Source organism: Fodinicola feengrottensis, assembly GCF_010993775.1.
Lineage (GTDB): Bacteria > Actinomycetota > Actinomycetes > Mycobacteriales > HKI-0501 > Fodinicola > Fodinicola feengrottensis.
The window spans coordinates 162656-248021 of the sequence record NZ_WOTO01000005.1 but is presented as its reverse complement, the minus strand read 5'-3'; the positions used below and the strand labels follow the sequence as shown (position 1 = coordinate 248021).

The window sequence follows — 85366 nt, the reverse complement described above, 5'->3', positions numbered from 1 at the left end:
GCCAGCTCGGACAGACGTCGACGGAGTCGCCCAGCATCAGCTCGGCGTCCGCGGCGGTCAGCGCGGCCGGGTTGCCGGTAGTGTTCGCGCTGGACACCGCCATCGGGCCGACCTTGGCCAGCAGCTCCAACGCGACTGGGTGCAGCGGCATCCGTACGGCCACCGTGCCGTACGTGTCACCGAGGTCCCAGTCCAGCGACGCGATGTGCTCGACGATGATCGTCAGGCCGCCCGGCCAGAAGGCCTCGACCAGGTCACGGGCGACCGCCGGCATGGTCATGACCAGGCCGTCCAGCGTCCGCCACGACGGCACCAGCACCGGCGGCGGCATCGAGCGGCCGCGGCCCTTGGCGGCCAGCAGCTTGCCGACCGCCGCCCGGTTGAACGCGTCGGCGCCGACGCCGTAAACGGTGTCGGTCGGGATCACCACCAGGTCGCCCCGGCCAGCCGCCTCGGCGGCCGCGTCCAGGCCCAGCTGGCGGGTGGATTCGTCGCGGGTGTCGTACGTCAGGCTCATGCGGTTTTCCTCACACCGGCAGTTTCCCACTTCCTGATCAGGCCCTCTCAGGGAGAGCGGCCCTGATCGATCGCTCCTTAAAGGAAACCCGGTGTTTTGGCCTCAACCAAAGGAGATTGAGTCGATCAGTGCGAGCGCACTACGAACTGACTCGAACCGTAGCCAGCCAAGGTCGAGGGAGAGTCAGTCATGAAGAGGATCGCTGCTTTCGGAGTGTCCCTGTTACTGGCCGGCGGCGGTGCCGTCATCGCCGCGACACCGGCGTACGCCGACACCACCTGTCCAGCGCACAACTTCTGCCTGTGGACCGACGGGCATTTCACCGGAACCAAGCAAATCATCAGCGGGTACGCGAGCTATCAGGACGTGAACTCGACGCTGCACGACCACGCCAGCTCGTGGAAGAACGCCAACGCCAGCCAGCGTGAATGCGTCTATGACCACGTCAACGGCGCCCTCGTCACCCTGCAGGTCGTCAACGCCGGCCAGCAGGTCGGCGTCGTACCAGCCGGCACCAACGACCGCGCGGACGCCATCGGCTTCTGCTGAGTCGCGGTCAGCCGCGGCGGGCGGACAGACCGGATGTTTCCGAGCTGTCCGCCCAGATGACGGGTTGGACCGTTCAGCGCGTCGGGACGAGATCAACAACGTCACTGTGAAGTTTGGCCAGCCCTTGATCAAAGGTTGCCAGTCGACCGCCTCGCACCCTGACCAGCTCCGCGAGGTAGGCGTCGGTCACCTGGCGATGGCCAATGACTCCATCCATGGACACGTCAAGATATGAGATGTCGGCTGGCCAGAATTCGTGCCGAGGACTGTCGGTCACGGCCTTGAGAACCGCTTTGGCCGTCGCGGCGGTTTGTCCTTCACGTAGGAGCAGCCGCACCAGACTGCCCTCGGATATCGGACACGTGGCGAACCGATCTTCTCCCTCCACCAGCCAGTTCTCGGCGGCGTCATGATGCACATGACTGGCGACGAGAAGGGCGATGAGCACGTTCGCATCCAGGAGAACCGTCACTGGTCGTCTTCCAGTGAACGGACGTCCTCGGTCGTGATGGTGGTAGCAAGATGGACCACCGGCAAACCGGTGCGCGCACTCCGGGTAACCTCCGGCGTCCCGCCCTGCCCCAAGGCTCGCCGCATCAGATCGACGACCGTCTCGCTCAAGGTCCGCGCCGTATCCCGCGCGATCGACACCGCTTGCCGATGAAGGTCCTCGGGGAGGTCAATGGTCGTCCGCATAGAACACATCATAGCATCTCCGCATCAAGATGCGACGATCTCCATCGGAGAATGTGCTAACATTTTGTCATGACAATGACGGTGGGAATCAGGGAGCTCACCCGGCACACGTCCAGGGTGATTCACCAAGCCGCAGACGGCGAAACAATCCTCGTAACGGAGCACGACGAGCCCATCGCCATGCTTGTTCCGCTGCCGCGCACCGGCAATCCAGCCGTCGATCAACTCATCCGCGAGGGAAAGCTGACTCCCGCAAGCAATCCAGGCGGGATTGCCGCACTGCTCGCCATCACACCAACACCGGCGAGCAACGACATCGACACCACCGAGGTCATTTCAGAGCAGCGCGAAGACCGCGAGTGATCTACTTGGACAGCTCGGCCGTGGTCAAGCTCGCGCGGCAGGAGAACGAAACGGCGGCACTGCGTTCCTGGCTCGCCGCGAACCCACATCCGCTGGTGTGTTCGGCCTTGGCGCGCACTGAGACAGCTCGGGCGCTGCGCCGAAACGACCAGGCCGCACTCAAGATATTGCCCAACGTTCTCGCATTGCTACTTCAGCGCCCGATAACCGGTGCCATCCTTGACGCCGCGGGTCAGCTACCGGGAACGACCCTGAGAAGTCTGGACGCCATTCACCTCGCGACCGCTGAAGACCTCAAGCCAGCACTGACCCATTTCATCGCGTACGACAAACGGCTCGCTGACGCGGCGCGTTCGCTCGGCCTACACGTAGTCGTTCCCGAGTAGGGAACGCCGCTAGCGGCGGCGGGCGGTGGTGTAGCGGGGACGGGCGGACAGGTCGGGGTGATCCGAGATGTCCGTCCAGCCCCCCGCGGCGGCCAGGATGGCCGGCACCGATTCGCCTTGTACGTCCGCGTGTTCGATGCCGACCCAGCCGCCGGGTTTGAGCAGGGCGTGCATGCGCGGCACGAGTTTACGTACGGTGTCGAGGCCGTCGGCGCCGCCGCCCCACAGGGCCATCGCCGGGTCGTGGTCGGCGACCTCCGGGGGCGGCGCGGAGTCGTCCGGCACGTACGGCGGATTGCAGACCAGGAGGTCGGCCTGTCCGTCCACATCGGACAGGACGGCCGGGTCGGTGGCGTCGCCGCTGACCAGGTGAACCCGGTTTTGTCCGTACTTGTCGATGTTTCGCTGTGCCCAGGCGACCGCGAGCGGCGAGAACTCCACGGCGTGTACGACCGCGGCCGCACATTCGTCCACAATGGACAGTGAGATCGCGGCGGAACCGGCACAGAGTTCCACCACCACCGGGCTGTCCAGCGAACCAGCCCGGTCGATTGCCCACTGGGCCAGCATTTCGGTCTCTGGGCGGGGAATGAAGACGCCCGGGCCGACCGCGAGCTCCAGATAGCGAAAGCCCGCGAGGCCGGTCAGGTGCTGCAGCGGGATCCGGTTCGCTCGGTCCTCGACCAGGTCGTCGAAGTGCCTTTGTTGGTCGGAATCGAAACCCTCAACCAAAAGCAGCCCGGACCGCGTCGTACCCAACACGTGCGCGGCCAGCCATTCCGCGTCCACCTGCGGCGAGTCGACGCCGGCTTCAGCGAGCCGCTGGACCGCCACCGAAAGCATGCCAGCGAGCACGGCTCAGCTGCTGCCGGCGGTGGCGGCGGCCAGCCGGTCCTGGCCGTCCTGGTTCACCAGCGCGTCGATGACGCCGTCCAGCTCACCGTCGAGCACGGCGTCCAGGTTGTACGCCTTGTAGCCGACGCGGTGGTCGGAGATGCGGTTCTCCGGGAAGTTGTACGTCCGTACCCGCTCCGAGCGGTCGACCGTACGCACCTGCGACCGGCGCTCGGCGCTGGCCGCCGCGTCGGCTTCCTCCTGGGCGGCCGCGAGCATCCGCGACCGCAGGATCCGCATCGCCTGTTCTTTGTTCTGCAGCTGGGATTTCTCGTTCTGGCAGGACACCACGATGCCGGTCGGTACGTGCGTGATGCGGACCGCGGAGTCCGTGGTGTTGACGCTCTGCCCACCGGGTCCGGACGACCGGAACACGTCGATCCGCAGGTCGTTGGGGTCGATCTGCACGTCGATGTCCTCCGCCTCGGGCAGCACCAGGACGCCGGCGGCGGAAGTGTGTACGCGGCCCTGCGACTCGGTGACCGGCACGCGCTGCACGCGATGCACGCCACCCTCGTACTTGAGGCGCGCCCAGACACCCTCACCGGGCGCCGGGATGCCCTTGGCTTTTACCGCCAACGCAACATCTTTGTAGCCACCGAGCGCGGATTCGGTCGCTTCCATCAGCTCGGTCTTCCAGCCGCGACGCTCCGCATACCGCATGTACATCCGGAGCAGATCGCCGGCGAACAGCGCCGACTCCTCGCCGCCCTCCCCCGCCTTGACCTCCAGGATCACGTCCTTGCCGTCGGACGGGTCGCGCGGCATCAGCAGCTCGGTGAGCCGGCCGGTCAACTGCGGGATGCGGGCCGAGATCTCGTCCGCCTCGGCGGCGAAAGACGCGTCTTCGGTGGCCAGCTCCTTCGCGGTGGCGAGGTCGTCACGAGCCGACTCCAACGCGGTCGCGGCGGCCACGATCGGGCCCAGTTCGGCGTACCGGCGACCGACCTGACGCGCCTTGGCCGCGTCGCTGTGCAGCCCTGGATCGGACATCTGCTTCTCCAGGTCCGCGTACTCAGTGCGGATCGCCGGCAGCGAGGTCAGCGGATCGGACATGTCAGGCCCTTCGGGTGGTACGGATGTGAAGGCATAGACAAAGGCGCGCCCGGAGACCCAAGTCTCCGGACGCGCCTTGATGTAGCTAGCGTGCGCGCTTGCCGAAACGACGCTCGAACCGGGCAACCCGGCCACCGGAGTCCAGAATCTTCTGCTTACCGGTGTAGAACGGGTGGCACTGGGAGCACACCTCGGCGTGAATCTCGCCGCCCTTGGCGGGTGTGCGTGTGGTGAAAGTGGCACCGCACGAACAGCTCACCGTGGTCTCGGCATACTTCGGGTGGATGTCGGCCTTCATGATCTCCTCATTCTGACGTGGTCGCCGGGTCGGCCGTGACGCTCAGGACTCTTGCCAGCCGTGAACCGGAACCTGCGAACCGCCCACCAGTGTGACAGACGGCCTCACGTAGTGCTAAACCGCATGCTCCCCCGCGGTATTCCGGGGTCCAGAACCGCGTCATCAGTCGACGCCGCGCGCGGGGGCGGGCGCCGAAGGCGGCGAAAACAGTGGTGCCGGCGCCGAAAAAACAGCAGGCCGACGACGATCACGGCGCTGGCGACTGTCCAGGCGAAGCCGGTGGTGGCGTCGGCGCGTACGACCAGGGCCACCAGAGCGACCAGGGCGGCGGCGGCGCGGCTGGTACGGCCATGCGCCAGCTTCGGGAAAGATCGAAGGGGTTCGCGGCGCACAGGACCAACATGGGCAGCACCCACCACGGCATCGGCGGTTGGGCCGAGTCGCCGACTGGCACGGCGGCGAGCACCACGACGATGCCCAGGCCGGCACCGGCGGCGACCACGCCGCCGCGCGCGCAGGACCGTCATCGGGCCCATCTCGGCCTGCCGGCGCTGGACGACCAATGCGCCCAGGGCCGCCGCCAGCAGGGCGAGAACCAGCACCAACTGGTCCTGGGCGCGGGCCGGGGCGCCGTTCATGCCGGGCAGCTCGGGCAGCACGCCGTGCGTCACGGTCGGCTGCAGAGCTGCCGCCGGTACGGTCACGGCCAGCAACGCGAGGGCCACCAAGGCGGCGAAGGAAGTGCGGCGAAAACCCGCGATCAGGGCCGGCACGGTGGCCAGCAAGGCGATGGTCGGGCTGACCAACAGGCTCATCATCAGCAGGGCGACCGTCGCGGCGGCGAGCGTGACCCATCGCAGCATTCGTTCGCAGCGACCAGAAAGCGGATCCAGCACGGACAGCGAGCGGACTCGGGCGTTGTGTGCGCGTCGAGCGCCATCCGCCGAGCGCTGCGCATCGAACGCCGTCACCGCATTGTCCTCCCGACCGCCCGCCTCGCCCCTTGCTCTCACCCTATGAAGGACAGGCCCCGACAATCGAGTCATTTATGAGCGCCGTCACGCGGTCGTTATTCAGCTGCCCGGGCAAACCGGCCGAAACCAGCGAGCTACCGATGGGTAATAAAACAAGAATCCGACCCCATCCCGCGGGGCCGGATTTTTGCTTGCGCGTACGAACAAACTAGTCGGAACCAAAAGTTCCCGGCGTGGTCTTCTGAATCTGCATCAGGAATTCAGCGTTCGTTTGGGTCTTCCGCAGCTGAGCCAGCAAAAGCTCCAGCGCCTGCTGCGAGTCGAGCGCGGACAGCACCCGGCGAAGCTTGATCACGATGCCCAGCTCGTCCGGCGCCAGCAGGATTTCTTCCTTACGGGTACTCGAAGCATCCACGTCGACAGCCGGGAAGATCCGCTTGTCGGACAGCTTGCGGTCCAGCTTCAGCTCGGCGTTGCCGGTGCCCTTGAACTCCTCGAAAATCACCGTGTCCATCGTGGACCCGGTCTCCACCAGCGCGGTGGCGAGAATGGTCAGCGAGCCGCCGTTCTCGATGTTCCGAGCCGCACCAAGGAAACGCTTCGGCGGGTAAAGCGCGGTCGAGTCCACACCACCGGACAGGATCCGGCCCGAGGCCGGCGCCGCCAGGTTGTACGCGCGACCCAGCCGGGTGATCGAGTCGAGCAGCACGACCACGTCGTGGCCCAGCTCCACCAGCCGTTTCGCCCGTTCGATGGAGAGCTCGGCGACCGTGGTGTGGTCTGCCGGCGGCCGGTCGAAGGTAGAGGCGATGACCTCGCCCTTCACCGAGCGCTGCATGTCGGTGACCTCTTCCGGACGCTCGTCGACCAGCACGACCATCAGGTGGCATTCGGGGTTGTTGGTGGTGATCGCGTTGGCGATGGCCTGCAGGACCATCGTCTTACCGGCCTTGGGCGGCGACACGATCAACGCGCGCTGGCCCTTGCCGATCGGCATCACCAGGTCGATCACCCGCGTGGTGAGCACGTTGGCCTCGGTCTCCAGCCGCAGCCGCGTCTGTCTGGGGGTAGAGCGGCGTGAGCTTGGTGAACTCCGGCCGGTTGCGGGCCTCCTCCGGGGGCACGCCGTTGACCGTGTCCAGCCGTACGAGCGCGTTGTACTTGTCGCGCCGCTCGCCCTCACGGGGCTGCCGAACCGCACCGATCACGTGGTCGCCGCGACGCAGGCCGTTGCGGCGAACCTGCGACATCGACACGTAAACGTCGGTCGGGCCGGTCAGATATCCGGACGTACGAACAAAGGCGTAGTTGTCGAGAACGTCAACAATGCCGGCGACCGGAATAAGTACGTCGTCGTCACGAACTTCGGGCTCGGTGTTGTCGAAACGCTCGTTGCCACCACGCTCCCGAGCACCGCCGCCACCGCCACCACCGGTGTTGCCGCCGCGGCGGTTGCGGTCGCGGAACCGGCGCGGCCGGCGCCGGCCGTCCGCGTCTTCCTCGTCGTCCTGCTGGTTGTTCTGCGGGTTCTGCCGGCCCTGGTTGCGGTTCTGCTGGTTGCCGCGGTCGGCCCGGTCGTTCCGGTTGTCGGTGCGGTTCTCGCTCCGATTGTCGGTCCGGTTCTCGGCCCGACTATCGGTACGGTTGTCCGCTCGACTGTCGTTGCGGTTGCGGCCGCCCTGACCGTCGCGCTGGTTCTCGGTACGACCCGGCTGCTGGTCGGTGTGCGCCGCGGCCCGAGCCGGTTCGCGCTGCTGGGGAGCCTCTCTCGGCGGGCGCCTCGACGGCCTCCTCGCGCACTCGCTCCTGGCGGCCCCGACGCCGGTCCGTACGAGCCGGCGCGGCGGTCTCGACGACTGGCGCCTCGACGGTCTCGCGGGCCTCGTTGCTGGCGGCCTTGGCGGCCTGCTTGGCGGCCGAGCGCGGTGCCGGCGCGGACCGGGGCGCGGGGCGTACGGCCCGTCGGCGCCTCGCTGGCCGGTGCGGTGTCCGCGCTGGTCAGGGTGTCGGCCGGGGCAGCCGTACCAGCCGCCCGGGTGGCTACCCGACGGCCACGCCGACGGGGTGCCTCGCTCGCCACCGGCGCAGCCGGTTCCTCGACCGGGAGCAGGGTGTCCTGCCCGGAAGAGCCGCCCTGCTTGGCCTTGATCGCGGTGATGAGGTCGCTCTTGCGCATCCTGGCCGTGCCGGTGATACCGAGCTCGCTGGCCAGCGTCTGCAATTCCGGCAGCTTCATGCCGGTGATCCCCCCGGTCGAGCGGCGCCGCGGCTTCGCGGCGGAGGCCGACTCGGTCAGGAGGTCAGTGGTGTCGCTCAATGGGGATTCCTTCCCTACGACGACGCCCGGGACACGAACCCGGCGTCGGTTGCACTGCGACCGACGCCAGGGCCCACGCCCCAGCATCGGAGACCCGCGTACTCACGGAATGCGGACAGCCCCGAAACGCACCGGCGATATGGACCGCTGCGATCGAAAGAAGTGTCCGTGCCTCAGCCCGCCCAGGGAACCCGGTCACAAAACGTCATCGAAGCGACGTATTGCGGCGGAGGAACCCCCGGAACGAGAAAATGGCCTCAAGACACTGGCCCGGTAGCGCTCACGCGCCAAAAGGGCGGCTGTACTGCTTCCAGAGCGTAGACTGCCCGGTCAACGACGGCAACAACACCCCACCGGCGTGTCCGTAATCACCTTGCCGCGTTTGCGCCGCCCAGCGCCCGTGAGAACGCTTTCAGGACGGCCGCGCCACCGCTCCACAGTAGTCAACAGTCAGTGGCAGGACAGCTGTTCCGGCCGGCGCGTACCCGGCCAGCACCTCGACCGAAGGACCGTCGCCGCTGGTCAGCGCCAGTACGGTCGCGCCCGCGCCGCTGATGACAGCGGGAATGTCGGCGGCTCGCAGCTTCTCGACCAACATCGCTGACACCGGCATCGCGGCAGCTCGATAGGCCTGGGTGGAGGCGGTCCTCGGTGGCCGCGAGCAACACCGACAGGTCGGTGGTCAGAGCGTGTACGAGCAAAGCCGCGCGACCCGCGTTCGCGGCCGCGTCGGCGTGCGGGACCCGCGCGGGCAGCAATCCGCGCGCGACCTCGGTGGACAGCGGCTGGGTGGGGACGAAGGCGACCGGCACGAGATCCGCCGCCGGGTGAAACCGTACGGCCTGCGCTTTCGGCCCTTCCATCCACGCGATCGTGCCGGCGCCGAGCAGGCACGCGGCCACGTTGTCGGGGTGGCCCTCCAGCTCGGTGGCCAGGCTCAGCAGTTCGTCGTCGGACAGCGCGCCGCGCGGGCCCGCATCCGGGTCGGCGAGGACGCTGGCCGCCACCACGCCGGCCACGATCGCGGCCGCCGAGGACCCCAGCCCACGCCCGTGCGGGATCCTGTTGGTGCAGCTCAGCCGCAGGCCAGCTGGCTGGCCACCGAGCCGGTCGAAAGCGGCCCGGGCGGCGCGTACGAGCAGATGCGACTCGTCGGTCGGCACGTCCCGGGCGCCCTCGCCAGTCACCTCGACCAGCAAGCCGTCCGACACGATGCTCAGCTCGACGTCGTCGTACAAACCCAGCGCGAGACCCAGGGCGTCAAAGCCCGGGCCCAGATTCGCACTCGAGGCCGGCACTCGTACGCGTACGCCCGACGGCCGGTAGGCACGCCCCATTCGCACTCCCCCAGGAAGATCTTCGGCCAGAACGATCCAGCAGGCGGCCCATCGGCGAGGTCTTCCCCAATGCCGGCAAACCGCTCCTGAGCAGGCTACCGATCAATCATGATTGGCCTGCTCCTGCGGGTTTGTTTACCCAATTTCCGCAGGCACCCGGTGCAAAAAACTATATCTGCACAGGAAAGGGACACGATGTCAGAAGCACCGTTTCGGGGTCTGCCCCACAGACCCCGCCACGGACTCAAACGCGGCCTGATAGCGGTCAGCGCGGCGACGCTGGTCGCCGCCGGCATGACCCCGGCCGCGGTCGCGGCGGCGCCCGCGCCGGCCGCGAAAGCCGGCTCCGGCCAGCAGTCAGGGCTCGTCCGACCAGGAGAAGTACGACTTCTACGACTCCCGCCAGGTTTCCGCGGCCCAGCCCGCGCTGCAGAAGCGAGCAGCCGTCAAGGCCGCGACGCCGTCCAGCGGCGTACCAGCGCTTCGCTCGCAGCTCGGGCCGCAGGGCGTCGTGCAGATAGACCCGTTGACGAACACCCCGCGCTCAATCGCCAAGCTCGACGGTTTCCTCACGCAGCCCAGCAAACAGCCGGCGAAGACGGTCGCGCTGAACTACGTGACCGCGCACCAGAACGTCTTCGGTCTGACCGCCGCGGACCTGTCCGCGCTGACGCTGCGGCGCGACTACGTCGACATCAGCGGTACGCACCACCTCAGCTTCGTGCAGTCGGTGGGCGGCGTGCCGGTCTTCGACAACGGCCTGCAGGCCAACGTGGCGAAGAACGGCCAGCTGATCAACCTCGTCGGTGCGCCCGTCTCCGGGATCACCACCGCGTCGCTACCGGCCGCCTCGGTGACCGCCGACAAGGCCCGTTCGCTGTCCGCGAGCAGCGTGAAATCCGCTCCGCTCAAGGCCACCGCGGCCGCCCCGACCGGGGCCGCGCAAGTCACCAAATACAGCAATGGTGACCAGGTCAGCCAGGTGGTCTTCCAGACCGCGTCCGGTCCCAGGCGGGGCTGGCAGACGGTCGTCACCACCGCGTCCGGCCGGATGTTCGTACACGTCGTCGACGCGCAGACCGGTGCCGTTCTTTATCGGCAGAGCCTGACCGACAACGACAGCGCCGACACGTTCGACAACTACCCGGGCGCGCCGGCCGGCGGCAAGGCCACCACGCACACGTACAAGCAGAGCTGGCTGCCCAACGGCTCGCCGAAGCTGGCCGGCAACGTCGGTCACGTGTACGCGGACATCAACGACGACAACATCGCGAACCCGAACGAGGAAATCGCGCCGAGCGCGCCAGGGAAGTTCCAGTTCCCGCTGAAAACCTTCAATGTGGCTGGTCAGCCGTGCTCTGCGGCCTTCCCGTGCACGTGGGACCCGTCGGTGCCGAACTCGTGGCGTACGAACGTGTCACAGGGCGCCGCGCAGGTCATGTACTTCCTCGGGAAATACCACGACCACCTGGAAGCCGCCCCGATCGGCTTCACCCGGGCGGCTGGCAACTTCGAGGCAGTTGACGACGACGCCGTACAGGCGCAGGTCTTCGACGGCGCGGCCACCGCCGCGAGCGGCAGCCTGCCGGACGGCGCGCACATCAACAACGCGAACTTCGGTACGCCGCCGGACGGCCAGAAGCCGACCATGCAGATGTACCTGTTCCGCCAGCCGGGCAACCCGAACGACCCGTGGCTGGCGTCCTTCGGTGGCAACGAGTCGGACATCGTCTACCACGAATACACCCACGGCCTGTCGCACCGGCTGGTCGTGGACGCCAACGGCCTGTCCCACATCGGCGCCCAGGAGGGCGGCTCGATGGGTGAGGCCTGGAGCGACTGGTACGCGATGGATTACCTGGTCAACGACAAGTTGGTCAAGGACACCGCCGCTCCCGGCGAGGTCCGGGTCGGCCAGTACGTCGGCGCCGGCAAGGACGGCATCCGTACGCAGCCGCTGGACTGCCCGGTGGGATCCACCTCGCCGGCCTGCCCCGGCAGCGCCTTCGGCGCCGGTCCCGGCGGCTACACCTTCGGCGACTTCGGCCTGATCAGCAAGCGCGGCACCGCCGAGGTGCACGCGGACGGCGAGATCTGGGGCGAGACGCTCTGGGACCTGCGGGCCGCGATCGGCTCGAAGATGGCCGAGACGCTGGTCACCCGGGGGATGGAGCTGTCCCCGATGGAGCCGTCGTACCTCGACATGCGTAACTCCATCCTGCAAGCCGACACCGTCGTCAACGGCGGCAAGCTGAACAGCAAGATCTGGCAGGTCTTCGCGCACCGCGGCATGGGTTGGTTCGCCAGCGTCACCGACGCCGGCGACACCCACCCGGTCGAGGACTTCTCGTTGCCGCCGGCGCCGGGCACCCCGACCGGCTCCGTCAGCGGCACCGCGAACGACGTGGACAGTGGCCACGGCGCTCCCGGCGTCCTGGTCGGCTTCGGCGGCCACAACTCCGGTTTCCCCCCCCGTGACTACCAGGCCGTGACCGACGCCAACGGCAAATACACGATCAGTGGCATCTACGCCGGTACGTACCCGGCGCTCATCGCTGGTGGCGCTGGCTACGACCGACAGGTCAAGACCGGAGTTTCGGTGCCATCACACGCGATCACCGTCAACTGGCAGATTCGCCGGGACTGGGCGGCTGCCTCCGGTGGGGCCGCGATCAACAGCTTCACCGGTGTCGACTACAGCAGCTTCGGCTGTGGCCCGCCCGGCGACATCGACCAGTCGTTGAGCACCGGCTGGGGCAGCGAGACGAACCCGGTCGCCGGCGTGCCGACGGCGGCCAAGAACATCGTTATCAAGCTGCCCAAACCGGTGTCGATCACCGAGTTGTCGATCGACCCGAGCAACACCTGCGGCGACGACCCGACCGCGGCGACCAAGGACTACACGATCGAGACCTCGACCGACGGGCAGGTGTGGGTGCCGGCCGCGGCCGGTTCCTTCGCCACCGGCGATCGCGGCCGCCTCAACAAGGTGACGTTGACCGCCGGCACACAGAACGTGTCGTACGTCCGCTTCACGATGGTGAACCCGCAGGTCCCAGGCGTCTACGCGACCGCATGCGCGGCGAACCCCGGGCTGAGCGGCTGCTCCTTCCTGGATTCCAGTGAGGTAGCGGTTTACGGCGCCGCCGGCTGATCTTTGGCCGCACTGGATCTTTGGCAACACTGGGCGGTGTCCTCTTCGGAGGGCACCGCCTTTTGCTTGTACGGTCGTGAGAGTGACTGACTTCCGGATGGTTTTCACCAAGTACGACGGCTCTCGGCACTGGCACGAGACTCTCGAACTGCTGGGCGAGGACCAGCACGGTCTGTGGATCGGCGCCTCCAGCGGCAGCGTCATCCAGCGCGGCGACGAGCCGCCCATCACGCTCCCGCAGCGCACGTCATCCTGATTCCGGCCGAGCCGCACTGGTGGACGGTCGTGTTCAACGGACCGCAGGAGACATACCTCGAGGTCTACTGCGACATCTGCACTGTCCCGGTGCGTACGGACAACCAGGTCACGATGGTCGACCTGGATTTGGACGTGGTCCGGCGCTGGGACGGGGTCGTCGAGATTCTGGACGAGGACGAGTTCGAAATTCACCAGGTGACATACGGATATTCACCCGAAGTGATCGCTTCGGCACGTAAAGCTGCCGACGAGTTGGCCGAAATCGTTCGGTCTGGCGCCGAACCGTTCGCCACCGCGTACAAACCGTGGTTGGCAAAGGTCTCCTGACCGACATGACGTAGGAAAACTGGAAATTTAAGGCATCGGGGCAACGACTTAATTTCGCCTTCAGGTCCCCTTGACCCGCGCCCGCCTACTGTCGATCTTGCACCTCCGGCTCACCAGCATCTTTGTCGCGCGTTCACGCGCCGCTGCCCTGTGTCGTTTTTCGGCCTGGTTGAGCTGTTCCTTCGATCGACAGGAGACGCATGTGAATAAGCGCGCCATTTTCCGGGTTAGCGTGATAGGGGCGATGGCCCTCGCGGTGGTGCCAGCGGCCGGCACCGCGGCCTCGGCCGCGCCCGCACGGGTCGGCATCGCCGGTGCCAGCAACTGGACCACGCAGGCGAAAACCGCTGGTGCGGTGCCGGACAGCACACCGGTGACCTTCGGCGTCAACGTGAGCCTCCGGGATTCCGCTGGTCTCCAGCAGTATGTCCAGCAAGTCTCCACTCCGGGCAGCTCGAACTTCCGGAAGTTCCTTACCCCGCAACAGTTTGCCGACGCGTACGCTCCGACAGCAGACACTCAACGTAAAGTAAGCAACTGGTTGTCGTCGCAGGGCCTGCAGGTCCGCTATTCCTCCACTGACCGTACATATATCGCGGTGTCCGGGTCCGCGGCGCAGATCCACCAGGCTTTTGGTGCCCCACTGGACAAGTACAGCAAGAGCGGTCGGACCGTGACCGCGCCGAGCGGCGGCCTGAGCGTACCGGCCGACCTCGGCGGTGCCATTCAGGGCGTGGTCGGGCTGGACACCTCGCACCAGATCCAGACCACCAACCGGAAACCGACACCGACAGCCACCGCCGCTCGTTCCGCCGGAACCGATGACGGCTGCTCGAATTTCTATGGTCAGCACACCGTCTCGGCCGAATGGGACGCCGCCCCGGCGCCCTTTGGCGCTCGCCTTCCGGGCGCGAACTGTGGCTACACGCCTCAACAACTCGCCACCGCACGGGGCATCACCAGCACCGGGCTGACCGGAAAGGGCATCACCGTGGGCATCGGCCTGTGGTGCAACGACCTGATGACCGAGGCGGACACCAACCGCTGGGCGAGCATTCACTGGCCCGGCCTCAAAGCCGGCCAATACACTTCCCTGCAGCCAAAAGACGGCCCGCAGTGCACCGGCCCGGACGGCGAGCAGGATCTGGACGTACAAGCGATCCACGGCGCCGCACCAAACGCGAACATCGTCTACGGCAACGCTTCCGCCCCACAGGACGACGCGTTGATCTCGATGTTCCACCAGTTCCTGGACGCCAACAAGGTCGACATCATCACCAACTCGTGGGGTGAGGTGTGGTGTCCGATGTGGACCCCGCCAGCTCCACCGCGTACGAAAACGTCTTCATGCAGGCCGCCGCCCCAAGGCGTCTCCATCCTGTTCTCCTCCGGCGACGCCGGCGACAACAGCAACGGCAACGCCCCGAAAAAAAACGGCACCCTGAACGACTACCCTGCGTCCGACCCGCTGGCCACCGCGGTCGGCGGCACGTCACTCGGGCTGACCAACGCCAGCGGCTCCGCGGTCGGCTTCGAACAGGGCTGGACCACCGCCGAAAGCGACGAGACCAACGACAAGTGGAGCCCCTGGTCCTCTGGCCGCTCCGCCGGCGGTGGCGGCACCAGCAAGACCTTTGCCCAGCCGTTCTACCAAAAGGGCCGCGTCCCGGCCGCCCTCGCCGGTGCCACCCCGCACCGCGTCTACCCCGACCTCGCCAACATCGCCGACTGGTACGCCGGCTACCGCATCGGCACTCACGACGACTTCGACCAGTCCGGCAACTTCGAAATGCAGGAAAACGGCGGCACCAGCCTCGCCTCCCCGTACACCGCCGGCATGGTCGCGCTTGCGCTGGAATCCAACAAGGGCACCCGCCTCGGCTTCCTGAACCCCTTGATCTACGCCAAATCCCACGCCGGCTTGACCGATATCAAGGCCGGACCAGTGAAATACGGCACCGAGCAGGTCTCCTTCGAAGGCCCCCGCGCAGCTGAGGCATTCAACGCCGAATCACTGCTGAACCAGACGCTGCATGCGACGGACGGCTTCGACAACACAAGACCGGCTGGGGCGTCCCCGGCTCCGCCCGGTCCTTCGTCACCGGTTTGATCGGGTAGCTTCCCCGTCTGTTGCGGTTCTGCTTTGTCCCGCATCAGTAGTCCCACCAGTCTCGCCGGCAACAGGTCCCTCATCGAGTGCGGGACAAAACCCCACACTCGACGTCGAGTGCGGGACAAAGTCCCGCACTCGACGAAAACCCAGCCCTCACCACAGCGAGGGTGACGTTGTGGGGGCGGATCGCCCTAAAATCAGTCGACGAGTTGCAGGGCCTTCGCGGCGGCCTGCGGATCGGTGGCGATGGTGATCGGCTTGGGGGCGCCATCGATGGCCCAGTCAGGATCCTTCAGGCCATTCCCCGTCACCGTGCACACAACCCGCAGACCAGCCTCGAGAGTGCCGGCTTCGCGCGCGGCCAACAGCCCAGCGACGCTGGACGCACTGGCGGGCTCCACGAAAACGGCCTCTCGTCGGGCCAACAGTTTGTACGCGGCCAAAATCTGCCGGTCAGTCACCGATTCGATGGCCCCGCCGGACTCGTCCCGAGCGGCCAACGCCTTGGTCCAGGAGGCGGGATTTCCGATCCGGATGGCGGTGGCGATCGTCGTCGGGGTGTTCCACGACGTGACCGAGGACGATCGGGGCGGCACCGGCGGCTTGGAAGCCGCGCATGACTGGCCGGTGGGTGGAGATCTTGTCGTCCGCGTATTCGACATATCCACGCCAGTACGCGGTGATGTTGCCGGCATTGCCGACCGGCAGGCAGTGCACGTCGGGGGCGTCACCGAGCACGTCGATGATCTCGAAGGAGGCGGTTTTCTGGCCCTGGATACGGAACTCGTTCACCGAGTTGACCAGGCTGACCGGATATTCGATGGCCAGTTTGGAAGCCAGCGCCAGGCAGTCGTCGAAGTTGCCGTCGACCTGCAGCAGCCGTGCCCCGTGCACCAATGCCTGCGCCAGCTTGCCCATCGCGATTTTCCCGCGAGGCACCAGAACGGCGCAGACAATGCCGGCACGTGCCGCGTAGGCGGCTGCTGAGGCGGAAGTGTTTCCGGTGGAGGCACAGATAACGGCCTTGGCGCCTTGTTCGACGGCCTTGGAGATCGCCATCGTCATGCCGCGGTCCTTGAAGGAACCGGTGGGATTCGCGCCCTCAACCTTGAGAAAGACATCGCAGCCAGTCATTTCTGACAATACTGGCGCGGGAAGCAGCGGGGTGCCGCCCTCCAGCAACGTGATGCGGGGGGTCGCGTCGGTGACGGGCAGTCGGTCCGCGTATTCGTCGATGAGCCCGCGCCAGCGGACCCTGGAAAGATCAGCGCCGTCCCTCACGTTTCCCCCCCTCAACCCTCATCACCGAGAGCACTTTTCGCACCGAGTCGAGCCGGCGCAACCTGTCCACTGTGGACGACAGCGCGGCATCTGGGGCCGCGTGGGTGACCACCACGAGAGTGGCGTCGTCCCCGTGCCCTTCTTGTTTGACCGTACGGATAGACACCCCGCTGGTGGCGAATTCCGAGGCGACCGCGGCCAGCACGCCGGCTCGGTCGGCGACTTCCAGGCTCAGGTGATAGCGGGTGATCGCCTCGCCGATCGGGCGCACCGGCAGCAGCGCGTACGATGTGTCGCTGGCGGACCGCACGCCGGTGAGCTTGTGCCGAGCGACCGCCACCACGTCACCCAGCACCGCGCTCGCGGTCGGCGAACCGCCGGCACCGCGGCCGTAGAACATCAACTCGCCGGCCGCATCCGCCTCAACGAAAACAGCGTTGAACGCGCCGGTGACGCCGGCGAGTGGATGGCTGCGCGGAATCATCGCGGGGTGTACGCGTACGCCGACACTTTCGGTGCCATCGGCGTCCACCTGGCGCTGAGCGATGCACAGCAGCTTCACGGTGCAGCCGATCGTACGGGCGCTCGCCACATCGGCGGCGGTGATTTCCGTTATGCCTTCACGATAAACGTCCGCCGCGGTGACCGGTGTGTGGAAGGCAAGAGAAGCCAGAATGGCGGCTTTGGCGGCCGCGTCATAGCCCTCGACATCAGCGGTCGGATCGGCCTCCGCATAGCCGAGCGCGGTCGCTTCCTCAAGCGCCTCACCAAAACCGGCGCCGGTCGAGTCCATCGCGGACAGGATGAAGTTGGTCGTCCCGTTGACGATTCCCATCACCCTGGTGATCCGGTCGCCGTGCAGCGATTCGCGCAGCGGACCGAGCAACGGGATGCCGCCGGCCACGCTGGCCTCGTAATAAAGATCGGCGCCACCCTCGGCCGCGGCGGCCTGCAGGGCAGCGCCGTCCTCGGCCAGCAGGGCCTTGTTGGCGGTCACCACGGACTTTCCGGATTTCAGCGCGGCGAGCAGCCAGTCACGAGCCGGCTCGAGGCCGCCGACGACCTCGATCACCACGTCGACATCGTCGCGCTCGATCAACGACATCGGGTCGTCGGTGAAAAAGCTCGGCCGGCACCGGCAGATCCGAGCGGTCGACGGTGAGTCGCCGGACCGCGATGCCAGCGATTTCCAGCCGCGCCCCCACTCGCGCGGCCAGCTCGTCACCATTGCGGTGCAACAGCCGGATAACTTCTGAGCCGACCGTGCCACAGCCCAGAAGCGCGAGCCTCAACACCCGCTTTTGGCCGGTCATCCGGCATCCAACCGGAGCAGGTCGTCCTCGGTTTCCCGGCGCAGCAACACTTTCGACTGCCCGCCGCCGACCGAGACCACCGGCGGTCGGGGCACCTGATTGTAATTGCTCGCCATGCTGCGGCAATACGCCCCGGTGCCGGCGATCGCGAGCAGGTCCCCCGGCTCCAGGTCGGACGGCAGCCAGGCGTCTTTCACCACGATGTCACCGGATTCGCAGTGTTTGCCAACGACACGGGCCAGCATCGGCTCGGCGTCCGAACCGCGGGAAGCCAAGACGCACGTGTACGCGGCGTCGTAAAGAGCGGTCCGGATGTTGTCGCTCATGCCACCGTCGACGGAAACGAAATGGCGCACGGCACCCGCGTCCAACTGGACCGGTTTGACCGTGCCCACCTCATAAATCGTGATGCCCGCCGGACCGACCAGCGCGCGTCCCGGCTCGACGACCAGCCGCGGCAACCGCAGCCCGTGCCGGCCGCATTCGTACGCCACGATGGTCCGCAGATCAGCGGCAAACCGATGCAGTTGCGCCGGGTCATCGTCCACTGTGTACGCGACGCCGAGCCCACCGCCGAGGTCCAGCTCGGTCAGCTCCACGTCATGCTCGGCCCTGATGTCGGCGAGCAGCTGGACGACACGTTTCGCGGCCACCTCAAAACCGGCGGTGTCGAAGATCTGCGAGCCAATGTGGCTGTGCAGCCCGACCAGTTCCAGCGAAGGCAGTGCCAAAACGCGACGCACTGCTTCGGCCGCGCCGCCAGAACTCAGCGAGAATCCGAATTTCTGGTCCTCGTGCGCGGTAGCGATGAATTCGTGCGTGTGCGCCTCGACACCCACAGTCGTACGAATCATCACCTTCTGCCGAATCCCAGCCGCGGCGGCGATATCGGCGAGCCGGACAATCTCCACGTACGAGTCCAGGACCACGCAGCCGACCCGCTCGGCAACCGCCCGGCGCAGCTCGGCGTCGCTTTTGTTGTTGCCATGCATGGCAATGCGGTCGGTCGGGAAGTCGGCTCGCAGCGCAATGCCCAGCTCTCCTCCGCTGCACACGTCCAGTCCGAGGCCCTCGCTGGCGACCCAGCGCGCGAAACCAACGGACAGAAATGCCTTGCCGGCGTAGTAGACATCGGCGCCGGCGAAGGCCTCCCGGAACGTACGAGCACGGGCCGCGAGATCAGCCTGGTCGAGCAGGTAGAGCGGACTTCCATGCTCAGCAACGAGATCTCGTACGTCCATGCCGCCCAGATGCACGACGCCGTCGATCCGCTCGGCGGTGGCCGGCCAAACGGCCGGATGCAGCTCGCTCAGGTCGTCGGGCGGTGCGGCAGCGGCGGCCGGGTGAATCATCATCGCCGTGCGCCGGCCCGGCGGGATGCGCCCTCACATCCGCTCCGGAGCGGTCACGCCGAGCAGCCCGAGGCCGTTGGCCAGCACCGTACGAGTGGCCTCACAGAGCCAAAGCCTCGCCCTGTTCGTGTCCGTGGCTTCCTCGTCTCCTTGCGGTAACACCCGATGTGAGTCGTAAAAACGGTGATAGAGCCCGGCGAGGCTTTCCAGATAGCGGGCGATCCGGTGCGGTTCACGCAGCTCGGCCGCGGTCGCGATCACCGCTGGATATTCGGCGAGCGCACCCAGCAGCGCGTTCGTCTTTTCCTCCGACAGCAGCGAAGGATCGAGCTCGCCGCGATCGACCCCAAGGTCGGCCGCGTTGCGCAGCACCGACGAGATCCGCGCGTACGCGTACTGAACGTAAAAGACCGGGTTGTCGTTGGTTTTCTTGGTCAACAGGTCGACATCGAGCACCATCGACGAGTCGGTCGAGAACCGGGTCAGCTGATAACGCGCGGCATCCACGCCGACCAGGTCGATCACGTCCCGGAGGGTGATGATGGTGCCGGCGCGCTTGGACAGCTTCATCTCGGCGCCGTTCTGAATGACCTTGACCAACTGTCCAATCAGGACATCCACCGACTCGTCCGGATTGTCGCCCGCACACGACGCGATCGCCTTGATCCGGTTGATATAGCCGTGGTGGTCGGCGCCGAGCAGATAGAGACAGCGGTCGAAACCACGGCTCCGCTTGTTCACGTAATAGGCAGCATCAGAGCCAAAATACGTGTACTCGCCGTCCGACTTGATCAGCGGACGGTCCTTGTCGTCGCCGAAGTCGCTGGTCCGCATCCAGACGGCGCCCTCTTTTTCGTACACATGCCCCTGACCGCGCAGCTTGGCCATCGCCTCGTCGATCGCGCCGGACGAGTGCAGCGAGCGCTCGGAGAACCACACGTCGAAGTTCGTACGGAACTCGGCCAGCACGGCCTTCTGCTCGTCGAGCTGGCGCTGGTACCTCTTCGCGGAAGGCGGTCAGCCGCTCGTCTTCGGGCAGCGCCATGATGTCCGGACGGTCCTTGACGATCGCGTTCGCCAGGTCGGTGACATATTCGCCTTTGTAGCCATTTTCCGGCACCGGCTCACCGAGCGCGCCGGCGACCAGCGACAGAGCGAAGTTCTGCAGCTGGTTGCCACGGTCGTTGATGTAGAACTCGCGCGCGACCTCGGCGCCAGCGGCCTCGAAGACCCGGGCCAGCACGTCGCCGACGGCGGCCCACCGGGTGTGCCCGAGGTGCACCGGGCCGGTCGGGTTCGCGGACACGAACTCCAGGTTGATCCTGCTGCCTTTGAGCAGCTCACCGCGCCCGTACGCGGCGCCGGCCGCGACGATCGTACGAGCCAGCTCGCCAGCGGCGGCGGCCTCCAGCCGGATGTTCAGGAACCCCGGCCCGGCGACCTCGGCGGACGCGATGCCGGCGGCCTGCGCCAACTGCTCGCCGATCCAGGTCGCGAGGTCCCGCGGCTTGGCGCCGAGTTTCTTGGCCAGTTGCAGCGCGATCGTCGTCGCATAGTCGCCGTGGTCCCGATTCCGGGGTCGCTCGACCGTCGTAGTCTCCGGCAGGGCGGAGGTGTCCAGGCCGTGGGCGGCGAAAGTGGCCCTCACGGCATCGAGTACGGCGGCGGAGACGGCTTCGGGAGTCACAACGCAATGCTACCGACGTGGGATTGACCACCGGAAACGCATTAGCTCACGCGCCACTTAGTGGGATCTGACATGGTGATCGGCAGCATCATCACGCCGAGCACGGAGGACCGGATGACTGGTGACGGGCTGGCTGGGCGGTTGGCCGCCCTCGTCGGCGAGGCGAATCTGCTGATCGGCGAGGCGATCTCCGACGACTACAGGCACGACGAGGCACTCGGTGTGGCGCCCGTCACGCCTGCGTACGTCGTGAAGCCCGGCACCGCGCAGGAGGTCGCCAGCGTGCTGAAGCTGGCGAACGACTCGCGCGTACCGGTCACCGCCCGCGGTTCCGGCAGCGGACTGTCCGGCGGCGCCGTCCCGCGCGCGCGACGGCGTCGTCGTCTCGTTCGAGCGGATGGCGTCGATCGCCGAGATCGACACGGTCAACCACACCGCGACTGTCCAGCCAGGCGTCACGCTCGCGCAACTGGACGAGGCCACCGCGAAGGTGGGCCTCGCGTACCAGGTGCATCCGGGCGAGCTGTCCGGCAGCCTCGGCGGCAACGTGAACACCAACGCCGGCGGCATGAGCGCGATCCGGTACGGCGTGACCAGGCAACACGTGCTCGGGCTGGAAGTGGTGCTGGCGACCGGCGAGATCCTGCGTACCGGCGGGAAGGTCTCCAAGGTCAGCAGCGGGTACGACCTGACCCAGCTGATCGTCGGATCAGAAGGCACGTTGGCGCTGGTCACCGAGGCGGTGCTGCGGCTCGCGCCGCGGCTGGAACACCAGACCACGCTGCTGGCGCCCTTCAGCACGCTGGACGAGAGTGACCCGGGCGGTCCCGAAGATCGTGGCGAGCGGGATCGGACCGACGATCCTGGAATACATCGACATGCTGACGATGGCCGCGATCAGCCACAACGCCAACCTGTCACTGGGCATCCCGGATTCCGTACGCGACACCGCACAGGCGTACCTGGTGGTATCGCTGGAAAACCGGGACGCCGATCGGCTGGAGACGGACATCGAGACGGCCGGCGAGCAGCTCGGCGAACTCGGCGCGATCGACGTGTACGTGTTGCCCGGACCGGCCGCACGCAAGCTCATCGAAGCCCGCGAAAAGGCATTTTGGACCGCTAAAGCGGCCGGCGCGGACTGCATCATCGACACCGTCGTACCGCGTGGCGCCATCCCGGATTTCGTCGCCCAGGCGAGCAAGATCGCCACCGAACACGGCTCGTACGTGATCGGCTGCGGGCACGCCGGCGACGGCAACGTGCATTTCGCGCTCTTCCAGAAAGACCCGGAAGCCCGCGATCAGACGCTGGAAGGCAATGTTCGCGGCCGGGATGGCGCTGGGCGGGATGATCTCCGGCGAGCACGGCATTGGCCAGGAGAAGAAGAAATACTTCCTGGAGCTGGAGGACCCCACCAAGATCGCCCTGATGCGGCGGATAAAATCGGCCTTCGATCCCAACGGCATTCTCAATCCGGATATTCTGCTGGTTTCCCCGGAAGGCAACGCATGAACGGCGCACAGGCTCTGATCCGTACGCTCGTCGACTCCGGCGTCGACGTGTGCTTCTCCAATCCGGGCACCTCGGAGATGCATTTCGTGGCCGCTCTGGACTCCGTCCCCGAAATGCACGGCGTGCTGGCGCTTTTCGAAGGCGTCGCGACCGGTGCCGCCGACGGGTACGCGCGAATGGCCGACAAGCCGGCCGGCGTTCTGCTGCATTTTGGGCCCAGGTCTGGGAAACGGGCTCGCCAACCTGCACAACGCGCGGCGCGCGGCGACCCCCGTCGTGAACATCGTTGGCGATCAGCGCTTGACCACAAACGTTATGACGCGCCGCTGGAGTCGGACATCGACGCGATCGCGAGCGCGGTGTCCAACTGGCAGCGGCGCAGCGAGAAAACCACCGATGTCGGTCGCGACGCGGCCGACGCGGTGGCCGCCGCCTGCTCGCCGCCCGGCGGGGTGGCAACACTCATCCTGCCGGCCGATGTTTCCTGGTCAGAAGGCGGACAGGCGGCTGATCCGGTACGCCCGCAGGAGCGGACGCCAGTCGCCGAGGAAGCTGTCATCGACGCCGTCAACGCGTTGACTTCCGGCGAGCGTACGGTCATCCTGCTCGGCGGCGCCGCCACCCGCGAACCCGCGCTGGTCGCGGCCAGCCGGATCAGCGCGGCCAGCGGCGCGATCGTGCTCGCCGAGACCTTCCCGGCCCGGATCACCCGGGGTGCCGGAGTGCCCACTTTCGACCGCCTCGGTTACCTTGCCGAGCAAGTCGCGTACCAACTCGAAGGCGTCCAGCACCTGATCCTGGCTGGCGCCCGCTCACCGGTTTCTTTCTTCGCCTATCCCGGAAAAGCCAGCGACCTGGTGCCGGACGGCTGTGCCGTGCACACTCTCGCCGGTGCCAGCGAGGACGCCGCCGGCGCGCTGGAGCGGCTCGCCGAGGTGATCGGCAAGGACGCCGAGCCGGTGCTCGCCGCCGCGCACCGGCCGGAGCTGCCGACCGGCCCGCTGACCGCGCAGAACTGGCCGGACGTGATTGGCGCGCTGCTGCCGGAAAACGCGATTGTCGCGGATGAGGCCAACACCTCGGGCGTACTCATTCCCAGCGCCACCGCCGGTTCCCCGAAACACGACGTGCTGACCCTCACCGGTGGGGCCATTGGCTACGGCCTGCCGGTCGCCACCGGCGCCGCGCTCGCCTGCCCGGACCGGCCGGTGTTGTGCCTGCAGGCGGACGGCAGCGCGATGTACACGATCTCCGCGCTGTGGACCCACGCCAGGGAAAACCTGAACATCACCACCGTGCTGCTGAACAACTCCGCGTACGCGATCCTGCGGTTGGAGCTGCAGCGGGTCGGCGCGCAAGCTGGTGGGCCGCGGGCCAAGGACCTGCTGGACCTGTCTCGGCCGGACCTGGATTTCGTGTCCATCGCTCAGGGAATGGGCGTGCCAGCGTCGAAAGCGACCACCGCCGAAGAACTGGCCGAAGCACTGAAAGCCGCGTTCGCCGAGCCCGGCCCGCACCTGATCGAAGCCATCGTTCCCGCAATGATTCCCTAGGGGCCTAGGAAAACAGCACGTTCGCGGCCCGGCGGGCCAGGGTTTCCAGTTCTGCCGGGCTGTTCGCGGCGAGGACCTCGCTGCGGTAGAGGGTGACCAGGCCGTGGCAGAAGAACCAGCCGGCCAGGCCAGCCGCCTCTGAGTCCTTTGTGGACTGTCCAGTTGCCGCGGCCAGGTCGACCGTGCCGGCGCCGGCCCGCAGAATCGCCATCGTACGATCGCGTTGCTCGGCCAGGTCCGGATCGTCGCGATACAGGGCCGGGCGGAACATCACGTCGAAATGCGCGGGATGCGCCACCGCGAACCGCACATATCCCACGCCGACTTCCAGGAAACTGTTGGTTTCCCGAAGAATCTCGTCCAGCTCGTCTCCGAGCAACCGGTAGCCCTGGGCCGCGACGGCGGTGAGCAGCCCGGTCCGATCGGTGAAGTGATAAGCCGGCGCGGCATGCGAGACGTTGGCCCGACGGGCGAGATCGCGCAGACTGAGCCGCTCGAACCCGTTCTCTGCGATGGCGGCGACCGCGTGGTCTATGAGCACGCGACGTAAGTCGCCGTGGTGGTACGGCTGCACTCCGGTCACGATCACACCCTAGCCGAGATCTTGGCATTGACAAGATCGGCCTTTTCGGCGAATCTTGTCAGTGACAAGATTGAGTCAGAAGACGGGAACACATGGTGACCAAACCCGTAAGTCCGTGGGACTCGCCTGGATTCCTTCGGTTCTGGACAGCGTCAACGGTTTCTGGGTTCGGCACGTACGTGACGACTCTCGCCATCCAGGTGCTGATTGTGCTGTCCCTGCACCAAGGATCGGTGGCCGTCGGGCTGGTCAGCGCGGCCCGCTGGTTGCCCTATCTGCTGTTCGGCTTGGTCGCCGGCGTTCTGATTGACCGTACGCGGCGCCGGCCGTTGTTGGTGGCGACCGATCTCGGCCGGGGCGTCCTACTGGTCGGCATTCCCTTGCTGGCAGTGACTCACCAGCTTACTTTGAGTGTACTGATGGCATTCATGGCCGTCTTCGGGCTGATGTCGTTGCTGAACGACGCGGCTTTCCAGTCGTACGTGCCCCGGCTGGTACCCACGAATCTGCTCACCGCGGCCCATGCCCGACTCGACCAGAGCGACGCCGTTTCGCAGACCTCCGGGCCGGCGCTCGCCGGTGGGCTGGTGTCGCTGCTGACCGCGCCGTGGGCAATTCTCGTGGACGCCGCGAGCTATCTCGTCTCGGGCATTTTGTTGATGCGCATTTCGGTCGCGGAGCCGCCAGGTCAACCGCTGTCGATCCGCGGCGTACGGCAGGACGCGGTGGAAGGCCTGCGGTGGGTCTACAAACACCCCACTCTGCGGCTCATCGCCCTGAACACCCACGGCTGGTTTCTCTGCTCGGCCGTGGTCGGCGCGGTCATGCCGGCGTTTGCGTTGCGTACGCTCGATCTCAGCCCGTTCGGCCTCGGACTCGCTCTCGCCGGCGGCGGCGGCGTTGGCGGACTCGCCGGCAGCCTCGCGGCCACCCGGTTGGGAGCGCGGTGGGGCAGCGGGCGGGTGATCGTCGCATGTCGTGCGCTGAGCGCGGTGTCCTGGTCTTTTGTCGCTCTCAGCACGCCACACTGGTATGGCTGGCTTGTTTTCGGTGCCGGGCAACTCCTCTTTGGTTTCTCACTCGGCGCCGAAAACGCGAACGAGATGGGCTACCGACAGGCCGTCACTCCCGACCGGCTGCAAGGCCGGATGAACGCCACCATGCGCTCGATCAACCGCGCGATGATCGTCATCGGCGCCCCGGTGGGCGGATTCCTCGGTGACACGATCGGCTACCGGCCGATGCTCTGGGCGGGCGCCGGCGGATTTCTGGTGGTGGCCCTGGCCTTGGGCCTTTCCCGGTTCCGCGACGCCCGCACCTGAACCTCCGCGAGAGTGGCGTTCTAGGGTGACAAGACCCCCGAAACGGCACCCTCGCGGCGGGGTGTTTACGGCATTCCGGCGATGGCGGCGCTGGTGGCTTGGGCGGCGTCGGTCGTACCGATCCCGGGCAGGCCGTTGAAGCCGCTCCAGTTTCCGTTGCTGAAGCGGACTTCGTGATACACCCGGTTGTCCAGGCCGACGATCACCACCTGGGACGACCCGTCCGGTTCGCCGGCGATGCCGACGGATTTCGCGCCAGCTGCCTCGGTCGTGCCGATGCCGGGCACCGGCCGCAGACCGCTCCAGTTTCCGTTCGCGTAACGGATCTCGTGATAGACCCGGTCGTTCATGTCGATGATCGCGACCTGGGCGGAGTTTCCTGGCAGACCAGCGATGCTGACCGCCTTCGCGGTGGCACCCAGCGGCGCGAACCCACTCCAGTTTCCATCCGGGAAACGGATCTCGTGATAGACCTGATTGTCGAGGCCGACGATCAGCACCTGCGCCGAACCGTCCGACATTCCGGTGATGGCGACCGCTTTCGCGCCGGCCGGCTCGGTCGTACCGATGCCCGGCAGACCGTTGAAGCCGCTCCAGTTTCCGTCTGGGAAACGAACTTCGTGGTAGACGCGGTTGTCCGTACCGATGATGACCACCTGCGACGAGCCGTTTGGCAGGCCGGCGACGCCGGCCGCTTTCGCACCGGCCGTCTCGGTGGTACCGATGCCTGGCAGACCCTGGAAACCGCGCCAGTTTCCATCCGGGTAACGGATCTCGTGATAGACCCGGTCGTTGCCGACGATCACCACCTGGGCGGATCCGTCATCATGCAGGCCGGCCACCGCGACATCTTGGGCGTGCGTGGGCAAGCTGCCAAAGCCGGTCCAGTTTCCGTCCGGGAACCGGATTTCGTGGTAGACCAAGCCATCCATGCCGGCAATGACGACCTGCGCCGAGCCAGGCCCAGCGGTCGGAGTGCCACCCCCGGTCAGGCCAACCGGCGTGACGATGACAATGGTTCCGGACATATAGGCGCCCGGCGCGTGCCAGTCATCGAATCGTACGAGCCCGGGGCTGCCTTGGTTTCCGCCAATAGTCTGAACGAAACCATCTCCACGTACGGCCACCACGATGTTCACGTGCGCGGCGAAACTGCCCTGGTAATAGACAATCGCGTCACCGACATGCGGGGTGGTGGTGATGATGTTGTTGTTCGCCCTGCCGTAGCTGGTGAAACTCCCCGAATCCGCGGTCAGGCCGGCAGTCCTGACACCGGGAGTCTGGCCCCACACCCAGCGGGCGAAGTCCGAGCACCATTCCCCGGCGTCACCACACCCCCACCCATTGCCCGAGCAGCCCTTTCCCAGCTGGGCATGGGCGAGGTTGGCAATGTCCTGGCCGGTGGCGGCCTGCGCCGGGCTGGCGGTGAAGGCCACCGTGCCGGCCAACAGGAGAACCAGGACAAGGAGCAGCTTCCGTACGGCAACACGCATGACCCGGCCTCCAGGGCGAAACGAGCGACTGCAGACACAAACGCCCGGCAAGGCCAGTTGTCACACCGTTATTCGATCGAGCCGCCGCGCCGCCAGTAGCCGAGGAAGGTGACCGACTCGCGGTCCACCTTGCGTTCCTTGACCAAATGCCGGCGCAGCGCGGTCACCGTGCTCGACTCACCAGCCAGCCACGCGTACGGCCGACCGGCGAGAAACTGGGCTTCGGTGACCGCGCGGCGCAGCGACAGGCCGATCCCGTCGCCGGCGCCAGAGCGCGGCAGCCAGGTGACGTCGACATTGCCTTGGGTGGCCATCGGCTGCACGTCCGCCTCGTCGTCCGGCACCTCGACGAAGACCATCGCTTTTTCGTCCGGGCCAAAGGATTCCAGGATGCCGGAAATGGCCGGCAGGGCGGTTTCGTCGCCGACGATCAGCCGCCAGTCGCTGTCCGCGACCGGCCGGTATTCGTACCCGACAGTGGGCACCACGGCCGCGTTCGGGCCGCAGATCACCACTCGGTCACCGGTCTTGGCGCGGGTCGCCCAACTGGAGGCCGGCCCGCTGTCGCCATGCAGCACGAAATCGACATCCACCTCGCCGGCGGCCGGTCGGTGATTGCGGATCGTGTACGTACGCATCGGCGGGCGCACGGCGTCGGGCATCTCGCGATAGCGCTGATACCAGTCCACCCCGTCCGGCACCTGCGGCTCGGTTTGGCCGGGCAACGGGAAGAAGAGCTTGATGCGATGGTCAATCCCGACGGTGGTGAATCCGTCGAGCTCGCCACCGAACGTGATCCGGGCCATATGCGGGGTGAGGACCTCGCGGCTCACCACTTCGGCACCGAACATCCGGTAGGCACTGTCGTTTTGCCGGACCGGTGCGGCCGGCGGGCTCGGCGCAGCAACACTGCTGTCGGCCATGAGCAACTCCCCCACGGTTCTGTTTCCACCCAGTCGCGTACAGCACGCCACTACGCGACTAAGGACACCATACAGCAAGGTAAGCCTTACCTACCGGTCGCGCATCTTGAAGTGGGAGCGCCCACATATCGTTTTAGACCAGTGGCACGATTCGGGTAGCCGTACAGCCAGCCAGGTTGCCTGCCGATCGGCGGACCGCTAGACAAGTGGTCTAACGAGAATGGACAGACCCCTGGTGAACCCGATGGCGGGTCACGGAAAGTGTGTGAACGTCATCGGTACGGTTCCGTGGTCGGCGAGGAGGTCCAGCGATGCCCAACGCGGCACCCGGCAAGATCGCCGAGATCCGGGCTCGGCTGTTGGACCTGATCGACCAACAGCCGGAGGGCACCATCCTGCCGTCCGAGCGGGAGCTGGCGGCCCGCTGGCAAGTGGCCCGGATGACCCTGCGCCGGGCGATGGACGAGCTCGTCCTGCAGGACCTGCTGGTACGCCGGCAGGGCAGCGGCACCTTCACGTCTCGCCCGAAGATCAGTCGCCGACTGGCGATGACCTCCTTCTCCGAGGAGATGTCCCGGCGCGGGATGCGGCCGGCCAGCCGTACGCTCGAACTGCGCCGACACCGCGCCGACCGGGCCCGCAGCCGGCAGTTGCGGATCCCCATCGGCGACCCGGTGGTGGAGTTCGTCCGGCTGCGGCTCGCGGACGACCTGCCGATGGCCGTGGAGCGTACGACCGTGCCGGAGCGGTATGTGCCGGGGCTGACCGCCGACGACCTGGACGGGTCCTGGTACGAGCTGCTGGCCAGCCGCTATGGCGTGGAAATCGCCAGTGGCACCTGCCACCTGGAGCCGGCGATGCCCGATCCGAAGACCGCCGACCGGCTACAGATCCCGGTCACCCAGCCCTGCCTCGCGATCCGCGGGATGAGCCTGGACATCCGTGGCCGGGTGATGGAGAGCTGCGTCTCGATGTATCGGGGCGATCGCGCTACTCGATCACCGCGGAGCTGCGCCCGCCGCGCCCGTCGGTGCCTCGCGGAGCCCTCGGCTGAGCTCTTTTCCTTACACTGCACCAACGTTCCGTGGAGGCGTAACGATGTCCGCAGGTGCTCGATGATGGCAGCGCCGCGCTGGGTGGCCATCGACGGCGGCCAGTCGGGCCTGCGGCTGGTCGCCGGGCCGGAGCCGGCCAGCGGCGCTGGTCCGGGGTTCAGCTACCGCGGCGGCGATCCGGTGGGTGCCGTCGCCCGGGCCGTACGGGCAGCCGCCGCCGATGCCGGGCTGACCGGCCCGGTGGACGTTGCTTGCCTTGGCCTGACCGGAAATCCCACCGATCCTGACGACTCCCAGCGGCTGGCCGCGGCGGTGGGCGGGGCGTTGGACGCCACCGAGGTGCGGCTCTGCGAGGACATGGTGACCGCCCACGCGGGCGCGCTGCCCTCGCGGCAGGGAGTCGTGGTGGCAGCTGGCAGCGGGGTGGTGTGCCTGGGCGTCGGCGCGGATGCGGCGATCCACAAAGTCGACGGCGGTGGGTATCTTTTCGGTGACGTGGGCAGCGGCTTCGCGATCGGCCGGGCCGGTGTGCGAGCGGTGCTGGCCGCTCGGGACGGTCGCGGCAGGCCGACCACGCTGACCGCTCGGGCCGAGAATTTCTATGGCGGGGTAAGGAATCTCGCGGTCAGGCTGGCCAGCTCCGACGCCCTGGTGGCCGAGGTGGCCGGCTTCGCGATCGACGTTTTCGCCGCCGCCGCCCATGACCCGGTCGCCGCGGCCATCGTCGCGGACGCTGCCGCCGGCCTCGCGCACAGCATCGTGGTGACCGTTCGGCGATTGTCGCGTACCGAACCGGTCACTGTCGCCTACACCGGATCCCTCTTCCAGGCCGGTGAGATCTTCCTCGGGCCGATCCGTAGCCGGCTGGCCGAGGTGGTGCCCACGGCCACCTTCGTACCAGCCGCCGGAACCCCTTTGGACGGCGCGAAACTCCTCGCGCAAGGCTCCCTCGGGCCGTACGCGCGACTGGTCCGGGTTTATCGGCCCGAACCGCTGCCCATCGTGTCCACTATGGACAGCCTGCCGTTTCCGGCCGGTTCGCTGGTGGTCTCTTGTCAGGCCTGGTACGGAAATCCTCTGCACGGGCCGGAGTCGATGGCGCTGATGGCCGCCGCGGCCGCCGCTGGTGGTGCCTTGGGCGTACGAGCGAACGGGCCGTCCGACGTGGCCGCCATCCGGTCCACTGTGGACTTGCCGATCATCGGGATAAACAAGCTCGGCGACCCCGGCGGGGTTTACATCACCCCGACCGTGGCGGCGGCGGCCGAAGTGGTGCGGGCCGGCGCCAGCATGGTCGCGATTGACGGCACCGACCGTCCGCGACCCGACGGCAGCACCCTCGCCGATCAGATTTCCGGGATCCATAACGAACTTGGCGTCCAGGTGATGGCCGATGTGGACTCGCTGGCGGCCGGCATCGCGGCCCGGCAGGCCGGCGCCGACCTGATCGCCACCACCCTGTCCGGCTACACCGGCGGCCCGGTGCCGGACGACCCGGACGTGGAACTGGTGGCCGCACTCGTGGACCGGCTGGACTGCCCGGTGTTGGCCGAAGGACGATACTGGACACCGGATCAGGTGCGAGCCGCGATCACGGCCGGCGCGTACGCGGTGATCGTCGGCACCGCGGTGACCAACCCGATGGCCATCACCACTCGACTTTTGAAGGCGATGCAATGATTTCCGTTGGGCATGGGGTGGTGTCGCTGGACGTGCCGCTGGGCACCCCGATGGGCGGATATATGCCGCCCGGGTAGGCCCCAGCACCGGCACCTTGGACGGGCTGGAAATGCACGCGGTCAGCATGAGCGCCGCAGGGCGCCGATTTCTCTGGCTGGTTGGCGACTTGCCCGCCATCAACACCGATCTCGCCGACGCGATCACTGCCCGGCTTTCGTCCGCCTCCCCCGAATTGGTGTGGGTCGGTGCCACCCACACCCACTCCGGGCCGGACACCGGCTGCCACGCTGGCGGCGGCACCACCCCGCCCCCGCTTTGTTGACTCAGCTGACAAACGCGGCACAGGAAGCCGCCGCTGCTGCGGTACGTGCCGAGGTGCCGGGTTTCCTGACTGTCCATAGTGGAGAGTTGGAGGCGGTGGCCGGACAGCGCAGCGGTCCCGCGCCGCTGGGCACCGTCCCGATCACCGCGCTCGCTTTCCGTTCCCCTGCCGGAGATTTGCTCGGCATGATCGCGATCCTGCCGATCCATCCGACGATCCTTGGAGCCGACAACCAACTGGTCAGCGCGGACCTCGCGGGCGCGGTCCGGCAGGGCCTCATCGACGTGCCCTGGACCATGGTCGCCACCGGCGCCGCCGGCGACATCAGTACGCGCCCGCATCGCCGCGAGCAGACGCCGACCGAGCTGGCCCGGCTCGGCACCCTAGCGGCCGCGCAACTGATGGCGCTGCTGGAAAATCCCGGGTCCGCGGTGGACGGTGCTGGGTTGGCCGGCGCTCGTACGCTCGGATTCGGGCTGCCGGCTCGTACGAACGAAGGCGCTCCCGCACTCGCCGGCATTCGGTCACGACTGGCCGCGGCTCAGGCCACTGGTGACCCAGTGGCCGTACGGGAAGCTGAAACCGCCTTGCAGGGCGCCGAACTGTCCGCCGTTTCGCGCCCTGCCGATCCACGGCTCACCGTCAGCGCCATCCAGGTCGGCTCGCTGCGCCTGGTGGCCTTCGGCGCCGAGCCGTACTTGGACCTGCAGGCCCAGGTCATCGCCGGCGCACCGGACGTCAGCGCCCTTGTCGGCTACACGCACGGATATCTTGGCTACCTGCCAACGAAAGCCGCCTACGACACCGACGTCTACGAAGTAAACATTTCTCCGGTGGCAGCCGGCGCTGGTGAACTCGCGGTCGCTGAGGGCATCCGCCTTTCCTCGACTTTGGCGTCACAGTTCCGTAGTTGACGCCACCATCACCCGGCCGGGTAGGCCTGGAGTTCGTAGAACGAGTAGCCCCATTGCAGGGCGCGTTTTGCCCCCTGCATACGGAGGTAGCTGGCGTTGACCGGATCGAAGCGGACTGTCTCCACCCCGCCACTGCCGTGCGATTGGTCGGCGACCGTTGTCCAGGTCGTACCGTCGGACGAGACCTGGAGTTTGTACGCCGAAGCGTAAGACGCCTCCCACTGAATGACCACTTTGGACAGTGGGTACGAGCCGGCCAGCTTGACTGTCCACCAGGCGTTGTCGTCATAGCAGGACGACCACCGGGTCTGCGGGTCGCCATCGTTTCCGAAAGGTGCGCCGAACCGGCTCGGATCATCGATCTCCACGCACGACGCGGTGGCCGATGCGCCCGCTGAGGCCAAAGCCACGTTGGTGCCGAGCGTGTGCGGATAAATGTGCAGCGGCACCTGGAAAATACGACCGGCGAGCGTCACCGTAAGCTGCTTCGCACCGGTTGGCGCGGACGCGGAAACGGTGACAGCCAACGGAATCTGGGTCTGGTCTCCCCTGCGTACGGACACGTCGACCGACGCGGGGGACGGTCACACTCGCTGGGGCAGTGACCTGCAGCCGGCCGCGGACCGCGGCCAACGCCGTACTCGCCACCGTGAGGGTCGCGGACACCTGAGCGCCCGCGTCGGCCACCAGTGCGGCCGGGTCGACCGTCAGCGCTGCTGGTACGCCGGACGGCACCGGAACGACCTCGGCCACTGCCGGTGCTGTGGAGTTTTCCAGCCACCGCAGCCGTACGGCGTCGACGCTGAGTCCCTTGACCGGGAGTTCGGCGTAGCCGCTGGAAATCCGGCCGATCGGCTGCCACTGGCCGGACGTACGCACGTCAACCTCGGCCGCCGTTCGCCGGCCGGCCGGCACCGCCACCAGGGACCGCGGACAGCGGCGCGGCACTCGCCGCGCTGATGACCAACGCGTCGCCCGAAACCGGCGCGGCGGCTGCCACATAAGAAGTGTCGAGGTTCCGGTCGGTCACGTTTGTCAACGACGATCCCGATGCTGCGGCCGGGCCACCAGTCACCGACCAAGAAGCGGTGCTGCTGAGCCCAAACCAGCGATCGTTCGTCGCCAACGCGTCCCGTACGAACGCGTCTGCGACCGTGTTGGCGACCTTCACATGCGTGGTTCCGTCAATAGGATCGACCTGATGTGCGGCCGCTGCCACCAAAGCCGGGATCTGCTGCCGGTCAGCCCAGGCCCGCGCCCCGTCTCCGGACCGCTGCGCTCGCAGCATGTCCAGCGACAGTTTCATCGCCTGGCCCCACGATGTCATCGCGTCCAGCCATGGGCCGGTCTCGGTCGCGAAAGCCGGTTCAAGACCGGCCCGCAGGATCGTCGGCGCTTGCGCGAAGTCCCGTACCTGCTGCTGGAAAACCGCGATTCCGTGCTGGTCATCGTGTTGCCACGCCGACCAGAAAGCGCTGACCGCGGCCGCCAACCGCGGTGCCTCCACCGGATCGATGGTTTGCATCCAGTTCTCGGCATCGGCGTACCAGCGCAACGCGTCGACGACCCGCTGGTTTCCGTGCGCGTACTCGTATGCGCCGGCCAGCCAGGACACCCGCGGGTCGAAACCGGTGTCGTTCCAGGCGAAGTCGGCGACCCCGAACAGGTCGACCTTACTCGCGGCGGCCTGGTTCATCGGGTTCGCCACGATGCCGACCTGGGCACTCGCGACGCCGTCCTGCCGGCCAAGATAGGGCGACATCGGCGTACGGCCACGCATGTAGTCGTTGACCGGATAGTTGTCCCACAGCAGCATGTCGTGCCCGAACACCTGCTCGGCGGTTTTGGTCTGCGCCACCGTGATCGTGGTCGGGATCACCGCGGTGCCGGTCCACATGACGATCACGTTCTTGTCCAGCTGCTCACGCAAAGCCGTCTTGTATGGCGAATCCGTGATCGAGTAGTACTCGGTGGCGACCGTCTCCAGCCGGCGGACATCGCTGTGTTTGGCGATGAAATCCTGGTTGATCCGGTTCAGCAGGTACGACTGCGCCGCGCCGGCCGCGGCACCTCCGGTGCCGAATTTCGTGGCGTCCGCGGGACAGTTCCAGTTGGTGTAGCTGATGTCGTCCAGCGGAATGTCGAAGGCCCGGACACCAATCGCGTACACCTGCTCGAACTTCGCGATCAGGGTGGCGATGTCCGTCTCGGACGAATAGCAGACCGACAGGCCCGGCGAGAGCGCATACGTCAGCCGGACATGGTTGGCATTGGCCCGATCCACCAGCTCTTTCAGATCGGCGAGCTTGTCCGCCGGGTAGAGGTCACGCCACCTCTCGCGCAGGTACGGGTCGTCTTTCGGGGAGTATTCGTAGGTGTTCATCTTGTGCTGGCCGTAAAAATCGAGCTGGTCCAGCCGGGAGGCGTGCGACAGGGAGTGCCGTAAAAACCCTCGATGGTGCCGCGCACCTGCGCGGCGGGCCAGTCGCGTACGTGCACCACCGGCAGCAGCCGGGACCGCGCGGCCGCGCTGAGCAGCTGGCGGAAAGACTGCACCACCGCATAGAAAGTGCCGGTCGGGTCGACCCCGGCGAGCGCGACCAACTGGCGGCCGTGGCTGCTCCCGGTGGCCAGCACATAGCCCTCCGCGGGCAAACCTTCGGTGTTGCCGGCCGACAAAGTCGCCAACACGTCGGCGGTCGCCGGATTTTCCGTTGCACCACCGAGATAGACGGTCAGCGGCCCGGACTCCGGCCGGTCGGTGACCTGCACCCGTACGCCGGCGCCTTGCAGTGCCACTGTCAACGCGGTCAACGCAGCGGGATCGGTGGCCGCACCGCGTACGACGGTGACCGTCGGTGGCAACACAACGGCGCCCCGTGACACCGAAATCTGGTGTGGCCTGGGATAAATCGAGGGCGCCGGTGCGGCCGCTTCAGCCGGTGCGTACGACACGGCCACCGCCGTGGCGGCGCCCAACATAACGGTGACGGCAGCTCTTCCCCATCGCACGTACGCCTCCGAACCGGTGCGGCAGCCGTCGGCTCACGGCTCCACCGGTCGGATCCGCGCGCCGAACCGCGCCCACAGTTCCTCGTTGTGGGCGTCGCCTTCGGGCACGTTGTTGGAAACCATGACCGGTGGACGGATGCCGCGCTCCAGCAGCCGGCCGCACACCTGCGTGACGACCAACTGCACGATCAGAGCGCCGGCAACCGTGGACATCGGCCCGGTCGCAGCACCGTCCGGCAGCGGCACCGAAGCATCTCCGTAGCGCCCGCAATTGTCAATAACCACATCGGCGACCTCGAAGAGCCGCAACCCGCTTGGATGCCGCGAAGTGATCCGCCGACTGTGCTCCAACGACGTGATCGCGACGATCTTGTGACCGCGGGCGCGGGCCAACTGGGCCATTTCCACGATGACGCCGTTTGCCGCCGGACTGCGAGGCGATCACGAAGACATCGCGCGGATCCACTTCAGCGAGCCGCAAAATCCGCTCCGCGAGGCCGGGATCGCGTTCACAGAGCGGATCCAGGATCTCCTTCGGGTCAGTGTCACCGAACAGCACCAGATCCTTGACCGCGAGCATGTTGACGGGCAGCAGGCCGCCGGCCCGGCCGGTGAATTCCTGCGCGAGTGACCGGGAGTGGCCAGTGCCAAAAGCCTGCACCACAGCCCCGTCGGCGATGGCCGCCGCGATCAGCTCGGCGGCCTCGGTGACCGGCCCACCCTGGGTCTCGATGATCCGGTCGACCACCGCCCTGGCCTGCTCGGCCGCCGCCGTCCACCGCACCGTCGGATAGGTCACATCGCCTCCATGTCGCCGTCACCTCGGCCTGACGCTAGGAGCCAGGCCGGCCGATGAGAAGGGGAACCGCCACTTGCCGGAGACCAGTGCGCTCCGTCGCCGCGTCACACGCTGCGCGTACCGCGTCCGAACGCCACCACTGGTCTACAGGACGCTCGAACGGGCGGACCTTTGCCCTATTGAGCATCAAACCGGCGCGAAATTGCCATCGACCCTGGCCCACCTGATGCAAGTCATTTGCAGATACCAGATAATGGGGGAAGAAGACTGAGGACGTAAAGAAAGGCTGGCCATGGCCGCTCCCACCGCTGCCGCGGTTCGCACTCGCCGGTTCAGCCTCTCGCCTGGCGAGTGGCGCAGCGCCGGCGGCATGGTGACCATGATCGCCGTCCTGCACCTCCTGGGCTGGGGCACTCTCGTCCTGCTGGTCATTCCGGCCGGGTACAAGGTCGGCAGCGGCATTTTCGGCATCGCGCTCGGTGTCACCGCGTACACGCTGGGCATGCGACACGCGTTCGACGCCGACCACATCGCCGCGATCGACAACACCACGCGAAAACTAATGGCCGACGGCAAACGGCCGATGTCGGTCGGATTCTGGTTCTCACTCGGCCATTCCAGCATCGTGTTCCTGCTGTGCGTTCTGCTGGCGCTCGGCATTCACGTGGCCGGCCAACTGGGTGATGACAGTTCCACCCTGCACCAGGTCACCAGCCTGATCGGCACGCTGGTTTCGGGCGTTTTCCTGATGATCCTGGGCATCATCAACCTGGTGATCCTGGTCGGGATCGTCAAGGTGTTCCAGCGGATGCGGCACGGCGACTACGACGAAGCCGAATTGGAGCACCACCTCAACAACCGCGGCTTCATGAACCGGATTCTGCGCGGGGTCACCAAAGCCGTCACCAAACCGTGGCAGATGTATCCGGTGGGCCTGCTGTTCGGCCTCGGTTTCGACACCGCCACCGAAATCGGCCTGCTGGTGCTGGCCGGCGGCGCGGCCGCTTCGTCACTGCCTTGGTACGCGATCCTGACCCTGCCGGTACTTTTCGCCGCCGGCATGTCACTGCTGGACACCATCGACGGATCCTTCATGAATTTCGCGTACGGATGGGCTTCGCCAAGCCGGTCCGCAAGGTCTACTACAACATCACCATCACCGGGCTGTCCGTGCTGGTCGCGGTGGTGATCGGCGGCGTCGAGCTGATCGGCCTACTGGCGGACAAACTCGGCATAGACTCCGGCCCGCTGGGCTGGATCGCCGGCCTGGACCTGAATTACGTGGGATTCGTCATCGTCGGGTTGTTCGTCCTCACCTGGATCGTCGCGCTCGCGGTCTGGCGGTTCGCCCGAATAGAGGACCGCTGGTCATCGGCTCCAGTGCCCGGGTCGGCTGACTGAGCCCGGAAGTCTCGTACGAGCGTCGCCGCGCGCCGCGTTGACCTGAGACTGGGTAAGGAAAATGCTGCCAGTGAGGTCGGCCCCGCGCAGGTCTGCGTCCCGCACGTCGGCGCCGATCAGATCAGCCAACCGCAGGTCCGCCGCACCAAGATCGGCGCCGATCAAGTAGGCACCGCGCAGATTCGCGCCGCGCAAGTCGGCATTCCTCAGCCGTGCGCGCGATCAGGTCCGCTCCGCTACGGTCTTTTTTCTTACGCCCGGCGTTAGCTCGTACGAGTTCACTGGTCTTCACCAACAACACGTTGACACCCTGCCGGTGTTCGGCCACGTCGAATTTCATGAGGACATCGGCGTTTTCGTGAGTCAGTCGCTCGGTTTCGTCGTACCCGCGAACGATCTCGTCTCGCAGCGAGCGCGCGCCGGCTCCAGCTCCCGGGCCTCGGCCAAATACCAGAGCAGTTCGTGTAACTGGCGCATCACCGGAAGCAAGGCGAACATGTGACCGGCGGTCTCCGGCGCCTGTCGCCAATCCTTACCACCGAAAGTCTCCTGGGAGATTTTCTGGCCAGCACCAAAACAGTCATAGACCGTACAACCGGCAAACCCGCGCGGTCGCAGGTCTTGGTGAATGCCGCAGCGAAAGTCATCGGCCAGGTTCGGACAAGGTTCGCCGGCGCGTTTGTCTATCCCGAAGTCCGCCGACTTCGCGAACGTCAGCGCGACACAGCACAGGCCGAAACAGCTGGCGCAGTCGGCGCGCAGCTCAGACTTCTCGGGCAATGGTTCACTCTCCTGCCCATGCCGGCGGGCTGGCACAAGTCCATCCTGGTCGCCCCTTCCACCCGCCGCGACACACAGTGCCATCATAGGCCTTTCAGATATGTGTTTCATGTCACATACATGAACGACCTGGCCGATGGTCATGGAGGCGCCGGTGTACACGCAGAACCTGAATCCGACCGGTTCGCTGACGTTGTCTGCTTTGCTCGCTTCGCTGCCGTTGTTGGCATTGCTGATCGCGCTCGGCGTTTTCAAGTGGCGCGCCCATTGGGCTGGTACGGCGGCGCTGCTGATCTCGCTGGTGGTCGCCATCGCCGTTTATCACATGCCGATTGGACAGACCCTGAACGCGGGCGTTTTCGGTGCCGCGCTGAGCATTCTCGCGCGTTCTGTGGATCACCTTCAACGCGATCTGGATCTACAACTTGACCGTACGAACCGGGCATTTCGCGGTGCTGCGGCGGGCTTTCGCGGCTATCAGTGACGATCGGCGGATCCAGGCGATCGTCATCGCGTTCTCGTTCGGCGCATTGCTGGAATCGCTGGCCGGCGGTGGCTCGCCGATCGCGATCTGTGCCGTCATGCTGATCGCGATCGGCTTCCACCCGCTCAAAGCCGCCACCGTAGCACTTGTCGCGAACACCGCTCCGGTGGCGTTCGGCGGCCTGGGCAACCCGATCACCATCATGGGCCAGGTCACCGAGCTGTCCGCCGGCTCCTTCGGTGCCATGGCCGGCCGCCAAGTCGCCATTCTCGCGGTTTTCGTGCCCTTCGTCCTGGTCGGCATCGTGGACGGCTGGAAGGGCGTACGCGAGGTGTGGCCGGCCGCGCTCACCTGCGGGCTGTCCTTCGGGATCGCGCAGTTCGCGTTTTCCAACTTCGTCAACTACAAACTCTGCGACATCTTCGCCTCGCTGGTGTCCGCGCTCGCCGTCATCCTGCTGAACCGGGTATGGAAGCCGCGGCCAGCCGTCGTCGCGGTGCCGGTGATCGCCGGTGGCGCCGCCGACGACCCGACTTTCACCCGGCGAGTGGGCGACCCCGGCGGCGACTCCCGCAAGGATGTGGTGCTGGCTTTCGCGCCCTACGCGGTGGTTGTGGTGCTTTTCTCCCCTCGCCCAGGTGCCGGCCATCGCGACCGTCCTCAACGCACCGACCATCACTTTCAGCTGGCCGGGCCTGAGCATCCTTTCGCAGGCGGGAAAAGCGGTCTCAGTGGCGTACAAGCTGAACTGGCTGTCCGCCACCGGCACCCTCCTTTTCCTGTCCGGCGTGATCACCGCGCTGCTGCTCGGCGTGAAACCGTTGGCGGCCCTCAAAACGTACGGGCAGACGCTCCGGCAGTTCGGCTGGGCGATCGTGACGATCTTGCTCGTTTTCGCGCTGTCGTACGTGATGAACCTGTCCGGCCAGATCTCCACGCTCGGCCTCTGGCTCGCCGGCGCCGGCGTGTTCTTCGCCTTCCTCTCGCCGCTGGTCGGTTGGTTCGGCGTCGCGGTCACCGGTACGGACGCCGGCTCGAACGCGCTTTTCGGGAAACTGCAGGTGACCGCGGCCCAACAGCTGCACGCCAGCCCGATCCTGTTCGGCGCCGCGAACACCTCCGGCGGCGTGATGGCGAAGATGATCTCGCCGCAGAACCTGGCGATCGGTACCGCCGCGGTCGGCGAAGTCGGCGCCGAAGGCGTGCTGTTCCGTCGAGTTTTCGGCTGGAGCGCGCTCTTTCTGCTGGCGATGTGCGTGATCGTCTTCCTGCAGTCCACCCCGGTCCTGGGCTGGATGCGGGTGGGCTAACGCAACTCCTCCATCACCGCGGCGAAATCCTTCATCGAGGTTTCCAGGACGGTGAAATGCGAGATGCCGGTGTCCGCTCGGATCTCGCGCAGCCGGTCCGCGATTTCCTTGACCGTACCGATCTGCAGAATCGGTGTGGTCGTCAAGCAAGTCCGCGTCGGTTCGATCGGGGCTCATCATCCGCGCCCGCTCCAGGGTGGCCTTCGGGTTGTCCGTGACCGCGACCCGCTGGATTAACAGGTTGAACTCGACGTCGTCGGCGCGCTCTCCGGCCGCCGTACGGGTGAAAGCCGCCCGCTCGACGAGCGTCGCGGTGTCGCCGGCGACGAGGGAACCGGCCTTGGCCACCCCAGTGAAACCGATGATTTCGGCGTGCTTCGCGGCCAGCCGCAACACCCGGTCCCCGGCGCCGCCGATCAACAGCGGCGGTCGCGGTGCCTGGACTGGTCGTGGCTGATGGTCAGGGTCGGCCAGAATCCGGTCCAGCTCAAGGATCGTGTGCTCCAGCCGGTCCACCCGCTGGCCGCCGCTTTCGAAGGGCAGCCCGGCGGTGTCGAACTCCGCTTTCACATATCCGGTGCCCAGGCCAAGATCCAGCCGGCCACCGGTGAGCTGGTCGAGGCCGGCGACCTCACGGGCCAGCAGCGTGGGGTTGTAAAAAGCCACGTTCAAAACGAAAGGCGCCACCCGCGGCCGCTCGGTCGCCTCTGCCGCCAGCAAAAGACTGGTAAAGGGCGCCGGCATGCCGAGGTGATCGGGCACCATGATCACGTCGTAGCCAGCTGATTCGGCCGTACGCGCCTTGCCTACCCACTCATCGCGGCCGCAGGCCGCCAGCAGATTGACGGAAAAACGAAAAGGTCGGCTCACCTAGGGCGTGTCTCCTAATTCCAGGTGGATGAGGGTCGAGATCCAAGCGCCGGCTGGGGTTAGGAGACACACCCTAATATCCCTTCGGACCGGAAGTTACCTCCTGGACCTTACGTCGGGCCCGCGGTGTCCCGGATTCGACGCAGGACGAGCGCGAGTTGCAGCCGAGCACGGCCGGCCGGGGTGTCCACGCGAAAACCCAGCACGGACTCGGCAAGCGCGAGCCGCGCGGCCACCGTGCTGTGGTGCCGAAACACGGCGGCCGCCGCCTTGCGAACCGAGTCCGTTGCCTCCACCGCGATCAGGATATCCAGGGTTTCCGCGCCGCTCGCGCCCCTTGCGAGCTGGTCCAGAGCTGTCACATCGGCCACCGTCGCGATGTCCGCGGCAGTGAGCCTTTCGGCTAGCAGCGCGAAACCGCCGAGCTCGGCGGCTCGTACGACCGGCTGTACTGCCGTGCCCAAACGCACCGCCGTACGCGCGGACCGCCAGGCCCGCGGCGCCTCGATGGCCGGCGTCCGCTCGGCGATTCCGACGATCGTCCCGGCCGGCGGCCGGATGTGCGGTTCAGTGTCTGGGAAAAGCCAACTCACCAGAGCCGCCCGCTGCTGCCCGAGATCAGCCGTCCGTACGCCGGCGGGTCGGCCGCCGAGCGCGGCAACCACCTCGTCGAACCCGGACGTCGTCGAACTTCGCACCGCCAGCACGAAAACCGGTGTGGTCGGCGCGAGCCCAAGCAACTGCAGTGCCCGCGAGCGCTCAGCGATGCCAGCGCTGTCAGACAAAGCCAGCTCCACCAGCGCCGGATCGCCCAGCTCGGGCGCCGGCACCCGGGAGTGGTCGAGCAGCGCGGCCGCGGTGATCGCGAAACGCTCCAGCACCATCGCGCGTCCAGCGGCAACGGATCGCTGGCCCGCTCCAGCCAGATCGTCATCCCACCAGCGAACTTGCGGCGGATGGCCGACGCCGGCACCTTGCCGGCCGTGCTGAGCCGGCCGCTGGGGTCCGCTCGTACGAACAAACCGCCGTCCACCCGTACGCCCGCGGGGCACTCCGCGAGCCGCGCGGCATTGCGTACCAGCGTGTCCACATCGGTCGGCCCGGTGATCATCTGGTCGAAGAAGCCGATCACTCGCAGCGCGTTTCTCCGCGTCGGCGTCCAAGGCGGACAGCCGCAGGATCAACCCTTCCATAGGCCGGACCCTACGCCGTGAACCCGCCAGTTGGCTCGCGGATGGCCGCGATGCCCGCCAGCTGGCGGCTGCTTTCCGGTAGCGGAAGGGACCATCCTTGCTTTAGATAGCCGAGAAGGAGGACACCATGACGTATGCATTTGATCCGGAGTTGCGGCCCTGGGTGGAGATGCTGCCCAAGATCGACATAGCCAACCTCGACCTCGCCGCTCTGCGCTCGGGCGGCATCCCGCAGCTGTTCACCCAGCACACGTACGAGCCGACGCAGCCGCTGGAGATCCGGAACCTGACGATCCCGGGCCCGGACGGTGGCCCGGACGTGCCGGTACGGGTGTACGCGCCGGCCGAGCACGGCGGCGACCTGCCGGGCCTGGTCTACATCCACGGCGGCGGCTTCATCCTGGGCAGCCTCGACCAGGTCGATCCGCTGGGCCAGCGACTCGCGGACCAGCTGTCCATGGTCGTGGTGTCGGTCGACTACCGGCTGGCTCCGGAAAACCGGTTCCCGGCCGGCCTGGAAGACTGCTACGCGGCCCTGCTGTGGACCGCCGCCAAGGCCGCTGACCTGGGCATAGACCCGACCCGGCTGGGAGTCGGCGGCGACAGCGCCGGCGGTGGCCTCGCGGCGGCGACCGCGCTGCTCGCGCGGGACCGCGGCGGCCCGGCGATCAAGGCGCAGATCCTCGGCGTACCGGAACTGGACGACCGGCTCACGACGCCGTCGATGGTCGCTTACACCGACACTCCTCTGTGGAACCGCCCGAACGCGACCGCGAGCTGGCGCTTCTACCTTCCTGAAGAGGTCGAGCCGGGCGGCGACGCGGTGTCCGAATACGCGCGCGCCCGCCCGCGCCAAGGATCTTTCCGGGCTGCCTCCGGCTTACGTCAGCGTCTGCGAATTCGATCCGCTGCGCGACGAAGGCATGATTTACGCGCAACGGCTCGTACAAGCCGGGGTCGCCACCGAGCTGCATCTCTACCCGGGCACTTTCCACGGCTCCGGGATGATCGTCGACGCCACGATCAGCAAGCGGATGGCCGCCGACACCATCGAGTATTACCGCCGCGCACTCTGAATATGAATCAAGGTGGGACGATCGGCGGCCAGGGCGTTCGTGATGTCCTCGGTGAGGTCGCCGGCCGTCATCGCGTGGCACCCCAAAGACTGGCCTAGCGCAACGAAATCGGGATGGCCGAGGTCGACCGCGTGGACCGGGTCGCCACGCTCGGCCATCTCGTTGCGTATCTCGCCATAGCCGCCGTTGTCCACTATCAGTACGGGCAAGGGCAACCCCAGCTGGGCGGCGGTGGCGAGTTCCGCGACGGTGAACATCAGGCCACCGTCGCCTTCCAGGGCCACCACTGGAGTGTCCGGCTCGGCCAGCTTCGCGCCAATCGCGGCTGGCAGGCCGTAGCCGAGGGTTCCCAGCCCAGTGGGGAAAAGAAAGCACCCGGGCCGATAGCCGGGCAGGTTCGACAGTGCGCCGTAATAGCTGACCATCGCATTGTCGGCGGCGACCACGCCGTCCCGCCCAAGGGCCGCCGCCAGGCTGTCCACAATGGACCTCCATGGGGCGCCTTCGATGGCGGCCTGCGCACTGACCCGTTCCCGCCACTGCGCTGGCCGCTGCGTCGATTCCCTTGCTGGCAAAGCCAAAGCCAGCTCGGTCAACGCCTGCCGGGCATCGCCAACGATCGCCAGGTCCGGCTCGGCGTTCGTCAGCAACTGCGCCGGGTCGATATCCACTCGTACGAGCTTGCCACGAAACTCCAGGCCACCGGCGAAAAGATCGGAAGGCGCCAACTCGGTGCCGATCGCCAGCAGCACATCGCATTCGGCGACAAAGTCGAAAACCGCGCGATGGTGCAGGCCGGCGCCGAGCGACAGCGGATGATCAGCCGGCAGGATTCCCTTGCCGTTGGTGCTCGCGATCACCGGCGCGCCCAGCGACTCGGCCACCCTCGCCAATTCCGCGGCCGCGGCTCGTACGCCCCCGCCGGCGATGATGCCCGGAAACTGAGCGTCAGCCAGCATGTGCGCGGCCTCGGAGATCGCCGCGCGGGTCCGCGATCGCGGTGGCCACCCGGATGGGCGCCGGCAGCCGTACGCTCGCGACCCGGTCGAGAAGATCCAGCGGCACATCGATATGCCGAGGTCGCGGCCGGCCCGTACGCATATCGGCGAAAGCCTGCGCCACCGCGCCGCGACCGGGATCTCCTGGACGCTGTGCACCCGATGGCTGCCGGCGGTGACCGCGTCCATCGCGGCCCGCTGATCCTTGACCTCATGCAACAGCCCGTTTCCGCGGCCGGGATGGTCGACCGGCACCGCTGGCGAAAGGAAAAGCACCGGCACCGAGTCCGAATAGGACTGTGCGGCGGCGGTCGCCGCGTTGAGGATCGCCGGACCGGTGGTCGTCACTACCACGCCCGGCCGGCCGCTCACCCTGGCATAGCCGTCAGCGGCATAGCCGGCACCCTGCTCGTGCCGGGTCAGCACATGCCGGATGCCGTACTGCTGGAAATACGGGTAGATCGGCAGGCTGTGAGTGCCGGGAATCCCGAAAACGGTGTCCACGCCGTGGGTGGCCAACCCGGCCACCAGGGCCTCGCCGCCGGTCATTTGTCTGCTCACGACGGGAATCGTACGGCGATCCGGTCCAGATTTTGCGCGGCCAGCGCCAGCGCGGCGGCGCGTGGTGTGCCAGGCCGGGCCAGCGTGGCCGCGACGAGAGCGCGCATCCGCTGCCGGATCTTGCCAAAGGCGGATTCCGCGGTCGGCTCGATGTCTCCGAACAAAGTCCACCACCACCAGGCGTTTGTGGCTGAATTCGCGAGAAAATCCGGGATGATGGTGACCCCGCGAGCGGCCAGCGACCGCTCCGCGGCGGCGGTCACCGGCAGGTTCGCCGCCTCGACGATCACCTGGGCCGCGACCCGATCGCAGTTCGTTTCGTCCACGCAATAGGAAACGGCCGCAGGCACCAGCACCTCGGCCGGCACCGCGAGCCAATCGTCCAGCGGCAGCGTGGTGTCCCCGGGACGCAGTCCCATCCGGTCGATGCCGCCAAGCGGATCGCGGTGCCGCAACAGGTTTTCCACGTCCAGGCCGGCCGGATTCGCCACCACGCCGTGCCGGTCGGCGATGCCCACCACGAGAACTCCGGCAGCGGCCAGATATCGCGCGGTGGCCCCACCCATCGACCCGAAACCCTGCACCACCCGCCCGTACCGGCCCGTCTTTTGCTGGCAGCGCAGCCAAAAAGTCGCTTCGGCCACGCCGTACCCGCCAACGAGTTCATCCAGCGGCACGCCGTCGACCTTCACCCCGAACGCCGCCGCGAGCCGGTCGCGAGCTTGCTTTTCGTTGTCCAGCAACGGATAGACCGCCTGGATCGAACTACCCATGCCCATCTCGCCGAGCACGTCGTCGATGGTGTCCTGGCGTAGCCCGAAATCCTCGCCCATCGTCCAATGCCGCTCGATCAGCGCCCGCATCGCGGTGAGATAACGACCCAGAATCTCACGGGCGTTGCGATCGTACGGGTCGAAGTCGATGCCCCCTTTGGCGCCACCGAGCGGCACGTACCGGCCCGTCGAGTCGTAATGCAGCGCTTCTTTCAACGTCATGCCGGCGGCCAGCCCACGCACCTCGTCGAGCGTGCAGCCCGCGCGCATCCGCAGCCCACCGCTGGAAACTCCGCGCACCAACCGGTCGATGACCAGGAAACCGGTCGTACCGGTCACTGGATCGACCCAGGTGACCTCCAGATACGCGGCCATGGACACCTCTCGCTACTGACTGATTGATTAGTCAGTATCGAGAGTATGGGCCGATCCGTCAAGGACTCCTAAATGCCCAGCTCGGCCTTGAGGCAGTCCTGCAGCCAACTGGTCACCTCGCGCCGGGTGATCGCGCCGGGACGGGCCACCAACTGCACCGCGAGGCCGTCCAGCAGCGAGGTCAGCCGCCATGCGGCGGCCCGCGGATCGGCGCAGCGGAACTCCCCGCTGGCCACCCCCTCGACGATCAGGTCGGCCACCGTCTCCCGCCACCGCAGGTCCAGCCGCTGCGCCACGTCACCCAGAATCGGGTCACGCAGGCCGGCCGCGATAGCTTCGATCCACAGCGTCCAACCGGCCGCGTCGCCGGTCGGACCGTACTGCCGCAGCACCGCCCGGAGCCGTTTTTCGGCGCCACCACTGGTCTTCTTGAGGGTCCGATCCAGGGCCGCGAGATCTTGCTCAGCGGCCGCCGCGAAAGCCTGGGCGACCAGGTTCTCGATGGTGCCGAAGTGGTAGAAAATAAGTGCCGTACTCACGCCCAGCGCCTTGGCGATCTCGGCCGCTCTGGTGCCCGCGATGCCGCGCTCGCGCACCTGGTCCAGCGTCGCGGCAAGGATCTCGTCCCGCCGGACCGCCACCGCTTTCCGCTCCCGTTCCACCTCCGGAACAGTACCGGCGACCTTGACAACCGGCGACCCTGCCCACACAGTGACTCCAACAGTTTACTGATCGAGTAGTCAGTACGAGGTGTGGCGATGTCGACGAGCCCAACCCTGAGCGCAATGGGACAACCAGCGCAAAAACCTGCGCAAGACCTTTCGGCGCTTCGATGTGCTGGCCTTCCTGGTGTGCACGATGGTCGGCCTGGACACCATTGGTTCGGTCGCCGCACACGGCCCGCAGGGCTTGGTGTGGATGGTGATCCTCGCCGCGGTTTTCCTGCTGCCGTACGGAATGCTGGTGTCCGAGCTGAGCACCGCGATCCCGGTCGAGGGCGGGCCGTACGTGTGGACCAAGCTCGCCTTCGGCAAGTTCGTGGCGGCGATCAACCAGGTCATGTACTGGTTTTCCAACCCGGTCTGGGTGGGCGGCACGCTGTGCATTCTCGCGGTGACCACTTTCCAGACGTTTTTCTTCCCGCTGCCCGGATTCTGGGGTTACCTGGGCGGTCTGGTCTTCATTTGGGCGACCGTGCTGGGCGTGCTGGCCGCCCTCAACATCGGCAAATGGATCCCCACCGCCGGCGCGTTCGTACGCATCCTGATGCTCGGCTTCTTTGTTGTCACTGCGATTGTCTACGGCGTACAACACGGCATCCAGCCATTGACCGGCAGCGCTTTCGCGCCCAGCTATCTCGGATTCATCGCGCTCGTACCGGTGCTGATCTTCAACTACGTCGGCTTCGAACTCCCCAGCAACGCGGCAGAGGAGATGACCAACCCGCAGCGGGACATCCCCTTCGCCGTGCTGCGCACCGGCTTTGGCGCGTTCATCTTGTACGGCGGACCGATCCTGTGCATTCTGCTGGTGCTGCCGGCCAAACAAATCAACGGGCTAGGTGGATTCCTGGACGCGGTGAAGGCGGTTTTCACCGTCTACGGCGGAAGTGTCCACTCCGACGGCACGGTTGAGTTGTCCGGCGCCGGCGCGGTGTTCGCCGGCATCTGCGCTGCCGGCTTCATCATTGGCCTGCTCACCAGTGGCGTCACCTGGTCGATGGGCGGCGATCGGGCCCAGGCGGTGGCCTGCACGGACGGCGCCGGCCCGGCCTGGCTGGGAAAAATCTCACCGCGATTCGGCACGCCGGTCCGCATCAACGTGCTGTCCGGCATCCTGTCGACGATTATGATGGTGTTGGCGCGCGTACTCACCTCCGGCGACGGTCAGAAATACTTCTCCGCCGCCCTCGGCCTCGCGATCTCGACGACTTTCTTCACGTACATCGCGATGTTCCCGGCACTGACCGTGCTGCGCCGCAAACTGCCCGACCTCCCCCGGCCGTACCAGGTGCCCGGCGGCCGCATCGGCGCGTGGGTGGTTTCGTCGGTCACCGGACTGATCGTGCTGTTCACCGTGGTTGTCTTGCTGTGGCCCGGTTTCGGCGTCGGCTGGTTCGGCACGTCCGGCAGTCCGGACGACTCGCTGCCGGCGAGTTTCGCTGGGCAGCGGCTCGGTTACACTCTCAGCCAGGTGCTGCCCTTGCTCGCCATCATCCTGGTGGGCGTGATCTTCTTCGTGGTCGGCTCGTACCAGCTGCGCAAAGCCGACCGCGAACCCGACCTGATTTCGTAGGATCGTGGCCTAAACTCGCACTTCGCGAAAGTCCAGGCCGAGGAGATCGGCCACCGCGGCCAGTTCGGCGGCGCGGTGGCCGGTGCCCAGCGACCAGTGGTGGTCAACACCGGAAGCGCTCCAGGAATCAGTCCATTCTCCTGGATCGCAGCCGAAATCCACCCGTGAGGTGGTGTTGCCGATCCTCAGCAGCGGGCCAGGCACCACCGTGCCCTCGGAGGCGACCATCAGGTAACTGCCGTCTTTCGCCTGCCCGAGGCCGAAAGCTGTCACCGGCCCCTGCCGTACGTCGAATTCCACCGAGACACCCCAGCCACGTTTTCCGTGATAGACACCCAGCCCGCGCAGCAGCGGGCGGCGACCACTGATGGCCAGGTGAGCCGGGCCATCGTGGCCCATTTCCACGACGTTGTCGAGGAAGTTCAGCGCCTGCAGCTCGGTGAACGACCCACCGGCGCCGAGGCGGTCCATGATCAGCATGGCCAGCGCGAATTCCGCAGTTCGTACTCGCCAGCTGCCGGGACTCCGCGCGCGGTCAGCAGCGATGCGCCCAAAATCAGGCCGGCGCCCAGGCGCTCATGCTGCTCGCCGGCCAAACCTCGGTGATAGTAGGCCAACGAATCCAGACCGAAATCCTCGACCAGCCGGTCGAGGCCGACCGAGACCCGAGCGCCCCAAGCGAAATCGGTCTCATCGACGGTGTCATCGAGGTCGAAAACCGAACGCGCCAAGTCCATTCGGGCGACCGCTTCGGCATCTGACACTTTCTCGACCCGTACTCGAAGGTCATCCAGTTCCAACACCTCGACATGTCCGCCAAGCTGCGCGGAAACCGAGGTGAGGTCGGTGGAGACATCCAGCATGCCAGGGTAAAGATGGCCCATCAGCCCATGCCGGGCGTGCCGGAGCGCGCCACGCACAGCCGCTGCCCGTACCCCCCGACCGATCCGGGTCCACGCCCGCTCGTCCTCCAGAAAGCCCGACACACACTCCGAAAGTCGATGCCGGCCCGGCGAAAGGTGTTGGCCATTTCCGGCAACGGACAAGAGCCGCAGTAGGCCAGCCAGGCGCCGGTATCGAAGGTGTCGTGGTCCATCTTTTCGGTTGGTTGCAGGTTGATCAGCAGCACCGGCGCACCGCTTCGCTGCGCTACCGGAGCAAGCATCGACGCCGTCATGTACGTCGTCAGAAAACCGACAATCAGGTCACACCCGGCGACCCGCAGCCGCTCGGCCGCCGCCGCGCCTTCGTACGGATCGGAGATGAATCCGACATCGACCACCTCGAAGTCGTCCTCGCCCAGCGCCCGCAGTCGTTCTCCCACTCGCGTCGCTGAGCGCTGAAGCTGGGGAAGCAGATCGGGAAACTGTGGCCAGTACGCGCCGAGGCCGCCGGCCACCAGGCCAATTTTGGCCTTGCGTGGCCGCACCCGCGGCAGTGTCTCAGGCACTGAAGTCATCCAAACCTCCGCGAATCCGGGCCCTCGGGTGAAACCTTTCAGCAGCACGCTAGGGTGCGCGTACAGCCTCGTCAAGGCGCTCTCCGCACATCCCACCCGCGGTGAAATGATTCATGTCCAAAGGTGGCCAGTGATCGACACCCTTGCGTCTACCAGGCCCGCTGGTTAGCATCGCCGCCTAATACGTTTCAAATACGCCTGACGATGGCCGAAGCGGAGACGCACATGACGGGCGCCGGGGCACCCAGCATCAAGGATGTAGCCGCGGCGGCGGGCGTTTCGCTCGGCACCGTCTCTCAACGTGCTGAATCGGCCGGAACAGGTCAGCCAGCGGACTCGCGCCCGCGTCGAGGCAGCAATTGCGTCCCTCGGCTTCGTCCGCAACGAATCGGCCCGGCAACTGCGCTCCGGCCGCAGTCGTACGATCGCCTTTGTCGTGCTGGACGGCGGAAACCCGTTCTTCACCGACGTTGCCCGCGGTGTCCAGCAGGTCGCCGACGCGGCCGGCATGGCGGTCTTTCTCTGCAACAGCGGCGATGATCCGAGCCGTCAGGCCGCTTACGTTGACCTGCTGGAAGAACAACGGGTCGGCGGCATGCTCATCACCCCCTTGGCCGGCGACGAGGAACGCATCGACCTCCTGCGCCAACGCGGCATGCCAGTCATCGTGGTCGACCGCGCCGGCGGTCCCGGCAGCTGCTCGGTTACCGTCAACGACCTGCTCGGCGGCGAACTCGCGGTCACCCACCTGGTGGACGGCGGTCACCGCCGAATCGCCTTTGTCGGTGGCCCCATCGGCATCGGCCAAGTCGCCGACCGACTCCGCGGCGCCCGGGAAACCCTGGCACAATCCGGAAAGGGCGACCTCGTCGTGCTGGAAACCACCGCCCTCAACGTCGCCGAAGGCCGCCGCGCCGGCGAACGCCTCGCCGGCCTACCCGCCTCCCGCCGCCCCACCGCTGCCTTCTGCGCCAACGATCTGCTGGCCCTGGGCCTCCTGCAACAAATGGTACGACTGGGCCGCCGCGCCCCCGACGACCTCGCCATCGTCGGCTACGACGACATCGAATTCGCCAGCGCCGCCGCCGTACCACTGAGCTCAGTCAGCCAACCACGAGAACTTTTGGGCCGTACGGCCGCGGAGCTCCTCCTCTCCGAAGCACGAGATGGCTCCACACATGAACACCAGCAGGTAGTCTTCGCCCCCGAACTCGTCGTCCGCTCTTCCACCATGTAACCGCGCGGCTCAAACAACCCCTTCGGCCTGGTAAGCAGACGCCTGCAAAGAGAAAAGAGTCGCGTACACCCCCTCGGACGCCATCAAATATTCATGCGTCCCCTGCTCCACAATCCTGCCCTTTTCCAACACGACGATCACATCAGCGTGCCGCACGTTGGCCAGCCGATGAGTAATAAGAATAGTCGTACGCGCGTCGCCATCTGACTCACTCAATCGCTGCAAGGACTGGAAAACCGCATGTTCGGCCCGGGCGTCCATCGCCGCGGTTGGCTCGTCCGCCACCAGGATCGGGGCGTCCCGGTAGAGGCCGCGGGCGACGCTGATCCGCTGCCATTGACCGCCGGACAGGTCGCGGCCGTTGCTGAAGCTCCGGACACAGTACGGTTTTTCCACCGTGCGGCAGTTCTTCGATCACCGCATGGGCGCCGGAATCGCGCCTCGCCCGGGACAGCGCTTCACCGGTCGGGTCGAGGCGGTCGAGGCGGCCGATGCGGATGTTGTCGTCCGCGGTCATCGGCCAACGCGCTGGATCTTGCAGGACCATGGTGATGCGCTGGTGGATCGAGAGTTCGTCGACGGTGGTCAGGTCGACGTCGTCCCAGCGGACGGTCCCGGTTGTCGGCTGATAGAGCCCGGTGAGCAGTTTCGCGAGCGTGCTTTTGCCCGATCCGTTCTCGCCCACCAGCGCGATCGTCTGTCCTTTGTGGATCGTCAGGTCGATGTCGCGCACCGCCGGCGCGTCCTGGCCAGGATAGGTGAATGACATCGCTTCGGTGCTGATCCGCTGCGGATCGGCTGGCGCGGCGAGGTCGGATGGTGTGGCCGTACGTTTTGCGGTCTCTTCCAGCAGAGTTGTATAGAGCTCCAGATACAACGTGTTCTCGTAGAGTGTATTGACGCCGAACATTGTGTTGGCAAGTGCCGATGCCGCCATCCGCATCGCCACCATGGCGGCACCTGCCAGCGCCAACGCAAGCGTGCCGGAATAGAGCAGCATCCCCAACGCCCCGAAGGCAACCCCGCTGCCGACCCCAGCGATCGCGCGTCCTACCAAGTGGACACGGGTTTTCGCCAGCTCAACCCGCCGCGATTCGGCGGTCAACTGGTCGCTGATCCGGCGATATTCGCCCAGCAGCGCCGATCCAGCAGTGCATGCGCGCATTTCGGCGGCGTTGTCGCGGTCGGTCAGCAGGTCGCTCGCAAGGCTCTGTCGCCGGTGCCGGGAAAACCATCCGCAGGAAAGAACGATAAGAGAGCTTGGCTGCCCGCGCGGACGCCCCCAGACATTCGGGTACGACGGCCAGCAAAACCAGTGGTGCCAGCAATGGATGCAGCAGCCCGGCGGCGACCACCGCGGCGCACAAGTAGATCACCGATCCGCTGATGTCCGCGATCGCCTTGATACTGGACCCAATGCTGTTGACCCCATGCAGCAGACTCTGCCGCAGCAAATCGGCGTAATCGCTGTCCTCAAAGGCAATCAGCGGCACCTTCGATACCGCCGTATGCACTTGGACCTGCGCGGCCTGCTCAACCTGAGGTTTCAACACCGCCTGCGCCGCGCCGCTGAGGGCTTCCAGCAAGGCCCGCGCCGAAAACGCCGCCACCACCTGGACAACGGCCGGGAGCGACGCTACCACGAGCGCCGGCGTCGGGCCCTTCGCCAACAACGAGGTCAGCACATCCGCGGTCGCCAGCAAGCCAAACGCCGTTACGCATCCGCTGACTATCGCCAACACGCCGGCCGCCGCCGTGAGCCACCGGGACGACCGCCATGCCAACCCGACCACCAGTCGTACGCCCGCGGGCAGCGCCCGTAAGGTGCGCCACAAACTGGTGGAGGCCACTTGCTGCTCGATGAGCGTCCATTTCGGCAGCGACAGGTCATCGACCCCGACCAGCGGCCGACCCGCGTCGGCCGTCATCAAGTCGCTCGCGGGCGCCAGGGTGCGCGCACGAGGCTTTCCCTGGTACGCAAAGCCAGACCGAGGACTCGCTGCTCCGGCGGGTGGCCGCAGCCCAGTAGCCGATTGCAGTGCATATGCACAAAACTGCGGGCGAGGTGAATCTTGGGCCGCAGAAGTTCGGCATTCTCCGCTAGCTGGTCCAGATCATCCGCCACCGCCCCGACAACAGTGTCCCTCGCGGCGAGGATTTCCCGCGCGGCCGGACCATCGGGTTGGTTGAGCAGCCAGTCCGGCTCTCCGAGCACCGACCGCAGAGCGGGCTGCTGCGCCCGGAACTCCTCCGAGGTGTCCTTGCGTTCCACCAATCCAGCGGCGTAGAGGCGCTCACGCTCGGCCGTGTCGAGGCCCAGTGCGGCCAACAGCCGGTCAACCGAGTAGATGGCAAGCTCGGTACGGTCGATGTCCGACTTTTGTTGTTCGAGCAGGCTCAGCAAATCCACCACGGCGACGCTGTCGGCCGCGAAGAGTCGCTCGGACACCACCATCGCGGCGGGACCGCCGTAGCGCTCCACCTCCTGGTCGTACGTGTCGAGGCAGAACCGTTGCACATAGCCGTGCGCCACCAGATCGGCTCCCCAGCGCAACAGGGTGGGCGCGAGCCGGTCATTCAACTTGTCGGGATTGCCGTGCCAACGCACCCGGATATGCGGCTCCGGATCCTCGTAACGCATGAAAAACCACGAGTCGGCGAGCCCATTGGCGGTCGCCTCGCTGGCGAGATCACGAATCGGACCAGCCAGCAGGTCCTGCTCGTACGGCGGCAGGTGGTAGAGCTTGGCGAACAGCCAGTCGCTGCCCGGTGGCCACAGCCTCGCCTGCGGGAGCGGTGGGGCGACCGGTGGTACGGCCGCGGCCCGCGCTCGCGCGGCACGCGGTTTTTTCTTCGCTGTTCAACACAACGGGGACCACCAGCTCGCTCAGGTACGTGCCATCCGCGCCCGGCACCCAGGCGTGATCCGGCGCCGGCAACGCCTCGTGCAGCAGGACCGCGGGACCGTCGCCGCCGGCTTTCCTGCTCTCCGCCCGAAGTTGCTCGAGATGGTCTGGCTCATCCAGGTCGAGCAGCAGCCGGTTGTCGGCGAGGGCGAGATACGAATACCGCGGCGGTTGCCAGCGCTCCCGCCATTTTCCGAAAGAGGCGGCGAAAGCCTGCGGCGCCGAGCAGTCCAGGGTGCCGGCGGGAATCTGCCAGCGGGCCGGGGTGAGCACGGCACGGCCCAGTTGTACACGTGGGAGGAAGGGAAATCCGGCCGCGGGTCCCCAGTCGAACGAGCTGAAGGTTGTCCGGTGGTCACGGCTGACCTCTTCCAGAAACCGTACGATGGCCGGCGCATTCGAAGTGTTCAGCATATGCCCGGCCGTTGGCACCACCTCCCGATCCGCGGCCGGCCAACGGATCACGAATCGACCGTCCCGAATGCCCACCGTCAGCTCGTTCACCGGCAACTGCCGGTCCAGTGCGGCGCCGGGCGTGGTGCCCAGCGCCAGCTCCCGGTCGCGGACCAGTGGGCGGATGGTGACGTTGGCGAGCCTGCAGCTGCGTGGCAAGTAGGTCACCTCGGCGCGGATCTTTTCGCTGTCCCGGGCTGTCTCCGCGTCCGCCACCGCCTGCAGCGCGGCCACCGCCGAAGCGCCGAGTTGGTCCGCGAACCGGCCGAGCACCCGGCCGGCCGAGCCGGCACCGAGATTCGGTCCAATCACCACTTGAAAATCGCCGGCATCCACCGCCGCGGCCGACCTCGCCAGCACGAAAGCCGAAATATCCAGCGAAGTCGGCGCGTTCGCTGGTTTCAGCTCCTCGACCTGGAGCTTGTCCATTGTCGCCGCGTCCAACTCGACGACCTGTTGGCCGTCTTTGATGGCATTCAACGCGAGATCGACCAGAGTCCGCTCTCGTACGGACGGTTGCTCACTATGCGAAGCACGGGCCGGCCGGTGCGAATGACCGGGCGCGCCGAGGCCCAGCTTGGGATCGAGCAGCTCCAGGATCGGCACCTCCCGCTCGGATCCGTATTTTGTCTCGAATTCAGACCGATACTCGTCGAGATGGATGGAGCCATTGGGCCGCGGCGACAACCGGAGCAAGGTCTCGGCAAGGGTGGCCACCTCGCTTGCCACCGCAGCACTGACCTGGCGATTTTCCAGTGAAAGCGCCAAGTCCGTCTGCAGCGGCCCTTTCCCGGCCGGGCCGTCCTTGCTCGGTACGACTTCGTGAGCGGCCTGCGCTTTGGCTGCCAGCTTGGCATAGCCGGGTGCGGCTTGATCGAGATCGAGCCGGTCCCAGTCGGCTATCTCGGTCAACAGGTCAGCCAGCGCGCCGGCGGCCTCGGCGGCGGCGGTCGGGATGCTCGCCAGCTTCTCGGCCACATACCGGGCCGGATGGGCGATCGTCAGCGGCGGTCGCAGATCGGTCAGCAACACCGTTTGTTCCCACAGTTGCTGGACAAACGGTTCGACCTTGGAACGCGACGCACCGCTGGCCGACAGGTGGCCAATCAGTTCTTCGTACGGGATAGGCGTACGAGCGCATTCCAACGCCGTGCGTACGGCCCCGGTCGCTCGCAGGTTAACCGCGCGGCCGGCCTCAGCCGGATCGCCGATGGTCGCTCTTTCGGTGAGGAAGAGCCGATCGGCGCGGACAAACGCGGCCGGATTCGCGTACCAGTTCAGACCGGACCGCACTTCGGCACGTCTTTCCACGGTGGCGACGAAATCCATCAGCCAGCCCATGTCCGGCCTGGTATGGGTACGCGGGTGGTCGGCGCTCAGGGAGAGGTCAGTACGATCGCCCCATTCAGCCAGCCCGACGCCAGCGAAGGCCCCGAAAAGGCGTCGGCCGAATGGACATCCGGATGAGATAGCGCAACAGTTTCCCGGCCAAACGCCGCTGCGCGGCCGCACTCGTTGGCGGGTTTTCCAGCGCTCGTACGAGATCGCCGGCACCGACCGCGAGGGCGCGCTGCATTCGGGGGTCGGCCGGCCACCGCCGAGCCCGGAGCGGTTTCGGTTGGCCACTGACGCTCCGGTTGGCCGGCCAGCGCCAGATACTGCTCAACTGGGAGCACCGGCGTACGCACCATCAGCCAGTCCAGCGGCCGATACAGCGGCTGTCGGCTCGCTCGACCCACCTTTTTTCTCCTTCACGCTAGTAACAACAGCCGGTCCCAGCCGGGCTCCCGGTCGCTGCCCGCGGCCAGCAGGGCAAGGGCGGCACCGGCCGCGCCGTCCAGCAGCCCCGGCCGGTCCACCAGCTCACCACCGGCCTCCGATGCGAAATAGCCGAGCGGACGTTCTGGTTGGTACAGGGCCAAAAGTCTCTCAGTAAGATCGATTGCCTCGGCCGCGAACAGGTCGTCGCCGGTGTCATTCCAGAACCGCAGGGTGATCTGCAGCAGACCGCCGACGCCGTGGCACAACCCTGGGGAACGGCCGACAATCCTGACTTTCCATGGCCGGCGATAGACGGCGGCCATCGCCTGCAGGGCCATCGATCGAAGCTTGTCATCGTCCAGGGCCGCGCCAGCCAACCACAGCACCCTGGCTATTCCGGGAGTGCCATAGCACCATCCACTCTGCGCCGGATAGGGCAGATCCCGAGTTTGCTGGGACGGCGGGACGGCGGCCGGCCAGTTCGGACCCCATTCGTCGTCAAGGCGGTGATTCAGGATCCATTGCACGGCCTGCTCAATCGCCACTTCCTGTCCTGGCACCGAAATGCCAGCGGTCGCGGCCAACGACAGCACTGCTACCGGCCCGGGAATGCCATGCGACAAGCCCAGGTTGTAGGCGCCTTCCCGGAATTCCTTGGCCATCGGGCTTTCCGGTACGAGCGCGTCGAACGGAGTGAACCAGTTGGGCCCGTCCGGCCCTTCGCCGGTGAGCACCACCAACCCGGCCAGTACGGCTCGCAACGACTGGACAGCTGCCGGATTTTCGGTCCTGCGAAGGAGATAGCCGGCCGTCCCGGCCAGCCCGGCGACGGCGTCGTACGCCCGGGACGGCAGGCCCGTTGGGGTCTTCGCCAACTGTTCGCCGCGAGCCCGTGCGATCGGTACGATCGCGTCGTCCGCTTTTGCCAGCAACTGCTGGTATCGGCTGCCGCCCTGCGAGAGCCAGTGGGCGGTGAAAGCGATTCCGCCCAGTCCGCCGAAGAGTCCAGGGTGGGCGCTCCAGGGCCCTTCGATGGCCCGGGTGGCATCGGCGAGCGCCGCGTGGGCGGCATGGTCCCAGCCGTGCCCCGGCCGCAGCCGGTCCAACTGCCCATGCAGCACAGCGGCGCCCGCCGACGATTCCAGCCCGGCCTGCGTTGGCGCGACCGGCGTTCCGAGGGCCTGCGCGCTGCCCATCGCGCGCAGGCGCTCAGCCACCTCGGTCGCGGTCGAGACCGCGATCGCCGCCAACGGCACGGGCAGCGGCGTACGCCACGGCGCCATCGGACCGGACGGCGCCGGCGCAGGTTTCAGGCTTGTCATGGAATTACCGGCAGTCCCAACCGTGGGTGTTGCAGAGTCCACAGGTCGCGTCGTGCGAGTCGTCGCAACCAACCGGACCGGAGGTGTGTGCCGGTCCGGACCACGGCGACTGGTAGTTCGGCTCCTCCAGCCGAATATCCAGGTCGAATTCGTCCAAGCCGTTGGGCATGTCATTTTCCTTTCGAGAGAAGAAGAAGAACAGGCAAGCACTGTCCAGGTTGCGGCCTGCCGGAGCCGTTGGCGATGGGCGGCGACCGGGAAGATCCAGGAAAGGTTCCCGGTATCGACGGGAACACCTGAAGTCTTTCGAGGTCAGCGCCGCCAAGTTTCCCCTAAGGGCAGCGATACGCGCACAACCGTGAATCACTCGGGAAGGCGCACAACAGCCGGGCATCGAGGAAAGATGCCCGGCTGGAGGTCGAAAATCTAGACTTTGCGGCGACGAGCGGCGAGCGCGCCACCGGCCGCGAGCAGCACGCCGAAGGCGAAGATCAGCGTGCCCATCACGTTGACCTGGGGCGGCAGGCCGACCCTGGTGGCGCCCCCCAGATCCACAGCGGGAAGGTCTCGGTCGACCCGGCATTGAAGCTGGTGATGATGAAGTCGTCGATGGACAGCGCGAAAGCCAGCAATGCGCCGGAAAGAATGCCGGGCAGGATCATCGGCAGGGTGACCAACCGGAAGGTGTCCCACGGCCCGGCGCCGAGGTCGCGGGCGGCCTCTTCCAGTGAGGGGTCCAAAGTCGCGGCCCTGGCCCGTACGGTGATCGCCACGAAGGACAGCGAGAACATCACGTGCGAGATGAGAATGGTCAGATATCCCCGCGGAATGTCCAGGTTCAGGAACATGGACAGCAGCGCGGCACCCATCACCACCTCGGGCGCGGCGATGGCGGCGAACATGATGGTGTCCAGAATGCCGGCGCCGCGGAACCGGTAGCGGGCCAGCGCGAGCCCGATCAGAGTGCCCAGAGCGCCGGCGATGACCGCGGTGAGCAACGCGATCGTGACCGAGTTCAGCAGCGCCACAGTCAGGTCCGGAATGGCGAAGAGGTCGCGATACCAGTGCAGGGTGAAGCCCTGCCAGGTGTTGTTGAACCGACCTTTGGTGTCGTTGAAGCCAAACACGATCATGCCGGCGACCGGTACGAACAGCCAGGCCAGCACCGCCCAGGTCCAGACCCGCAGATATCCACCGGACCGGCGCGCCCGTGCGGCCCGCGCCGGCACGTCAGCGACGGCGGTCGGTGGCTCTTGCGTGAGTACGCTCATCGGGCCGCCGCCTCCATGATGTCCTTGGTGCCCAACGCTCGCGCGTACGCGAAAATACCGATCAACAGCAGTGCCATCAGAGTGAAGGAGAGCACCGAGGCGATCGGGTAGTTGCTGGCCACGAAATACTGCGACTGGATGACGTTGCCGATCATGGTGTTCGCGGTGCCACCGAGCACCTGGGAGTTCACGAAGTCGGAACTGGCCGGCACGAAAGTCATGATGACACCGGCGAAAACTCCAGGCAGCGACAGCGGCAGGATGATCTTGGTGAAGATCGCTGTTCGGCCCGCGTAAAGGTCACGACCGGCCTCCACTATCCGGTGGTCGACCCGGTCCAGCGCCAGGTAGATCGGCAACACCATGAACGGCAACCAGTTGTACGTGAGGCCCAACACCACCGCCGGAGCGGTCGCGAGGACATGGAAGTCCGCGGGCAGCAGCCCCCAGGACTTCAGCGGCGCCAACAAGATGCCGTTGTCTGACAGGAGAAAGCTCCACGCCGTCGTACGCAACACAAAGGAGACGAAGAACGGCAACAACATGAGCAGCAGGTACGTGGATTTGCGGGTGCCACCGTGGAAAGCGATCCAGTACGCCATCGGGTAGGCGAGCACGATCGCGAGGATGGTCGCCGCCAGCCCGTAGGCCAGCGACCGCAGGAGCTGGGTGTGATAGAGCCCGATCGCGTTGGTGTAGTTGGAGAAACTCCACGTCGGGCTGAAGCCGCTGACCACGTCACCGGTCTGCAGCGAGAGCGACAGCATGAAGACCGCTGGGATGACGAAGAAAATGGCCAGCCAGAGTCCGCCGGGCAGGACCAGGAAGTACGGTGAAAGCGTCGCGCGCAGCCTGTTCATCGCTCACCCCTGGATGATGGGCTGGAAGATGTCCTGGAAAGTACGGTCTTCGGTCGGCGTCAGCGGCCGGAAACTGTGCAGCCGCGCGTAGTCGGTCGCGGATGGATAGACCAACGGGCTGTCCGCGATCTCCGTCAGTGAGTCCTGGTCGTCACCGGTGGCCGCCGCCGCCTGCGCCCGGATCACCGCCTGGGTGGCCGGCACCGGGGTCACGTAGTTGATGTACTCGGCCAGCCCAGCGGCTATTTTGGGCTGATAGAAGAAGTCCATCAGCTGCAGCGCGTCGACCGGGTTCTCGGCCGTCAGCGGGATGCACATGTTGTCGGTCCACAGCGAGCCGCCCTCTTTCGGAATGACGAACTTGAGTCCGGTGCCTTCGGAGACGTTCTGTTGGAAGATGTCGCCGGACCATGCCATGGTGATCCAGATGTCGCCGTTGGCCAGGGACTTGATGTAGGTCTGGTCGTAGTACGCGCGGACAATGCCCTTGTCCCGCTGTTGTTTCAGGGTCGCGGCGGACTTTTTCCAGTCCGCCGGGCCGGCGCTGGCCGGATTGATGCCCAACTTGTACATGCCGAAATAGCCGAGTTCGTCGGTCGCCGAGAACATCCCCACCTTGCCGGCGTAAGCCGGATCCCACAGGTCGGCGATGCTGGTGATTTCTTTCTTGACGTATTTCGGATTGTAGCCAATACCAGTTATCCCGGACGTCCAGGGGATCGTGTAGAGATTCCCTGGATCGAAGATCTCTTTCTTGTACGTCGGCCCCGCGTACTGGGCGAAATTCGGCAGCCGGCTGTGATCCAACGGCACCAGATATCCGAGCAGCTGCATCTTGGTCAGCTCGATGCCGTTGGTCATCACCATCAGGTCGTAACCAATCGACTGGCCGGCCGCGAGCTGCGGCTGGATCCGGCCGAACCACGACGGGTCGTCCTGGATGACCTCCTGGTATTTCACCGTGGTGCCGGTGGCCTGGGTGAACTGTTTCAGCTGCGTACGCTTGTCATCCATGTAAAGCGGCCAGTTGGCGAAGTTCAGCTTGCCGTGCCGGCTCTGGCCGGCCCAGTACGAGGTGATTTCCTGTTGCGTCGGCGGCGGCTTCTGCTGTCCTTTTACTCCACACGCGGCCAACCCGAGCGACACCCCGCCGGCCAACAGCAACGACCGCCGGGACATGGTCAGGCCTCGGTGCAAGGCGGCCCGATTCACGCCGCCGCCTCGGCCGGACGCACCGGGGTCAGCGGGTACGAATGCCGGGCCTGCCAGTAAAGCCACACCCGGTCGCCGCGCTCGGCCACATCGGAGGCATCCGAGCCGTTCTGCAGGAAAACCGTCATGTCCGCGCCGGTGTCCGTACGCACCGCATAGCTCGTCGAGGTGCCGAGGTAGACAACTTCGGTGACATCACCGAGAATCCGGCAGCAGTCGCCGTCCGGCTTGGTCGCCGACAGCCGCACTTTCTCTGGGCGTACGGTCAGTTCGAGCTCTTCGCCGACAACCGCGGCGGTGGTCTCGACCAGCACCCGTTGGCCGTCACCCGGCTCGATCACCGCGTGCCCGTCGACGACTTTGGCCACCGCGCCGGACAAAAGGTTGGACGTGCCGATGAAACCGGCGACGAAACGGCTGGCCGGCCGTTCGTAGATCTCCCGCGGGCCGCCCAGCTGTTCGACCACGCCGGCGTTCATCACGGCGATCCGGTCGGACATCGTCAGCGCCTCGCTTTGGTCGTGTGTCACGTAAACGAACGTGATGCCGACCTCCCGCTGAATGCGCTTGAGCTCAATCTGCATGGACTGGCGGAGCTTGAGGTCCAACGCACCAAGCGGCTCGTCCAAAAGCAACGCGCGCGGCTTGTTCACCAGCGCCCGCGCCAAAGCGACCCGCTGCTGTTGGCCACCGGAAAGCTGGCCGGGCCGGCGTTTCTCCATGCCGCCGAGCTCCACCAGCTCCAGCATCTGGCCCACCCGGCTGGTGACCTCGGAGCGGCTGACCGCCTTGCGGCGCAAGCCGAAAGCGACGTTCTCGAAAATCGTCATGTGCGGAAACAGTGCGTACGACTGGAAAACCATGTTGACGTCCCGGCGGTGCGCCGGGATGGACGTGACGTCCTCGCCGAGCAGGTGCACCGAACCGGTGGTGGGCACCTCGAACCCGGCCACCATCCGCATCGTGGTGGTTTTCCCGCAGCCGGACGGCCCTAACAGCGAGAAGAACTCGCCCTGCCCGACTTCCAGGTCAAGCCGCCGGACGGCCGGCACCTCGCCGTGCACCGAGCCGTACGTCTTGCTGAGGCCCACCAAGCCGATCGCCGGCGGTTCCCCAGCGGCCACCACGGTTTTCACGTGGCCGCCGGATTTCGTTGCGGTATCACCCATTCTGGTCGCTCCACTGCTCGCGGTCAGGCGCCGAAATAGCTCATGACGTGCTTGACCCTGGTGTATTCCTCCAGGGAGTAGAGGGAGAGATCCTTTCCGTAGCCGGAGTGCTTGAATCCGCCGTGCGGCATTTCGGCGACAATCGGGATATGCGTGTTGATCCACACGCAGCCAAAATCCAGTCGGCGGGAGACCCGCATCGCGCGGGCGTGATCACGCGTCCAGACGCTGGACGCGAGGCCGTATTCCACCCCGTTCGCCCAGGCGACCGCCTGTTCCTCGTCAGTGAAACGCTGGACGGTCACCACCGGGCCGAAAACCTCCTGCTGGATGAGGTCGTCGTCGTCCTGCCGCAGCCCGGAGATGACGGTGGGCTCGTAGAAAAAGCCGCGGCCGCCGACCGCGCGACCACCGGTCCGTACCTCGGCGTGCGACGGCGCGTTGGACACGAACGCACTCACTCGCGCCAGTTGGTTGGCATTGTTGAGCGGCCCGAAATCGGCGTCCGGGTTGTCCAACCCGCCGGTGATGGTACGAGCGGCGGCTTCGGTCAGCGCGGCCACGAAATCATCGTGTACGCCAGCACCGGCCAACACCCGGGTCGCGGCCGTACAGTCCTGGCCGGCGTTGAAATATCCGGCGGCGGCGATGCCGGCGGCCGCTTTTTCCACGTCCGCGTCGTCGAAAACGATGACTGGCGCCTTGCCGCCCAATTCCAGGTGCAGCCGCTTGAGATCTTTCGAGGCGGCCACAGCGACTTCGGTGCCGGCTCGTACGCTCCCAGTCACCGACACCAACTGCGGGATGCGGTGTTCCACCAACGCCCGGCCGGTGTCCCGGTCACCGGTGACGACGTTGAAAACGCCCGGTGGCAGGAATTCGGCGCCGATCTCGGCGAGCAGCAGGGTGCTGACCGGCGTGGTGTCCGACGGCTTGAGGACCGTGGTGTTGCCGGCCGCGAGTGCTGGCGCGAACTTCCAGGTCGCCATCACCATCGGGTAGTTCCACGGCGTCACCTGGCCCACCACCCCGATCGGCTCACGCCGGATCCACGAGGTGTGGTCAGCCAAATACTCGCCGGCGGCCCGTCCCTCCAGCACCCGGGCGGCGCCGGCGAAGAACCGCAGCGAGTCCAGGATCTGCCAGATCTCCTCGGATTTGGTGAGCCCGCGCGGCTTACCGGTGTTCTGGCACTCCAGCTCGACGAGCTCATCGGCGCGCGCCTCGATCGCGTCGGCGAACCGGAACAGCGCGAGGCTGCGTTCGGCCGGCGTGGCGTCCGCCCACCCTGGCGCGGCCTTCGCGGCGGCCTGGAAGGCCGCGTCCACGTCGGCCGGCCCGGACCGCGGCGCCACCGCGAACACCTCGCCCGTACACGGATCAACCAGCTCGTCCGTCCGGCCGTCGGCGGCGTTCACGTACGCCCCACCGACGAAGTTCTGCAGCTGACGCACCCATCCACCCCTCTCCTGTCACCGCCTGGAGAGTGTCGACTTTGACAGACTCGATGCCTGTCGACAAGTGATTCCGTTGAATTACTCCCCGCAACCGACGGAATCAATTGACCTGAGTGGCCTTGGACAGCGAACAGGTGCACAGCCAGGGCTTGGCTGTGCACCTGTTTCGTACGAGAGCGGTTAGTTGGTGGCCGGCGGCGTGACGCTGGTGTACGTCACGGACCCGTACTCCCGGCAGGTGCCTCCGCCCTGGACCTTGCCATTGAGGGGGATCGGGTCGCCTGCCTTGGTGCAGTTGATCCGGATGGCCAGCACGTGCGGCTTGGTCCCGTCCTGCCCACCGGCCTTCGCCGTGGTGAGAACCAGCGCCGGGTCGAACTTGAACGGGAGCTCGAACAGGTTGTCCAACGCCTGCGTCCACTTCGGGACACCATCGACGAGGATCTCGATGGTGCCAGTGTCCTTCTGCGGATTCGTGATGTCGATCTGGGGCACGGTGTAGACACCGCCCTTGACCGGCACCAGGGTGGCCAGGTCGCGGGGGTCGGTGGTGACGGCGCTCTGCTGGCCGTTGTTGGCGTGGGCAGCCAGCTGGGTGGACGCGTTCGCGACGACGGGCGCCTTGCCGCTGGGCGTGGCGCTGGGCGCGGGCGCGGCCCCGTCGGGGGGTATGCCGGCCTTGTCGAGCCGCCGGTTGGCCGCCGCTGCCGCCGACTGGGCGGCCTGTACGGCCGCCGCCGACTGGCCGGCGGCGTCCTCGGCCGCCTTCTGCGCGGCACTGTCGATCGCCGGTTTGGCCAGCAGGAACCAGGCCGCCGCCGCGAGGAGGATGATCAGCGCCAGGATCGCGGCCACCCACTTGAGGATGTTCCGCGGCAGGATCGCCACCTGGAGCATGTTCGCGTCGAGCACGATCGGCGCGCCGTCGCCCGGCGACACCATCACCTGGAACGGCCGGGTGATCGGCTGTCCCCGCCAGTACGCGCGGCGGGCCCGTACGTCGATCGCGGAGAACAATGCCTGCCCGGGCTGCACGGTCAACATCGATGGGCGCGGCCGTACGGTCAACTGCCCGTCCGGGTCGCCGCCGGAAAGCTCGACATGGACGGGCACGTTGCCGGTGTTGTCCACCGCCACCTCGTGCCGGGCCCGCCGGCGTCCCCTCGACGTACGCGGACTGATCTCCGCGGTCGTCTGGAAGAACGGGCGGATCCGGACCAGGCCCTCCACCGCGGTGGCCGCCGCCGGGTTCTCGGCCGGCAGCACCCGTACGGCGTAGGGGACCTCACCGGCCGGCACCCGGGACGAGCGGGGCGGGGAGAACGTCACCGAGACCTCGGCGTCGTTGTCCGGGTAGATGTTGACCACCGCGGGTTCGATCGTGGCCCAGCCGGCCGCCGGCCCCACCACTTCGAACCTGTATTGCTCGATGATCGGGCTGCTGTTTCGGATGGTCACACCGCATGAGGCGGTGGCGCCCGGCTCGATGTCCAGAGTCGGCGCGTCTAGGGTCGCGTGGGTGCTCACGAAGGGCACCGTAGGGGGTAACCGCCGCCCGGGCACGTCTCAAGTGGGAACACCTTCGGGCAACAACAACCGCACTTTAAGGGCACCTTAACCGTCACGAGGATGCTGACGGCACAACGTTGGTGTCACCCGTGTGACCCCCTTCTGGCAGGTGGTTTAGATGATGGAACGGCTCGCGGTCCTCCTCCACGCGCGTGATCCGATCTCGTACGCGGGCATCAGGGGGCAGCTGGCACCCCGCCCGGAGGTCCGGATCGTCAGCAACGACGACGAGTGGGAGTCCGCGACGGTCGCGCTGGTGGTCACCGACCGGATCGACGAGGCGGCCATCCGGGCGCTGCGTGGGCTGCGGTGTGCCGGGGCATCAACCGGCTGGTCATCGTGGCCACCCAGATCGACGAGTCCGAGCTGGTAGCGGTGGTGGAGATCGGCGTCGCCGGGCTGGTACGACGCACCGACGCCACCGCCGACCACCTGGTCAAGGTGCTCAAGTCGGCCGCCGCCGGTGACGGCGCGGTGCCGCCGGACCTGCTCGGTAGGCTGCTCAACCAGGTCGGGCAGCTGCAGCGACAGGTGCTCGGCCCGCGCGGACTCACCTTCTCCGGCCTCGCCGAGCGGGAGGTCCTGGTGCTGCGGCTGGTGGCGGACGGACTCGACACCGAGGAGATCGCGCAGAAACTGTCGTACTCCCAGCGGACCGTCAAGAACGTGCTCCACGACGTGACCAGCCGGTTGCACCTTCGGAACCGCTCGCACGCGGTGGCGTACGCGCTGAAGCACGGCTTGATCTGAACGTTCATTAAGGCAGGGAGCGGTGCCCGATCGGGCACCGCTCCCTGCCCGATTCTCTGGCCAGCGTCCGGTGTCCCTGGACCGCTGGCCACGCAACGGTGGACACCGGTGCCGTCCGGGGTTGCCGACGACGAGGAGATGGGTTCCGACTGTGGCGAAGAAGGACACTGCCGTTCGTACTCGAACGAGAGTGGCGGCAGTGCTGGTCCTGGCGATGGTGGCCGCGCTGACGCCCGCGTCCGTCGCACAGGCGCAGTCGCGTCCCGGAGGTCCGCAGCACAACGCCTACGGCGACCTGCTCGCGTACGCCGGCGGCGGCAGCCCGACGCTGGCCAGCGGGTCCACCCACGCGAGCGTGCTGCCCGCGGCCCTCGCCGACAGCAGCGCCGACGACCCGAGCGCGGCCGGCTCGGCGCTGGTCTGGATCACCCACACCCCGGCCACCGGCGGCTCAAGCGAGACCGACGGCGACGTCATGTACTGGGCCGGCGGCACCGCCGCGCCCGTACGGCTGACCAACGACTCGTACGTCGACGAGCACCCCGCGCTCTCCCCGGACCACAAGACCGTCGCCTTCGCCTCCAACCGGGACGGCCAGTTCGACATCTGGCTGGTCGACACCAACGGCACCAACCTGCGCCGACTGACCACCAGCCAGGGCAACGACGACTGGCCGAGCTTCGGCCCCAACAGCGACCGGATCGCGTTCGCCAGCACCCCGGGACGACCCGTACGGCGACATCTACACGGTGTCCACCGCGGGCGGAGCCGTGCACCGTGTCACCACCGAGCCGACCTCCGAAGGCGAGCCGGCATGGTCACCGGACGGCCGCACGATCGCCTTCAGCACCGACCGCTTCCGCAGCAGCTTCAGCGACAAGGCGCATTCGGACGTCATGCTGGTCCCGGCGGCCGGTGGCCCCGAGACCCGGTTGACCACCAGCATCGACTCCGGCGAGCCAGCGTGGTCGACGACGGACGGCACGCTGGCCTTCGTCAGCCGTACGGCGGACACCGGCGGGGACATCTACACCATGAAGCCGGGCCAGCAGAGCGCCACCGCGCTCGCGGTCGGCCCGGAACCGGACTCCCGGCCGACCTGGTTCACCGCCGGCGGCGCCGCCTCTGTCGTCTACGGCAGCATGCACACCAGCACCGACTCGGACATCTGGACCGTGGACCAGTACAGCCAGGACCCGGCCGGCAGCCAGCGGCGGAACCTGACCGCCACCCCGGGCACCGCCGAGTCCGATCCGTCTTTCTCGTACGACGGCACCCAGCTCGCCTTCACCCAGACCAACAGCGGCGGCCAGAGCCGCATCGTGCTGGCCAACAGCGACGGGACCGGCATCCGGGCCCTGACCGCGTTCACGTTCGACCAGTACGACTCGCAGCCGGAGTGGTCGGCGGACGGCAAGCTGGTCGCCTTCACCCGCCGGACCGGCAACGGGGACGGCAGCCACACCTTCATACGGATCGCCGAGGTCGGCGGGTCCGGCCGGCAGTGGCAGGTCCCGCAGACCGGCACCGGGAACTTCTACGACGACCACCCGACGCTCTCGCCGGACGGCACCACGATCGCGTTCCGCCGCTACCTGAACGGCCAGTCCCGGATCTATACGGCCGCTCTCACGCACAACTCGGACGGCTCAGTCGACATCGCCGAGCCGCAGCTGTTGCTGTCCGACGATTCGCACGAGGACTGCGGCGGCCAAGGGCCGATCGGCGACTCCGACCCGCAATACCAGCGCAGCACGTTCCAGACGCTGATCGCTTTCGTCGCCGAGAGTGGGCACCGCATCTGCGCGTACGACCCGAGCCTGCCCAGCGGAGCGCGGATCACCACCATGGGCCGCCCAACGGCGGACGGCAACCTGTCCGAGCCGGCGTGGACCGGCAGCCTGCTCGCCTTCACTCTGACGCCCTCGATCAACACCCTGGCCGCCCGGATGGCCGCAGCGGCCAAGCCGAAGGCCGAGCAGGTGAACGCCGACTCGTCGCTGTGGATCGTTTTCGGCGCCGAGCGCAACCACACGCCGACGCAGCTGCTGTCCGCGCCGGGTGGGGTCGACCACGCGAGCTTCCAGTCGATGAGCGGCGACGTGTCGCTCTCGGTCAGCTCCTCGCCGGAGCCTGCCAACCCCGGTGACCAGGTGCAGCTCACGTACAAGGTCACCAACAACTCGGCCCTGCCGGTCCCGCACACCTGGTTGCGGATGGACCTGCCGCCCGGTCTGCCAGTACGGTCGGTCACCCCGCAACCGGCCTGCCAGACCGACGGCACCGCCTGCGTGATCACCAACCTGGCCGCCAAGGGCTCCTTCACGGCGCAGGTGACAGTGACCGCGGCACAGGCGACGGCCGGCCGGGCCAGCGGCACCGTACAAGCGCAGTATCCGGACGGCGTCAGCGCCGAGACCCAGACCGCGGACATCCTGGTGACGCCGTCGACCGACTATCGCCTCTCGTACGCCAGCAATGACGCGGCGAACCTCTTCTACGCGACACCCGGCACCCCAACCAGGACGCCCGCGCTGACTGGTACGGCCGGGCTGTACGGCACCGACGTCAGCGCCAACGGCACCGCGCTGACGTGGGTGAGCAGGGCCGCCGCGAGCGGCAGCGCGAACGTCGGCGGCTCGCTCACGTACGCCGCCGACGCGGGGTCGGCCCCGGTCAAACTGAGCACCGACACGTCGTCGTACCGCCATCCCGTGCTGTCGCCGGACGGCAAGCGGATCGCCTTCTCGTCCAACCGCAGCGGCCAGTTCAACATCTGGGTCGTCAACATCGACGGCAGCGGGCTGATGCGGATCACCACCGGCTCCAACGACGACTGGCCGGCCTGGTCGCCGAACGGCCAGAACATCGCCTTCAGCAGTACGCGTACGGATGCGGCCGGCGACATCTATGTCACGCCGGCCGCCGGCGGCGCGACCACCCGGCTCACCTCGTCGGCCGGCATCGACATCCAGCCGGCGTACTCCCCCGACGGCACCCGGATCGCCTTCGCCACCACCCGGTTCCGCGGCGGCGCCACCAGCGGGCCGACCGATGTCGCGATCATGCCGGTCGTGGGCGGGGTGGCCACCCGAATGACCAGCGCGACGGACTCCAGCCGGCCGGCGTGGTCGCCGGACGGGACCCAGATCGCGTACGTGACCACCCACGACGACGGCGCCGGCGACATCTACGCGCTCAAGCTCGGCACCACCACCCCGGCCAAGGTCGCCACCCGGTCGGACACCGCCGAGACGAGCCCCACCTGGTGGACTCCCACCAGTGGCGCCCAGCCGGCCGTGCTTTACTCCGCCCTGACCAACGGCAACGACAGTGACATCTGGAGCAGCGCGCTCAACGGCGCCGGCCGGATCGACCACTCGGCCCGGCCCGGCCTGGACGAGAACGAGCCGGCGTACAGCAAGGACGGCAGGAAGCTCGCGTACACCGAGTTCGACTCGACGGGAGACAGCCGGATCGTGCTCGCCGCCGCCGACGGCAGCGGCGCGAAACCGCTGGCCGACTTCGGCGACACGCTGCTCAGCGACAGCTCACCGACCTGGTCGCGGACGGCAAGATGCTTGCCTTCACCCGGACCCGCTACACCGTCTCGTCCACCGGCGAGTACACGACCGCGGATTCCTGGATCGTGATCATGCGAGTCGACACGACTCCGGTGGTGCTCCTGGACCGGCTGCCGCTGCCGGCTGGGACCACCGGCTTCGACGCCGATCCAGCCTGGTCCTCGACCAACCCCAACCAGCTCGCACTGGCCCGGTACGCCAATCCCAACCAGTTCGGGAGCAGCGCGGACGTCTGGTTGGCGACGCTGGCCATCACCAACACCACCGCCACCGTCACCAGCCAGCACAGGCTGACCACCTCGGACACCCAGTGCGGCACCGCCCGGAACTACACGCCGGCGTGGTCACCGGACGGCAAGCAGCTCGCGTACGTCGCGCTTCGTCTCGGCGGGCGAGGGCAGCTTCACCCAGCTCTGCGCGATCGGCGCCTCCGGGTCTAACGACCGCAAGGTGCTTGACGACAACAGCAACGGCACCACGATCTCCGTCGCCGACCCGGCGTGGTCACCGGACGGCAATTACATCGCCTTCGGATCGTTCATCCAGGGGTCGGACCTCGCCGCCGCCGCCAAGCCGGCCACGACCAAGTCACGTACCACCAGGCGGGCCGCGGCCAAGCCGGCCGCCGCCCCGGGCGCCGCCAAGCCAGCCGCCGCGCAGGCGAGTCAGGTTTCCGGTAACGACACGATCATGCTGGTGAACGCCACGGGTGGGCCGGGCGTCCAGGTTCTCGGTACGCCCGGTGGCGCCGCCGAGCCGGCGTTCGAGCCGAAGGCACCCGATGACGTCGTCCCGCCGAACACCGTCGGGCTGGGCGTCTCGGCCACGCCGCAGCCGGGGTACGTGGGAGGGCCGGTCGTCGCGGTGACGTACACGGTCACCACAACCAACACACGACGCTCCGGTGCTGAACCCGGTCGTCGCCACCGGCCTGCCCACCACGCTGCCAGTTGCCTCGGTGAAGCCGTCGACGGTTTGTAACGCGACCGCGACAACCTGCACGCTGCCGACCATCCCGGCCTTCGGCAAGTCCACCTTCACAGTCAACCTGACCCCGGCGGCCGCGGTGAACGCGCAGGTGACGGGCAAGCTGTCGTACAACTTCACGGGCAGCCCGACGGCCAGCACGAGCAAGACCGTGCCGCTGGTGGTGATCGGCCCGAACCTGAAGACCGTCCCGTCGGTCGGCCCACCCGGGCTGGACCCGGTGGCCACCGGCAGCGGCTTCCCGCCCAACACGCAGTTGCTGGTGACCTGGGACAGCGGAGTCAAGATGCCGCCGTCGAAGGTCACCACGGACGCCAAGGGCACGTTCCGGATCCCGGTCCTGGTCCCGTACCACGACTGGCCGGGCAAGCGGAAGGTCACCGTCACCTTCGTCAAGACCGGCCAGACCATCACACCGACACAGGCCGGCTACATGGTCGGCGGCGTGCCGAACTTCCCCGGTGTCGACTAACCCTCAGGAGACAACGCGATGATTCACGAGGTCGATGAGGCTCTGCGTGAGCTGGTACGCAGCAGGGCGTTGCCGGGCAACGAGGTGGAGGTGGCGTTCGAGGCGCCGACCAAGGACTGGGCGGCCCGGCGGAACGCGCCGACCGTCAACATCTACCTGTACGACATCCGCGAGGACATGCGCAAACGGTCCCGCGGCATGATCAACGCGTACGACGACCTCGGCAAGATCGAGTCCCGGCATATGCCGCCCCGGCACATCAAGCTGTCGTATCTGCTGACCGCCTGGACCCAGCGGCCGGAGGACGAGCACCGGCTGCTGTCCGCACTGCTGACCAGCCTGCTCAGTTACGAGGAGATGCCTCGCGAGCTGCTGACCGGATCGCTCGCCCAGATCGGCCGGCCGGTCGCGGTGACGGTGGCCCTACCGCCGCCCGAGGACCGCTCTTTCGCCGACGTGTGGACGGCCCTTGGAGGTGAGCTGAAGCCCTCGCTCGACGTGGTGATCAGCGCGCCGGTGATGGCCGGCCGGTCTTCCAGGCCGCCCAGACCGCGACCGCCGGTATGTCGCTCGTCAGCACCGACACCGAGACCGGCGAGTCCGACGACCCGCTGCGCCACCTGGTGGAATACCCCACCGAGGAGGAGATCGCGGCGGCCGCCGGCAGCACCATCGCCGGCACCGTGGTCCGGTCCGGCCGCGGCGGTGGTCGTACGACCGGCGCAGGCGCGACCGGCGGCGGTAGGGACGGCGGCGGTAAGGGCGGCGGTGGTTCCGCTGGGGATGGCGACTCCGGTACGACCGACGGCACTGGTGGGGCTGGTGGACTCAGTGGGCTGGGCGGGGCGGTGCCGGTGCGCGTACGGGCAGTGGCCATCCGGCCGGGATTCCCGGGGTGCCCGGCGAGCCCAGCTATGGCGAGCCCGGCCCCGGTGGCGCACCCACACCGCGGATCGCGATCCGACGGCGGATGCGGATCGGTCAAACGGCGGCGAACCCGGCCGGTGGCATCTCCAGGGGCGGCACCTCAAGGGCAGCGCTTCCAAAGACAGCACTTCTAAAGACGGCACCTCTAGAGACAAGGGAACTGAGAAGAAGTGACGACGGCACAGTCCGTCCTGGACCGGTTGGCGGTCCTGGAAGGCCGGGTCCGGCAGGTGCTGGCGGCCCGACAGGCCGCCGATCCGCGCGCCGATGACGCTTTTCGCGGTCTGTATCTGTCGGACGAGATGATCGAGACGCTGCTGGAGGAGCCGCGCGGCCCGCTGACCGGCGGTGAGCCGACCGGCCCGCCCAGCCACCGCCGATCCCAGCCGGCTTGGCCGGCTGGCCGCCGGAGCCCAGCTGTCCGAGCTGGACACCGAGCTGTTGCTGATCGCGGTGGCGCCGGACGTGGACAGCCGGTTCGAACAGTTTTTCGGTTATCTCAACGATGATGTGACCCGCCGCCGGGCCACCGTCGGCCTCGCGCTGCGGCTCTGCGGGCTGCCGGAGAACTCGGCCATTGGCCGTACCCGGCTGACCGGGCGACGCGCCGCTGATGCGTACTGGTCTGGTCGCCGTCGAGGACACCGACCGGCCGCTGCTGAGCCGGCAGCTGCGGGTGCCCGATCGGGTCGCCGCTTACCTGCTTGGCGACGACCGGCCCGACGCCACCCTGACCTCGGTGTGCTGGCCGGACGACTTGGCCGACCTGCCGGCGCTGCCCGGTGCCACCGAACTCGCGCGGGCGCTGCGGGCCGGAACTTCGTTGACGTACCTGCGAGAACTCGCCGGCGGCAGCGGGCTGGCGCTGGCCGCGGCCGCGCTGGCGCTGGCCGGTCGGCCGCCGCTGCCGATCAACCTCGAGGTGCTGGAGAGCGGTGAGTCGGACGGCTCCACCCTGCGCGGCCTGCTGGTCGAGGCGCTGCTCACCGGCGCCGGCATCATCGCCGGGCCGCTGGGCACCGACGGCGGCCGCGCCCTGCGGGTCACCGTCGAGCTGATGGTGCGAGCCGCCGTGCCGCTGATCGTGTTCGGCCCGAGCCCGAGCCGGTGGGATCCGCGCTGGTCCGACCGGGCGCCGCGGCGGGCGGACGCCGCGCGCGGTCGGTCCGGCCCTACGGGACGAGCTGTGGCACGGCGGCCTCGACGGCAGCCTCGCCGTCGGGGTGGAGCCGACCGACGTGACCGCGCAGTTCATCCTCTCTCCCGTGCAGATCCGCCGGGCGGCCGCGGCGGCGCGTACGCTCGCGGTCGCCGACGGCGACAGCGGCGTACAAGCGGCCCACCTGCGTCAGGGCGCCCGCGACCAGAACGCGGCCGGCCTGGAGCGGCTCGCCCGCCGGATCGAGCCGGCGGTCGGCTGGGCCGACCTGGTGCTGCCGGACCAGGTGGCCGGCCAGCTCGGCGAGCTGTCCGCTCGGGCCCGGCACCGCGAGCGTGTGCTCACCGACTGGCGGATGCGGCCAGGTGGCGGCCGCGGCCGCGGGGTCACCGCGCTGTTCGCCGGCGACTCCGGCACCGGCAAGACGATGTCGGCGGAGGTGATCGCGGGCGACCTCGGGCTCGACCTCTACACCGTGAACCTCGCGACCGTGGTCGACAAATATGTCGGTGAGACCGAGAAGAACCTGGAGCGGATCTTCACCGAGGCGGCCGGCGTCAACGGCGTACTGCTTTTCGACGAGGGCCGACGCGATTTTCGGCAAGCGTTCGGAAGTACGGGACGCGCACGACCGCTACGCGAACATGGAAAGCGCGTATTTGTTGCAGCGCATCGAAACCTTCGACGGCCTCGCCATCCTCGCCACCAACCTGCGGGCCAACCTGGACGAGGCCTTCACTCGCCGACTGGACATCGTGGTCGATTTCCCGGTCCCAGACGAGCCGCTGCGCCGCGCGCTCTGGGACGCCTGTCTCGGTCGTACTCTGCCCCGTTCGTCCGATGTGGACCTGGACTTCCTCGCCGCTTCCTTCGAACTGGCCGGCGGGCACATCCGGTCGGCCGCCGTCACCGCCGCGTACCTGGCCGCCGAGGCCGACCGCTCGGTGAGCATGGCCGACCTCGCCGGCGCGGTCGCCCGGGAATACCGCAAGCTCGGGCGGCTGGTGCTGGAACGCGAATTCGGAAAATACGTCGGAGTCCTGTCCGGGCGCAGTCAGAGCGCCTTCTGAGATTTATTGATCTTGGTTGGTCGGTCCGTACGAAACGGATAATCCGGACCGGCGTCCGCTATCGGTGGGCCGACTAACCAAGCGCCACCCGATCTGGGTGGAGGCCCACTTCACCAGGGGACTGCGACAGCGCCGTAGCGGCTGGCGAGGTGGATCTACGTGGAGTGCGGGTGCCTTCCCGGGCCATCCGGGAAGGGGTGACGGAAGGCTTGACAGGGGTCAACTCGCGATCCTTGACAGATCACGCTATGAAACCGCAGCGTCCCGTGTGTTTGCCGGCGACCGCGGGTGCCCGGCCGGGTCGGGCGGCGTCGGGTGGGGCGATGGCGGTGCCCTATGGGGCACAAAGTGGTTCCCGGATACCCATCCTGTTGGTCGTGTCACCGGCCCCGTACGAAGACGAGGATTCCTACGGAGAACAAAAACCCTCGACCGGGAGGCTCGATGCCCACCTATCTGTCCCCAGGCGTGTACGTGGAGGAGGTCGACTCTGGTTCGCGCCCGATTGAGGGCGTAGGAACCGCAGTCGCCGCCTTCGTCGGCTTCGCCGCCCAGGGTCCCTTCAACACCCCGACGCTGGTGTCGAACTGGACGCAGTACGTCCAGAACTTCGGCGACTTCGTCGAGGGGACCTACCTCGCTCAGTCCGTCTACGGCTACTTCCTCAACGGCGGCGGCAACTGCTACGTGGTCCGCATCGGTGGTGAGGCCGCGAACGGCAAGGCCGCGCTGCCGGCCGGCCCGCAGGCTCAGCTCGGCGCCTACCAGGTGGTCGGCAGGGAGCTGACCGCCGGTGGCGGCGGCGACATCAGCGTCGTCGAGGTCGGCCCGGCGACCGGGGAGAACCCGGCCGACGACCGCTTCACGCTGAACGTCAAGCGTGGCAACAAGGTCGAAGAGACCTTCGAGAACGTCACCACCAAGCGTGGCAAGGACAACGTCGTCACCGCGGTACGCGAGCGGTCGAAGTTGATCACCCTGACCGAGCAGAACACCGGCCCCGGTGTGGTCGCCAAGCCCGCCGGCAGCGCCACCCTGAAGCCGCCGCCCACCCCGGAGCCGGTGCCCGAGCGGGTGAACGCCATGGACTACGTCGGTGACGTGTCCGCGCGGACCGGTTTCGGTGGCCTGGAGACGATCGAAGAGATCACCATGGTCGCGGCGCCGGACCTGATGACCGCGTACGAGCGTGGCGCCATCGACGGCGAGACGCTGAAGGCCGTTCAGCTCGGCATGATCGCGCACTGCGAGCTGATGGGCGACCGGGTCGCGATCATCGACCCGCCGCCGAACCTGAACGTCCAGGAAGTGCGTAACTGGCGGGTGAACGAGGCCGGCTACGACTCCAAGTACGCCGCGCTCTACTACCCCCTGCCCAAGGTGCTGAACCCGGCCAACGGCAAGAACGAGTTCATCCCGCCGAGCGGCCACGTGGCCGGTGTGTGGGCCCGCAGCGACGACGAGCGCGGGGTGCACAAGGCGCCGGCGAACGAGGTCATTCGCGGCGCGGTGTCGCTGCAGACCTCGATGACCCGGACCGAGCAGGAGCTGCTCAACCCGATTGGCGTCAACGCGATCCGGTCGTTCCCGGGCCGTGGGGTACGCATCTGGGGTGCTCGTACGCTCTCGTCCGACCCGGCGTGGCGCTACCTGAACGTCCGTCGCCTCTTCAACTACCTCGAAGAGTCGATCCTGGGCGGCACCCAGTTCGTCGTCTTCGAGCCGAACGACGACGCACTGTGGGCCCGGATCCGTCGTACGATCGCCGCTTTCCTGGTGAACGAATGGCGCAAGGGCGCCCTGTTCGGCCTGACGCCGGACGAGGCCTTCTACGTCAAGTGTGACCGGGAGACCAACCCGGCCGAGGGCATCGACGCCGGCCAGGTCGTCTGTGAGATCGGCGTCGCGCCGGTCAAGCCCGCCGAGTTCGTGATCTTCCGGCTGGCCCAGTTCTCCGGTGGCACCAGCCTGGTGAACGAGTAACCGACCGCGCATCCGATTTTGGAGTAAGGAGAATCCACCATGGCACTACCCGATCTCGACAGAGCGGTCGGTTGGTCGTTCGGCCTGGAAATCGACGGCATCCAGGTGAAGGAAATTCAGGAGATCAGCGGCCTGAAGATGGAGCAGGACGTCATCGAGCTGAAGCACAACTCGTCGGCGGACGGCAAGTACGTCAACAAGAAGATGCCGGGCCGGGCGAAGGCGGGCGAGTTCACCGTCACCCGTGGCCTGTCCGACGACTCCTCGTTCGAGAAGCTGATCAAGGATGCCCGGCTGGGCAACATGGGATCGGCTCGTAAGAACGGCGCAGTCGTGGTCTACGACTACCAGGGCGCGGCGATCAAGCGCTACAAGATCACCGCACTGTGGGCCAAGAGCCTGGAAATCGGCTCGCTGAAGGCCGGCGGAACCGACGTGCTGACCGAGAAGCTCACGCTGACCTACGAAACAATGGAAGTGGAGTAGCGCGATGCGCCGCACCATGGTCCTCCCGGACGCCGCCGCGGTGGCGGCGGCGTCCGGGGCCCCGCCCGCCCGGCCCAGCCGCCGAGGCGGCTCCGCCGGCAGCCGCACAGACGCTGCGCGCACCGAGTTCGCGTTCGAGTTGCCTCGCGGCTACGTCGACGACGACGGCAAGGTGCACAAGCACGGCGTCATGCGGCTGGCGACCGCGCGGGACGAGCTGTTCCCGTTGCGCGACGACCGGGTTCGGGAGAACCCGGCCTACCTGACCGTGGTGCTGCTGGCCCGGGTGATCACCCGGCTCGGCGACATCACCGACGTACACGCCATGATCATGGAGGACCTGTTCGCCTCCGACCTGGCCTTTCTGCAGGATCTCTACCGGCGGATCAACAGCGAGGGCCACACCCCGCCGCGGTCACCTGCCCGGAGTGCGAACACCGGTTCACCGTCGACGTGGCAGGTGGGCGCCTGGGGGAATCGTGACGTACGCGACCGACCGGCTGCACGAGGAGATCGCGTACGTCGCGTCGCGTACCACTTCCACTGGTCGTGGGAGGAAATCCTCGATATGGAACACCCTGACCGTCAGCGGTTCGTGGCGGAGATCGCCCGCATCAACACCAGGATGAGCGAGAGTCGGTAGCAACCATGTGGCCATGGTCGTCACGCGTCCAGCGGACCGCCCAGGAGGTAACTCCGGGCGGTCCGGCGGCGCCACCAGCGAGTCAACCGGAGCCGGCGCCGTTCCGGGCCGCCGAAGCCGGCGACTGGCAGGCGATGGCGCCGATGGGGCGTACGTTCTCGGCGCACCCGCTGGTCAACCCGGTCCAGCGGTTGACCGACAACCTGACCAGCTGGCGCGATCCCACGTACCTCGCGCCGCTGGGCCACAGCATTGACCCCGGGTGGCCCGTCCGGGGTCATCCCGGCGTCCCTGACCCCGCCGCCGCAGCTGCCCACCTCGCCGCAGGACATGCCGTTGGCGACGCCCGCGCCGAGCCAGCCGGAGGCTCGTCGCGGCGGCGCTTTTTCACCGCTATCCAGCGAATTTTCGGTGGCGATGCCACCGCACCCCCTCGTCCGACCGTCGCCCGCTCGGTGCAGACGCCGGCCGACCCCGTTTTCGCTGACGCGCCCACCGCGTCGGCCGGTTCCACCGCGCCGACCGTCGGCGCGAGCCCGCAGGCGATGATGCCGGTCCTGGACCAGGCGCCGGCTCAAGCCGCGCAGCCGACCAGCCACCCCGACCTGGTGCTCGCCACCCCGGTCCAGCGGGCCGAGTCGCTCACCACTTCGACGTACCAGCCACCCACCCGGACGCTGACCGTACTGCCCGCCCCCCCGACCCCGCGCCAGTGGTCTCGCGAGCCGTCGCGGACCCGGGAGCTGACCTGCTCGGCGATCCGGTTTCGTTGGCGGACAACCAAAATCTCCCCGAAGCAGCCCAGGACTCGGCCGTGCCGACGCTTGGGTACGACACCGACTCCACGCCGGCCGACCAGCCGGCAGCGCCAGCGCCGACCACCAGTGCGCCCGGATCGATGCCGGGCATGCCGGTCGTACCAGCGGTCCAGCGGGCCGTCGACGACAACCCCCCGACACCCGCCGGGAGGCGCGTAGGGCTGGGCCCCGCGTTGAGCGGACCCAGTGCGAGCAGCCGGCCGACCGCGCAACGCGCCGCCGACTCCCCCCTCCTTGCCGCTGGCTGCCCAGCCGGCACCGGACGAGGCGCCGACCGTTCAGCCCACGCTCGGGTATCAGCCACCGGTGTCCGGCCAGTCGGCCGGATCGACTCCGGTCGCGCCTTCGGTCCAGCGGGCCAGCGCCGCGGGTACGACCAGCCGCCGACCCGGCCTCGGTGCGCCACTGAACCAGGTGGGCGACGCCGCCGCTGGACCGGGGCCGGCGCGCTGGGCGGCTCCCCTGACCTGCCGCTCTCGGTGTCCCGGGCAGCGGACGGTGTCGGCTCGGTGGCCGGCCCGAAGTCCTTCTCCGAAATCGCCGCCGCGGCCGTCCAGCGGGCCGCCGCCGACGAGTCCGGCGACCCGGCGTTTGACAACGCGGCTTTGGACAGCGCGGCTTTGGACAGCGCGGCTTTGGACAGCGCGACCGACGAAGGCGCCCAACACCCGCCGGAAGTCGGCGCCCCGCCGGCGCTGCCGGTGGCTCCGACGCTCAACTCCAGCCAGCTCTCGGATCCGGCACCGGCCCGCGACCTCGCGCCGATGCCGGTCCAGCGCGTTCCGGCCGCCGGCTCGGATCCGCTGGTCACCCGCCCACCGGCGGACCGCCCGACGGTCGGCGCCACCGAGTCCACGATGTCCACAGTGGACAGTGGCCCGACGCTGTCGTACGCCAGCGGCTCCGCTCGTACGACGCCATCGGGTCCCGATCCGTTGGCCGGCCTGCCGGAGCTGCCGGTCGTCCAACTCGCCGCGGACGGCTCGTACCGCCCGGCCACCAGCAGCAGCACCGCCGCGACCTCGGCCACCCAGACCCTCGGCTCGACTGGAACGAGCGGTACTGGCGGCATAGACCTGGCCACCAGCACTGACCTCACCGCCAGCACCGACTTCAGCGCCGACAGTGGTGCGGCCTCTTCCGGCAGCAGCGACCTCCCGCTCGCCGCCGGTGAGCTGACCAGCAGCCCATCCGGCGGCCCTTCCGGCGCCGGTGCGCGGTCGCTGATGGAGAACCTGCCGGTGGTTCAGCTGGTCGGCGACCGCTCGCCGATCCCGGTGCTGCCGACCGCGGCTACCACCGCCGGCGCCGGCGCGACCGGCCCGGTCGCCGTACCGGCCACCAACAGCTGGAGCGCCAGCGCACCACCGACGGTGGTCTCCCGGGCCATCTCCTCCACGGTTCCCACTCCACCCGCGACCCCGAGTGCCGCGAGCAACGGCGCAAGGCAGGCGACCAACCGGCAGGAGGGGCTCCCAAACGCGGCTCCGGTCCAGCGGTCCGCCACCTTCGACCTCCCGACCGCCCCGATCGCCGGTCCCGCCGACACCATCTCGGCCCCCAGCGGACCCTTCGGCGGCACGGCCAGTCCAGCGCAGGCGCCAGCGAGTACGGCGGTGCAGCGGGCCAGTGGCCTGCCGGAGCTGACACTGCCGCCGGTGGCGCAACTCGCGTCGGCCGGGTCGGACGGCGGTGCGGCAACCGGAGCCGGTACGCCCGGACGGCGGCCAGCCGGGGCCCAGCCGCTGGTGTTGCCGCCGACCCCCAGGAGCAGCTGACCGCGCAGATGGTGCAGCGGTTCGCGGCCGGGCCGGAGCCGGTGGTGCAGACGTACCCGACCGAGACCATGACGGTGCAGGCCGCCGACGCCGGCCCGGCCCCGGGCGGCGGCACCAACTCCGGCCGGCGGCGCACCAGCGGCGCATCCGGCCGCCGGCGCCCAGCCACCGGAGGAGCTGCTGAAAACGCTCTTCGATCCGCTGTTGCGCCGGCTGAAGGCCGAGCTGCGGCTGGACCGCGAGCGTCGCGGCCTGATCACCGACACCAAGCGTTGACCACGAGGAGACTGAACGATGGCTGATGATGTAGAGGCCCCGGTAGCGGTCTGTTTCGTGGTGAAGATCGACGACCAGAGCCTGGGTACGTTCGACAGCTGCGACGGCCTCGGCATGGAGTTCGTGATGGAGACCCGCGAGGAGGGTGGCCAGAACGGCATGGTGTGGCAGCTGCCCACCCGGATCAAGTGGTCGAACGTGAAGCTGACCCGGCCGGTGAGCAAGGACACCGAGAAGGTGACCAAGTACTTCGCCGCGATGGCCGCTGGTTTCCAGCGCAAGACGGCCGTCATCGAGGCTCGTACGCTGCACGGCGAAGTGGTCACCAGCTGGTCGCTGGCCGGGGTGATCCCGGTCAAGTGGAGCGGCCCGCAGCTGGGCATGGACAACAACAAGATCGCGATGGAGACCCTGGAGCTCGCGCACCACGGTTTCCTCGGCACCTGACCGGGCAGGGATAAATCATGAGTTCACCAGTCACCTTCAGCTCGCCCGGCACGCCGGCGGCCAGTACGTACGGCTCGACGCCGCCGGACAAGCTGATGCACGCCAGCCTCATCGTGATGGAGCCGCCGGCGTCCGCGACAACCGGCGAACCGGGCGCCCAGATCGACGAGATCAAGTTCCAGTTCAACCCCAAAGAGCTGTCGCTGACCAAGACGGCGAAGTGGAAGCGCAGCGACCAGCGCAACGCGAAGAAGAGCGCGCCGCCGGAGTTCACCGGATCGGACCCGGCCAAGCTGCAGCTGGAGATGTTCCTGGACGGCACCGAGAAGATGGACGACTCGGTGGTCAAGACCGTCGAGAAGCTGTTCCAGTGCTGCGTACCGACCGCGAAAAGCAACAGCAACACCAAATCCTCGCCGCCGTGGGTGAAGTTCGTCTGGGGCGGGATGCACAGCTTCCCGGGCGCGATCACCACGGTGACGGCGAAATACACCCTGTTCAGCTCGAGCGGCACCCCGATCCGGGCGCTGTGCACGCTGACCCTGGAGGAGATCTCCGGCACCACGCCTGCCAGAACCCCACCTCCGGGTCGCTGGCCGGCCGGGACGTACACACCACCACGATTGGCGACACGCTCGCCTCGGTCGCCTACTCGGCGTACGGGAACCCCGAGCTCTGGCGTGACCTGGCCGAGGCCAACAACATCGACAACCCGATGGCGTTGCGGCCGGGCACCCGGCTGCTCATCCCCGCGCTTGAGGACCTGAACGTGGGTGGCCGTGGCTAACGAAAGTTTCGCCAACGCGCTGGTCGTCGAGGTCAACGGCGCCAAGCTGCCGGCCGACGTGGCCAGCATGATGGTGATGGCGTACGTGGACGACAGCCGCAACGTGCCGGACCTGTTCGTGCTGCGCTTTCGCGACCAGGACCAACTGGTGCTGCAGAAGGGCAAGTTCCAGATCGGCGTGCCGATCAAGCTCTCGGTGCAGACCGCCGACCCGAGCGGCCCGCTGCCGCTGTTCGACGGCGAGTGCACCGCGATCGAACTGGACGCGGACGTCACCGGCACCTTCACCGAGGTCCGCGGCTTCGACAAAGCGCACCGGCTGACCCGAGGGCGCCGGGTCGTCGCGTACCCGAACATGACCCTCAGCGACATCGTCAACAAGGTCGCCAGCCGGGCCCAGATCCCGGTCGGCAAGATCGACCCGGTGAGCGGGTTCGGCGGCGACCCGAACTCACAGGTCACCCAGGACAACATCAACGACGCCGAGTTCCTGCAGCGACTGGCCGACCTGGTCGGCGCGCAATACACCGTGACGGACGGGAAGCTGACCTTCAAGCTGCCCGAGCCGCCCAGTGACGCGCCCGACAAGACCGCGAAGTCGACCACCAACCCGCTGGTGCTGGAGCTCGGCCGCAACCTCGACTCGATCCGGGCCACCATCACCGCCGCCGAGCAGGTGCCCCAGGTGGAGGCGCGTGGCTGGGACCCCAAGACGAAGCAGGCGGTCACCCAGCAGGCGCCTCCCAAGTTGGCCGGCACCGAGGTCTCCGGGCTGGATCCGGTGGCGCTGGCCGGCAAGGTCGGCAGCCCGCCGATGCTGTCCGCCAACCCGGCACTGCGCAACCACGGCCTGGTCAAGGCCAGCTCGGACGCGATGGCCGCGCAGTTCGGCAACGCGTGCGCCGAGCTGCTGGAGGGCGTCGCCAAGGGCAACCCCAAGCTGCGGGCCGGCGAGGCCGTGTCACTGGGCAACGTGGCGGCGCAGTTCGCCGGCAAATACACCCTCACGAGTACGAGGCACCTGTTCAGCCCGGAGGTCGGCTACACCACCGCCTTCACCGTGTCGCACCGCGAGGACCGGTCGTTCTACGGCCTGACCTCGGGCGCTGGCGGCGGCGCGAACGGCGTCACCGGGCCGGTGCCGGCGATCGTCAGCGACATCAAGGACCCGGACAAGGTCGGCCGGGTCAAGGTGACCTATCCGTGGCTGTCCGACGACTACACCAGTGGCTGGGCTCGTACGGTCCAGGCCACCGGCGGCAACACGTACGGCTCGGTGTTCCTGCCGGAGGTCGGCGACGAGGTGCTGGTGGACTTCGAGAACGGCGACTTCGACTACCCGTACGTGCTCGGCGGCCTCTACAACGGCAAGGACGCGATGCCCAAGCTCGCGACCGACCCGGTGGACAGCGCGGCCGGGCAGGTCGGCGTCCGGGCCCTGGTGTCGCGTACGCACCATCGGCTGGAGCTGATCGACAAATCGGACGTGGACGCGATCCTGCTGTCCACCGGCGACGACAAGCTGCTGATCAAGCTCGACCACAAGAACCAGAACATCGAGGTCACCAGCAGCAAGTCGATCGCGATCACCGCGAAGAACGGCATCAAGATCGACTCCGGTACCGGTCCGTTGGAGATGAAGGGCCAGAAGGTCACGGACGTCGACCACCGACGTACAGGTGGACGCCAACGCCGCGATCAAGATGAAAGCCACCGGCCCGGCCAGCCTGGAGGGCGCCACCATGAAGGTCGCTGGCACCGCCACCGGCGAGGTCTCGGCCGGCGCGATGCTCACCGTCAAGGGCGCCATGGTCAAGATCAACTAGGTCCGTCAACCCATATTTCCCAGCGAGAAAGAGAAAAAGCCATGCCACCAGCGGCGCGAGTCGGGGATCTCACCCCGCATCCAGGCGTCGTCACCGGACCTGGGGTGCCGACGGTGCTGATCGGCGGTATGCCGGCGTCCGTCATGGGCGATCTGCACACGTGTGCGTTCCCGCCACCGGCGGTGCACCCGCCGACCCCGCTCATTCCGCCGTGCTGCCCGACCGTGCTCATCGGCGGCAAACCGGCGGCACGGGTCGGCGACATGTCCGGCTGTGGCGCGCCGATCCTGCCGCCAGGCTGCCCGACCGTGATGATCGGCTGAGGGGCCTGACATGCGACACGAGTTCATTGGCGCCGGCTGGGCCTTCCCGCTGCACACCGACGCGACCGGTTCGATGGCGCTGGTCGCCGGCGACCGCGAGGTGGCCGAGGCGATCCGGCTGATCCTCGCGACGATGCCGGGCGAGCGCCCGATGCGGCCGGCTTTTGGCTGCAACATCCACGACCTGGTGTTCGCCCCGGCGGACGCGGCGACCGCCGGGCAGATCGCGTACGAGGTACGGGTCTCACTCGACCGGTGGGAGCCGCGGATCCTGCTGGACGACGTGGTCGTCAGCTTCGACCGGGTCGACGAGGGCATGCTGCTGATCGACATCCGCTACCGGCTGCGGGACAGCAACGACCCACGCAACCTGGTTTTCCCCTTCTACACCATTCCCGCCCACGACGGACCGGACGGCATCGCGGCCGAGCAGCGCCCGGCCGAGATCGCCGCCGCCACCGACGCGGTGGCGCTCAGCAAGGGAGACGCGTGATGGCGCTGCCCACCCCCAACCTGGATGACCGCCGGTTCCAGGACCTTGTCGACGAAGCGAAGCGGATGGTGCAGCAGCGCTGCCCGGAGTGGACCGACCACAACGTGTCGGACCCGGGTGTCACGCTGATCGAGACCTTCGCCTTCATGGTCGACCAGCTGCTCTACCGGCTGAACCGGGTGCCGGACCTGCACTATCTGAAGTTCCTGGACCTGATTGGCGTGCAGCCCTTCCCGCCGACCGCGGCCGTCGGCGACGTGACCTTCTGGCTCTCAGCCGCCCAGGAGAACCCCATCCGGGTGCCGGTCGGTACGCAGGTTTCCAGCGTACGCACCGAAATCGAGGACTCCGTCGTCTTCACCGTGACCAAGAAGCTGGACATCGTGCCCAGCAGCCTGGTCCGGTTGGCGTTGGCCGCGCCCGGCAACACGCCAGTGGACCGCACTGACGAGCTCGCCGACTCCGGCTCGATCCCGGTCTTCTCACCGGTCCCGCAGGTCGGCGACACGGGTGGATGTTCGGGCTGTCCAACGCGGTGCCCAGTTGCGCGGTGCTGATCCGGGTGGAGGCGCAGGCCGAGGGCGTCGGCGTCGACCCGCGGGACCCACCGTGGATCTGGGAGGCGTGGAACGGCCAGGGCTGGACGGTCTGCGAAATCGACTGGGACACCACTGGCGGGTTCAACAAGCCCGGCGACATCGTCCTGCACGTGCCTTCGACGCACACCCCGTCGGTGGTCGGCCGGGCCCGCGCCGGCTGGCTGCGCTGTCGCGTACTGGAGGCCGAGGAAGGCCAGCGGTTCTATTCCAAGCCGCCCAAGCTGTTCAGCGCGTCGGTCAGCACCATCGGTGGTACGGCCGCCGCCGCGCACGCGGACATCATCGTGAACGAGGTGCTCGGCGAGTCCAACGGCACGTCCGGCCAGCGGTTCACCTTTGGCCGGCAGCCACTGGTGGCCCCGGAGGGCCCGATGACCGCCGAGGTCTCCGGGCCGGAGGGCTGGCAGGAGTGTGCAGGTCACGTCCTTCGCCGAGTCCAAGGCCACCGACCGGCACTTCACCCTCGACCCGGTCGGCGGCGAGCTGATGTTCGGGCCAGCGATCCGGCAGCCGGACGGCGGCATGGTGCATTACGGCGCGGTGCCGCCCAAGAGCTCGGTCATCCGGGTGCCCGAATACCGTACGGGTGGCGGCCGGGACGGCAACGTGGCCCGCGGCATGCTGCAGGTCCAGCGTGAGCCGATCCCGTTCGTGAGCAGTGTCATCAACCGGCGGCCGGCGATTGGCGGAGTGGACGCCGAGTCCGTCGAGGACGCCGCCATTCGCGGACCTTTGTTGCTGCGTACGAAAGACCGGGCCGTCACCGCCGAGGACTACGAGGCGCTGGCGATCGAGGCCGCGCCGGACGCGGCCCGGATCCGCTGTGTACCGGTCGAGGAGGCCGGCACCGCCGTCCGGGTGCTCGTCGTACCAGCCGTCGGGGACACCACGGACCTGCGCTTCGCCGACCTCAAACCCAGCAACGAGCTGCTGACCCGGATCGGCGCGCACCTGTCCGGCCGGCGCTGCGTCGGCGCCCGAGTGGCCGTCGAGCCGCCGTTCTACCAGGGCGTGACGGTGGTGGCGCAGCTGACGGCGACCACGCGAGCGTCCGCGGACGCGCTGCGGGCCCGCGCCATTCGTACGCTCGACACGTACTTCAACCCGATCACCGGCGGCGCCG

At 67.4% G+C, this 85366-nt stretch carries 81 protein-coding genes and 12 pseudogenes (1 of these 93 only partly in view); 43 read left to right on the top strand and 50 right to left on the bottom strand.

The window, feature by feature from the left end; translation table 11 throughout:
* A partial coding sequence (locus tag GNX96_RS06750; RefSeq protein ID WP_163567406.1) for an L-threonylcarbamoyladenylate synthase occupies window positions 1-517 on the bottom strand: 517 nt, incomplete at its 3' end.
* Between the two features lie 189 nt (window positions 518-706).
* Between GNX96_RS06750 and GNX96_RS06745 the strand changes: the two genes are divergently transcribed.
* The gene (locus tag GNX96_RS06745) at window positions 707-1066 is read left to right on the top strand and encodes a peptidase inhibitor family I36 protein (RefSeq protein WP_163567405.1); all 360 of its coding nucleotides are present in this window, start codon (window positions 707-709) and stop codon (window positions 1064-1066) included.
* 73 nt (window positions 1067-1139) lie between these two features.
* On the opposite strand, the gene GNX96_RS06740 is transcribed toward GNX96_RS06745, so the two are convergent.
* Together GNX96_RS06740 and GNX96_RS06735 are read right to left on the bottom strand one after the other, a co-directional pair.
* Window positions 1140-1538, bottom strand: a complete 399-nt coding sequence (locus tag GNX96_RS06740; protein ID WP_163567404.1) for a TA system VapC family ribonuclease toxin — start codon at window positions 1536-1538, stop codon at window positions 1140-1142.
* Entirely contained in the window at window positions 1535-1762 is a 228-nt protein-coding gene (locus GNX96_RS06735; RefSeq protein WP_163567403.1) for an antitoxin, read from the bottom strand. Before GNX96_RS06735 ends, GNX96_RS06740 begins: the two co-directional genes overlap by 4 nt.
* Before the next feature lie 69 nt (window positions 1763-1831).
* On the opposite strand from GNX96_RS06735, the gene GNX96_RS06730 reads away from it, so the two are divergent.
* Window positions 1832-2125 carry a type II toxin-antitoxin system Phd/YefM family antitoxin gene (locus GNX96_RS06730; RefSeq protein WP_163567402.1) on the top strand — a complete coding sequence of 98 codons (294 nt, stop codon included), beginning with the start codon at window positions 1832-1834 and terminating at the stop codon, window positions 2123-2125.
* Window positions 2122-2511, top strand: a complete 390-nt coding sequence (locus GNX96_RS06725) for a type II toxin-antitoxin system VapC family toxin (protein WP_163567401.1) — start codon at window positions 2122-2124, stop codon at window positions 2509-2511. The genes GNX96_RS06730 and GNX96_RS06725 overlap by 4 nt, the downstream gene beginning before the upstream one ends.
* A gap of 9 nt (window positions 2512-2520) precedes the next feature.
* On the opposite strand, the gene prmC is transcribed toward GNX96_RS06725, so the two are convergent.
* The 6 genes and pseudogenes from prmC to thrB form a co-directional block, all read right to left on the bottom strand.
* Entirely contained in the window at window positions 2521-3366 is an 846-nt protein-coding gene (gene prmC / locus GNX96_RS06720) for a peptide chain release factor N(5)-glutamine methyltransferase (RefSeq protein WP_279579580.1), read from the bottom strand.
* Between the two features lie 3 nt (window positions 3367-3369).
* Window positions 3370-4461 carry a peptide chain release factor 1 gene (prfA, locus tag GNX96_RS06715; RefSeq protein ID WP_163567400.1) on the bottom strand — a complete coding sequence of 364 codons (1092 nt, stop codon included), beginning with the start codon at window positions 4459-4461 and terminating at the stop codon, window positions 3370-3372.
* A gap of 85 nt (window positions 4462-4546) precedes the next feature.
* Entirely contained in the window at window positions 4547-4759 is a 213-nt protein-coding gene (rpmE, locus tag GNX96_RS06710; protein ID WP_163567399.1) for a 50S ribosomal protein L31, read from the bottom strand.
* Between the two features lie 104 nt (window positions 4760-4863).
* Entirely contained in the window at window positions 4864-5730 is an 867-nt protein-coding gene (locus GNX96_RS06705; protein ID WP_163567398.1) for a hypothetical protein, read from the bottom strand.
* Window positions 5731-5941: 211 nt separating this feature from the next.
* A pseudogene (gene rho / locus GNX96_RS06700) lies at window positions 5942-7969 on the bottom strand (transcription termination factor Rho).
* Between the two features lie 524 nt (window positions 7970-8493).
* Window positions 8494-9387, bottom strand: coding sequence for a homoserine kinase (gene thrB, locus GNX96_RS06695; RefSeq protein WP_279579579.1), 894 nt, complete (start codon window positions 9385-9387; stop codon window positions 8494-8496).
* A 511-nt stretch (window positions 9388-9898) separates the two neighbouring features.
* On the opposite strand from thrB, the gene GNX96_RS06690 reads away from it, so the two are divergent.
* The 4 genes from GNX96_RS06690 to GNX96_RS06680 all read left to right on the top strand — a co-directional run bounded on the left by GNX96_RS06690 (window position 9899) and on the right by GNX96_RS06680 (window position 15236).
* A complete protein-coding gene (locus GNX96_RS06690) occupies window positions 9899-12541 on the top strand; it encodes a M36 family metallopeptidase (RefSeq protein ID WP_279579578.1) in 2643 nt (880 codons plus the stop codon).
* 82 nt (window positions 12542-12623) lie between these two features.
* On the top strand, window positions 12624-12797 hold the full coding sequence (locus tag GNX96_RS49505) for a hypothetical protein (RefSeq protein ID WP_279579577.1): 174 nt from the start codon (window positions 12624-12626) through the stop codon (window positions 12795-12797).
* A 29-nt stretch (window positions 12798-12826) separates the two neighbouring features.
* Window positions 12827-13126: a DUF402 domain-containing protein gene (locus GNX96_RS49500; RefSeq protein WP_279579576.1), complete on the top strand. Its 300-nt coding sequence runs from the start codon at window positions 12827-12829 to the stop codon at window positions 13124-13126.
* A 202-nt stretch (window positions 13127-13328) separates the two neighbouring features.
* Window positions 13329-15236, top strand: coding sequence for a S53 family peptidase (locus tag GNX96_RS06680; protein ID WP_163567397.1), 1908 nt, complete (start codon window positions 13329-13331; stop codon window positions 15234-15236).
* A 200-nt stretch (window positions 15237-15436) separates the two neighbouring features.
* Here the strand turns inward: GNX96_RS06680 and thrC are convergent.
* The 4 pseudogenes from thrC to argS form a co-directional block, all read right to left on the bottom strand.
* Window positions 15437-16520 (bottom strand): annotated as a pseudogene (thrC, locus tag GNX96_RS06675) (threonine synthase).
* Window positions 16504-17833, bottom strand: a pseudogene (locus GNX96_RS06670) (homoserine dehydrogenase). Before GNX96_RS06670 ends, thrC begins: the two co-directional pseudogenes overlap by 17 nt.
* A pseudogene (gene lysA, locus GNX96_RS06665) lies at window positions 17830-19222 on the bottom strand (diaminopimelate decarboxylase). Before lysA ends, GNX96_RS06670 begins: the two co-directional pseudogenes overlap by 4 nt.
* Window positions 19219-20872: pseudogene (gene argS, locus GNX96_RS06660) on the bottom strand (arginine--tRNA ligase). The pseudogenes lysA and argS overlap by 4 nt, the downstream one beginning before the upstream one ends.
* A 114-nt stretch (window positions 20873-20986) precedes the next feature.
* On the opposite strand from argS, the pseudogene GNX96_RS06655 reads away from it, so the two are divergent.
* Together GNX96_RS06655 and GNX96_RS06650 are read left to right on the top strand one after the other, a co-directional pair.
* Window positions 20987-22387: pseudogene (locus GNX96_RS06655) on the top strand (FAD-binding oxidoreductase).
* On the top strand, window positions 22384-23940 hold the full coding sequence (locus GNX96_RS06650) for an acetolactate synthase large subunit (protein ID WP_390623935.1): 1557 nt from the start codon (window positions 22384-22386) through the stop codon (window positions 23938-23940). Before GNX96_RS06655 ends, GNX96_RS06650 begins: the two are co-directional and overlap by 4 nt.
* Before the next feature lie 4 nt (window positions 23941-23944).
* Here the strand turns inward: GNX96_RS06650 and GNX96_RS06645 are convergent, their stop codons facing one another.
* Window positions 23945-24523 (bottom strand): TetR/AcrR family transcriptional regulator, encoded by a 579-nt coding sequence (locus tag GNX96_RS06645; protein WP_279579575.1) that lies wholly within the window; start codon window positions 24521-24523, stop codon window positions 23945-23947.
* A 92-nt stretch (window positions 24524-24615) separates the two neighbouring features.
* Here GNX96_RS06645 and GNX96_RS06640 point away from each other — a divergent pair, with 92 nt between their 5' ends.
* A complete protein-coding gene (locus tag GNX96_RS06640) occupies window positions 24616-25845 on the top strand; it encodes an MFS transporter (protein ID WP_163567396.1) in 1230 nt (409 codons plus the stop codon).
* Between the two features lie 65 nt (window positions 25846-25910).
* Here GNX96_RS06640 and GNX96_RS06635 read toward each other — a convergent pair whose 3' ends face one another.
* Window positions 25911-27338: a CHAP domain-containing protein gene (locus tag GNX96_RS06635; protein ID WP_163567395.1), complete on the bottom strand. Its 1428-nt coding sequence runs from the start codon at window positions 27336-27338 to the stop codon at window positions 25911-25913.
* Window positions 27339-27406: 68 nt separating this feature from the next.
* Complete coding sequence (locus tag GNX96_RS06630; RefSeq protein ID WP_279579574.1) at window positions 27407-28276, bottom strand: siderophore-interacting protein; 870 nt, start codon at window positions 28274-28276, stop codon at window positions 27407-27409.
* A gap of 296 nt (window positions 28277-28572) precedes the next feature.
* On the opposite strand from GNX96_RS06630, the gene GNX96_RS06625 reads away from it, so the two are divergent.
* The 3 genes from GNX96_RS06625 (at window position 28573) to GNX96_RS06615 (ending at window position 32232) form a co-directional block, all read left to right on the top strand.
* Window positions 28573-30996 carry a putative N-acetylmannosamine-6-phosphate 2-epimerase gene (locus tag GNX96_RS06625; protein WP_163567394.1) on the top strand — a complete coding sequence of 808 codons (2424 nt, stop codon included), beginning with the start codon at window positions 28573-28575 and terminating at the stop codon, window positions 30994-30996.
* A gap of 109 nt (window positions 30997-31105) precedes the next feature.
* On the top strand, window positions 31106-31318 hold the full coding sequence (locus GNX96_RS06620; protein WP_163567393.1) for a hypothetical protein: 213 nt from the start codon (window positions 31106-31108) through the stop codon (window positions 31316-31318).
* On the top strand, window positions 31315-32232 hold the full coding sequence (locus GNX96_RS06615; RefSeq protein ID WP_163567392.1) for a hypothetical protein: 918 nt from the start codon (window positions 31315-31317) through the stop codon (window positions 32230-32232). Before GNX96_RS06620 ends, GNX96_RS06615 begins: the two co-directional genes overlap by 4 nt.
* An 8-nt stretch (window positions 32233-32240) precedes the next feature.
* Here GNX96_RS06615 and GNX96_RS06610 read toward each other — a convergent pair whose 3' ends face one another.
* The 6 genes from GNX96_RS06610 to GNX96_RS49475 all read right to left on the bottom strand — a co-directional run bounded on the left by GNX96_RS06610 (window position 32241) and on the right by GNX96_RS49475 (window position 36043).
* Window positions 32241-32600, bottom strand: a complete 360-nt coding sequence (locus tag GNX96_RS06610) for a discoidin domain-containing protein (RefSeq protein WP_163567391.1) — start codon at window positions 32598-32600, stop codon at window positions 32241-32243.
* A complete protein-coding gene (locus GNX96_RS49495; protein WP_279579573.1) occupies window positions 32587-33153 on the bottom strand; it encodes a hypothetical protein in 567 nt (188 codons plus the stop codon). Before GNX96_RS49495 ends, GNX96_RS06610 begins: the two co-directional genes overlap by 14 nt.
* Window positions 33113-34648 carry a protein O-GlcNAcase gene (locus GNX96_RS49490; RefSeq protein ID WP_279579598.1) on the bottom strand — a complete coding sequence of 512 codons (1536 nt, stop codon included), beginning with the start codon at window positions 34646-34648 and terminating at the stop codon, window positions 33113-33115. The genes GNX96_RS49495 and GNX96_RS49490 overlap by 41 nt, the downstream gene beginning before the upstream one ends.
* Window positions 34612-35214, bottom strand: a complete 603-nt coding sequence (locus GNX96_RS49485; protein ID WP_279579572.1) for a glycoside hydrolase family 20 zincin-like fold domain-containing protein — start codon at window positions 35212-35214, stop codon at window positions 34612-34614. The genes GNX96_RS49490 and GNX96_RS49485 overlap by 37 nt, the downstream gene beginning before the upstream one ends.
* Window positions 35215-35277: 63 nt before the next feature.
* Entirely contained in the window at window positions 35278-35637 is a 360-nt protein-coding gene (locus GNX96_RS49480; RefSeq protein ID WP_279579571.1) for a sugar isomerase domain-containing protein, read from the bottom strand.
* Window positions 35519-36043: an SIS domain-containing protein gene (locus GNX96_RS49475; protein WP_279579570.1), complete on the bottom strand. Its 525-nt coding sequence runs from the start codon at window positions 36041-36043 to the stop codon at window positions 35519-35521. Before GNX96_RS49475 ends, GNX96_RS49480 begins: the two co-directional genes overlap by 119 nt.
* Before the next feature lie 292 nt (window positions 36044-36335).
* Here GNX96_RS49475 and GNX96_RS06595 point away from each other — a divergent pair.
* Window positions 36336-37444, top strand: a pseudogene (locus GNX96_RS06595) (HoxN/HupN/NixA family nickel/cobalt transporter).
* Here GNX96_RS06595 and GNX96_RS60910 read toward each other — a convergent pair.
* Both GNX96_RS60910 and GNX96_RS60905 read right to left on the bottom strand, forming a co-directional pair.
* Complete coding sequence (locus GNX96_RS60910) at window positions 37412-37654, bottom strand: pentapeptide repeat-containing protein (RefSeq protein WP_313885599.1); 243 nt, start codon at window positions 37652-37654, stop codon at window positions 37412-37414. The pseudogene GNX96_RS06595 and the gene GNX96_RS60910 sit on opposite strands and share 33 nt — an antisense overlap.
* 153 nt (window positions 37655-37807) lie before the next feature.
* Window positions 37808-38224 carry a hypothetical protein gene (locus GNX96_RS60905; RefSeq protein ID WP_313885590.1) on the bottom strand — a complete coding sequence of 139 codons (417 nt, stop codon included), beginning with the start codon at window positions 38222-38224 and terminating at the stop codon, window positions 37808-37810.
* A 142-nt stretch (window positions 38225-38366) separates the two neighbouring features.
* On the opposite strand from GNX96_RS60905, the gene GNX96_RS49470 reads away from it, so the two are divergent.
* Both GNX96_RS49470 and GNX96_RS49465 read left to right on the top strand, forming a co-directional pair.
* Window positions 38367-38708: an L-lactate permease gene (locus tag GNX96_RS49470; protein ID WP_279579569.1), complete on the top strand. Its 342-nt coding sequence runs from the start codon at window positions 38367-38369 to the stop codon at window positions 38706-38708.
* A pseudogene (locus tag GNX96_RS49465) lies at window positions 38650-39138 on the top strand (L-lactate permease); the annotation flags it as partial. The gene GNX96_RS49470 and the pseudogene GNX96_RS49465, both read left to right, overlap by 59 nt.
* Here GNX96_RS49465 and GNX96_RS49460 read toward each other — a convergent pair.
* Complete coding sequence (locus tag GNX96_RS49460) at window positions 39111-39248, bottom strand: hypothetical protein (RefSeq protein ID WP_279579568.1); 138 nt, start codon at window positions 39246-39248, stop codon at window positions 39111-39113. The pseudogene GNX96_RS49465 and the gene GNX96_RS49460 sit on opposite strands and share 28 nt — an antisense overlap.
* A gap of 98 nt (window positions 39249-39346) precedes the next feature.
* Between GNX96_RS49460 and GNX96_RS49455 the strand changes: the two genes are divergently transcribed.
* Window positions 39347-40018: an L-lactate permease gene (locus GNX96_RS49455; protein WP_279579567.1), complete on the top strand. Its 672-nt coding sequence runs from the start codon at window positions 39347-39349 to the stop codon at window positions 40016-40018.
* Here GNX96_RS49455 and GNX96_RS49450 read toward each other — a convergent pair.
* The 3 genes and pseudogenes from GNX96_RS49450 to GNX96_RS06575 form a co-directional block, all read right to left on the bottom strand.
* Window positions 40015-40164 carry a hypothetical protein gene (locus GNX96_RS49450; RefSeq protein WP_279579566.1) on the bottom strand — a complete coding sequence of 50 codons (150 nt, stop codon included), beginning with the start codon at window positions 40162-40164 and terminating at the stop codon, window positions 40015-40017. The two genes, GNX96_RS49455 and GNX96_RS49450, sit on opposite strands and share 4 nt — an antisense overlap.
* Window positions 40154-40888 (bottom strand): annotated as a pseudogene (locus GNX96_RS06580) (TIGR03621 family F420-dependent LLM class oxidoreductase); the annotation flags it as partial. The pseudogene GNX96_RS06580 and the gene GNX96_RS49450, both read right to left, overlap by 11 nt.
* A 110-nt stretch (window positions 40889-40998) precedes the next feature.
* The gene (locus GNX96_RS06575) at window positions 40999-42081 is read right to left on the bottom strand and encodes a helix-turn-helix domain-containing protein (protein ID WP_279579565.1); all 1083 of its coding nucleotides are present in this window, start codon (window positions 42079-42081) and stop codon (window positions 40999-41001) included.
* A 127-nt stretch (window positions 42082-42208) separates the two neighbouring features.
* Between GNX96_RS06575 and GNX96_RS49445 the strand changes: the two are divergent.
* Window positions 42209-42823, top strand: a pseudogene (locus tag GNX96_RS49445) (alpha/beta hydrolase); the annotation flags it as partial.
* A 52-nt stretch (window positions 42824-42875) separates the two neighbouring features.
* Window positions 42876-43157: an alpha/beta hydrolase fold domain-containing protein gene (locus GNX96_RS49440; RefSeq protein WP_279579597.1), complete on the top strand. Its 282-nt coding sequence runs from the start codon at window positions 42876-42878 to the stop codon at window positions 43155-43157.
* Here GNX96_RS49440 and GNX96_RS06565 read toward each other — a convergent pair.
* The 3 genes from GNX96_RS06565 to GNX96_RS06555 all read right to left on the bottom strand — a co-directional run bounded on the left by GNX96_RS06565 (window position 43139) and on the right by GNX96_RS06555 (window position 46526).
* Window positions 43139-44716, bottom strand: coding sequence for a thiamine pyrophosphate-binding protein (locus GNX96_RS06565; protein WP_279579564.1), 1578 nt, complete (start codon window positions 44714-44716; stop codon window positions 43139-43141). The genes GNX96_RS49440 and GNX96_RS06565 overlap by 19 nt on opposite strands.
* The gene (locus GNX96_RS06560; RefSeq protein ID WP_163567390.1) at window positions 44713-45864 is read right to left on the bottom strand and encodes a Glu/Leu/Phe/Val dehydrogenase dimerization domain-containing protein; all 1152 of its coding nucleotides are present in this window, start codon (window positions 45862-45864) and stop codon (window positions 44713-44715) included. The genes GNX96_RS06565 and GNX96_RS06560 overlap by 4 nt, the downstream gene beginning before the upstream one ends.
* Window positions 45865-45932: 68 nt before the next feature.
* Window positions 45933-46526 (bottom strand): TetR/AcrR family transcriptional regulator, encoded by a 594-nt coding sequence (locus tag GNX96_RS06555; protein WP_279579563.1) that lies wholly within the window; start codon window positions 46524-46526, stop codon window positions 45933-45935.
* 172 nt (window positions 46527-46698) lie between these two features.
* Between GNX96_RS06555 and GNX96_RS06550 the strand changes: the two genes are divergently transcribed.
* The gene (locus GNX96_RS06550; RefSeq protein WP_279579562.1) at window positions 46699-48159 is read left to right on the top strand and encodes an APC family permease; all 1461 of its coding nucleotides are present in this window, start codon (window positions 46699-46701) and stop codon (window positions 48157-48159) included.
* Window positions 48160-48168: 9 nt separating this feature from the next.
* Here GNX96_RS06550 and GNX96_RS49435 read toward each other — a convergent pair whose 3' ends face one another.
* The 3 genes from GNX96_RS49435 to GNX96_RS49425 are packed head-to-tail and all read right to left on the bottom strand — an operon-like array spanning window position 48169 to window position 49618.
* Window positions 48169-48630: a hypothetical protein gene (locus tag GNX96_RS49435; protein WP_279579561.1), complete on the bottom strand. Its 462-nt coding sequence runs from the start codon at window positions 48628-48630 to the stop codon at window positions 48169-48171.
* A 2-nt stretch (window positions 48631-48632) separates the two neighbouring features.
* The gene (locus GNX96_RS49430) at window positions 48633-49043 is read right to left on the bottom strand and encodes a hypothetical protein (protein WP_279579560.1); all 411 of its coding nucleotides are present in this window, start codon (window positions 49041-49043) and stop codon (window positions 48633-48635) included.
* Complete coding sequence (locus GNX96_RS49425; protein WP_279579559.1) at window positions 49043-49618, bottom strand: hypothetical protein; 576 nt, start codon at window positions 49616-49618, stop codon at window positions 49043-49045. The genes GNX96_RS49430 and GNX96_RS49425 overlap by 1 nt, the downstream gene beginning before the upstream one ends.
* 225 nt (window positions 49619-49843) lie before the next feature.
* On the opposite strand from GNX96_RS49425, the pseudogene GNX96_RS06540 reads away from it, so the two are divergent.
* Window positions 49844-50855, top strand: a pseudogene (locus GNX96_RS06540) (LacI family DNA-binding transcriptional regulator).
* Between the two features lie 9 nt (window positions 50856-50864).
* On the opposite strand, the gene GNX96_RS49420 reads toward GNX96_RS06540, so the two are convergent.
* From GNX96_RS49420 to GNX96_RS06480, 15 genes are all read right to left on the bottom strand, one after another.
* Window positions 50865-51182, bottom strand: coding sequence for a hypothetical protein (locus tag GNX96_RS49420; protein ID WP_279579596.1), 318 nt, complete (start codon window positions 51180-51182; stop codon window positions 50865-50867).
* The gene (locus tag GNX96_RS49415) at window positions 51064-52020 is read right to left on the bottom strand and encodes an ATP-binding cassette domain-containing protein (protein ID WP_279579558.1); all 957 of its coding nucleotides are present in this window, start codon (window positions 52018-52020) and stop codon (window positions 51064-51066) included. Before GNX96_RS49415 ends, GNX96_RS49420 begins: the two co-directional genes overlap by 119 nt.
* On the bottom strand, window positions 51935-52783 hold the full coding sequence (locus tag GNX96_RS49410) for an ABC transporter ATP-binding protein (RefSeq protein WP_279579557.1): 849 nt from the start codon (window positions 52781-52783) through the stop codon (window positions 51935-51937). Before GNX96_RS49410 ends, GNX96_RS49415 begins: the two co-directional genes overlap by 86 nt.
* A complete protein-coding gene (locus GNX96_RS06530) occupies window positions 52783-53553 on the bottom strand; it encodes a thiopeptide-type bacteriocin biosynthesis protein (RefSeq protein WP_279579595.1) in 771 nt (256 codons plus the stop codon). The genes GNX96_RS49410 and GNX96_RS06530 overlap by 1 nt, the downstream gene beginning before the upstream one ends.
* Window positions 53546-55726: a lantibiotic dehydratase family protein gene (locus GNX96_RS06525; protein ID WP_163567389.1), complete on the bottom strand. Its 2181-nt coding sequence runs from the start codon at window positions 55724-55726 to the stop codon at window positions 53546-53548. The genes GNX96_RS06530 and GNX96_RS06525 overlap by 8 nt, the downstream gene beginning before the upstream one ends.
* A complete protein-coding gene (locus GNX96_RS06520; RefSeq protein ID WP_163567388.1) occupies window positions 55620-55880 on the bottom strand; it encodes a lantibiotic dehydratase in 261 nt (86 codons plus the stop codon). The genes GNX96_RS06525 and GNX96_RS06520 overlap by 107 nt, the downstream gene beginning before the upstream one ends.
* Window positions 55881-55965: 85 nt before the next feature.
* Window positions 55966-57297, bottom strand: coding sequence for a lanthionine synthetase C family protein (locus GNX96_RS06515; protein ID WP_163567387.1), 1332 nt, complete (start codon window positions 57295-57297; stop codon window positions 55966-55968).
* 4 nt (window positions 57298-57301) lie between these two features.
* The gene (locus GNX96_RS06510) at window positions 57302-57466 is read right to left on the bottom strand and encodes a hypothetical protein (protein ID WP_163567386.1); all 165 of its coding nucleotides are present in this window, start codon (window positions 57464-57466) and stop codon (window positions 57302-57304) included.
* A 257-nt stretch (window positions 57467-57723) separates the two neighbouring features.
* The gene (locus GNX96_RS49405) at window positions 57724-57852 is read right to left on the bottom strand and encodes a hypothetical protein (RefSeq protein ID WP_279579556.1); all 129 of its coding nucleotides are present in this window, start codon (window positions 57850-57852) and stop codon (window positions 57724-57726) included.
* Entirely contained in the window at window positions 57801-58568 is a 768-nt protein-coding gene (locus GNX96_RS06505) for an ABC transporter permease (RefSeq protein WP_279579555.1), read from the bottom strand. The genes GNX96_RS49405 and GNX96_RS06505 overlap by 52 nt, the downstream gene beginning before the upstream one ends.
* Complete coding sequence (locus GNX96_RS06500; RefSeq protein WP_163567385.1) at window positions 58565-59428, bottom strand: ABC transporter permease; 864 nt, start codon at window positions 59426-59428, stop codon at window positions 58565-58567. Before GNX96_RS06500 ends, GNX96_RS06505 begins: the two co-directional genes overlap by 4 nt.
* A 3-nt stretch (window positions 59429-59431) precedes the next feature.
* Window positions 59432-60640 carry an ABC transporter substrate-binding protein gene (locus GNX96_RS06495; RefSeq protein WP_279579554.1) on the bottom strand — a complete coding sequence of 403 codons (1209 nt, stop codon included), beginning with the start codon at window positions 60638-60640 and terminating at the stop codon, window positions 59432-59434.
* Window positions 60637-61809, bottom strand: a complete 1173-nt coding sequence (locus tag GNX96_RS06490) for an ABC transporter ATP-binding protein (RefSeq protein ID WP_163567384.1) — start codon at window positions 61807-61809, stop codon at window positions 60637-60639. Before GNX96_RS06490 ends, GNX96_RS06495 begins: the two co-directional genes overlap by 4 nt.
* Window positions 61810-61832: 23 nt before the next feature.
* Window positions 61833-63263, bottom strand: a complete 1431-nt coding sequence (locus tag GNX96_RS06485; RefSeq protein WP_163567383.1) for a gamma-aminobutyraldehyde dehydrogenase — start codon at window positions 63261-63263, stop codon at window positions 61833-61835.
* Window positions 63264-63446: 183 nt separating this feature from the next.
* On the bottom strand, window positions 63447-64793 hold the full coding sequence (locus GNX96_RS06480; RefSeq protein ID WP_163567382.1) for a COG1470 family protein: 1347 nt from the start codon (window positions 64791-64793) through the stop codon (window positions 63447-63449).
* A gap of 160 nt (window positions 64794-64953) precedes the next feature.
* On the opposite strand from GNX96_RS06480, the gene GNX96_RS49400 reads away from it, so the two are divergent.
* Window positions 64954-65208 (top strand): hypothetical protein, encoded by a 255-nt coding sequence (locus tag GNX96_RS49400; protein WP_279579553.1) that lies wholly within the window; start codon window positions 64954-64956, stop codon window positions 65206-65208.
* A complete protein-coding gene (locus tag GNX96_RS06475; RefSeq protein WP_279579552.1) occupies window positions 65175-65585 on the top strand; it encodes a helix-turn-helix transcriptional regulator in 411 nt (136 codons plus the stop codon). The genes GNX96_RS49400 and GNX96_RS06475 overlap by 34 nt, the downstream gene beginning before the upstream one ends.
* A 285-nt stretch (window positions 65586-65870) precedes the next feature.
* Here the strand turns inward: GNX96_RS06475 and GNX96_RS49395 are convergent, their stop codons facing one another.
* On the bottom strand, window positions 65871-66302 hold the full coding sequence (locus tag GNX96_RS49395; RefSeq protein WP_279579551.1) for a hypothetical protein: 432 nt from the start codon (window positions 66300-66302) through the stop codon (window positions 65871-65873).
* A gap of 32 nt (window positions 66303-66334) precedes the next feature.
* Between GNX96_RS49395 and GNX96_RS06465 the strand changes: the two genes are divergently transcribed.
* From GNX96_RS06465 to GNX96_RS49360, 20 genes and pseudogenes are all read left to right on the top strand, one after another.
* Window positions 66335-69238 carry a DUF11 domain-containing protein gene (locus tag GNX96_RS06465; RefSeq protein ID WP_163567381.1) on the top strand — a complete coding sequence of 968 codons (2904 nt, stop codon included), beginning with the start codon at window positions 66335-66337 and terminating at the stop codon, window positions 69236-69238.
* Window positions 69163-69609 carry a TolB-like translocation protein gene (locus GNX96_RS06460; RefSeq protein ID WP_163567380.1) on the top strand — a complete coding sequence of 149 codons (447 nt, stop codon included), beginning with the start codon at window positions 69163-69165 and terminating at the stop codon, window positions 69607-69609. The genes GNX96_RS06465 and GNX96_RS06460 overlap by 76 nt, the downstream gene beginning before the upstream one ends.
* 10 nt (window positions 69610-69619) lie before the next feature.
* Window positions 69620-70150 carry a PD40 domain-containing protein gene (locus GNX96_RS06455; protein WP_163567379.1) on the top strand — a complete coding sequence of 177 codons (531 nt, stop codon included), beginning with the start codon at window positions 69620-69622 and terminating at the stop codon, window positions 70148-70150.
* Window positions 70074-70628, top strand: a complete 555-nt coding sequence (locus tag GNX96_RS06450; RefSeq protein WP_163567378.1) for a hypothetical protein — start codon at window positions 70074-70076, stop codon at window positions 70626-70628. Before GNX96_RS06455 ends, GNX96_RS06450 begins: the two co-directional genes overlap by 77 nt.
* An 18-nt stretch (window positions 70629-70646) precedes the next feature.
* The gene (locus tag GNX96_RS49390; protein ID WP_279579550.1) at window positions 70647-71729 is read left to right on the top strand and encodes a DUF4255 domain-containing protein; all 1083 of its coding nucleotides are present in this window, start codon (window positions 70647-70649) and stop codon (window positions 71727-71729) included.
* Window positions 71730-71903: 174 nt separating this feature from the next.
* Window positions 71904-72053, top strand: a pseudogene (locus GNX96_RS62700) (hypothetical protein); the annotation flags it as partial.
* Between the two features lie 115 nt (window positions 72054-72168).
* On the top strand, window positions 72169-73227 hold the full coding sequence (locus GNX96_RS49380) for a hypothetical protein (protein ID WP_279579601.1): 1059 nt from the start codon (window positions 72169-72171) through the stop codon (window positions 73225-73227).
* A complete protein-coding gene (locus GNX96_RS49375) occupies window positions 73142-73861 on the top strand; it encodes an AAA family ATPase (protein ID WP_279579594.1) in 720 nt (239 codons plus the stop codon). The genes GNX96_RS49380 and GNX96_RS49375 overlap by 86 nt, the downstream gene beginning before the upstream one ends.
* A gap of 367 nt (window positions 73862-74228) precedes the next feature.
* Window positions 74229-75767 (top strand): phage tail sheath family protein, encoded by a 1539-nt coding sequence (locus GNX96_RS06435; RefSeq protein ID WP_163567377.1) that lies wholly within the window; start codon window positions 74229-74231, stop codon window positions 75765-75767.
* A gap of 39 nt (window positions 75768-75806) precedes the next feature.
* Window positions 75807-76253 (top strand): phage tail protein, encoded by a 447-nt coding sequence (locus GNX96_RS06430; protein WP_163567376.1) that lies wholly within the window; start codon window positions 75807-75809, stop codon window positions 76251-76253.
* 4 nt (window positions 76254-76257) lie between these two features.
* Complete coding sequence (locus GNX96_RS06425; protein ID WP_279579548.1) at window positions 76258-76896, top strand: DUF6760 family protein; 639 nt, start codon at window positions 76258-76260, stop codon at window positions 76894-76896.
* Window positions 76897-76901: 5 nt separating this feature from the next.
* The gene (locus GNX96_RS49370; protein WP_279579547.1) at window positions 76902-77873 is read left to right on the top strand and encodes a hypothetical protein; all 972 of its coding nucleotides are present in this window, start codon (window positions 76902-76904) and stop codon (window positions 77871-77873) included.
* A gap of 14 nt (window positions 77874-77887) precedes the next feature.
* Window positions 77888-79492 carry a hypothetical protein gene (locus GNX96_RS06415; RefSeq protein WP_279579546.1) on the top strand — a complete coding sequence of 535 codons (1605 nt, stop codon included), beginning with the start codon at window positions 77888-77890 and terminating at the stop codon, window positions 79490-79492.
* Between the two features lie 8 nt (window positions 79493-79500).
* Window positions 79501-79794, top strand: a complete 294-nt coding sequence (locus GNX96_RS06410) for a hypothetical protein (protein WP_163567374.1) — start codon at window positions 79501-79503, stop codon at window positions 79792-79794.
* Window positions 79787-80215 (top strand): phage tail protein, encoded by a 429-nt coding sequence (locus tag GNX96_RS06405; protein ID WP_163567373.1) that lies wholly within the window; start codon window positions 79787-79789, stop codon window positions 80213-80215. Before GNX96_RS06410 ends, GNX96_RS06405 begins: the two co-directional genes overlap by 8 nt.
* Before the next feature lie 17 nt (window positions 80216-80232).
* The gene (locus tag GNX96_RS06400) at window positions 80233-80982 is read left to right on the top strand and encodes a CIS tube protein (protein WP_279579545.1); all 750 of its coding nucleotides are present in this window, start codon (window positions 80233-80235) and stop codon (window positions 80980-80982) included.
* 12 nt (window positions 80983-80994) lie between these two features.
* Entirely contained in the window at window positions 80995-83151 is a 2157-nt protein-coding gene (locus tag GNX96_RS06395) for a VgrG-related protein (protein WP_279579544.1), read from the top strand.
* Window positions 83152-83161: 10 nt separating this feature from the next.
* Window positions 83162-83644 carry a GPW/gp25 family protein gene (locus GNX96_RS06385; protein WP_163567371.1) on the top strand — a complete coding sequence of 161 codons (483 nt, stop codon included), beginning with the start codon at window positions 83162-83164 and terminating at the stop codon, window positions 83642-83644.
* Complete coding sequence (locus GNX96_RS49365) at window positions 83644-84201, top strand: putative baseplate assembly protein (protein WP_279579543.1); 558 nt, start codon at window positions 83644-83646, stop codon at window positions 84199-84201. The genes GNX96_RS06385 and GNX96_RS49365 overlap by 1 nt, the downstream gene beginning before the upstream one ends.
* Before the next feature lie 453 nt (window positions 84202-84654).
* Window positions 84655-85366 carry the 5' portion of a putative baseplate assembly protein gene (locus tag GNX96_RS49360; protein ID WP_279579542.1) on the top strand. Its footprint extends 209 nt past the window's final position, so 712 of the gene's 921 nt are visible here — the first part of the coding sequence; the start codon lies at window positions 84655-84657; its stop codon lies off the right edge, out of view.

Bases quoted from the DNA above. Each gene is read 5' to 3' on its own strand.
- GNX96_RS06745 (WP_163567405.1), top strand. From the start codon at position 707: ATGAAGAGGATCGCTGCTTTCGGAGTGTCCCTGTTACTGGCCGGCGGC.
- GNX96_RS06735 (WP_163567403.1), bottom strand. From the start codon at position 1,762: ATGCGGACGACCATTGACCTCCCCGAGGACCTTCATCGGCAAGCGGTG.
- GNX96_RS06730 (WP_163567402.1), top strand. From the start codon at position 1,832: ATGACAATGACGGTGGGAATCAGGGAGCTCACCCGGCACACGTCCAGG.
- prfA (WP_163567400.1), bottom strand. From the start codon at position 4,461: ATGTCCGATCCGCTGACCTCGCTGCCGGCGATCCGCACTGAGTACGCG.
- rpmE (WP_163567399.1), bottom strand. From the start codon at position 4,759: ATGAAGGCCGACATCCACCCGAAGTATGCCGAGACCACGGTGAGCTGT.
- thrB (WP_279579579.1), bottom strand. From the start codon at position 9,387: ATGGGGCGTGCCTACCGGCCGTCGGGCGTACGCGTACGAGTGCCGGCC.
- GNX96_RS06650 (WP_390623935.1), top strand. From the start codon at position 22,384: ATGAACGGCGCACAGGCTCTGATCCGTACGCTCGTCGACTCCGGCGTC.
- GNX96_RS06640 (WP_163567396.1), top strand. From the start codon at position 24,616: ATGGTGACCAAACCCGTAAGTCCGTGGGACTCGCCTGGATTCCTTCGG.
- GNX96_RS06635 (WP_163567395.1), bottom strand. From the start codon at position 27,338: ATGCGTGTTGCCGTACGGAAGCTGCTCCTTGTCCTGGTTCTCCTGTTG.
- GNX96_RS06625 (WP_163567394.1), top strand. From the start codon at position 28,573: ATGCCCAACGCGGCACCCGGCAAGATCGCCGAGATCCGGGCTCGGCTG.
- GNX96_RS06620 (WP_163567393.1), top strand. From the start codon at position 31,106: ATGCACGCGGTCAGCATGAGCGCCGCAGGGCGCCGATTTCTCTGGCTG.
- GNX96_RS49485 (WP_279579572.1), bottom strand. From the start codon at position 35,214: ATGTTGGGCGCCGCCACGGCGGTGGCCGTGTCGTACGCACCGGCTGAA.
- GNX96_RS49470 (WP_279579569.1), top strand. From the start codon at position 38,367: ATGGAGGCGCCGGTGTACACGCAGAACCTGAATCCGACCGGTTCGCTG.
- GNX96_RS06575 (WP_279579565.1), bottom strand. From the start codon at position 42,081: ATGGAAGGGTTGATCCTGCGGCTGTCCGCCTTGGACGCCGACGCGGAG.
- GNX96_RS06560 (WP_163567390.1), bottom strand. From the start codon at position 45,864: ATGGCCGCGTATCTGGAGGTCACCTGGGTCGATCCAGTGACCGGTACG.
- GNX96_RS49435 (WP_279579561.1), bottom strand. From the start codon at position 48,630: ATGGACCGCCTCGGCGCCGGTGGGTCGTTCACCGAGCTGCAGGCGCTG.
- GNX96_RS49430 (WP_279579560.1), bottom strand. From the start codon at position 49,043: ATGGGCCATCTTTACCCTGGCATGCTGGATGTCTCCACCGACCTCACC.
- GNX96_RS49425 (WP_279579559.1), bottom strand. From the start codon at position 49,618: ATGACTTCAGTGCCTGAGACACTGCCGCGGGTGCGGCCACGCAAGGCC.
- GNX96_RS49415 (WP_279579558.1), bottom strand. From the start codon at position 52,020: ATGCGCGCATGCACTGCTGGATCGGCGCTGCTGGGCGAATATCGCCGG.
- GNX96_RS49410 (WP_279579557.1), bottom strand. From the start codon at position 52,783: ATGACGGCCGACGCGGGTCGGCCGCTGGTCGGGGTCGATGACCTGTCG.
- GNX96_RS06515 (WP_163567387.1), bottom strand. From the start codon at position 57,297: ATGACAAGCCTGAAACCTGCGCCGGCGCCGTCCGGTCCGATGGCGCCG.
- GNX96_RS06510 (WP_163567386.1), bottom strand. From the start codon at position 57,466: ATGCCCAACGGCTTGGACGAATTCGACCTGGATATTCGGCTGGAGGAG.
- GNX96_RS06505 (WP_279579555.1), bottom strand. From the start codon at position 58,568: ATGAGCGTACTCACGCAAGAGCCACCGACCGCCGTCGCTGACGTGCCG.
- GNX96_RS06500 (WP_163567385.1), bottom strand. From the start codon at position 59,428: ATGAACAGGCTGCGCGCGACGCTTTCACCGTACTTCCTGGTCCTGCCC.
- GNX96_RS06490 (WP_163567384.1), bottom strand. From the start codon at position 61,809: ATGGGTGATACCGCAACGAAATCCGGCGGCCACGTGAAAACCGTGGTG.
- GNX96_RS49400 (WP_279579553.1), top strand. From the start codon at position 64,954: ATGATGGAACGGCTCGCGGTCCTCCTCCACGCGCGTGATCCGATCTCG.
- GNX96_RS06460 (WP_163567380.1), top strand. From the start codon at position 69,163: ATGCTTGCCTTCACCCGGACCCGCTACACCGTCTCGTCCACCGGCGAG.
- GNX96_RS49390 (WP_279579550.1), top strand. From the start codon at position 70,647: ATGATTCACGAGGTCGATGAGGCTCTGCGTGAGCTGGTACGCAGCAGG.
- GNX96_RS49380 (WP_279579601.1), top strand. From the start codon at position 72,169: ATGCGTACTGGTCTGGTCGCCGTCGAGGACACCGACCGGCCGCTGCTG.
- GNX96_RS49375 (WP_279579594.1), top strand. From the start codon at position 73,142: ATGTCGGCGGAGGTGATCGCGGGCGACCTCGGGCTCGACCTCTACACC.
- GNX96_RS06435 (WP_163567377.1), top strand. From the start codon at position 74,229: ATGCCCACCTATCTGTCCCCAGGCGTGTACGTGGAGGAGGTCGACTCT.
- GNX96_RS06430 (WP_163567376.1), top strand. From the start codon at position 75,807: ATGGCACTACCCGATCTCGACAGAGCGGTCGGTTGGTCGTTCGGCCTG.
- GNX96_RS06425 (WP_279579548.1), top strand. From the start codon at position 76,258: ATGCGCCGCACCATGGTCCTCCCGGACGCCGCCGCGGTGGCGGCGGCG.
- GNX96_RS49370 (WP_279579547.1), top strand. From the start codon at position 76,902: ATGTGGCCATGGTCGTCACGCGTCCAGCGGACCGCCCAGGAGGTAACT.
- GNX96_RS06410 (WP_163567374.1), top strand. From the start codon at position 79,501: ATGGTGCAGCGGTTCGCGGCCGGGCCGGAGCCGGTGGTGCAGACGTAC.
- GNX96_RS06405 (WP_163567373.1), top strand. From the start codon at position 79,787: ATGGCTGATGATGTAGAGGCCCCGGTAGCGGTCTGTTTCGTGGTGAAG.
- GNX96_RS06400 (WP_279579545.1), top strand. From the start codon at position 80,233: ATGAGTTCACCAGTCACCTTCAGCTCGCCCGGCACGCCGGCGGCCAGT.
- GNX96_RS06385 (WP_163567371.1), top strand. From the start codon at position 83,162: ATGCGACACGAGTTCATTGGCGCCGGCTGGGCCTTCCCGCTGCACACC.
- GNX96_RS49365 (WP_279579543.1), top strand. From the start codon at position 83,644: ATGGCGCTGCCCACCCCCAACCTGGATGACCGCCGGTTCCAGGACCTT.